The sequence below is a fragment of the Geodermatophilus amargosae genome (assembly GCF_900116515.1).
GTDB classification, from domain to species: Bacteria; Actinomycetota; Actinomycetes; order Mycobacteriales; family Geodermatophilaceae; genus Geodermatophilus; species Geodermatophilus amargosae.
Map to the genome: position 1 here is coordinate 1 of NZ_FPBA01000008.1, position 113,652 is coordinate 113,652.

At 75.7% G+C, this 113,652-nt stretch carries 112 protein-coding genes, 1 rRNA gene and 1 pseudogene (1 of these 114 only partly in view); 37 read left to right on the top strand and 77 right to left on the bottom strand.

Annotated elements, in window-relative coordinates:
- The 10 genes from BM414_RS12435 to argC form a co-directional block, all read right to left on the bottom strand.
- Positions 1-262, bottom strand: a 16S ribosomal RNA gene (locus tag BM414_RS12435); the annotation flags it as partial.
- Between the two features lie 369 nt (positions 263-631).
- Complete coding sequence (tyrS, locus tag BM414_RS12440) at positions 632-1,921, bottom strand: tyrosine--tRNA ligase (RefSeq protein WP_093579771.1); 1,290 nt, start codon at positions 1,919-1,921, stop codon at positions 632-634.
- Between the two features lie 61 nt (positions 1,922-1,982).
- A complete protein-coding gene (locus BM414_RS12445; protein WP_175551580.1) occupies positions 1,983-2,663 on the bottom strand; it encodes a DNA-3-methyladenine glycosylase in 681 nt (226 codons plus the stop codon).
- Positions 2,627-4,072: an argininosuccinate lyase gene (gene argH, locus BM414_RS12450; RefSeq protein ID WP_217644697.1), complete on the bottom strand. Its 1,446-nt coding sequence runs from the start codon at positions 4,070-4,072 to the stop codon at positions 2,627-2,629. Before argH ends, BM414_RS12445 begins: the two co-directional genes overlap by 37 nt.
- Positions 4,069-4,647, bottom strand: coding sequence for an arginine repressor (locus tag BM414_RS12455; protein WP_093579772.1), 579 nt, complete (start codon positions 4,645-4,647; stop codon positions 4,069-4,071). The genes argH and BM414_RS12455 overlap by 4 nt, the downstream gene beginning before the upstream one ends.
- Before the next feature lie 58 nt (positions 4,648-4,705).
- Entirely contained in the window at positions 4,706-5,653 is a 948-nt protein-coding gene (argF, locus tag BM414_RS12460; protein ID WP_093579773.1) for an ornithine carbamoyltransferase, read from the bottom strand.
- A complete protein-coding gene (locus BM414_RS12465; RefSeq protein WP_093579774.1) occupies positions 5,650-6,837 on the bottom strand; it encodes an acetylornithine transaminase in 1,188 nt (395 codons plus the stop codon). The genes argF and BM414_RS12465 overlap by 4 nt, the downstream gene beginning before the upstream one ends.
- A complete protein-coding gene (gene argB, locus BM414_RS12470) occupies positions 6,834-7,865 on the bottom strand; it encodes an acetylglutamate kinase (protein WP_217644698.1) in 1,032 nt (343 codons plus the stop codon). Before argB ends, BM414_RS12465 begins: the two co-directional genes overlap by 4 nt.
- Positions 7,862-9,013: a bifunctional glutamate N-acetyltransferase/amino-acid acetyltransferase ArgJ gene (gene argJ / locus BM414_RS12475; protein ID WP_093579775.1), complete on the bottom strand. Its 1,152-nt coding sequence runs from the start codon at positions 9,011-9,013 to the stop codon at positions 7,862-7,864. Before argJ ends, argB begins: the two co-directional genes overlap by 4 nt.
- Before the next feature lie 25 nt (positions 9,014-9,038).
- Entirely contained in the window at positions 9,039-10,079 is a 1,041-nt protein-coding gene (argC, locus tag BM414_RS12480) for an N-acetyl-gamma-glutamyl-phosphate reductase (protein ID WP_217644699.1), read from the bottom strand.
- Between the two features lie 191 nt (positions 10,080-10,270).
- Here argC and BM414_RS12485 point away from each other — a divergent pair, with 191 nt between their 5' ends.
- The gene (locus BM414_RS12485; RefSeq protein ID WP_093579777.1) at positions 10,271-10,981 is read left to right on the top strand and encodes a 3-keto-5-aminohexanoate cleavage protein; all 711 of its coding nucleotides are present in this window, start codon (positions 10,271-10,273) and stop codon (positions 10,979-10,981) included.
- A gap of 5 nt (positions 10,982-10,986) precedes the next feature.
- On the opposite strand, the gene BM414_RS12490 is transcribed toward BM414_RS12485, so the two are convergent.
- The 3 genes from BM414_RS12490 to pheS are packed head-to-tail and all read right to left on the bottom strand — an operon-like array spanning position 10,987 to position 15,352.
- Positions 10,987-11,799, bottom strand: coding sequence for an SDR family NAD(P)-dependent oxidoreductase (locus BM414_RS12490; protein ID WP_093579778.1), 813 nt, complete (start codon positions 11,797-11,799; stop codon positions 10,987-10,989).
- On the bottom strand, positions 11,799-14,285 hold the full coding sequence (pheT, locus tag BM414_RS12495; protein WP_093579779.1) for a phenylalanine--tRNA ligase subunit beta: 2,487 nt from the start codon (positions 14,283-14,285) through the stop codon (positions 11,799-11,801). The genes BM414_RS12490 and pheT overlap by 1 nt, the downstream gene beginning before the upstream one ends.
- Positions 14,285-15,352 carry a phenylalanine--tRNA ligase subunit alpha gene (gene pheS, locus BM414_RS12500; protein ID WP_093579780.1) on the bottom strand — a complete coding sequence of 356 codons (1,068 nt, stop codon included), beginning with the start codon at positions 15,350-15,352 and terminating at the stop codon, positions 14,285-14,287. Before pheS ends, pheT begins: the two co-directional genes overlap by 1 nt.
- Positions 15,353-15,501: 149 nt before the next feature.
- On the opposite strand from pheS, the gene BM414_RS12505 reads away from it, so the two are divergent.
- Together BM414_RS12505 and BM414_RS12510 are read left to right on the top strand one after the other, a co-directional pair.
- Positions 15,502-16,344, top strand: coding sequence for an EamA family transporter (locus BM414_RS12505; protein WP_093579781.1), 843 nt, complete (start codon positions 15,502-15,504; stop codon positions 16,342-16,344).
- Between the two features lie 100 nt (positions 16,345-16,444).
- The gene (locus BM414_RS12510) at positions 16,445-18,769 is read left to right on the top strand and encodes a diguanylate cyclase domain-containing protein (protein WP_093579782.1); all 2,325 of its coding nucleotides are present in this window, start codon (positions 16,445-16,447) and stop codon (positions 18,767-18,769) included.
- A 49-nt stretch (positions 18,770-18,818) separates the two neighbouring features.
- Here the strand turns inward: BM414_RS12510 and BM414_RS12515 are convergent, their stop codons facing one another.
- From BM414_RS12515 to BM414_RS12540, 6 genes are all read right to left on the bottom strand, one after another.
- The gene (locus BM414_RS12515; protein WP_093579920.1) at positions 18,819-19,403 is read right to left on the bottom strand and encodes a DinB family protein; all 585 of its coding nucleotides are present in this window, start codon (positions 19,401-19,403) and stop codon (positions 18,819-18,821) included.
- Positions 19,404-19,475: 72 nt separating this feature from the next.
- Positions 19,476-20,267: a TrmH family RNA methyltransferase gene (locus tag BM414_RS12520; RefSeq protein WP_093579783.1), complete on the bottom strand. Its 792-nt coding sequence runs from the start codon at positions 20,265-20,267 to the stop codon at positions 19,476-19,478.
- A gap of 97 nt (positions 20,268-20,364) precedes the next feature.
- On the bottom strand, positions 20,365-20,751 hold the full coding sequence (gene rplT, locus BM414_RS12525; RefSeq protein ID WP_093579784.1) for a 50S ribosomal protein L20: 387 nt from the start codon (positions 20,749-20,751) through the stop codon (positions 20,365-20,367).
- 34 nt (positions 20,752-20,785) lie between these two features.
- Complete coding sequence (rpmI, locus tag BM414_RS12530) at positions 20,786-20,980, bottom strand: 50S ribosomal protein L35 (protein ID WP_093579785.1); 195 nt, start codon at positions 20,978-20,980, stop codon at positions 20,786-20,788.
- Positions 20,981-21,092: 112 nt separating this feature from the next.
- The gene (infC, locus tag BM414_RS12535; protein ID WP_245784671.1) at positions 21,093-21,623 is read right to left on the bottom strand and encodes a translation initiation factor IF-3; all 531 of its coding nucleotides are present in this window, start codon (positions 21,621-21,623) and stop codon (positions 21,093-21,095) included.
- A gap of 401 nt (positions 21,624-22,024) precedes the next feature.
- A complete protein-coding gene (locus BM414_RS12540) occupies positions 22,025-22,516 on the bottom strand; it encodes a PH domain-containing protein (RefSeq protein WP_245784672.1) in 492 nt (163 codons plus the stop codon).
- A gap of 70 nt (positions 22,517-22,586) precedes the next feature.
- Between BM414_RS12540 and BM414_RS12545 the strand changes: the two genes are divergently transcribed.
- From BM414_RS12545 to BM414_RS12560, 4 genes are all read left to right on the top strand, one after another.
- Positions 22,587-23,666 carry an MBL fold metallo-hydrolase gene (locus tag BM414_RS12545; protein ID WP_217644700.1) on the top strand — a complete coding sequence of 360 codons (1,080 nt, stop codon included), beginning with the start codon at positions 22,587-22,589 and terminating at the stop codon, positions 23,664-23,666.
- Between the two features lie 18 nt (positions 23,667-23,684).
- Entirely contained in the window at positions 23,685-24,482 is a 798-nt protein-coding gene (locus BM414_RS12550) for a GAF and ANTAR domain-containing protein (protein WP_139245832.1), read from the top strand.
- Positions 24,482-25,930 (top strand): PP2C family protein-serine/threonine phosphatase, encoded by a 1,449-nt coding sequence (locus BM414_RS12555; protein ID WP_093579790.1) that lies wholly within the window; start codon positions 24,482-24,484, stop codon positions 25,928-25,930. Before BM414_RS12550 ends, BM414_RS12555 begins: the two co-directional genes overlap by 1 nt.
- Before the next feature lie 77 nt (positions 25,931-26,007).
- On the top strand, positions 26,008-27,138 hold the full coding sequence (locus BM414_RS12560) for a uroporphyrinogen-III synthase (protein WP_093579791.1): 1,131 nt from the start codon (positions 26,008-26,010) through the stop codon (positions 27,136-27,138).
- Between the two features lie 27 nt (positions 27,139-27,165).
- Here BM414_RS12560 and BM414_RS12565 read toward each other — a convergent pair whose 3' ends face one another.
- A complete protein-coding gene (locus tag BM414_RS12565) occupies positions 27,166-28,554 on the bottom strand; it encodes an MFS transporter (protein WP_093579792.1) in 1,389 nt (462 codons plus the stop codon).
- A 136-nt stretch (positions 28,555-28,690) separates the two neighbouring features.
- On the opposite strand from BM414_RS12565, the gene BM414_RS12570 reads away from it, so the two are divergent.
- The gene (locus BM414_RS12570; protein WP_093579793.1) at positions 28,691-29,494 is read left to right on the top strand and encodes a hypothetical protein; all 804 of its coding nucleotides are present in this window, start codon (positions 28,691-28,693) and stop codon (positions 29,492-29,494) included.
- A gap of 19 nt (positions 29,495-29,513) precedes the next feature.
- Here the strand turns inward: BM414_RS12570 and BM414_RS12575 are convergent, their stop codons facing one another.
- Together BM414_RS12575 and BM414_RS12580 are read right to left on the bottom strand one after the other, a co-directional pair.
- Positions 29,514-31,028: an HAL/PAL/TAL family ammonia-lyase gene (locus BM414_RS12575; protein ID WP_093579794.1), complete on the bottom strand. Its 1,515-nt coding sequence runs from the start codon at positions 31,026-31,028 to the stop codon at positions 29,514-29,516.
- 98 nt (positions 31,029-31,126) lie between these two features.
- The gene (locus BM414_RS12580) at positions 31,127-31,915 is read right to left on the bottom strand and encodes an AraC family transcriptional regulator (RefSeq protein WP_093579795.1); all 789 of its coding nucleotides are present in this window, start codon (positions 31,913-31,915) and stop codon (positions 31,127-31,129) included.
- A gap of 50 nt (positions 31,916-31,965) precedes the next feature.
- On the opposite strand from BM414_RS12580, the gene BM414_RS12585 reads away from it, so the two are divergent.
- Entirely contained in the window at positions 31,966-32,415 is a 450-nt protein-coding gene (locus BM414_RS12585) for a DUF2000 domain-containing protein (RefSeq protein ID WP_093579796.1), read from the top strand.
- Between the two features lie 67 nt (positions 32,416-32,482).
- Here BM414_RS12585 and BM414_RS12590 read toward each other — a convergent pair whose 3' ends face one another.
- The 3 genes from BM414_RS12590 to BM414_RS12600 are packed head-to-tail and all read right to left on the bottom strand — an operon-like array spanning position 32,483 to position 38,042.
- Positions 32,483-32,893, bottom strand: a complete 411-nt coding sequence (locus tag BM414_RS12590; protein WP_093579797.1) for a Rieske (2Fe-2S) protein — start codon at positions 32,891-32,893, stop codon at positions 32,483-32,485.
- Positions 32,890-35,412 (bottom strand): nitrite reductase large subunit NirB, encoded by a 2,523-nt coding sequence (gene nirB, locus BM414_RS12595; protein WP_245784673.1) that lies wholly within the window; start codon positions 35,410-35,412, stop codon positions 32,890-32,892. Before nirB ends, BM414_RS12590 begins: the two co-directional genes overlap by 4 nt.
- Before the next feature lie 29 nt (positions 35,413-35,441).
- Complete coding sequence (locus tag BM414_RS12600) at positions 35,442-38,042, bottom strand: molybdopterin oxidoreductase family protein (protein ID WP_245784674.1); 2,601 nt, start codon at positions 38,040-38,042, stop codon at positions 35,442-35,444.
- 134 nt (positions 38,043-38,176) lie between these two features.
- On the opposite strand from BM414_RS12600, the gene BM414_RS12605 reads away from it, so the two are divergent.
- From BM414_RS12605 to BM414_RS12620, 4 genes are all read left to right on the top strand, one after another.
- Positions 38,177-38,965, top strand: a complete 789-nt coding sequence (locus tag BM414_RS12605; RefSeq protein WP_245784675.1) for a TetR/AcrR family transcriptional regulator C-terminal domain-containing protein — start codon at positions 38,177-38,179, stop codon at positions 38,963-38,965.
- A 116-nt stretch (positions 38,966-39,081) separates the two neighbouring features.
- Entirely contained in the window at positions 39,082-39,912 is an 831-nt protein-coding gene (locus tag BM414_RS12610; protein ID WP_093579798.1) for a DUF2382 domain-containing protein, read from the top strand.
- A 72-nt stretch (positions 39,913-39,984) separates the two neighbouring features.
- Complete coding sequence (locus BM414_RS12615) at positions 39,985-40,611, top strand: hypothetical protein (protein WP_093579799.1); 627 nt, start codon at positions 39,985-39,987, stop codon at positions 40,609-40,611.
- A gap of 93 nt (positions 40,612-40,704) precedes the next feature.
- Positions 40,705-41,352, top strand: a complete 648-nt coding sequence (locus BM414_RS12620; protein WP_245784676.1) for an N-acetyltransferase — start codon at positions 40,705-40,707, stop codon at positions 41,350-41,352.
- Between the two features lie 9 nt (positions 41,353-41,361).
- Here BM414_RS12620 and arfB read toward each other — a convergent pair whose 3' ends face one another.
- Positions 41,362-41,802 carry an alternative ribosome rescue aminoacyl-tRNA hydrolase ArfB gene (gene arfB, locus BM414_RS12625; RefSeq protein WP_093579801.1) on the bottom strand — a complete coding sequence of 147 codons (441 nt, stop codon included), beginning with the start codon at positions 41,800-41,802 and terminating at the stop codon, positions 41,362-41,364.
- A gap of 327 nt (positions 41,803-42,129) precedes the next feature.
- On the opposite strand from arfB, the gene BM414_RS12630 reads away from it, so the two are divergent.
- On the top strand, positions 42,130-44,364 hold the full coding sequence (locus BM414_RS12630; RefSeq protein WP_245784677.1) for an immune inhibitor A domain-containing protein: 2,235 nt from the start codon (positions 42,130-42,132) through the stop codon (positions 44,362-44,364).
- Positions 44,365-44,440: 76 nt separating this feature from the next.
- Here BM414_RS12630 and BM414_RS12635 read toward each other — a convergent pair whose 3' ends face one another.
- Positions 44,441-45,106: a winged helix-turn-helix transcriptional regulator gene (locus BM414_RS12635; RefSeq protein ID WP_217644701.1), complete on the bottom strand. Its 666-nt coding sequence runs from the start codon at positions 45,104-45,106 to the stop codon at positions 44,441-44,443.
- A 78-nt stretch (positions 45,107-45,184) separates the two neighbouring features.
- Between BM414_RS12635 and BM414_RS12640 the strand changes: the two genes are divergently transcribed.
- The gene (locus tag BM414_RS12640) at positions 45,185-45,766 is read left to right on the top strand and encodes a dihydrofolate reductase family protein (protein ID WP_093579802.1); all 582 of its coding nucleotides are present in this window, start codon (positions 45,185-45,187) and stop codon (positions 45,764-45,766) included.
- A 40-nt stretch (positions 45,767-45,806) separates the two neighbouring features.
- Positions 45,807-46,268: a group II truncated hemoglobin gene (locus BM414_RS12645; protein ID WP_093579803.1), complete on the top strand. Its 462-nt coding sequence runs from the start codon at positions 45,807-45,809 to the stop codon at positions 46,266-46,268.
- Between the two features lie 10 nt (positions 46,269-46,278).
- Here BM414_RS12645 and yidD read toward each other — a convergent pair whose 3' ends face one another.
- A complete protein-coding gene (gene yidD, locus BM414_RS30820) occupies positions 46,279-46,797 on the bottom strand; it encodes a membrane protein insertion efficiency factor YidD (protein ID WP_245784678.1) in 519 nt (172 codons plus the stop codon).
- A gap of 52 nt (positions 46,798-46,849) precedes the next feature.
- Between yidD and mmuM the strand changes: the two genes are divergently transcribed.
- Positions 46,850-47,752 carry a homocysteine S-methyltransferase gene (gene mmuM / locus BM414_RS12655; RefSeq protein ID WP_245784679.1) on the top strand — a complete coding sequence of 301 codons (903 nt, stop codon included), beginning with the start codon at positions 46,850-46,852 and terminating at the stop codon, positions 47,750-47,752.
- Positions 47,753-47,842: 90 nt separating this feature from the next.
- Here the strand turns inward: mmuM and BM414_RS12660 are convergent, their stop codons facing one another.
- A complete protein-coding gene (locus BM414_RS12660) occupies positions 47,843-48,700 on the bottom strand; it encodes an SDR family oxidoreductase (protein WP_245784680.1) in 858 nt (285 codons plus the stop codon).
- A 390-nt stretch (positions 48,701-49,090) separates the two neighbouring features.
- Here BM414_RS12660 and BM414_RS12665 point away from each other — a divergent pair, with 390 nt between their 5' ends.
- The 4 genes from BM414_RS12665 (at position 49,091) to BM414_RS12680 (ending at position 54,297) form a co-directional block, all read left to right on the top strand.
- Positions 49,091-51,655 carry a DEAD/DEAH box helicase gene (locus BM414_RS12665; RefSeq protein ID WP_093579805.1) on the top strand — a complete coding sequence of 855 codons (2,565 nt, stop codon included), beginning with the start codon at positions 49,091-49,093 and terminating at the stop codon, positions 51,653-51,655.
- A 250-nt stretch (positions 51,656-51,905) separates the two neighbouring features.
- The gene (locus BM414_RS12670; protein WP_093579806.1) at positions 51,906-52,679 is read left to right on the top strand and encodes a sulfite exporter TauE/SafE family protein; all 774 of its coding nucleotides are present in this window, start codon (positions 51,906-51,908) and stop codon (positions 52,677-52,679) included.
- Positions 52,676-53,440, top strand: coding sequence for a sulfite exporter TauE/SafE family protein (locus tag BM414_RS12675; RefSeq protein ID WP_093579807.1), 765 nt, complete (start codon positions 52,676-52,678; stop codon positions 53,438-53,440). Before BM414_RS12670 ends, BM414_RS12675 begins: the two co-directional genes overlap by 4 nt.
- 116 nt (positions 53,441-53,556) lie before the next feature.
- Positions 53,557-54,297 carry a hypothetical protein gene (locus BM414_RS12680; RefSeq protein ID WP_093579808.1) on the top strand — a complete coding sequence of 247 codons (741 nt, stop codon included), beginning with the start codon at positions 53,557-53,559 and terminating at the stop codon, positions 54,295-54,297.
- A 10-nt stretch (positions 54,298-54,307) separates the two neighbouring features.
- Here BM414_RS12680 and BM414_RS12685 read toward each other — a convergent pair whose 3' ends face one another.
- From BM414_RS12685 to BM414_RS12705, 5 genes are all read right to left on the bottom strand, one after another.
- Positions 54,308-54,943 (bottom strand): hypothetical protein, encoded by a 636-nt coding sequence (locus BM414_RS12685; RefSeq protein WP_245784681.1) that lies wholly within the window; start codon positions 54,941-54,943, stop codon positions 54,308-54,310.
- A gap of 158 nt (positions 54,944-55,101) precedes the next feature.
- On the bottom strand, positions 55,102-56,775 hold the full coding sequence (locus BM414_RS12690) for an alpha-amylase family protein (protein WP_093579929.1): 1,674 nt from the start codon (positions 56,773-56,775) through the stop codon (positions 55,102-55,104).
- Positions 56,776-56,853: 78 nt separating this feature from the next.
- Entirely contained in the window at positions 56,854-57,927 is a 1,074-nt protein-coding gene (locus BM414_RS12695; RefSeq protein ID WP_093579809.1) for a TIGR03885 family FMN-dependent LLM class oxidoreductase, read from the bottom strand.
- 61 nt (positions 57,928-57,988) lie between these two features.
- Positions 57,989-58,651, bottom strand: a complete 663-nt coding sequence (locus BM414_RS12700; RefSeq protein ID WP_139245834.1) for a hypothetical protein — start codon at positions 58,649-58,651, stop codon at positions 57,989-57,991.
- Positions 58,652-58,656: 5 nt separating this feature from the next.
- Positions 58,657-59,577: a helix-turn-helix domain-containing protein gene (locus BM414_RS12705; protein ID WP_093579811.1), complete on the bottom strand. Its 921-nt coding sequence runs from the start codon at positions 59,575-59,577 to the stop codon at positions 58,657-58,659.
- A 104-nt stretch (positions 59,578-59,681) separates the two neighbouring features.
- Between BM414_RS12705 and malQ the strand changes: the two genes are divergently transcribed.
- Positions 59,682-61,571, top strand: a complete 1,890-nt coding sequence (gene malQ / locus BM414_RS12710; RefSeq protein ID WP_093579812.1) for a 4-alpha-glucanotransferase — start codon at positions 59,682-59,684, stop codon at positions 61,569-61,571.
- A 69-nt stretch (positions 61,572-61,640) separates the two neighbouring features.
- Here malQ and BM414_RS12715 read toward each other — a convergent pair whose 3' ends face one another.
- On the bottom strand, positions 61,641-64,271 hold the full coding sequence (locus BM414_RS12715) for an ExeM/NucH family extracellular endonuclease (RefSeq protein ID WP_245784682.1): 2,631 nt from the start codon (positions 64,269-64,271) through the stop codon (positions 61,641-61,643).
- Between the two features lie 221 nt (positions 64,272-64,492).
- Here BM414_RS12715 and BM414_RS12720 point away from each other — a divergent pair, with 221 nt between their 5' ends.
- Together BM414_RS12720 and BM414_RS12725 are read left to right on the top strand one after the other, a co-directional pair.
- Positions 64,493-64,795 (top strand): hypothetical protein, encoded by a 303-nt coding sequence (locus BM414_RS12720; protein ID WP_245784683.1) that lies wholly within the window; start codon positions 64,493-64,495, stop codon positions 64,793-64,795.
- Positions 64,796-64,870: 75 nt separating this feature from the next.
- The gene (locus tag BM414_RS12725; RefSeq protein ID WP_093579814.1) at positions 64,871-65,074 is read left to right on the top strand and encodes a hypothetical protein; all 204 of its coding nucleotides are present in this window, start codon (positions 64,871-64,873) and stop codon (positions 65,072-65,074) included.
- Between the two features lie 49 nt (positions 65,075-65,123).
- Here the strand turns inward: BM414_RS12725 and BM414_RS12730 are convergent, their stop codons facing one another.
- Positions 65,124-66,359: an MFS transporter gene (locus tag BM414_RS12730; RefSeq protein WP_245784684.1), complete on the bottom strand. Its 1,236-nt coding sequence runs from the start codon at positions 66,357-66,359 to the stop codon at positions 65,124-65,126.
- 33 nt (positions 66,360-66,392) lie between these two features.
- Here BM414_RS12730 and BM414_RS12735 point away from each other — a divergent pair, with 33 nt between their 5' ends.
- The 4 genes and pseudogenes from BM414_RS12735 to BM414_RS31815 form a co-directional block, all read left to right on the top strand.
- Positions 66,393-66,806 carry a hypothetical protein gene (locus BM414_RS12735; RefSeq protein ID WP_093579932.1) on the top strand — a complete coding sequence of 138 codons (414 nt, stop codon included), beginning with the start codon at positions 66,393-66,395 and terminating at the stop codon, positions 66,804-66,806.
- Between the two features lie 12 nt (positions 66,807-66,818).
- Complete coding sequence (locus tag BM414_RS12740) at positions 66,819-67,733, top strand: DUF998 domain-containing protein (RefSeq protein ID WP_093579815.1); 915 nt, start codon at positions 66,819-66,821, stop codon at positions 67,731-67,733.
- A 40-nt stretch (positions 67,734-67,773) separates the two neighbouring features.
- Positions 67,774-67,902 carry a hypothetical protein gene (locus BM414_RS31370; protein WP_281246726.1) on the top strand — a complete coding sequence of 43 codons (129 nt, stop codon included), beginning with the start codon at positions 67,774-67,776 and terminating at the stop codon, positions 67,900-67,902.
- 8 nt (positions 67,903-67,910) lie between these two features.
- Positions 67,911-68,120 (top strand): annotated as a pseudogene (locus BM414_RS31815) (pyridoxamine 5'-phosphate oxidase family protein); the annotation flags it as partial.
- A 101-nt stretch (positions 68,121-68,221) separates the two neighbouring features.
- Here the strand turns inward: BM414_RS31815 and BM414_RS12750 are convergent.
- Positions 68,222-69,127, bottom strand: coding sequence for a DMT family transporter (locus tag BM414_RS12750; protein ID WP_245784686.1), 906 nt, complete (start codon positions 69,125-69,127; stop codon positions 68,222-68,224).
- Between the two features lie 89 nt (positions 69,128-69,216).
- Positions 69,217-69,972 carry an SDR family oxidoreductase gene (locus tag BM414_RS12755; protein ID WP_093579817.1) on the bottom strand — a complete coding sequence of 252 codons (756 nt, stop codon included), beginning with the start codon at positions 69,970-69,972 and terminating at the stop codon, positions 69,217-69,219.
- Positions 69,973-70,058: 86 nt separating this feature from the next.
- On the opposite strand from BM414_RS12755, the gene BM414_RS12760 reads away from it, so the two are divergent.
- A complete protein-coding gene (locus BM414_RS12760) occupies positions 70,059-71,624 on the top strand; it encodes a helix-turn-helix domain-containing protein (RefSeq protein WP_093579818.1) in 1,566 nt (521 codons plus the stop codon).
- 3 nt (positions 71,625-71,627) lie between these two features.
- On the opposite strand, the gene BM414_RS12765 is transcribed toward BM414_RS12760, so the two are convergent.
- A complete protein-coding gene (locus BM414_RS12765; protein ID WP_093579819.1) occupies positions 71,628-72,386 on the bottom strand; it encodes an SDR family NAD(P)-dependent oxidoreductase in 759 nt (252 codons plus the stop codon).
- Positions 72,387-72,475: 89 nt separating this feature from the next.
- On the opposite strand from BM414_RS12765, the gene BM414_RS12770 reads away from it, so the two are divergent.
- Positions 72,476-72,661 carry a hypothetical protein gene (locus tag BM414_RS12770; RefSeq protein WP_093579820.1) on the top strand — a complete coding sequence of 62 codons (186 nt, stop codon included), beginning with the start codon at positions 72,476-72,478 and terminating at the stop codon, positions 72,659-72,661.
- Here the strand turns inward: BM414_RS12770 and BM414_RS12775 are convergent.
- Positions 72,642-73,385 carry a DUF5995 family protein gene (locus BM414_RS12775; RefSeq protein ID WP_093579821.1) on the bottom strand — a complete coding sequence of 248 codons (744 nt, stop codon included), beginning with the start codon at positions 73,383-73,385 and terminating at the stop codon, positions 72,642-72,644. The two genes, BM414_RS12770 and BM414_RS12775, sit on opposite strands and share 20 nt — an antisense overlap.
- A 40-nt stretch (positions 73,386-73,425) precedes the next feature.
- Positions 73,426-74,004 (bottom strand): TetR/AcrR family transcriptional regulator, encoded by a 579-nt coding sequence (locus BM414_RS12780; protein ID WP_175551575.1) that lies wholly within the window; start codon positions 74,002-74,004, stop codon positions 73,426-73,428.
- A 93-nt stretch (positions 74,005-74,097) separates the two neighbouring features.
- On the opposite strand from BM414_RS12780, the gene BM414_RS12785 reads away from it, so the two are divergent.
- On the top strand, positions 74,098-74,973 hold the full coding sequence (locus tag BM414_RS12785; RefSeq protein ID WP_093579823.1) for an SDR family NAD(P)-dependent oxidoreductase: 876 nt from the start codon (positions 74,098-74,100) through the stop codon (positions 74,971-74,973).
- On the opposite strand, the gene BM414_RS12790 is transcribed toward BM414_RS12785, so the two are convergent.
- Complete coding sequence (locus BM414_RS12790; RefSeq protein ID WP_245784687.1) at positions 74,970-76,769, bottom strand: PucR family transcriptional regulator; 1,800 nt, start codon at positions 76,767-76,769, stop codon at positions 74,970-74,972. The genes BM414_RS12785 and BM414_RS12790 overlap by 4 nt on opposite strands.
- A 403-nt stretch (positions 76,770-77,172) precedes the next feature.
- Between BM414_RS12790 and BM414_RS12795 the strand changes: the two genes are divergently transcribed.
- On the top strand, positions 77,173-78,162 hold the full coding sequence (locus BM414_RS12795) for an oxamate carbamoyltransferase subunit AllH family protein (RefSeq protein WP_093579825.1): 990 nt from the start codon (positions 77,173-77,175) through the stop codon (positions 78,160-78,162).
- Between the two features lie 191 nt (positions 78,163-78,353).
- Here BM414_RS12795 and hisG read toward each other — a convergent pair whose 3' ends face one another.
- The 7 genes from hisG to rpe are packed head-to-tail and all read right to left on the bottom strand — an operon-like array spanning position 78,354 to position 83,682.
- A complete protein-coding gene (hisG, locus tag BM414_RS12800) occupies positions 78,354-79,220 on the bottom strand; it encodes an ATP phosphoribosyltransferase (protein WP_093579826.1) in 867 nt (288 codons plus the stop codon).
- Between the two features lie 25 nt (positions 79,221-79,245).
- Complete coding sequence (locus BM414_RS12805) at positions 79,246-79,509, bottom strand: phosphoribosyl-ATP diphosphatase (RefSeq protein ID WP_093579827.1); 264 nt, start codon at positions 79,507-79,509, stop codon at positions 79,246-79,248.
- The gene (gene ribH, locus BM414_RS12810) at positions 79,506-80,036 is read right to left on the bottom strand and encodes a 6,7-dimethyl-8-ribityllumazine synthase (protein WP_093579828.1); all 531 of its coding nucleotides are present in this window, start codon (positions 80,034-80,036) and stop codon (positions 79,506-79,508) included. Before ribH ends, BM414_RS12805 begins: the two co-directional genes overlap by 4 nt.
- Positions 80,033-81,349 (bottom strand): bifunctional 3,4-dihydroxy-2-butanone-4-phosphate synthase/GTP cyclohydrolase II, encoded by a 1,317-nt coding sequence (locus tag BM414_RS12815; RefSeq protein WP_093579829.1) that lies wholly within the window; start codon positions 81,347-81,349, stop codon positions 80,033-80,035. Before BM414_RS12815 ends, ribH begins: the two co-directional genes overlap by 4 nt.
- The gene (locus BM414_RS12820; RefSeq protein WP_093579830.1) at positions 81,346-81,969 is read right to left on the bottom strand and encodes a riboflavin synthase; all 624 of its coding nucleotides are present in this window, start codon (positions 81,967-81,969) and stop codon (positions 81,346-81,348) included. Before BM414_RS12820 ends, BM414_RS12815 begins: the two co-directional genes overlap by 4 nt.
- Before the next feature lies 1 nt (position 81,970).
- A complete protein-coding gene (ribD, locus tag BM414_RS12825) occupies positions 81,971-83,032 on the bottom strand; it encodes a bifunctional diaminohydroxyphosphoribosylaminopyrimidine deaminase/5-amino-6-(5-phosphoribosylamino)uracil reductase RibD (protein ID WP_245784688.1) in 1,062 nt (353 codons plus the stop codon).
- Positions 83,029-83,682, bottom strand: coding sequence for a ribulose-phosphate 3-epimerase (gene rpe / locus BM414_RS12830; RefSeq protein WP_093579934.1), 654 nt, complete (start codon positions 83,680-83,682; stop codon positions 83,029-83,031). Before rpe ends, ribD begins: the two co-directional genes overlap by 4 nt.
- Positions 83,683-83,734: 52 nt before the next feature.
- Here rpe and BM414_RS30225 point away from each other — a divergent pair, with 52 nt between their 5' ends.
- On the top strand, positions 83,735-84,052 hold the full coding sequence (locus tag BM414_RS30225) for an SRPBCC family protein (protein WP_217644702.1): 318 nt from the start codon (positions 83,735-83,737) through the stop codon (positions 84,050-84,052).
- A 36-nt stretch (positions 84,053-84,088) separates the two neighbouring features.
- Positions 84,089-84,271 (top strand): hypothetical protein, encoded by a 183-nt coding sequence (locus BM414_RS30230; protein WP_217644703.1) that lies wholly within the window; start codon positions 84,089-84,091, stop codon positions 84,269-84,271.
- Positions 84,272-84,275: 4 nt separating this feature from the next.
- Here BM414_RS30230 and BM414_RS12840 read toward each other — a convergent pair whose 3' ends face one another.
- Positions 84,276-84,773 carry a GNAT family N-acetyltransferase gene (locus BM414_RS12840; RefSeq protein WP_093579831.1) on the bottom strand — a complete coding sequence of 166 codons (498 nt, stop codon included), beginning with the start codon at positions 84,771-84,773 and terminating at the stop codon, positions 84,276-84,278.
- 196 nt (positions 84,774-84,969) lie between these two features.
- Between BM414_RS12840 and BM414_RS12845 the strand changes: the two genes are divergently transcribed.
- Positions 84,970-85,608, top strand: a complete 639-nt coding sequence (locus BM414_RS12845) for a hypothetical protein (RefSeq protein WP_139245836.1) — start codon at positions 84,970-84,972, stop codon at positions 85,606-85,608.
- Between the two features lie 99 nt (positions 85,609-85,707).
- On the opposite strand, the gene BM414_RS12850 is transcribed toward BM414_RS12845, so the two are convergent.
- The 17 genes from BM414_RS12850 to pyrR all read right to left on the bottom strand — a co-directional run bounded on the left by BM414_RS12850 (position 85,708) and on the right by pyrR (position 104,792).
- Entirely contained in the window at positions 85,708-87,087 is a 1,380-nt protein-coding gene (locus tag BM414_RS12850; RefSeq protein ID WP_093579833.1) for an RsmB/NOP family class I SAM-dependent RNA methyltransferase, read from the bottom strand.
- Complete coding sequence (gene fmt / locus BM414_RS12855; protein WP_342716171.1) at positions 87,084-88,061, bottom strand: methionyl-tRNA formyltransferase; 978 nt, start codon at positions 88,059-88,061, stop codon at positions 87,084-87,086. Before fmt ends, BM414_RS12850 begins: the two co-directional genes overlap by 4 nt.
- On the bottom strand, positions 88,010-88,543 hold the full coding sequence (gene def / locus BM414_RS12860) for a peptide deformylase (RefSeq protein ID WP_093579834.1): 534 nt from the start codon (positions 88,541-88,543) through the stop codon (positions 88,010-88,012). The genes fmt and def overlap by 52 nt, the downstream gene beginning before the upstream one ends.
- Before the next feature lie 42 nt (positions 88,544-88,585).
- Positions 88,586-90,592, bottom strand: a complete 2,007-nt coding sequence (locus BM414_RS12865) for a primosomal protein N' (RefSeq protein ID WP_093579835.1) — start codon at positions 90,590-90,592, stop codon at positions 88,586-88,588.
- A gap of 117 nt (positions 90,593-90,709) precedes the next feature.
- Positions 90,710-91,906: a methionine adenosyltransferase gene (metK, locus tag BM414_RS12870; RefSeq protein ID WP_093579836.1), complete on the bottom strand. Its 1,197-nt coding sequence runs from the start codon at positions 91,904-91,906 to the stop codon at positions 90,710-90,712.
- 61 nt (positions 91,907-91,967) lie between these two features.
- Positions 91,968-93,212 (bottom strand): bifunctional phosphopantothenoylcysteine decarboxylase/phosphopantothenate--cysteine ligase CoaBC, encoded by a 1,245-nt coding sequence (gene coaBC / locus BM414_RS12875; protein ID WP_093579837.1) that lies wholly within the window; start codon positions 93,210-93,212, stop codon positions 91,968-91,970.
- A 134-nt stretch (positions 93,213-93,346) separates the two neighbouring features.
- Positions 93,347-93,610, bottom strand: a complete 264-nt coding sequence (gene rpoZ, locus BM414_RS12880) for a DNA-directed RNA polymerase subunit omega (RefSeq protein ID WP_093579838.1) — start codon at positions 93,608-93,610, stop codon at positions 93,347-93,349.
- A gap of 53 nt (positions 93,611-93,663) precedes the next feature.
- On the bottom strand, positions 93,664-94,269 hold the full coding sequence (gene gmk, locus BM414_RS12885) for a guanylate kinase (RefSeq protein WP_093579839.1): 606 nt from the start codon (positions 94,267-94,269) through the stop codon (positions 93,664-93,666).
- 50 nt (positions 94,270-94,319) lie between these two features.
- The gene (gene mihF, locus BM414_RS12890) at positions 94,320-94,676 is read right to left on the bottom strand and encodes an integration host factor, actinobacterial type (RefSeq protein ID WP_093579937.1); all 357 of its coding nucleotides are present in this window, start codon (positions 94,674-94,676) and stop codon (positions 94,320-94,322) included.
- Positions 94,677-94,974: 298 nt separating this feature from the next.
- Positions 94,975-95,280: a hypothetical protein gene (locus BM414_RS12895; RefSeq protein ID WP_093579840.1), complete on the bottom strand. Its 306-nt coding sequence runs from the start codon at positions 95,278-95,280 to the stop codon at positions 94,975-94,977.
- Positions 95,277-96,155 carry an orotidine-5'-phosphate decarboxylase gene (gene pyrF / locus BM414_RS12900; RefSeq protein ID WP_093579841.1) on the bottom strand — a complete coding sequence of 293 codons (879 nt, stop codon included), beginning with the start codon at positions 96,153-96,155 and terminating at the stop codon, positions 95,277-95,279. The genes BM414_RS12895 and pyrF overlap by 4 nt, the downstream gene beginning before the upstream one ends.
- Positions 96,152-97,483, bottom strand: coding sequence for a beta/alpha barrel domain-containing protein (locus BM414_RS12905; RefSeq protein WP_245784691.1), 1,332 nt, complete (start codon positions 97,481-97,483; stop codon positions 96,152-96,154). Before BM414_RS12905 ends, pyrF begins: the two co-directional genes overlap by 4 nt.
- Entirely contained in the window at positions 97,480-100,815 is a 3,336-nt protein-coding gene (carB, locus tag BM414_RS12910) for a carbamoyl-phosphate synthase large subunit (protein WP_093579842.1), read from the bottom strand. The genes BM414_RS12905 and carB overlap by 4 nt, the downstream gene beginning before the upstream one ends.
- Positions 100,815-101,981 carry a glutamine-hydrolyzing carbamoyl-phosphate synthase small subunit gene (gene carA, locus BM414_RS12915; RefSeq protein WP_093579843.1) on the bottom strand — a complete coding sequence of 389 codons (1,167 nt, stop codon included), beginning with the start codon at positions 101,979-101,981 and terminating at the stop codon, positions 100,815-100,817. Before carA ends, carB begins: the two co-directional genes overlap by 1 nt.
- The gene (locus BM414_RS12920; protein WP_093579844.1) at positions 101,978-103,279 is read right to left on the bottom strand and encodes a dihydroorotase; all 1,302 of its coding nucleotides are present in this window, start codon (positions 103,277-103,279) and stop codon (positions 101,978-101,980) included. The genes carA and BM414_RS12920 overlap by 4 nt, the downstream gene beginning before the upstream one ends.
- A complete protein-coding gene (locus tag BM414_RS12925) occupies positions 103,276-104,196 on the bottom strand; it encodes an aspartate carbamoyltransferase catalytic subunit (protein WP_093579845.1) in 921 nt (306 codons plus the stop codon). The genes BM414_RS12920 and BM414_RS12925 overlap by 4 nt, the downstream gene beginning before the upstream one ends.
- Positions 104,193-104,792, bottom strand: coding sequence for a bifunctional pyr operon transcriptional regulator/uracil phosphoribosyltransferase PyrR (gene pyrR / locus BM414_RS12930; RefSeq protein ID WP_093579846.1), 600 nt, complete (start codon positions 104,790-104,792; stop codon positions 104,193-104,195). The genes BM414_RS12925 and pyrR overlap by 4 nt, the downstream gene beginning before the upstream one ends.
- A gap of 230 nt (positions 104,793-105,022) precedes the next feature.
- Here pyrR and bldD point away from each other — a divergent pair, with 230 nt between their 5' ends.
- The gene (gene bldD, locus BM414_RS12935; RefSeq protein ID WP_093579847.1) at positions 105,023-105,559 is read left to right on the top strand and encodes a transcriptional regulator BldD; all 537 of its coding nucleotides are present in this window, start codon (positions 105,023-105,025) and stop codon (positions 105,557-105,559) included.
- A 270-nt stretch (positions 105,560-105,829) separates the two neighbouring features.
- Positions 105,830-105,979 carry a hypothetical protein gene (locus BM414_RS29410; protein WP_175551576.1) on the top strand — a complete coding sequence of 50 codons (150 nt, stop codon included), beginning with the start codon at positions 105,830-105,832 and terminating at the stop codon, positions 105,977-105,979.
- 139 nt (positions 105,980-106,118) lie between these two features.
- Here the strand turns inward: BM414_RS29410 and nusB are convergent, their stop codons facing one another.
- The 10 genes in view from nusB to mltG are tightly spaced (at most 23 nt apart) and all read right to left on the bottom strand, a layout consistent with a single transcriptional unit that may run on beyond the window.
- Positions 106,119-106,529: a transcription antitermination factor NusB gene (gene nusB, locus BM414_RS12940; protein WP_093579848.1), complete on the bottom strand. Its 411-nt coding sequence runs from the start codon at positions 106,527-106,529 to the stop codon at positions 106,119-106,121.
- Positions 106,530-106,545: 16 nt separating this feature from the next.
- Positions 106,546-107,106, bottom strand: coding sequence for an elongation factor P (efp, locus tag BM414_RS12945; protein WP_093579849.1), 561 nt, complete (start codon positions 107,104-107,106; stop codon positions 106,546-106,548).
- Positions 107,107-108,210 (bottom strand): M24 family metallopeptidase, encoded by a 1,104-nt coding sequence (locus BM414_RS12950; protein ID WP_093579850.1) that lies wholly within the window; start codon positions 108,208-108,210, stop codon positions 107,107-107,109. It abuts the gene before it with no gap.
- Entirely contained in the window at positions 108,207-108,641 is a 435-nt protein-coding gene (gene aroQ / locus BM414_RS12955) for a type II 3-dehydroquinate dehydratase (protein ID WP_093579851.1), read from the bottom strand. Before aroQ ends, BM414_RS12950 begins: the two co-directional genes overlap by 4 nt.
- Positions 108,638-109,693, bottom strand: a complete 1,056-nt coding sequence (gene aroB / locus BM414_RS12960) for a 3-dehydroquinate synthase (protein WP_093579852.1) — start codon at positions 109,691-109,693, stop codon at positions 108,638-108,640. The genes aroQ and aroB overlap by 4 nt, the downstream gene beginning before the upstream one ends.
- Positions 109,690-110,232, bottom strand: coding sequence for a shikimate kinase (locus tag BM414_RS12965; RefSeq protein ID WP_093579853.1), 543 nt, complete (start codon positions 110,230-110,232; stop codon positions 109,690-109,692). Before BM414_RS12965 ends, aroB begins: the two co-directional genes overlap by 4 nt.
- Complete coding sequence (gene aroC / locus BM414_RS12970; protein ID WP_093579854.1) at positions 110,229-111,407, bottom strand: chorismate synthase; 1,179 nt, start codon at positions 111,405-111,407, stop codon at positions 110,229-110,231. The genes BM414_RS12965 and aroC overlap by 4 nt, the downstream gene beginning before the upstream one ends.
- A gap of 23 nt (positions 111,408-111,430) precedes the next feature.
- On the bottom strand, positions 111,431-112,093 hold the full coding sequence (locus BM414_RS12975) for a prepilin peptidase (protein ID WP_093579855.1): 663 nt from the start codon (positions 112,091-112,093) through the stop codon (positions 111,431-111,433).
- 5 nt (positions 112,094-112,098) lie between these two features.
- Entirely contained in the window at positions 112,099-112,926 is an 828-nt protein-coding gene (locus tag BM414_RS12980; protein WP_093579856.1) for a shikimate dehydrogenase, read from the bottom strand.
- Positions 112,919-113,652: the final stretch of an endolytic transglycosylase MltG gene (gene mltG, locus BM414_RS12985; RefSeq protein ID WP_093579857.1), read on the bottom strand. 1,009 nt of this gene lie beyond the right edge of the window; 734 of the gene's 1,743 nt are visible here — the last part of the coding sequence; its start codon lies off the right edge, out of view — the gene reads right to left on this strand; it ends in the stop codon at positions 112,919-112,921. The genes BM414_RS12980 and mltG overlap by 8 nt, the downstream gene beginning before the upstream one ends.

Sequence of the window (113,652 nt, forward strand, 5' to 3'; positions counted from 1 at the left end):
AGGCCACTACCCCACCAACAAGCTGATAGGCCGCGGGCCCATCCCCAGCCGGAAACCCTTTCCACCACCCACCATGCGGTGCGCGGTGACCATCCGGTATTAGCCCCAATTTCTTGGAGTTATCCCAGAGCCGGGGGCAGGTTGCCCACGTGTTACTCACCCGTTCGCCACTGATCCCCACCGAAGCGGTTCACCGTTCGACTTGCATGTGTTAAGCACGCCGCCAGCGTTCGTCCTGAGCCAGGATCAAACTCTCCGTAGATGTTCAATCACCGGCTGAGAACCGAGACCTGACAGATCTCGATCAATCAACCAAAGGAATCCCCCCGCGCCCGAAGACACGGACGGGGTTACTACTTGGCACTGACTTTCGGCACGCTGTTGAGTTCTCAAGGAGCGGACGCACACCCATTCGACCCTCTCGGGCTTCCTCGGTGGCTTTGTTGTCCATCTCTGCGCCCGCAACGGGCGGCTCCTGCTGGGGCCTCCCCGCTCGCCCTCCCGGGCTGTGCGGCGCGCAGAGAGAAAGTTACGTGTCTGTCGTAGCCGTGTCAAACCGGCTCCGTCGTGACGCCGGACACCGTTCCGGAACCGGCGTGTCACGTGGTGTTCACACAGCCAGGCGTCCCCGTCAGCCGCCGGCGGACACCCGCTGCACCCCGGCGATCGAGCGCTTGCCGCGCCGCAACACCAGCCAGCCACCGGGCAACCAGGCGTCGTCGCCAGGCACCGCGTCGGCGTCGGTCACCCGCTCGTTGTTGAGGTAGGCGCCGCCCTCCTTCACCGTCCGCCGGGCCTCGGACAGGCTCGAGACCAGGCCGGTCCGCTGCAGCAGGGCGGCGACCGTCGGCGTCTCGCCGTCGACGGTGACGCTGCCGGCCTCCCGGAGCGCAGCACCCAGGGTGTCGGCACCGAGCGCCGTCAGGTCCTCCCGGCCGAACAGCGCACGCCCGGCCGCCTCGGCCTGCCGCAGCTCCTCGGGCCCGTGCACCAGCGACGTCAGCTCCTCGGCCAGCGCCCGCTGCGCCGCCCGGGACGCGGGGCGCTCCGTGCTCTCGGCGACGAGCGCGGCCACCTCCTCGGCCGGCCGCTCGGAGAACTGCGGCAGCCAGGTGAGCGCGTCGGCGTCGTCGGCGTTGAGCCAGAACTGGAAGAAGGCGTAGGGCGAGGTGAGCGCCGGGTCGAGCCAGACGGTGCCGCCCTCGCTCTTGCCGAACTTCTGCCCGTCGGACTTGGTGACCAGCTGGGTGGAGAGGGCGTGCACCGCGGCGCCCTCCACCCGGCGGACCAGGTCGATGCCCGCGGTGAGGTTGCCCCACTGGTCGGAGCCGCCGGTCTGCAGCGTGACGCCGTTGCGGCGGAACAGCTGCAGGAAGTCGTGCGCCTGCAGGATCTGGTAGCTGAACTCGGTGTAGCTGATGCCTGCCTCGGAGTTGAGCCGCGCGCTCACCGCCTCCTTGGCCAGCATCCGGCCCACCCGGAAGTGCTTGCCGAGGTCGCGCAGGAAGTCGATGGCCGACAGCGGTTCGGTCCAGGTCAGGTTGTCGACGTAGACCGGCGCCGACACCCCCTCCTGCTCGGCGGGCCGGTCGAGGAAGGGCGCCAGCTGCCGGCGGATGCTGTCCACCCATCCGGCCACGGTCGAGCGGTCGTTGAGCTGGCGCTCCGCGGTGGGCCGCGGGTCGCCGATCAGGCCGGTGGCCCCGCCCACGAGCACGACCGGCCGGTGCCCGGCGCGCTGCAGCGCCCGCAGCACCATGACCTGCACCAGGTGCCCGACGTGCAGGCTCGGGGCCGTCGGGTCGAAGCCGCAGTAGTAGGTGACCGGTCCGGCCGCGAGGTGCGCGCGCAGCGCCTCCTCGTCGGTGGTCTGGGCGATGAGCCCGCGGCGCTGCAGTTCGTCGAGGACGGAGGAGGTCACGAGCCGATTCTCTCCGTGCTCGGGCGGACGTCTCCCCGCGGGTGGCGGACGGGGACGGCGGTCACGACGCCCCGGTCTGCCCGGGGGTGCGACGGCGCGGGTTGCCACCCGGGCGGAAGGTGCTCACCGACGCCGCCCCCGTCTCCCAGAAGCGCCACGGCAGCTCGGTGGCTCGGCTGATGCCCACCCGCGGTCCGGCCGAGACGCCCGCCGGCGCCTCCCCCGCGTGCAGCCGTACGGACGACGCCGGGTCGAGGACGTCGGCGCCGCCGTCGCCCGGGCCGATGCCCAGCGCCGCGGTCAGCCGGGCCGGGCCGCGGGCGAGGTCGCGCGCGACACGAGCCGAGGGACGGCGGGCGGCGGCCAGGTCTTCCCCCACCACCACCTCGCCGGCCCGCAGCAGCACCGCCGAGGCACGGCCGGTGGGACCGACGACGACGTTGGCGCACCAGTGCACGCCGTAGCTGAAGTACACGTAGAGCCGCCCGGGCGGACCGAACATGATCGCCGCCCGCGGGGTCGGGCCGCGGTGGGCGTGCGAGGCGGGGTCCTCCCCCTCCCCGGAGTACGCCTCCACCTCCGTCAGCCGGACGGCGACGCTGCCCTCGGGCCGGTCGGTCACCAGCCAGCAGCCCAGCAGCGCCGGCGCGACGACGTCGACCGGCCCCAGCAGCTCCCCGGCGGTGACCAGCCGGCCCGGCGGGGTCAGAGCGCGGCCGCCACGGGCGAGTCCGCCGACCAGCGGCCGTGCGCGGCGGCGACGTCCTTCAGCGCGGCCAGCTGGCCGGCGACCCGCTCCGGCGCCGTCCCGCCCCGGGTGCTGCGGGCGGCCAGCGCGCCCTGCACCGACAGCACCGAGCGCACCTCGGGGGTGAGCCGCTCGTCGATGCCGGCGAGCTGGTCGTCGTCGAGCTCGTCGAGCTCGAGCCCGGCCTCCTCGCAGAAGGACACCATCGCGCCGGAGATCTCGTGCGCCGAGCGGAACGGGACGCCGTTGGAGACCAGCCACTCGGCGACGTCGGTGGCCAGCGCGAAGCCCTGCGGCGCGGCGGCCTCGAGGACCTCCGGGCGCAGCGTGAGCGTGGCGACCATGCCGGTGACCGCGGGCAACAGGAGCAGCAGCTGCTCGAGGGAGTCGAAGACCGGCTCCTTGTCCTCCTGCAGGTCGCGGTCGTAGGCCAGCGGCAGGCCCTTGAGCATCGTCAGCAGCCCGGTGAGGTTGCCGACGAACCGACCGGACTTGCCGCGCGCCAGCTCGGCGATGTCGGGGTTCTTCTTCTGCGGCATGATCGACGACCCGGTGGCCCAGGCGTCGTCGAGGCGGGCCCAGCCGAACTCCGTCGACGTCCAGAGGACGACCTCCTCCCCCAGCCGGGACAGGTGGACGCCGACCAGGGCGGCGGCGAAGCAGAACTCCGCGGCGAAGTCGCGGTCGCTGACCGCGTCGATGGAGTTCTCCGCGGCGCGGTCGAAGCCGAGCTCGGCGGCCACCGCGTCGGGGTCCAGCGGCAGCGAGGACCCGGCCAGCGCACCGGAGCCCAGCGGGCTGACGGCGGCCCGGCGGTCCCAGTCCTGCAGCCGGTCGACGTCGCGGGCGAACGCGTGCGCGTGGGCGAGCAGCTGGTGGGCGATGAGCACCGGCTGGGCGTGCTGCAGGTGCGTCATGCCCGGCGCCGGGACGTCGAGGTGGCGCTCGGCCAGCCCCATCAGCGCGTACTCCAGCGAGGACAGCTCGCCGACCAGCGCGCGCACGTTGTGCCGCAGGTACAGGCGCAGGTCGGTGGCGACCTGGTCGTTGCGCGAGCGGCCGGCGCGCAGCTTGCCGCCGAGGGCGCCGAGCTTGCCGAGCAAGCCGCGCTCGAGGGCCTCGTGCACGTCCTCGTCGGCCTCGACCGGCGCGAAGGTGCCCGCGGTGACCTCGGCCGACAGCTCGGTGAGCGCGCCCACCATCTGCGACAGCTCGTCGTCGGTGAGCAGGCCGGCGCGGTGCAGCACCCGGGCGTGCGCGCGGGAGCCGGCCAGGTCGTAGGGGGCCAGCCGCCAGTCGACGTCGGTGGACTTCGACAGCGCCGCCATCGCCGGTGACGGCCCACCGCCGAAGCGGCCGCCCCAGAGCCGGGTGTGCGAGGCGGGGGCGGTCGGGTCGGTCACGGGGTGGATCCTCCGGGCGGGTCGAGGACGGGCGGTTCGGGAGGGGGCTCGTCGGACAGGTCGCTGTGCAGCTCCGGGTAGACCGCCGGCGTGCGGGCGGCCAGGGCGCGCAGCCGCTCGGCCAGCGCCGGTCCGCCGTCGGGGTCGCGGGAGACGACCAGCAGAGTGTCGTCGCCGGCGATGGTGCCCAGCACGTCGGGCAGGCCGACCTTGTCCAGCGCCGAGGCGAGGAACTGCGCCGCGCCGGGCGGGGTGCGGAGCACCGCCAGGTTGGCACTGCCGTCGGCGCTGGTGAGCAGGTCGGCCAGGAGCCGGGTGAGGCGGGCCGGCGCGGCCTGCGCCGGGCGGAGCGGGGCGTTCTCCGGCGGCAGCACGTAGGACGCCGGGGCGCCGTCGCTGCCGCGCAGCTTGACCGCGCCGAGCTCCTCGAGGTCGCGCGAGAGCGTGGCCTGGGTGACCTCGATGCCGCCGGCGGCCAGCAGCGCCGCCAGCTGGGTCTGCGAGGTGACGGGCTGGGCGGTGATCAGCTCGGCGATGCGGGCCTGCCGCGCCGAGCGGGTCAGCGCAGAGGTCACGCCGATCGCTCCAGGGGTCGTCGGCAGGCGTCGGGAGCACTCCGCCGACACGACGCGGTCACGCGGACCGCTCCAGGAGCCAGGTCAGGAGCGCCTTCTGGGCGTGCAGCCGGTTCTCCGCCTCGTCCCAGACCACGCTGGCGGGTGAGTCGATGACCTCGGCGGCGATCTCCTTGCCGCGGTAGGCCGGCAGGCAGTGCAGGACGACGGCGTCGTCGGCGGCCCGGTCCAGCGCCGCCTCGTCGACGGCGTAGGGCAGGAACGGCGCGACGCGGGTGTCGTACTCGTCCTCCTGGCCCATCGAGACCCAGGTGTCGGTGGCGAGCACGTCGGCCCCGTCCGCGGCGGCCGCGGCGTCGGGGGTCCAGAGCACCGAGCCGCCGGTCTCGGCGGCGATCTCGGCCGCCCGCTTCAGGATCTCGGGCGCCGGCTGGAACTCCCCGGGCGAGCCGATCCGCACGTGCATCCCGGCGGTGGCCCCGCCCAGCAGGTAGGAGTGCGCCATGTTGTTGGCGCCGTCGCCGAGGTAGGTCAGCGACCGGCCGGCCAGCGACCCCTTGTGCTCGATCACGGTCTGCAGGTCGGCGAGGACCTGGCAGGGGTGGAAGTCGTCGGTCAGCGCGTTGACCACCGGCACCCGGCTGGTGGCGGCCATGGTCTCCAGGCGGTCCTGGCCGAAGGTGCGCCACACGATCGCCGCGACCTGCCGGTCCAGCACCCGGGTGGTGTCCTCCACCGGCTCGCCGCGGCCGAGCTGGCTGGCCCCGGCGTCGATGACCAGCGGGTACCCGCCGAGCTCGGCGACGCCGACCGAGAAGGACACCCGGGTGCGGGTCGAGGGCTTGTCGAACAGCACGGCCACCGCCCGCGGCACGCCGTTCGCCGCCCGCAGCGGGGTGGGCGCGGCGTCGGTGTGCCGGGTGCGCTTGAGCTCGGCGGCCAGCGCGAGGACCTCGGCCTGCTCGTCGGGGGTCAGGTCGTCGTCGCGGGTGAGGTGCCGGGTCACGGGGCCGTCTCCAGTGCGGTGTCGAGGGCCGCGGGGAGGGCGGCGACGAAGGCGTCGACCTGGGCGTCGGTGAGGACCAGGGAGGGCGCGAGGCGCAGCACGTCGGGGGCGACGGCGTTGGCGAGGAAGCCGGCCTCGCGCAGCGCGGCCTCCAGGGCGGCGGCGACCGGCGCGGTGAGGACGACGCCGAGCAGCGCGCCCCTCCCCCGGACCCCGGCGATCCCGGCGGAGCCGAGGCCCTCGATGCCGGCGGTGAACCGGTGCTCGAGCTCCTTGGCGCGCTCGAGCAGGCCCTCGTCGCGCATCGTGTCGAGGACGGCGAGTGCGGCCGCGCAGGCGATCGGGTTGCCGCCGAAGGTCGACCCGTGCGAGCCGGCGGTCATGAGCTCCGCGGCATCGCCGAAGGCCAGCGTGGCGCCGATCGGCAGGCCGCCGCCGAGGGCCTTGGCCAGCGTGACCACGTCGGGCTGCAGGCCGTCGGCCTGGTGGGCGAACCAGTGACCGGTGCGGCCGGTGCCGGTCTGCACCTCGTCGACGGCGAACAGCGCGCCGGCGTCCCCGGCGGTGCGGGCGGCCGCCGCGAGGTAGCCCGGCGGCGGGGGCTGCACGCCGCCCTCGCCGAGCATCGGCTCGAGCAGCACCATCGCGGTCTGGTCCGAGACCACGCCGGCCAGCGCGCCGGCGTCCCCGTAGGGCACGTACCGGACGCCGCCGGGCAGCGGCGCGAACGCGGCGGCCTTCGACGGCTGGCCGGTGAGCGCCAGGGCGCCCATCGTCCGGCCGTGGAAGGCGCCCTCGGCGGTGACCACCTCGGGCCGCCCGGTCAGCCGGCTGATCTTGAAGGCGGCCTCGTTGGCCTCGGCACCGGAGTTGCAGAAGAAGACCCGCCCCGGCCGGCCGGCCAGCTCCAGGAGCCGCTCGGCCAGCGTGACGCCGGGCTCGTGCATCGCCAGGTTGGAGACGTGGCCGAGGGTCTGCGCCTGCCGGGTGATCGCCTCGACCACCTTCGGGTGGGCGTGGCCGAGGATCGTCGTCGCGATGCCACCGAGCAGGTCGGTGTACTCGCGGCCGTCGACGTCCCAGACCGTCGCGCCCTCGCCGCGCGCGAGCGCGACCGGCGGCGTGCGGTAGTTGCCCATCATCACGGCCGACCAGCGGGTGGCCAGCTCCTCCGTGCGGGTCATGCCGGCTCCTCTCCGGTCAGCGTGTCGTCGGATGCCATCGCGGCGGGGACGACCATCGTCCCGGTGCCCTCGGTGGTGAACATCTCCAGCAGCAGGGCGTGCGGGGTCCGGCCGTCCACGACGGTCGCCCGCTTCACCCCGCCCTCGACCGCCCGCAGGCAGGCGGCCATCTTCGGGACCATCCCGGCGTCGAGGCCCGGCAGGATCTCGGCCAGCTCGGCGGCGTCGATCTGCTGCACGAGCGAGTCGCGGTCGGGCCAGTCGGCGTAGAGGCCCTCGACGTCGGTGAGGACGACGAGCTTGACCGCGCCGAGCGCCACGGCGAGCGCGGCGGCGGCGGTGTCGGCGTTGACGTTGTGCACCACGCCGTCCCGGTCGGGGGCGACGGTGGCGACCACGGGGATCTTGCCGGCGGCCAGCAGCGCGGTGACCGGCCCGGGGTCGACGGCGACGACGTCCCCGACCCGGCCCACGTCGACCGGCTGACCGTCCACGACCGCCGTCGTCCGCTCGGCGGTGAACAGGCCGCCGTCCTCCCCGGACAGGCCGACGGCGAGCGGGCCGTGCTGGTTGACCAGCCCGACCACCTCGGGCGTGACCTGGCCCGTGAGGACCATGCGGACCACCTCGACGGTCTCGTCGGTGGTCACCCGCAGGCCGCCGCGGAACTCGCTCTCGATGCCGAGGCGGCCGAGCATCTCGGTGATCTGCGGGCCGCCGCCGTGCACGACGACGGGCAGGATGCCGCAGGTCCGGAGGAACACCATGTCCTCGGCGAACGCCCGGCGGCACTCCTCGTCGACCATGGCGTGCCCGCCGTACTTGATCACCACCACGTTGCCGTGGAACTCGCGCAGCCACGGCAGTGCCCCGGTGAGGACGGCGACCTTGCGGGCGTCGCCCTCGGGGTCGTCGGTCCGCATGACGCGGGTGGTGCCGATCCGGCGGCGCGGCGGGGCCGGCTCGTCGACCCGGACGTCGGGCGGGGTCGGGTCCTGCGCCTCGGGGGTGCTCCCGTCGCCGGTCACGTCGAGTACGCCGAGTTCTCGTGCACGTAGGCGATGGACAGGTCGTTGGTCCAGATCGTCGCCTGCTCGCTGCCGGCGCGGAGGTCGACGTCGATGGTGATGGCCCGGCCGGTGAGGTCGACGCCCTCGCGCGGGTCGCCGATCGCGCCGCCGCGGCAGACGGTGACGCCGTTGATGGTGACGTCGACGCGGTCGGGCTCGAAGGCGGCGTCGGTGGTGCCGATCGCGGCCAGCACCCGGCCCCAGTTCGGGTCGTTGCCGAACAGCGCCGTCTTGAGCAGGTTGTTGCGGGCGCACGCCCGGCCGGCGGTGAGGGCGTCGCCGACGGTCGCCGCGTTGCGGACGGTGATCGCGATGTCCTTGGTGGAGCCCTCGGCGTCGGCGAGCAGCTGCATGGCCAGGTCGGTGGCCGCGGCGGTGAGCGCCTCGGCGACCTCCGCCGCGCCCGGCGTGACCCCGCTGGCGCCGTTGGCCATCGCGACCACGGTGTCGTTGGTGGACAGGCAGCCGTCGGAGTCGACCCGCTCGAGGCTCACGCCGGTGGCGCCCTTCAGCGCCGTCTGCAGGGTGGCGCTGTCGACCGCCGCGTCGGTGGTGAGGACGACGAGCATCGTGGCCAGGCTCGGCGCGAGCATGCCGGCGCCCTTGGCCATCCCGCCGACGCTCCACCCGTCGCGCTGCACGACCGTCGTCTTGGGGACGCTGTCGGTGGTCATGATCGCCCGGGCGGCGTCGGGACCTCCGTCGGCGGCGAGCGCCTTGGCCGCGTCGGTGACGCCGGGCAGCAGCTTGTCCATGGGCAGCCGGACGCCGATCAGCCCGGTGGAGGCGACCGCGACGTCGACGGCGCCCAGCCCCAGCTCGGCGGCGGTGTGCTCGGCGGTGGCGTGGGTGTCGCTGAACCCCTCGGGGCCGGTGCAGGCGTTGGCGCCGCCGGAGTTGAGGACGACCGCCCGCAGCCGGCCGGTGGCCAGCACCTGGCGGCTCCACTGCACCGGCGCGGCCGGGAAGCGGTTGGTGGTGAAGACGGCGGCGGCGTTGTCCTGTGGGCCGTCGTTGACGACCAGCGCGACGTCGGGGGCGCCGCTGCTCTTGAGCCCGGCGGCGACGCCGGCGGCCCGGAAGCCCTGGGGCGCGGTGACGGTCACTGGGCATCCTCCGGTGCGATGGTGGTCATGGCGCGACCCCCACCAGCGGCAGGCCGGCGGTCTCGGGCACGCCGAGGGCGATGTTCGCGCTCTGGATCGCCCCGCCGGCGGTCCCCTTGGTGAGGTTGTCGACCGCGGCGACGACGACCAGCCGGCCGGCGTCGGGGTCGACGGTGACCTGCACCGCGACGGTGTTGGCGCCGAGCACCTGCGCGGTCGTGGGCCACTGGCCCTCGGGCAGCAGGTGCACGAACGGCTCGTCGGCGTAGGCCTGCGCGTAGGCGGCCCGGGCGGCGGCGGCGTCGATCCCCGCCTGCAGCGGTGCCGAGCAGGTGGCGAGGATGCCCCGGCTCATCGGGACGAGGGTGGGCGTGAAGCTCACCTTCACCGGTGCGCCCGCGGCCGCGCCCAGGGTCTGCGCCATCTCCGGGGTGTGCCGGTGCCCGCCCCCGACGCCGTACGCGCTCACCGAGCCCATGACCTCGCTGCCGAGCAGGTGCGGCTTGGCCGCCTTGCCCGCGCCGGAGGTGCCGGACGCGGCGACCACGACGACGTCGGGCTCGACCACGCCGGCGGCCAGCGCCGGGGCCATCGCGAGGGTGACCGAGGTCGGGTAGCAGCCGGGGACGGCGATCCGCCGCGCACCGGCCAGCTTCTCCCGCTGGCCCGGCAGCTCCGGCAGGCCGTACGGCCAGGCGCCCGCGTGCTCGCCGCCGTACCAGCGCGCCCAGGCCGCCGGGTCCTCCAGCCGGTGGTCGGCGCCGCAGTCGATCACCAGCGTGTCCTGGGACAGCTGCGCGGCGATCGCGGCGGACTCCCCGTGCGGCAGCGCCAGGACGACGACGTCGTAACCGGCGAGGTCCTCCGGCGCGCTGGGCCGGACCTCGAGGTCGGCGTAGGGCAGCAGGTGCGGCTGCAGCTCACCCAGGCGTCGGCCGGCGCTGCTGTTCGCGTGCACCCCGGCCAGGCGGAGGTGCGGGTGACCGGCGAGCAGCCGGCACACCTCTCCCCCCGCGTACCCGGTGGCGCCGGTGACCCCGACCGTCCACGTCTGCCCTGTGTTCACGATGCATGACCATACAGGCTCGTGCATGACCTTCCATCGCGGGGGTCCCGGAGTGCTCCTCCGGGCAGTCGTGCTCTGCCCACAGGTGTGAGCAGAGCACGACCGGCGGCGAGACCACTCGGTGGGCGTCCTTCGAGCTCTGCCCACAGGTGGGGGCAGAGCACGACCGGCGGCGGGGACAGGATGTCCCGGTGCTGACCGCGTGCCTCAACGGCGCCCGCCGTCCCGCCGCGCACCCGGCGCTGCCGGTCACCCCGGCGCAGCTCGCCGCGGACGGGGCGCGGGTGGCCGCACGGGGAGCCGGGGCCGTGCACCTGCACGTCAAGGACGCCGCCGGGGCCGACTCCCTCGCCGCCGGGCCACTGGCCGAGGTGCTCCCCGCCGTGCGGGCGCGCGTGCCGGGGCTGCCCGTCGGCGTCACCACCGGCGCGTGGGCCGCACCGGACCCGGCCGACCGGCTCGCCGCGGTGCGGTCCTGGACCGTGCTGCCCGAGTCCGCCTCGGTCAACTGGCACGAGCCCGGCGCCGAGGAGGTCGCCGGACTGCTGCTGGACCGCGGCGTCGGCGTCGAGGCGGGACTGTGGACCCCCGATGCCGTCCGGGCCTGGCGCTCGTCCCGCCTGCGCGACCGCTGCACCCGGGTCCTCCTCGAGCTGCCCGACGGTCCCGGCGAGGCGACCACCGCGGAGCTGGCCGGGGACATGCTGACCGCCCTCGGCGCGGCCGGCGTCCCGGCGCAGCTGCACGGCGAGGGCACGAGCACCTGGCCGGCGCTGCGGGAGGCCGTCCGGCTCGGGCTGGACACCCGGATCGGGCTCGAGGACACCCTGCTGCTCCCCGACGGCCGCCCGGCCGACGACAACGCCGCACTGGTCTCCGCGGCCCGGGCGCTGGGCGCCTGAGCGGCTCAGCCCAGCGGGTCGCCGTCGCCGTACGGGACGAGCCGCAGCTTCCGGGCGTCACCGTCCGGCGCCGTCGCGCGCAGGGTGTCCAGGTCGTCGACGCCGGCGCGGAAGAACCGGCCCGACCACTGGTCGAGCTCCCCGGCGGCGACGGCCACCACCAGGTCGACGACGTCCTCGGGACGCGTCCAGTCGGTGCGTCCCTCGTGCATCGGCATCGCGCGGGTCATCGCGGTGTCGACGACGCCCGGCGCGAGGTCGAAGGCCCGCACGCCGTGGGCCGCACCCGCCAGGTCGATGGACTCGGTGATCCGCATCTGCGCGGTCTTGCCGGCCGAGTAGGCGCTGTAGTGCGGGTTGGCGCGGGTGCTGATCCCGCTGGCCAGCCCGACCACCCGCCCGCTGCCGACGGCGACCATCCCGGGCAGCACGGCGCGGGCGACCAGGAACGGCCCGCGGACCTGGCTCTCCACCACCTGCCACCACTGGTCGGGGTCGGCCTCCCACAGCGGCACCTCGGCGGCGTCGATGAGGCCGGCGTTGTTGACCAGCAGGCCGACCGGCCCGAGTTCGTGGGTGACCTCGGCGACGGCGGCGTCGACCGCGGCACGGTCGGTGACGTCGGCGGGCACCGCGAGCGTGCGGGCGCCGGTGGCCGCGGCGATCGCGTCCATCGCCGTCCGCAGCCGGTCACCGCCGCGCGCGATCCCCGCGACGGCGGCCCCGCGGGCGGCCAGCCCCTCGGCGAGGTGCCGGCCGATGCCCGCCGACGCACCGGTGACCAGCGCGACGGTGCCGGACAGGTCAGGCCCGGACATCACGCGTCGGCGCTGCGCAGGGTGATGCCCTGCAGCTCGACGACGGCGAGTATGCCCTCGCGCACGTGCGCGACGTCCGCGGCGGTCAGGGTCCGGTCCGGGGCGCGCAGCACCAGCGAGTACGCCAGCGACCGCGACCCGGCCGGGACCGGCGGGCCGGACCAGACGTCGAACAGGCGCACCGCCTCGAACAGCTCCCCCGCTCCCCCGCGCACCAGCGACTCGACGTGCGACGCGGTGATCTCGTTGGGCACGACGAAGGCGAGGTCGAGGAAGACCGGCGGGAAGGTGGAGAGCCGCGGCCCCACGGGCACCGGGGCCGGCGGCAGCGCGTCGACGTCGAGCTCCATGACCGAGGTGCGGGCCGGCAGGCCGAGCGCGGCGCACACCCGCGGGTGCAGCTCACCGGCGTACCCGACGACCCGGTCGTCGCCCCCCTCGCTGACGACCAGCTCGGCGCACCGGCCCGGGTGCCAGGGCGCGGCCTCGCCGGGGCGGACGAACAGCTGCACGCCCGCGGCGGCGGCCACCACCCGGGCGGCCTGGACGGCGTCGGCCCAGCCCGCCGCGCGGCCCGGCCCCCACCAGCCGCGCGGTTCGCGCTGACCGGTCAGGGCCACCGCGACGTGCCACGGCTGACCGGGCACCGCGCCGAGCAGGGCGGCGAGGACGTCGTCGTCGGGACGGCCGTCGACCCCGGGCAGCGGCGCGGGGGCGCGCACGCCGCCGAGGAAGACCGCGCCGTGCTCGAAGAGGGCGACGTCGCGCCGGCCGCGGGCCAGGTTGCGGGCCAGCGTGGCCAGCAGGCCGGGCACCAGCGTGGTGCGCAGCGCCGGCTCCTCCTCCGACAGCGGGTTGCGCACGAGGACCACCCGGCGGCGCTCGTCGTCGTCGGCCAGACCGAGGGCGTCCAGCGCCGGGGTGCCGACGAAGGGGTAGGACGGCGCCTCGACGTAGCCGGCCTCGGCCAGCACCCGGCCGATCGCGCGGCGGCGGCGCTGGGTCTCGGTGAGCCCGCGCCCGGGCGGTGCCGTGGGCAGCACCGAGGGGACGTCGTCGTAGCCGGCGAGCCGGACGACCTCCTCGACGAGGTCGGCGGGGTCAGTGAGGTCGGGGCGCCACGTCGGCGGGGTGACGGTGAGCGTGCTGTCCCCGACCTCCACCGCGCAGCCGACCGCCTCGAGCAGCTCGACCACCTGGGCGGGCGGGTAGGGCACGCCCGAGACCCGGCCGGGGCGCCCGGCGTCCAGCCCGATCGCCGGCCGCGGGCGGCGGGTGTCGACGTCGACCGGCGCGCCGACGACGCGGGCGCCGCCGTACTCGGCCAGCAGCTCCGCGGCGCGGGCCATCGCGGCGACGGTCATCTCCGGGTCGACGCCGCGCTCGAAGCGCTTGGCGGCCTCGCTGGGCAGCCGGTGCCGGCGGGCGGTGCGGGCCACGCCCGTGGGCTCCCAGTGCGCCGCCTCGAGCAGCACCGCGGTCGTGCCGTCCCCGATCTCGGTGGAGGCCCCGCCCATGACCGCGGCCAGCCCGATCGGGCCGGTGTCGTCGGTGATGAGCAGGTCGTCGCCGGAGAGCTGACGGTCGGTGCCGTCGAGGGTGGTGAGCCGCTCCCCCTCGCGGGCGCGGCGGACGACGATCGGCCCGGTCACCGCGTCGCGGTCGAAGGCGTGCATCGGCTGCCCGAGCTCGAGCATCACGTAGTTGGTGACGTCGACGGCCAGCGAGATCGACCGGATGCCGGACTGGGCCAGCCGGCGGCGCATCCACCACGGGCTCGGCGCGGTCGGGTCCAGGCCCTCCAGGGCGACCATCGAGAACCGGTCGCAGCGGTCGGCGTCGGCGACCGTGACCTCCCACGCCGGCTCGCCGGACCAGCCGGGCAGCGCAGCCGCACCCGGGTCACGCCAGCCGACGGCCAGGCCGGTGCTCATCTCGCGGGCGATCCCGCGCATCGAGAGGCAGTAGCCGCGGTCGGGAGTGACGGCGAGCTCGATGACGACGTCGTCGAGACCGACGACGGGCACCGCGTCGGCACCCGGCTCGGGGCCGTCGCCCCCGCTGGTCAGCACCAGGATCCCGGCGTGGTCCTCGCCGATGCCGAGCTCCCGGACCGAGCAGATCATCCCGTCGGAGACGTGGTCGTAGGTCTTCCGGGCGGCGATCTCGAAGCCGCCGGGCAGCACCGCGCCGGGCAGCGCGACGACGACGGTGTCGCCGACGGCGAAGTTGCCGGCACCGCAGACGATGCCCCGCGGCTCGTCCTCGCCGACGTCGACCCGGCAGTACCGGATCGGCTTCTTGAAGCCGGTCAGCTCCTCGATCTCCAGGACCCGGCCGACCACCAGCGGGCCGGTGACCTCGGCCGGGCGGTGGACCTCCTCGACCTCCAGGCCCAGCCGGACGAAGGCGGTGTCGAGGTCCTCGACGCCGACCCCGGCGGGGACGTCGACGTACTCGGCCAGCCAGCCGACGGGGACCCGCATCAGAGCTCCACTCCGAACGCCTCGGTGAACCGGACGTCGCCCTCGACGATGTCGCGCATGTCGCCGACGCCGGAGCGGAACTGCAGCGCCCGCTCGATGCCCAGGCCGAAGGCGAAGCCGCTGAACTCCTCGGGGTCGACCCCGCAGGCGACGAGCACCCGCGGGTTGACCATGCCGCAGCCGCCCCACTCCACCCAGCGGGGACCGTCGCGGTGCTCGGGGAACCACACGTCGAACTCCGCCGAGGGCTCGGTGAACGGGAAGTAGGACGGCCGCCAGCGGGTGACCGCCTCGGGGCCGAACAGTGCCCGGGCCAGGTGGTCGAGCGTGCCGCGCAGGTGGGCCATCGTCAGCCCGCGGTCGACGGCCAGGCCCTCGACCTGGTGGAACACCGGAGTGTGCGTCGCGTCGAGCTCGTCGGTGCGGTAGACCCGCCCGGGAGCGACGACGTAGACCGGCGGCGTCCGGGACAGCAGCGTGCGGGCCTGCACCGGGCTGGTGTGGGTGCGCAGCACCAGGCCGGAGTCCTCCGGCGCCACGAAGAAGGTGTCCATCATCGTGCGCGCCGGGTGGTCGCGGCCGATGTTGAGGGCGTCGAAGTTCAGCCACTCGGCCTCGACCTCGGGGCCGTCGGCGACCTCGTAGCCCATGCCGACGAACACGTCGGCGATCCGCTCGGTCAGCGTGGTCAGCGGGTGCCGGGCGCCGCGCGGGGTGCGGTCCCACGGCAGGGTGACGTCGACCCGCTCCTCGGCCAGCACGCGGGCGTCGCGCTCGGCCTCGAGCTCGGCCTTGCGCGCCTCGTAGGCCTCGGTGACGGCGACCCGGGCGGCGTTGACCCGCTTGCCGGCGTCGGCGCGGGCGGCCGGGGGCAGCGCGCCGAGCTCGCGGCGGGCCAGCGGCACGGGCGCGCGGTCACCGAGGTGAGCCGGGCGGGCGGCGGCCAGGGCCTCGAGGCCGGCGGCGCGCGCGAAGGCCTCGCGGGCCGCGGCGACGGCGGCGTCGAGGGCCTCGGCGGAGAGGGCCGCGACCTGCTTGGGGTCGTAGGGGTCGTTGGCGCCGGACACGGGAGGCCATTCTGCCCGCCGCCCCGTTCCCCCCGCCCCCGGGTTCTCGGACCCGGCGTCCCCGCGCGGTCCCGGCCTCGGGCGAGCCGTGTAGGCACCGGCTGCCAGGATCGCCCGGGACTGTGGGACGGACTCGGGAGGGACACCGGATGGCGACGCTGCTGGCGCTGGCCTCGGCCGTCGTCTACGGGATGGCCGACTTCGCCGGGGGCATGGCCAGCCGGCGGGCCGCCGCGGCCGCCGTCGTCGCGCTCTCCCAGGGGGCCGGGCTGGTCGCCGTCGTGCTGCTCCTGCCGTGGCTGGGCGGGGACCCCGAGCCGGCCGACCTCGGGTGGGGCGCGGCCGCCGGCGTCGCCGGCGCGGCCGGGCTGCTGCTCTTCTACCGCTCACTCGCGGCCGGCGTGATGAGCGTGGTGGCACCGGTGACGGCGGTGTCGGCCGCGGCGCTGCCGGTGCTCGGCGGCCTCCTGCTCGGCGAGCGGATCGGGCCGCTGGCCGCCGCCGGCATCGCGCTCGCCCTGGCCGCGGTCGTGCTCGTGGCGGCCGAGGACGGGCTGGCCTCGCTGCGGAACGCCCGGCTGGGCACCGTCGCCCCGGCCCTGGCCGCGGGCGCGGGGTTTGGGCTGTTCTTCGTGGTCCTCGACCGCACGGGCGACGACTCCGGCCTCACCCCGCTCGCGGCCGCCCGCGTCGTGTCGGTGCTCCTGGTCGGCGGGCTGGCGCTGACCACGGGCCGCTCGCTGCGGGTGTCCCGCCGGGTGCTGCCGGTCGTGCTCCTGGCCGGGGTGGGCGACATGACGGCCAACGCGCTGTTCCTCGTGGCCACGCAGGTCGGCGGCCAGCTGGCGATCACCGGCGTGCTGGCCTCCCTCTACCCCGCGAGCACGGTGCTCCTGGCGCAGGTGGTGCTCCGCGAGCGGCTGGCCGGCGCCCAGCGGGCGGGCCTGGCCGTCGCGGCCGCCGCCGTCGTCCTCATCGCCCTGCCGTCCTGACCTGCTGCCCCGTCCGGGTGACCTCCCGGCGCGCCGGGCTGCGGCCCGGGTCGTTGCTGCCGACAACCAGGGGGTGACCACCCGTCCCCAGGAGGCACCGGTGCAGCCCGGATCCGATCCCGTCCTCGACCGGGCCCTGCGCGGCGTACGCAGCGCCTTCCAGCCCATCGTCGAGATCGACACCGGCCGCGTGGTGGCCTACGAGGCGCTCGCCCGCGGTCCGGTCGGCCCGCTGGAGCGGCCCGACGCGCTGTTCGCCGCCGCCCGCGCCGCCGGCCGCCTCGCCGAGCTCGACGAGGCCTGCCGCGCCGCCGCCTTCCGCGGTGCCGCCGACGCCGGACTCGTCTCGCCGCTGACCGTCTTCGTCAACGTCGAGCCCGAGGTGCTCGACACCGCTCCGCTGGCCGACCTCGTCGCCATCGCCGAGGGCGCCCCCGGCGACCTGCGGGTGGTCATGGAGATCACCGAGCGGGCGATCGCCGCGCGGCCGGCCGAGCTGCTGCGCACCGTCGAGCGGGTCCGCGAGCTGGGCTGGGCCATCGCCGTCGACGACGTCGGCGCCGAGTCCATGTCGCTGGCCTTCCTGCCGCTGCTGTGCCCCGACGTCGTCAAGCTCGACCTGCGCCTGGTGCAGGACCGCCCCGGCCCGGCCATCGCCGAGATCATGAACGCGGTCAACGCCTACGCCGAGCGCAGCGGCGCCGTCGTGCTGGCCGAGGGCATCGAGACCGAGGAGCACCTCGTCTGCGCCCGCGGGCTGGGCGCCACGCTCGGCCAGGGCTGGCTGTTCGGCCGCCCCGGCCCGGGCGCCGACGAGCGCCTGCCCGTCGGCGAGCTGCTGCTGCCCGGCGCCGGCCGCCCCTCCGGCGCGCTCGGCGCGGTCTCCCCCTTCGCCTGCCTGCCCGACGGCGTCCCGCTGCGCCGCGCCCCCAAGGCGCTGCTCATCGAGCTGTCCAAGCAGCTGGAGCGGGAGGCGATGCGCCTCGGCGAGACCTGCGTGGTGGCCGCGACCTTCCAGGAGGCCCGCCACTTCACCGTCTCCACCACCCAGCGCTACCGCGACCTGGTCGAGCGCACCGGCTTCGTCTGCGCGCTCGGCGAGGACCTGCCGGTGGAGCCGCTGCCCGGCCTGCGCGGCGCGCACCTCGACCCCGACGACCCGGTGCGCGGCGAGTGGGACGTCGCGGTCCTCTCGCCGCACTTCAGCGCCGCGCTGCTGGCCCGCGACCTGGGCGACGAGGGTCCCGACCTCGAGCGCACCTTCGAGTACGCGCTGACCTACGACCGCGCCACGGTCTCCCGCGCCGCGCAGTCGCTGCTGTCCCGGGTGGCCCCGCGGACCGCGGACGCGACGCCGGCCGACTCCCCCGCGCCGCGCCCGCCGGTGCCGGCCGGCCGTCCGGCCGCCGGCCTGGCCGTGGGCACGACGACGGCGGAGGTGCTGCTGCGCCGCGCGCTGGAGGCCACGCCCAGCGGGGTGACCGTCGTCGACATGCGGCTGCCCGACCAGCCGATCGTCTACGCCAACGAGGCGTTCCGGCAGCTCGCCGGCCTGCCCTCGGAGGAGATCCTCGGCCGCAACTGCCGGCTGCTGCAGAGCCCGGACACCGACCCCGGCGCGGTCGCGCGGATCCGCGCGGCGGTCGAGGCCGGGCAGGCCTGCCGGGAGACCGTGCTCAACCTGCGCGGCCCCGACCGGACGCCGTGGTTCAACGAACTGCACCTCGCGCCGGTGCACGACTCCGACGGCACCGTCGTGCAGTACATCGGCGTGCAGGTGGACGTGACCGCGCGGGTGGAGGCCGAGCGCGCGCTGGTCCGCGAGCGCGACCGGACGTCGGCGGCGCTGGCCCGCATCCAGGAGCTGGCCTACACCGACCCGCTCACCGGTCTGCTCAACCGGCGCCGGCTGGAGGAGCAGGTGGAGGCCGCCATCTGGGAGGCCCGCGCCCGCGGCGACGCCCTGGGCCTGCTGTTCGTCGACCTCGACGGCTTCAAGGCGGTCAACGACCGGTTCGGCCACGCCGCCGGCGACGAGCTGCTGCAGGTGGTCGCCGGCCGGCTGCAGCAGCGGGTCCGCCGCCGCGACCTGCTGGCCCGCCTGGGCGGCGACGAGTTCCTCGTCGCGCTGCCCGACCTGCGGCCGGAGACGGCGCTGGCCGAGGCGACGCGCGTCGCCGACGAGCTCACCGCCTCGATCCGCCGTGCGGTGCCGCTGTTCGGCACCGAGGTGCACGTCGGCGCCAGCATCGGCGTCAGCGTCTGCCCGGAGGACGGCGTCGTGTTCGCCGACCTGCTGCACCGCGCCGACCTGCGCATGTACGACCGCAAGGCGGCCACCCGCGGGGTCGCCGTCCGGGCGGCCACCGCCCGCGCGGCCGCGGGGTCGGCACCGGTCCCGGGGCGGGAGCCGGTCCTGCCCTGAGCGCGACGCGGACGGGGGACGGCGCCGCGGCGCCGTCCCCCGTCGTGCTTCAGCGGAACGCAGCCGCGGCCCGCTCCACCTGCTCCCGGTAGGCCGCGCGGTCCTCCTCGCCGTCGCGCGTGAGGTTCCCGTCGTCCCGCCTCACGCCGGCGACGCCGTCGACTCCCTCGCGCAGCACGTCGGCGTGCCCGGCGTGCCGGGCCACCTCGGCCAGGACGTGCACCAGCAGCGTGTGCAGCGTCGGGTGCCGCCGCTCCTCCGACCACCACGCCACCTCGCCGACGGCGTCCAGCGGCAGCGCCGCGACCGTCGCGTCGGCGTGCGCGGTGGCCCGGGCGTACAGCCCCAGGACGTCGTCGCGGGACTCGTCGGCGCGCACCCACAGGTCGTCGTCGTCCCCGGCGCCGGGGTCGTCCCACACCATCGGCTCGGGGAACGGCCGGCCCATGCAGTTGCCGAGGTAGCCGGCCTCGACGCAGGCCAGGTGCTTGACCAGGCCGAGCAGGTTGGTGCCCGTGGCCGTCAGCGGGCGGCGGGCGTCGTACTCCGGCAGGCCCTCGAGCTTCCAGAGCAGCGCCTCGCGCGCGTTCGTCAGGTAGCGCAGCAGCACGGTCTTCGCGGCGTCGTCGTCCACGCCGGCCACCCTGCCAGGGGCGTCCCGGTCCCAGCCTCGGACGCTCAGCCCCGGACGCTCAGTCCCGGACGCTCAGCCCTGGGCGAGCTGGGTGGCGTAGAGGCAGATCGCCGCGGCCGCGGCCAGGTTGAGGCTCTCCGCGCGCCCGCGCATCGGGATCCGCACGCGGGCGTCGGCGGCCCCGGCCAGCTCCGGCGGGACGCCGCGCGCCTCGTTGCCGAACAGCCACAGCACCGGCCCGGCCAGCGCGGACCCCAGCGCGTCGAGCGCGGTCTCCCCGCCGCCGTCGGCGGCCAGGACCGTGACCCCGCCCGCCTGCAGGCCGGCCACCAGCGGGCCCAGCGGCGCCCCGCGGACGACGTCGACGTGGAACAGGCTGCCGGCGCTGGCCCGCACCGCCTTGCCGCCGTACGGGTCGGCCGACCCGGCGCCGAAGACGACCGCCCCGGCGCCGCACGCGTCGGCGGTGCGCAGCACGGTGCCGGCGTTGCCGGGGTCGGCGAGGCCGGCCAGGCCGACGGCGAGCCGGGGCGGCTCGGCGGTCAGCTGCCCGGCGGGCAGGTCGCGCAGCGCGCAGACGGCGACCAGGCCCTGCGGGGTGACCGTCTCCGACAGCCCGGCGGCGGCCCTCTCGGTGACCAGGCGGACGGGGACGGGGGTGCTCGCGAGCAGGTCGCGGTGCGCGGCGGCGGCGGCCTCGGTGGCGAAGACCTCGTGGACGCCGTCCGGCGCGGTCGCCAGGGCCTCCGACACCGCCTGGCGGCCCTCGGCGAGGAAGGCGCCCGCGGCGTCGCGGCCGGCGCGCCGGGTCAGCTTGCGGGCGGCGGCCACCCGCCCCGACCGCTCGGTCAGCAGCTCGCTCACGTCGTCGTCCTCCCCTGCGGCGCGGACCCCGGACACACCGACGCCGCCGGTGCCGGCCCTGGTGGACCGGTCACCGACGGCGTCGGGAGGGGGTGCTCTACGCGGCCTGCTCGCCACCGGCCGGAGCGGCGGCGACGGCCGCCCGGGCGGTCTCCACCAGGGCGGCGAAGGCGGCGGGCTCGTTGACCGCCAGCTCGGCCAGCACGCGGCGGTCGAGCTCGATGCCGGCCAGCTTGAGGCCCTGCATGAACCGGTTGTAGGTCATGTCGTTCTGGCGCGCCGCGGCGTTGATGCGGGTGATCCACAGCTTGCGGAAGTCACCCTTGCGCACCTTGCGGTCGCGGTAGTTGTAGGTGGCCGAGTGGAGGATCTGCTCCTTGGCCTTGCGGTACAGGCGCGAACGCTGACCGCGGTACCCGCTGGCGGCCTCGAGGGTCGTCCGGCGCTTCTTCTGGGCGTTGACCGCCCGCTTCACGCGTGCCACGTGAGTACTCCTAACTCGTTGCGGAGGCGGGGGCTCAGATGCCCAGCAGCTTCTTGAGGGTCTTGGTGTCGGCCGGGGACATGACCTGGTCCTTCTCCAGCCGGCGCTTCTGCCGCGAGCTCTTGTGCTCGAACTTGTGCTGGTTGCCGGCCTGCTCGCGCATGAGCTTGCCGGTGCCCGTCACGCGCACCCGCTTGGCGGTGCCCTTGTGGGTCTTCTGCTTCGGCATGTCCTCGTCGTCCTGTTCGTCCGTCGCTCGTCCGGCGCGGTGCCGTGCGGCAGCACGGAGCTGCCGCACAGCACCGTCGGTCTGTGGTGGTGCGGTCCTACGGGCCGGCCGGTCAGGCCGTGGGGGCGTGGCCCTCCGCGGCCCGGTCGGCCTTCGCCTGGCGGCGGGCGCCGTCGGTCGCGGCCTGGTTCCGGTGCGGTGCGATCACCATGACCATGTTCCGGCCGTCCTGCTTGGGGTTGGACTCGATGACGCCCAGTTCGGAGACGTCGGCGGCGAGCCGCTGCAGCAGGCGGTAGCCCATCTCGGGCCGCGACTGCTCGCGACCGCGGAACATGACCGTGATCTTGACCTTGTCGCCGCCCTTGAGGAAGCGCTCGACGTGGCCCTTCTTGGTCTCGTAGTCGTGCGGGTCGATCTTCAGGCGCAGCCGCATCTCCTTGATGACGGTGAGCGCCTGGTTCCGCCGGGCCTCGCGGGCCTTCTGGGCGGACTCGTACTTGAACTTCCCGTAGTCCATCAGCTTGGCGACCGGCGGCCGGGCCATGGGCGCGACCTCGACGAGGTCGAGCTCGGAGTCCTGCGCCAGGCGCAGCGCCTCGCCGATCGACACGATGCCGACCTGCTCGCCCTCCGGCCCCACGAGTCGGACCTCGGGGACGCGGATACGGTCGTTGATACGGGGCTCGGTGATGGCCTCTCCTCTGCTCTGTCACACGGGAGGAGGCCGCGCCCACCCGGGCACCGGAGACGACGAGGGCCCCGTGAGCAGGTGCTCACAGGGCCCGTCTCGCCGGTGCGGCACCGGCCCGTCGCCGGGCCGGGCACGTCGCGAGGCCCGGCCGGGGCGGGCCGGACTCCGCGAACCGGGACCTGGGCACCTCGACGGTGCCAGGTGGGAGCGGGCTCCTCTTGGGTCAGCGGCCCGGGGCGGGGCCGCTGGAGTGGTTCACGCGCCTCGTGTAGCGGGGAGGCACGCCTATGCTACAGCGTCACGGGACGACAGGACATTCCCCCTGCCGCGGGCCCCTGCACGGGCGGCCGTCAATCCCAGAGCAGCGGGCCGCGTGCCGGCGCGGGACGGGCGGCGCGGTCGGCCTCCAGCAGCGCCCGCAGTCCCTCGACGGCGCCGGCCGCCCGCTCGCCGTCGACCGCCTGCAGTGCGGTCATCGAGATCGCGTCGCCGTTGCTCAGCTCGAGCGTGGCCCACCAGGCCTTGCGGTCGAAGCGCACCCCGCGCACGGCCTCCCAGGGCAGCGTGCGGCCGCCGACGACGTTGCGCACCCGGATGCCCGAGGCGTCGGCGTCGACCCGGGAGCGGCCCAGCGCCAGGATGGCGGCCCCGACGAAGACGCCCACGCCGCCGATGGCCACGCGGTCGGCCGTGTCGAAGGGGTTCAGCGCCGACGAGGGCTGGGTGTACAGCGCGACCACGACCATGACGGTGACGACCGCGACGGCGAGCAGCGCGCACACCACGCGCAGCACGCGGGGGACGGCGGACACGCGGGCGGGGACGGCGGACGGCGCGGGCACACCCCCATGGTCCCAGCCCGTCATGGTCCCGGGCCGTCCCGGCCGGCCGCGGCTGGCAGAGTGCCGGGACGTGGAGGGGACCGACGGCGGCACGACCGGCACCGAGGTGACCGGGCACGCGCAGCGCAGCGCGTGGCGCGAGCGGTCGGTGCCCGGCGTCGAGCGGGTGCGGCCGGGCCTGTGGTCGGTGCCGGTGCCGATGGACGGCCCGCTGCGCTGGGTGAACGCCTACGTGCTCGAGCTGGCCGGCGGCGGGCTGGGCCTGGTCGACACCGGCTGGGACGCCGACGACAGCTGGGCGGCGCTCTGCGCGGGCCTGACCGCCCTGGGCGGCGACGTCTCCCACGTCCGTGGCGTGCTGGTCACCCACCTGCACCTGGACCACGTCGGGCTGGCCGCCCGGGTGCGCGCGGCCTCCGGCGCCTGGGTGGCGATGCACCCGGCCGACGCCGCCGGCATCACCTCCTTCACCGGCCGCCGGCCGGAGGAGATGGTGGAGACCGAGGTCGCCTTCCTCGTCTCCCTCGGCGCCCCGCCGGAGGACGCGCGCGACGACGCCGGCACCGCCGAGGAGCGGGTCGGCCTGCTGCGCGTGGCCCGGCCCGACCGGTTGCTGGAGCACGGCGACCACGCCGACCTGCCCGGCTGGTCGCTGCGCGCCGTGCACACCCCGGGCCACACCGAGGGCCACCTGTGCTTCGCCGACGAGGCGGGCGGCCTGTTCTTCTCCGGCGACCACGTGCTGCCGCGGATCAGCCCCAACATCTCCACCCACTCCGGCGGCGCGGCCGACCCGCTGCGCGACTACCTGGGAGCGCTGGCGGAGGTCGCCGGACAGGGGGCCGAGGAGGTGCTGCCCGGCCACGAGTGGCGCTTCCGCGGCCTGGCCGCCCGCGCCGGCGAGCTGCGCGCCCACCACGAGCACCGGCTGGCCGAGCTGCTGGCCGCCGTCCGGGAGCACCCGGGCAGCACGCCGTGGGAGCTGGCCGCGTTCCTGACCTGGTCGCGGCCGTGGTCGCAGTACGAGCGGCGGATGCGGATCTTCGCCGTCACCGAGACCGACGCGCACCTGCGGCTGCTCGCCAGCCGCGGCCTGGTCACCGGCGACGGCGCGGCGGTGCCGACCTGGACGGCGGCCGACCTCCGCTGAGCGCCGACCGGGGCTACCGTGGACAGCCCCGGGTCGTGGCACCTCGAGACGACGGGAGCGCCACGGCCGGTCCGCGAGGTGCCCGTGCGTCCCGACGTCAGCCGTTCCCTCCCCCTGGCCGACGAGCTGTCGGTGGTCTTCGCGCGCATGTCCGGCCTGCTGCTGTCCGAGGAGACGGTCGCCACCGCCCTCGGCCTGGTCGGCTCGCTGATCCATGAGACCGTGCCGCGGGCGGTGGGTGCCGGGGCCTCCATCGTCGACGCGGCCGGACGGCGCTCGTCGGGGTCGACCGACCCGCGCGTGGAACGCGCCGACGAGCTGCAGTACGAGCTGGACGAGGGTCCCTGCCTGGCCGCGGTGGCCGGCCGCACGCTCGTGCGCGTCGACGACCTGACCACCGATCCGCGGTGGCCGCGCTGGGCGGCAGCGGCCACGGACCTGGGACTGCGGTCGGTCATGAGCGCGCCCCTGGTGGCCGGGGACCGCGTGCTCGGCGCGCTGAAGGTCTACGGCGCGGCCGCCGACGCCTTCACCCCCCACGACGCCCAGGTGCTCACCCTGTCCGCGGCGCAGGCGGCACTCCTGGTCGCCCACGTCACCGCCCGGGAGAAGGCGCGCCGGGCCAGCGACGACCTGCGGCAGGCGGTGGCGGCCCGTGACGTGGTCAGCACCGCCAAGGGGGTGCTCATGGGCCGGCACGGCATCGGGGAGGAGACCGCCTTCGCCATGCTGCTGTCCCGGTCCGGCGGGGACGCCGGCACGCTGCGGCAGGCGGCCCGGGCGGTGGTCGACTCCGCCGTCCGCCGGCTCCGCTGATGGCCGCCGACCGCGTGTCCGGCGACGAGCAGCGCGCGGGGCTCCGGGCCGCGCTCCGGCACGCCGACCTCACCCTCGAGCAGCTGTGGTTGCGGTACTTCCAGCTCGGCGGGAACGCCGACCTGCTCGACCTCGAGGCGCACCTCGACGGGCTGGTGGGGTTGCCGGACGGCGACGGCGACCTGCTGGCCGTCGTCGTCAACGAACGCCTCGACGAGCTCGTCGCCGCCCGCCGGGTGCCGTACTCGCGGCCGCTGCGCGCGCCGCGTCCCACCACCGGTCCGCTGGCCGCGCTGCTGCAGCTGCTCGACGCCGCCCGCAACGCCCCACCGGACCGGCTCGTCCCGCTCGCCGCGCGCGCCGGACGGGTCCTCGGCATCGAGGTCGCGGTGCACGTCGTCGACCACGAGCAGCGCCGGCTGATCCGGCTGCCGGGCGACGGGCTGCCGCCCACCGACCCGGTCGCCGTCGACGGCACGCTGCCCGGCCGCGTCTTCCGGTCCATGCACCTGCTGCCGTCGGAGGCCGGCGGCCTGCGGCGACTGTGGGTGCCCCTGCTCGACGGCGCCGACCGGGTCGGCGTCCTCGAGGCGCGGGTGCCCACGGTCTCCGACCTGGAGGACCCCGCCCTGCGCGAGCAGTGCTGGTGGCTGGCCTCGCTGGTCGCGCACCTGCTGGTCTCGATGGGGCTCTACGGCGACGCGCTGGAGCGCACGCGGCGCGGCAGGCCGCGGTCGCCGTCGGCCGAGCTGGTCTGGGCGCAGCTGCCCCCGCTCACCGCCGCCACCGACAGCTTCGTCCTGGCCGGCCTGCTCGAACCCAGTGCCGACGTCGGCGGCGACGCGTTCGACTACGCCCTGTCCGAGGACACCGTCTCGATGACCGTGTTCGACGCCATGGGACACGGCCTGGGCGCCGGGCTGATGGTCGCCGCCTCCCTCGCCGCCGCCCGCAGCGCCCGGCGGGACGGGCGCGGCATCCACGACCAGGCCCGCGCGGTCGACGAGGTGGTCGCCGCCACCTTCCCCGACAGCGCCTTCGTCACCGGCGTGCTCGCCGAGCTCGACGTCGGCTCGGGGCGGCTGCGCTACGTCCGCGCCGGGCACCCCCCGCCGCTGCTGCTGCGGGACGGCCGGGTTGTGAAGGAGCTGACCGGGGCCGGGCGGGTGCCCTTCGGCATCGGGACGACGGGGTTCGCCGTGTCCGAGGAGGTGCTGGAGCCCGGGGACTGGCTGGTGCTCTACACCGACGGCGTCACCGAGGCACGGGACGCCACGGGGCGCTGGTTCGGCGAGCACCGCCTGGCCGAGTTCCTCGCCCGGGCCGCCGCGGCGGGACAGCCCCCGCCGGAGACGGTGCGGCGGCTGATGCGCGCCGTCCTCGACCACCAGGGCGGGAAGCTGCAGGACGACGCCAGCATCCTGCTGGCCTGCTGGGCGGCGCGCTGACCGCGGCGCACGGCCGCGACGCACCGCGGTCCCGGGCCCGTCACACGACCGCAACGCCCACCGGCCACCATGGTGCGGTGACCACTCCGCCCGAGACCGCACCGGAGCCGCTGACCGCCCCGGCGCCGCTGGCCGGGTACACGGTGGCCGTCACCGCGGCCCGGCGGCGGGAGGAGCTCGGCGCGCTGCTCGACCGCCGCGGCGCCCGCGTCCTCTACGCCCCGGCCATCCGGATCGTGCCGCTCTCCGACGACGCCGAGCTGGTCGCCGCCACCGAGCAGGTGCTGGCCGCGCCGGTGGACCTCGTCGTCGCCACCACCGGCGTCGGGTTCCGCGGGTGGCTCGAGGCCGCCGACGCCTGGGACCTGCCCCTGGTGGAGCACCTGCGCACCGCCCAGGTCCTCGCCCGCGGCCCGAAGGCGCGCGGCGCGATCCGCGGCGGCGGGCTGGTCGACGCGTGGTCGCCGGCCTCGGAGTCCTCGGCGGAGGTGCTCGAGCACCTGCTGTCGGGGGCGGAGGGGCCGCTGGCGGGCCGCCGGGTCGCCGTCCAGCTGCACGGGGACCCGCTGCCGGAGTTCGTCGACGCGCTGCGCGCCACCGGCGCCGAGGTGCTGACCGTGCCGGTGTACCGCTGGGTGCTGCCCGAGGACGTCGCGCCGCTGCGCCGGCTGGTCGGCACGGTCGTGGCCCGCTCCGTCGACGCGGTCACCTTCACCAGCGCGCCGGCCGCGGCCAGCCTGCTGTCGGTGGCCGCCGAGCTCGGCCTGCGCGAGGACGTGGTCGCCGCGCTGGGCGGCGACGTGCTGGCGGTCGCCGTCGGCCCGGTGACCGCCGGCCCGCTGACCGCCGCCGGGATCCGGACCGTGCAGCCGGAGCGCTCGCGGCTGGGCGCCCTGGCCCGCGAGGTCGTCGCCCGTCTGCCCGAGCGCGACCCGGTGCTGCGGATCGGGACGGCGGAGCTCCAGGTGCGCGGGTTCGCCGCCGTCCTCGACGGCCGCCTCGTGGAACTGCCGCCGGGGTCGATGGCGGTGCTGCGTGCGCTCGCGGCGCGGCCCGGGGCCGTCGTCGCCAAGGCCGACCTGGGGCGCGGGCTGCCGGGCGGCGGGGACGGGCACGCCGTCGAGATGGCGGTGACCCGGCTGCGCGCCGCGCTCGGGCCGGGTCTGGTCGAGACCGTCGTGAAGCGCGGCTACCGCCTGGCGGTGTAGACGACGAGATCGCCGATCTCGTCGGCGCTACACCCCGGCCATGCGGGCGCCCGGGCGCAGGTAGACCGCCCAGGTGACCGCGACGCAGACGGCGTAGAAGGCGATGAACACCAGGTAGGCGGCGTCGCCGCTGCCGGTGGTGAGGAACGACTGGCGGAAGGCCAGGTTGACCAGCACGCCGCCGAAGGCACCCACCGCGCCGGCGATGCCGATCAGCGCCCCGGACATCCGCAGCGCGTGCCGGTCGGCGTCGGCCGGGTCTCCCCCGGCGGCCACCTGCTCCTGCGCCTGGGTGCGGAAGATCGCCGGGATCATCTTGTAGGTCGAGCCGTTGCCGATGCCGCTGAACACGAACAGCAGCACGAACCCGACGACGAACAGCGGCAGCGACCCCACCTGGCTGGCGGTGAACACCACCGCGGCGCCCAGCGCCATCGCGACGAAGTTCCAGAAGGTGATCCGCGCGCCGCCGAAGCGGTCGGCCAGCGAGCCGCCGAGCGGGCGGATCAGGCTGCCGAGCAGCGGGCCGAGCCAGGTCAGCGACGCCGCCGCGAGCGGGGTGGCGAAGTCCGCCGCGAACTGGTTCTGCAGCACCTGGCCGAAGGCGAACCCGAAGCCGATGAACGAGCCGAAGCTGCCGATGTAGAGGAACGACATGATCCAGGTGTGCGGCTCGCGGGTCGCCTCGCGCATGGCCCGCGGCTGGTTGCGCGCCGTCGACAGGTTGTCCATGAGCAGCGCCGCGCCGACGGCCGCGACGACGACGAGCGGGATGTAGACGAACAGCACGATCCGCGGGTGCTCGACGCCTGCGGTGGCCAGCACGAGCAGGCCGAGGAGCTGGATGACCGGCACGCCCAGGTTGCCGCCGCCGGCGTTGAGGCCGAGCGCCCAGCCCTTGAGCCGGTCGGGGTAGAAGGCGTTGATGTTGGCCATCGAGCTGGCGAAGTTGCCGCCGCCGACGCCGGCGAGACAGGAGACGACGAGCAGGGTCGTGTACGAGACGCCCGGCTCGAGGACGACCGCCGTGGCGATCGTCGGGACCAGGAGCAGCGCGGCGCTGACGATCGTCCAGTTGCGGCCGCCGAACTTGGCGACGGCGAAGGTGTAGGGCAGCCGGACGAAGGCGCCGAGCGCGGTCGGCAGCGTGGTGAGCAGGAACTTGCCGGCCGGGTCGATGCCGAAGACCGGCTCGGGCAGGAAGAGCACGACGACCGACCACAGGCTCCACACCGAGAAGCCGACGTGCTCGGAGAACACCGAGAAGAACAGGTTGCGGCGGGCGACGCGCTTGCCGGTGGACTCCCAGAACCCCGGGTCCTCGGGGCGCCAGTCGTCGATCCACCGGCCTCCGCGGGGTGGGCCCGGCGGTGCGGCGGGGACGGTGGACGGCGCGGTGCGGGTGGGGGCGGCCATGGTCGGCAAGGGTCGCGGCCCGCCGTTTCCCCGCCGTCGCCGTCGGGCTGTACTCGTGTTCCGATCTGCTCACCGGCCCTGCCCCGCTGTGGTGAGGGTGCCGGTCCCCGGCCGACGCCGGGCGGCGGACCGGGCCATGATCGACGTCGTGGCGGAGTACACGGAGGCGGCACCGGGGCGCACGCTCGTCGAGTCCGGGGAGCTGGTGGCCGGGTCGATGGCGCGCACGGCCGCCGGTCTGCTGTTCAACGACGGGTCGGCGAAGGTGCGCCTGGACGACGCGCTGGCCGGGTGGCTGCGGCGCACGGCGACCACCGCGGACGTCGACCCGCCCGCCCTCGTCTCCTCCCGCGCCCGCTGCCGCGCCGGCGCCGCCCTGGCCTTCGCCGCCGAGCTGTCGGTGACCCGCGCCCACCAGGGCCGCGCGGTGCGCACCGACGGCTTCCTCACGCCCGGACCCGGCGACCGTGCGCCCGCCGACGAGGTCGCCGAGGCCGCCGTCCTCGCCGCCCGGGACACGACCGAGGAGTGGCGGGTGCGCCACCTGGGCTACCTGCTCGCCGAGGCCGCCGTCTCCTCCGACCTCGACGCCGCCGTCGTCCTCCGCGGTCTGCGGCTGGCCACCGACCTCACCGGCCGCCAGTGGGTGCTGCTGGCCGGGGTGGGCCGGCGGGAGCGGACGCCGCTGCCGATGACGCCGGTGCCGCAGGACCCGCGCGGCTGGACGGCGTGGGGCGCGCTCGAGGACCTCGCCGACCTGCAGCGGCGCGGCCTGCTCGACCCGCCGCCGGCCACGCCCCGTCCCGGTGGCGCGGCACTGCCCCGGCTGCGCCCGGTCGACCTGCGCCTGACCCGCCGCGGCGTGCTCGTGCACCGGCTGCTGGCGCTGGACTTCGTGCGCGATCCCGCCGTCGCCGCCGCGCTGGCCGACCTGTCCTGACCGCCCGCCGGGCGCCGCGTCACGGCGACGGTGCGTCGTCCCAGCCGGTCGGGTGCGCGTCGCCCGGGAGCGGAGGCCGGGGGAAGCGGGCGCGCAGGGCTCGGTGGACGGCGTCGGGGTACGGCTCCGCCGCCGCCACCGCCTCGTGGACCAGGTCGAGCGCCGCGGCGGTCCCGGTGCCCAGGGCGGCCGGCTCCGGAGCGGTGGCCAGGACGTCGGAGGCCAGCACGAGCTCGACGGCCAGGAGGTCCTCGAGCAGCCCCACCGACGCGTCGGCCTTGCGGACGCTCAGCGGGGCGCCGGTGGAGTGGTCCTCGACCCCGAGGTCGAGCGGCGGGACGTCCAGCGTCGCCGGCGCCGCCAGCTGCTCCAGCTCGGCGACGACCGCGGCGGCCGGGTAGCGCAGCGCCAGGCCGTACGCGGCCGCGGGAGGCGGACCGGCGAGCTGCCGGAAGAACGCCTCCCAGAGGTGGGCCATCCGGCGCTCGCTGAGCTGCCCGACCTGGGCGAGGGCGATCCGCAGCGCGTCGGCCGCGATGGCGAGCACCATCGGGTGGAAGTTCCCGTTGCTCACCAGCGTCCGGTCCTCGACCGACACCAGGGGGTTGTCCGCCGCGGCGGCCAGCTCGGTCTCCACCGCCGCGCGCGCCGCGGCGACGTACTCCCGGAGCGCCCCGTGGACCTGCGGGACCACCCGGAACGACAGGGCGTCCTGCACCGACACCGCGCCGCCGCGCGTCAGCAGCGCGCTCCCGGCGAGCAGCTCACGGAGGTGGCCGGCGGCCGCGACCTGCCCGGGGACGCCCTTCGCCCGGCCCACGGCGGGGTGCAGGACCGACGGGTTGGCCCGCGTCGCCTCCATCGACACCGCGGCGGCGACGTCGGCCGCCTCCGCGGCCCGTGCCGCCCGGGCGACGACCAGCGCCGCCTGGCCCACCGACACCCCGTTGGCCGAGATCAGAGCCAGCCCGTCCTTGCCGGCGAGGACGAGGGGCGCGATCCCGGCCCGCCGCAGCGCCTCCCCGCCGGCGAGGACCTGCCCCCGGTACTCGGCCCGCCCCAGCCCGATCGCGACCTGCGCCATGCCGGCCATCTGCCCGATGTCGGCCGCGCCCACCGAGCCCGTCCCCGGCACCAGCGGGTGGACGCCGGCGTTGAGCATCGCCGCCAGCGTGTCCGCGACCGCCGGCGAGGCGCCCGACCCGCCCCGGGCGATCCCGGCCAGCCGCACGGCGAGGGCGGCGCGCACGACCGGCACCGGGAGCGGCGGCCCGATCCCGCCGGCGTGCGACAGGACGAGGAACTCCTGCTCGCGGTGGACCTCCTCCGCGGTCAGGCGGGTGTTCCTCAGGTGGCCGACCTGGGTCGTCAGGCCGTAGACGGCGGAGCCGGCGGCGAGGGCCTCGTCGACGACCGCCCGCGCGGCGGCGATGCAGTCGCGCGCCGATCCGTCCAGTTCCACACGGGCACCGTCGATGACGGCGAGCAGGTCGTCGACCGACATCGGCGCGGCGCTGATCCGGACGGTCGTCATGGCGTGCCTCCAGGGCCGCGGGGAGCCTACGGCGAGCTCCCCGCGTGCGGTCGGTCCGCGCGCGCCCGCCCGCGCGGCCCGCGCCCCATGGCCGGCGGTCAGGCCGATCGGGCGTAGGCCGCCGGCGTCGTGGCCAGCATCCGGCGGAAGTGCCGGGTCAGGTGCGCCTGGTCGAAGAAGCCGACCGCGGTCGCCACCTCCGCCGGGGGCAGCCCGTCGAGCAGCAGCCGCCGCGCCCGGTCCACGCGCCGCCCGGTGAGGTAGCGGTGCGGCGGCAGCCCGTGCCGGCGGGTGAACGCGCGGACCAGGTGGGTGGGGTGCACGGCCCACGCGGCCGCCGTCGCCTCCAGCGACACGCCCTCGGCCAGCCGCGCGTCGAGCAGGTCGCGCAGCCGGTCGGCCAGCGGGTCGTCCCGCACGGCCGGGGCCGCGGCGACGGCCCGGTCGAGGTGCTGCCGCAGCCGCTCGAGCACGAACGCCAGCCGGCTCTCGGCCTCCAGCCCCTCGGGGTGCGGCGCCAGCGCGGTGTGCAGCCGGGACACCCGGTCGCGCAGCACGCGGTCGGCGAAGGCGGGCCGGTCGACGGCGGTGCCGACCCGCTGCTCCCCCAGCGTCGCCGGCTCCAGGTAGAGCACCCGCTTGCGGAAGCCGCCGGGGAACTGCGAGCGCCCGTCGTGGGGCACCCCGGGCGGCAGCAGGGTGACCGCGGCCGGGGAGGCGCCGTGGGCGTGCCGGTCGAGGTCGTAGCGGACGGCGCCGTCGTCGACGAGGAGCAGCGTCCAGGCGTCGTGGGTGTGCGGCGGGTAGACGTGGTCGGTGAACCGGGCGTGGAACACCTCGGTCAGCCCCGGCACCGCCGGGCGCCAGGCGACCACGTCGGCTGCCACGTCAGGAACGTACAAGACCTCGCCGTCCGCCTCGGCCGACGCTGGACGGCATGGAGACGCTGCTCGCCGACGAGACCACCGACGTGGGGCCGCCGTGGCCCACGAAGATCGCCGTCCTGCTCCGTGAGGACCTGCTGCCCTGGCAGGAGCTCAACGTGACCGCCTTCCTGGCGAGCGCCGTCGCCGCCGCGGTGCCCGAGCTGATCGGCCGGCCCTACGAGGACGGCGACGGCACGCGGTACCTGGCGATGATCCGCCAGCCGGTGCTGGTGCTCACCGGCCCGGCCGAGGTGCTCGCCCGGGCCCGCACGCGGTCGCTCGAGCGCGGCCTGCCGACGTCGGTGTTCACCGCTGACCTGTTCACCACCGGCGGCGACACCGAGAACCGGGCCGCCGTCCGGGCCGTGCGGGGCGCCGACCTCGACCTGGTGGGGATCGCCGTGCACGGCCCGAAGAACGTCGTCGACAAGGTCACCAAGGGCGCCCGCATGCACCCGTGAGCAGCGACGTGTGCACGCAGCGCGGTCCGGGGCGGCTCCCGGTCGCGCGGCGTGCACACGGCGCGCCTCACACGTCGACGACGAGCATCCCGTCGACCTCGCGGACCGGGTAGACGCGCACCCTGCCGACACCGCCGGTCGACGAGCCGTCGCTCCACCGGAACCCGTAGAGGTGCAGCGGGCACACGAGGACGTCGGGGTCGGTCTGCCCGTCCGCCAGCGGACCGCCGGCGTGCGGGCAGGCGGCCTGGGTGGCGTGCACAGAGCCGTCGCGCAGCCGGAAGACGGCGACCTGCACTCCTCCGGCGACGAAGGCCCGCCCCTCCCCCAGCGGCACGTCCTCGAGCCGCGCGACGGCGTACGCGCGGCCGGCCGGCGGCCCGGCGGTACCGGGGACCGCGACCCCGGTGGCCGGTGAGCCGAGCTCGGTCCCCGGGGTGGTCGGGGCCTCGGCGACCTCGAGATGGGGGGCGCTCATCGGACCGGCACCTTCGGCAGCGGGATCAGCGGCAGGGACGAGGCGAACTGACCCGGCGACGCCGGCTCCTTGCCGTCCTGGCCCCAGGGGTCGGTGTAGGCGTCGATCGAGCGCTGGATGCCCGCGTCGAGGTCGGCGACGATGCCCTCGCTGTCCTCGAGCAGGACCGCCTGGATGTGCGCGAGGCCGACCCGCGGCACGAAGTCGTAGGTGCGCTCGAGCCAGTTGGCGTTCTCCCGGTAGTACTGCAGGAACCGGCCGGTCAGCGTGAGCACCTCCTCCGGCGAGTCCACCGTGGCCAGCAGGTCGCCCTTGCGCACCGAGGCCCCCGCGGCGCCGCCGACGTAGACCTCCCACTTGCCGTTGCCGATCGCGACGACGCCGACGTCCTTCACGTAGGCCTCGGCGCAGTTGCGCGGGCACCCGACGACGGCGAGCTTCATCTTCGCGGGGCTCTCGATCCCCTGGAACCGCGTCTCCAGGTCGATGCCGAGCTGCGTGGAGTCACCGAGGCCGAAGCGGCAGAAGTCGCTGCCCACGCAGGTCTTCACGGTGCGGAAGCTCTTGCCGTAGGCGTACCCGGAGGGCATGCCCAGGTCGTCCCACATGGCCGGGAGGTCCTCCTTGCGGACGCCGAGCAGGTCGATCCGCTGCCCGCCGGTCACCTTGACCATCGGGACCTCGTACTTCTCCGCCACCTCCGCGATGCGGCGCAGCTGCGCCGGCGTGGTGACGCCGCCCTTCATCTGCGGGACGACCGAGAACGTGCCGTCGCGCTGGATGTTGCCGTGCACCCGGTCGTTGACGAACTCGGCGTCCTTCTCCCGGACGTACTCGGTGCCCCAGATCATCTTGAGCAGCGAGGTCAGCCCCATCTTCGACTTCGCATCCTCCTTGCCGTCCGGTGCGAGGGCGGCGAAGACGGCGGAGACGCTGCGCAGGCCCTGCTCGCGGATGGCGGCCATGAGAGCGGGCTTGGCCAGCGGGATGCCCGGCACGTAGTAGGAGACGGCCGGGTCCTCGGCGAGGTCGCCGTCGGCGGCCCACTCGACGACCTGCTTCACCAGCGACTTGCACGAGCCGCAGCCCTTGCCGGCGCGGGTGCGGTCCATGACCGCACCGACGCTGCCGCAGCCGTCGGCGACCGCACCGCAGATCGCGCCCTTGGTGACGCCGTTGCAGTTGCAGACCTGGGAGTCGGCCGGCATGTCCGCGACGCCGACCTCCTCCTTACCGTCGGTCAGGTCGACCAGCAGCCGGATGCGCTCCTCGGGCAGCGGGGTGCCCCGGTCGAAGGCCTGGGTCAGGTAGGCGACCTTGCGGGTGTCGCCGAGCAGCGTGGCGCCGATCAGCACGTCGCCGCGGATGACCACCGACATGTGCACGCCGCGCTTGGGCTCGGAGATGACGAGGAACTCGTCGTCGTCGCGCTGCGGGGTGTTCACGCCCATGGTGGCGACGTCGACGCCGGCCACCTTGAGCTTGGTCGCCGTCCGGCTGCCGTGGTACTCCGCCGTCGGGTCGGTGCCGGTGAGGACGTCGGCGAGGACCTTGGCGTGCTCCCACGCGGGGGCGACCAGGCCGTAGACCGAGCCGCGGTGCTGCGCGCACTCGCCGATGGCGTAGACGTCGGGGTCCTCGGTGCGCAGTTGGTCGTCGACGACGATGCCGCGCTCGACCTCCAGCCCGGAGCGGACCGCGACGTCGGTGTGCGGGCGGACACCGGCCGCGACGACGAGCAGGTCGCAGTCCAGCCGTCGGCCGTCCTTGAGCAGCACCCCCTCGACGTGCTCGCTGCCGAGCACCTCGCTGGCCAGCGAGTCGAGGTGCACGGTGATGCCGAGCGACTCGACGCTCTTCTTGAGGATGGCGCCGGCCTCGGCGTCGAGCTGGGCGTTCATCAGGTGCGGCATCGCGTGCACGAGCTCGACCTGCATCCCGTGGCCCTGCAGCGCGCGGGCGGCCTCCAGGCCGAGCAGCCCGCCGCCCATGACCACGGCCCGGGTGCAGCGGGTGGTGGCGGCGAGCATGTCGCGGGTCTCGTCGATGGTGCGGAAGCCGTACACACCGGGCAGCAGCGAGCCGTCGTCGCGCCGGACGCCGGTCATCGGCGGGATGAAGGAGTAGCTGCCGGTGGCCAGGACCAGGTGGTCGTAGGCGGTGGAGGTCCCGTCGGAGGCGTACACGACCTTGGCCGCGGTGTCGATCCGCTCCACCCGGACGCCGGCGCGCAGCACGATCCCGTTGTCGGTGTACCAGTCGTGGTCGTTGAGGACGATGTCGTCCTCGTGGGTCTCCCCGGCCAGCACCGGCGAGAGCATGATCCGGTTGTAGTTGCCGTGCGGCTCGTCACCGAAGACGGTGATCCGGAACTGCTCGCCGCCGCCGCGCTCGAGCACCTCCTCGACGAAGCGGGCGCCGGCCATGCCGTTGCCCACGACCACGAGGCGCGCCCGGGGGTCGAGGTCGTCGTCGTCCATCGCGATCGTGGTCAGCCCCTCCGGCCGTCCACCCAGCACTCTGCTCCCCACCACACCCGGCCCGCCCACTAGACCTCCACCAGACCCAGGTCGACCACGAGCTCGCCACTGACGCCCTCGGGCGCGGCGGCGTGCAGCTCGACGACGCAGCCGCCGGGCAGGTCCTCGACCACCCGCAGCGGCACGTGCACGTCGCCCTTGGCGCCGATCGGGAACCAGCGCATCGGCTCGCCGTCGCGCAGCAGCAGGACGTAGACCAGCTCGCCGGTGGAGTTGCCCCCGCGGAAGTACAGCGCCTGCGCGGAGGCGCCGGCGGGCACCTGGTAGCGCAGCGCCGGGTCGATCGGGCCCGGCTTGGCCAGGCCCTCCCCTGTGATCGGGAAGACGCCTTGCAGGAACTTCGGGGTGCTCTTCACGCGGGAGGTCCTCCTCCGGGTCGGGGGGCGTGGTGCGGGGGGTACGACGAGGGCGTGCGGCCGCGGCACCGGCTGGGTGCCGGCCGCGGGCTCCGGGATGCGCTCCTCGGGACCGCCGACGCGGGAGACCGCGACGGCGCAGACCTTGAAGGCGGGCATCTTGCTGACGGGGTCGAGCGCGGGGTCGGTGAGCGCGTTGGCGCTGGACCCGCCGCCCCAGTGGAAGGGCACGAACACCGTGTCGGGCCGGATGGTGTCGGTGACCATGGCGGCGAAGCGGGCCCGGCCGCGGCGGGTGGCCAGCTCGACGACGTCGTCGTGGGCGATGCCGAGCCGTGAGGCGAGGTCGGGGTGCAGCTCCGCGCGCGGCACCGGCGCGACCAGCTGCAGGCTCCTCGTCCGGCGGGTCTGCGTGCCCGACTGGTACTGCGCCAGCACCCGGCCGGTGGTGAGCACGTACGGGTACTCGGCGTCGGGCTGCTCGTGCGCGCCGACGTGGTGCACCGGCACGAACCGCGCGCGGCCGTCGGGGGTGGCGAACCGGTCGGCGAACAGCCGCGGCGTGCCCGGGTGCTGCTGGGCTCCGTCCTCCCCGGACGGGCAGGGCCAGAAGACACCCTGCTCGGCGTCGATGCGCTCGTAGGTGATGCCGGAGTAGTCGGCCGCTCCCCCGGCGCTGGCGCGGCCGAGCTCGGCGAAGACGGTCGCGGGGTCGGCGGAGAACAGGTGCCCGGTCCCGAGCCGGCCGGCCAGCTCGGCGAGCAGCGCGAGGTCGTCGCGGACGCCGTCGGGCGGGTCGAGCGCGCGGCGCCGGCGGATGACCCGGCCCTCGAGGTTGGTCATCGTCCCGGACTCCTCGGCCCACATGGCGCTGGGCAGCACCACGTCGGCCAGGGCGGCGGTCTCGGAGAGGAAGAAGTCGCTGACGGCGAGGAAGTCGAGGTCGCCGAGCCGGCTGATCACCCGCCGGGCGTCGGGTGCGGAGACGGCGACGTTGGAGGCGAGCACCAGCAACGTGCGCACGCCGCCGTCGGTGCCGAGGGCGTCGAGCAGCTCGAAGGCGCTGCGGCCGGGCATCGGCAGGTCGTCGGGGTCGACGCCCCAGACGGCGGCGACGTGCGCACGGTCGGCGGGGTCGGCGAGCCTGCGGTAGCCGGGCAGCTGGTCGGCCTTCTGGCCGTGCTCGCGGCCGCCCTGCCCGTTGCCCTGGCCGGTGAGCGTCCCCCAGCCGCTGCCCGGGCGGCCGGGCAGTCCGAGGGCGAGCGCCAGGTTGATCCACGCCGTGGCGGTGTCGGTCCCCGAGCTGTGCTGCTCGGCGCCGCGGGCGGTCAGGATGATCGCGTTGCGGGCGTGGGCGAGGGCGAACACGGTGCGCCGCTGCTGCTCCACCGGCACCCCGGTGATCCGCTCGACCCGGTCGGTCCAGTAGCTGCGCACCGCGTCGCGGACGGCCTCGAAGCCGGTGGTGCGCGCGGCGACGTAGGCCTCGTCGACCAGCCCCTCGGCGATGGCGACGTGCAGCAGGCCGTTGGCCAGCGCGAGGTCGGTGCCCGGCAGCGGCTGCAGGTGCAGGCCGGCGTGGCGCGCCGTCGCCGTCTTCCTGGGGTCGATGGCGACGTGCAGCGCGCCGCGCTCGCGGCCGGCGTCGAGGTACTGCACCGCCGGCGGCATCGTGTCGGCCGGGTTGCTGCCCACCAGCACGACGACGTCGGCCTCGGCGACGTCGGCCAGCGGGAAGGGCATGCCCCGGTCGATGCCGAAGGCGCGGTTCGCCGCCCCGACGGCCGAGGACATGCAGAAGCGGCCGTTGTAGTCGATGGCGCTGGTGCGCAGCGCGACGCGGGCGAACTTGCCGAACTGGTAGGCCTGCTCGTTGGTCAGGGACCCGCCGCCGAAGCAGCCGACGGCGTCGCGGCCGTGCTCGGCCTGGGTGCGCTCGATCGCCGCCACCACCCGGCCGAGCGCCTCGTCCCACGTCGACTCGACCAGCGGGCTGGTCCGGTCGCCGGGCACCGCGCGCACCAGCGGGCGGGTCAGCCGCTCGGGGTGGTCGAGCAGTTCCGGCGCCGACCAGCCCTTCGAGCACAGCCCGCCCCGGTTGGTCGGGAAGTCGAGGGGTACCACGGTCGCAGGACGGTCCCCCGCGGTGACCGCCATGCCGCACTGCAGCGAGCAGTACGGGCAGTGGGTCTCGGTGGTCCGCGTGCGGGGACCGGCCGGCGCGGCGGCACCGGACGGGAGGGCTGCGGGCACGCAGACGAGCGTCCGGGGTCGCGGTTTCCCTCCGGCCACGACGACGTCAAGGCTGCGTTCCGGGGACCTCACGACCTGCGGGAGGATCCCGTGCGGCCCGGGCAGGCACGATCGGCGAGGACGAGGGAGGGCGCGTGGAGCGGAACGAGGACACCGTCCCGATGCGCCGTCCCGACCCCGACTCCCCCGAGGCGCGGGGCGGAGCGGCCGCCGTGCTGCCCGCCGGACCGCCCGTCACCGGGCGGGCGCCGCTGGACCGCCGCCGCATCCTCGGGGCGGCCATCGAGTTCATCGACCGCAACGGCCTGTCCGCCCTGACGATGCGCCGCCTCGGCGCCTCCCTGGGGGTCGAGGCGATGGCGCTCTACCGGTACGTGCCCGGACGCGAGCAGCTCCTCGACGGCGTCGTCGAGACCGTGATCGACGAGCTGTACGGCGATCCCGACGTGCACATGCGTGCCGCCGGCGGCTGGCAGGACTTCCTCCAGCGGCTGGCCCACGGCGTCCGGCGGATCGCCCTCGCCCACCCCGAGGTCTTCCCGCTGGTGGCCACCCGGCCGCCCGCGGCCCCCTGGGTCCGCCCGCCGCTGCGCAGCCTGCGCTGGGTGGAGTCCCTGCTCACCGCCCTCGTCGACAGCGGCTTCAGCGCTGATGCGGCGGTCGCCGCGTACCGCGCCTACTCGAGCTTCCTGCTCGGGCACCTGCTGCTCGAGGTGTCGCAGAAGGGCGTGCAGATCAGCCCCGAGGACGCGCCGGAGGGCGTCCCGGACACCGGCACCGACCTCTCGCAGTACCCGCTCGTCGTCGAGCTCGAGGACCTGCTGTCGCAGGACGAGTCGGCCGCGGAGTTCGAGGAGGCCCTCGAGAACCTGCTGGGACGGCTGGAGACCGTCCGGCGGGAGGGCCGCGCGCCGGGCGAATGAGAGGGCTCGCGTTTACGGCGTAAACGAGGGGGCATCCCTGGAGTGGCCCGCTGACCCCCGGCACTCCGCCGCTTGCGGGAGCCGGCCGGACCCCACCCCCCTCGCGAGGAGCACACGTGATCAACGACCAGCAGATCAGCGACGTCATCGGCAGCACCGCCGTCGGCCCCGACGGCAAGCACGGCAGCGTCGGCGAGGTCTTCCTCGACGACGAGACCGGCCGTCCCGAGTGGGCGACCGTCCGTACCGGCCTGTTCGGCACCAAGGAGGCCTTCGTGCCCCTGGCCGACGCCACCGTCTCCGGCGGCGAGCTGCGTCTCCCCTACGACAAGGCCAAGGTCAAGGGCGCCCCGCACGTCGACGTCTCCGCAGGCCACCTGTCGCCGCAGGAGGAGCAGGAGCTGTACCGCTACTACGGCCTCGGCACGGGTACCACGACCGGCCAGGCCACGACCGGCCAGGCCGTGACCACCGGGACGGGCAACCGTGACCGCGACGACGACGGCGTCTTCGACGACGTCCAGGGCCGCACGGTCGGCCACGACACCTCGGGCCCGACGACCGACAACGCCATGACCCGCTCCGAGGAGCACCTCAACGTGGGTGTCCAGCGGGTCGAGGCCGGCCGCGCCCGGCTGCGCAAGTACGTCGTCACCGAGAACGTGACCCAGACGGTGCCGGTCTCCCGCGAGGAGGTCCGGGTCGAGCGCGAGCCGATCACCGAGGCCAACATGGGCAACGCCATGGACGGGCCGGCCATCTCCGAGGAGGAGCACGAGGTCGTCCTGCACGCCGAGCGCCCCGTGGTCTCCAAGGAGGCCACGCCGGTCGAGCGCGTCCGCCTCGACGTCGACACGGTGACCGAGCAGCAGCAGGTCTCCGAGCAGGTGCGCAAGGAGCAGATCGAGGTCGACAGCGACATCGACCCGACGACCCGTCGTCGCTGACCCCGGGGCGGACCGGCTGGCCTCCGCCGGCCGGTCCGCCCCGGCACTCCCCCATCCCCTCAGGAAGGCACCATGAGCTCCTCATTCGGTGGCGGCGACGCCACCTCCGACTCGGTCGGCGCGTCGGCCACCCGCGGTCAGGCCCACGCCGCCGTCGACGCGCAGCACGAGCGCTTCGGCGGGATCAAGTGGGGAGCGGCCTTCTTCGGCTGGCTGTCCGCCAACGGCCTCGCGGTCATCCTGCTGGCCCTGCTGTCCGCCGCGGGCGTCGCCTTCGGCGTGACGCAGGTGTCCAGCGCGACCCAGGCCGCCGACCAGGCCACCGCACAGGCCGACACCATCGGCGTCATCGGCGGCGTCACGCTGCTGGTCGTGCTGTTCCTGGCCTACCTCGCCGGTGGCTACGTCGCCGGGCGCATGGCCCGATTCGACGGGGTCAAGCAGGGCATCGCCGTGTGGGTGATCGGCCTGCTGATCATCATCGTCCTGGCCATCCTGGGCGCGGTGCTCGGCGCCGAGTACAACGTGCTCTCGCAGCTGAACCTGCCCACCCTCCCGATCAGCGGGGACACCCTGACCACCGCCGGGATCATCGCCGGCATCGCCGCGCTGCTGGTCACGCTGCTCGGCGCGATCCTGGGCGGCACGCTCGGCACCCGGTACCACCGCAAGGTGGACCGCGCCGGCTTCGACGTCTGAGTCGCAGGCATCCCGGCGGGGCCGGTCCCATCCGGGACCGGCCCCGCTGCCGTGTCCGGGCCTGCTCCGCCCGCGCGTGGTGTCATGGCGGACATGAGCGAACCCGGGCGGACCGTCCACGTCGGCGTCCCGCTCATCCGGGCGGCCGAGCCGCGTGACGTGCCGCGGATCGCCGCCACCCTCACCGTGGCGCTGGCGGAGTCGCGCTGGGTCCGCTGGGCGCTGCCGGTCGACGGGCGCACGCAGCGGCTGACCCGCCTCGCCGAGCTCGACGCCGGGCACCGCGGCGTGACCACCGGGACCACGTGGGTCAGCGAGGACGTCGACGCGGTGGCCTCCTGGGACGCTCCCGCCGGTGCGGCGACGCCGGTCCCCGCCGACGTCCGGGCCGCGCTCGAGCGCGAGGTCCCGCGGCTGCACGCCGACCGCGCCGACGCCGTCGCCCGGACCGAGGCCGCGCTCGCCGCCGCGCTCCCCGACGGACCGCACTGGCGGCTCCGCGCGCTGGGCACCCGGCCGCGCTCCCGCCGTCGCGGGCTGGGCGGGGCGGTGCTCGGTCCGGCGCTCGCGCGCTGCGACGCCGAGGGCGTGCCCGCTGCGCTGGTGGCGCCGGCCTGGGCGATCGTCCGCTTCGCCCGCGGCCTGGGCTTCGAGGTGACGCAGGCGACGCGCTCGGCTGACGGGCAGCTGCCGCTGTGGGTCGCCGTCCGGCCGCCCGGCGTGCCGATGCCCGAGCTCTAGTCCGGGGCGTCAGTCCCAGCTGCCGCGGCGGCGCTTGATCTCGCCGCGCCGCTTCTTCTCCGCGATCCGCCGCTCCTGCGAGCCGCGGGTCGGCTTGGTGCGCCGGCGGGGCGCGGGCGGTGCGGCGAGCGCCGCGCGCAGGACCGCGGCCATCCGCTCGCGGGCCGCCGCCCGGTTGCGCAGCTGCTGGCGGTGCTCGCTGGCCGTGACGGTCAGGACGCCGTCGACCAGCCGCGGGCCCAGCCGCTCGGCCAGCCGCTGCCGCTGCACGTCGCTGAGCCCCCGCAGCTCCAGCGGGGCCAGCGACAGCTCGACGCGGGAGTCGGCGGTGTTGACACCCTGCCCGCCGGGGCCCGAGGACCGGGAGAACCGCCACGACAGCGCCGGCGCCGGGACGACGAGCGAGCCGGTGACCGGGAGGTCGCCGGAGGCGTCGTCGCTGGGAGGCACCGCCCCAGTCTCGCCGACCCGCGCAGGCACCGCGATCACGGACCCGCAACCGCGACCCGCCGCCCCGGCCCCGGCGTGTCGACACGCCGACCCCGTGATCGTCGGAACGTGCCGAACACTCCCCCGGACGAGTGTGACCTGCGACAACGCGGACCGGTCCCTATCGTTCGTCACCGATCGATCACGAAGGGTGGACCTCGTTACTTTGGCTACCTAACGTCAGGCCGGGCTGTCCCGGAGTGATCCCGGTGGATCCTCACCGGTGGTCGGCGGTCCTCGTCCGTCAATCGGAGACGATCCTTGAACAAGAGAGCTCTTCCCCTGGTCGTGGGTGCCGCGCTGGTCGTGGCCATGCCCGCGACCACCGCGCACGCGGCACCGCCACCGGAGGACGCCGCCGCGGGTCCGGCCCGGGCGCACGACCTGCCCAACCCGCTCGGCGACAAGCAGCGCGAGCTGCGGGAGCAGGCGCTCGAGCAGGTCCTCCAGGGCGAGTCCACGCCGCAGGGGGCCAACAAGGTCGTCGAGGTCGCGCGGGGCCAGTACGTCGAGCTGGCCCAGGAGGACAGCGACGCGATCTGGACCGTCCTCGGCGAGTTCAGCGGCCTGCCGCACAACACGATCGAGCAGCCGGACCGGACCGTGGACAACTCCACCATCTGGACCGAGGACTTCTCGCAGCCCTACTTCGACCAGCTGCTCTACGGCACCGAGGCCGGGGTCAACTCGGTCGCGAACTTCTACGAGGAGCTGTCCTCGGGCCGCTACACCGTCACCGGTGAGGTCGAGGACTGGGTGCAGGTGCCGGGCACCGGCCCGTCCTACGGCGAGGGCGACGACGGCCAGCGCCCGTGGGCCTTCGTCAACGACAGCGTCGACACCTGGTACGCCGATCAGCTGGCGGCCGGGAGGACGGCCGCCCAGATCGACGAGTACCTCTCGCAGTTCGACGTCTGGGACCGCTACGACCACGACGGAGACGGCGACTTCGACGAGGCCGACGGCTACATCGACCACTTCCAGGCCGTGCACTCCGGCATGGGCGAGGAGGTCGGCGGCGGGGTCCTGGGCGAGGACGCCATCTGGAGCCACCGCTGGTACGACCAGCAGACCCGCGTCGGCGCCGGCGGCCCGACCGTCGACGGCGCGGTGAACCCGCTCGGCGGCACGCAGGTCGGCGGCTCGCGGTACTGGATCGGCGACTACACCGTCGAGCCGGAGAACGGCGGCGTCGGCGTCTTCGCCCACGAGTTCGGCCACGACCTCGGTCTGCCCGACCTGTACGACACCTCCGGCAACAGCGGCGGCGCCGAGAACAGCACCGCCTTCTGGTCGCTGATGTCCTCGGGGTCCTACGGCAACAGCGGCGAACCGGCCGACGGCATCGGCACCGAGCCCATCCACATGGGCGTCTGGGAGAAGCTGCAGCTCGGCTGGCTGGACTACGAGGTCGTCCAGCCCGGCGCCCGCGCCAACACCCGGCTCGGCCCGTCGACGGCCGACACCAGGCAGGCACAGGCGCTCATCGTCCTGCTGCCCGACCGCGAGGTCACCACGGACATCGGCGCCCCGTTCGAGGGTGCGGACTTCTGGCACTCCGGCTCGGGCGACGACCTCGACCACACGATGCTGACCGCCAAGCCGGCCGGCGCGACGACGCTGACGGCCAAGGTCCGGTACCAGATCGAGCAGGACTGGGACTACGCGTACGTCGGGTACGTGCAGGACGGCGCCTTCACGCCGCTGCCGACCGACCGCTCGACGACCACCGACCCGAACGGCCAGAACGCGGGCAACGGGATCACCGGCACCACCGGTGGCGAGTGGGTCGACCTGAGCGCCGACATCAGCTCCGTCCCGGACGGCGCCCAGGTGGGCTTCCGGTACTGGACCGACGGCGCCGCCACCGAGCCCGGCCTGCAGGTCGACGCCGTCGCGATCGGGAGCACCCCGGTGACGGACTGGACGCTCGACGGGTTCACCGTCACCACGGGCACGGCGACGGAGTCGTACTTCAACGCCTACATCGCCGAGAACCGGACCTACACCGGCTACGACGCCGGCCTGCGCACCGGGCCGTACAACTTCGGCGACCCGACGCGTCCGGACTGGGCCGAGCGGCTGCCGTACCAGGACGGCCTGCTCATCAGCTACTGGAACGAGCAGTACACCGACAACAACGTCGGCGCGCACCCCGGTGCCGGCATGATCCTGCCGATCGACGCCCACCCCGGGCTGCTCTACGAGCCCACGGACGACGAGGGCACCGACCGGACCGACGGCGAGAGCTGGCGACCGCGGATCCAGTCCTACGACTCGACCTTCGGGCGGCAGGCGACGGACCGGATCACCCTGCACGACCCGGACACCGGCGTGGCCGGCACGTACGGCGGGCTGCCCGCCGTGCCGACCTTCGACGACACGCGGGACTGGTACGTGGCACCCGGTGAGCTGCCGGACGCCAACGGCTGGTCCGGCGTCGACGTGCCGCGCACGGGCACCCGGATCACGGTGGTCAGCACCAGCGCGCAGGACACCTTCATGCAGGTGCGGGTGAACTGACCCGCACCTCCCAGGACGGCCCCCCGGCGCTCGCCGGGGGGCCGTTCCGCGTCCGGGCCCGAGGTGTGGCCCGGCCTCAGGCCGGCACCGGCGGGACGAGCGCGCCCAGCAGCCGGCGCACGACGTCGACGTCGCCGCCGGCGCGGAGGTCCCCGGCGGTCAGGGCGTCGTCGAGGGACCGGCGGCCGAACGCCACCGGCCGCAGCGCCGAGGACGGGCCGGACAGCACGGCGTCGGGCCGGTCGGACGTGCCCCGGACGGCGGACAGCCGCCCGTCGGCGACGGTGAGGGTGACCCGGTCCGGCGCGCCCGGGTCCTCGACCCCCAGCTCCACCCGCGCCGACCAGCCGGCCAGCCGGGCCGGGTCGGCGACGGTGCGCAGGGCGAGGACGAACGCGTCGGAGGTCAGCTCGCCGGCCGCGGTCTGCACCGTGCGCGAGCCCCAGCGACCGAGCGCCACCAGCACGTCCTCGAGCTCCCGGCCGCGCGGGGTGAGCGCGTACACCCGGCCGCCCACCGGCGGGCCGGCCACCGTGCGCGCGACGATCCCGGTCGCCTCGAGGTCGCGCAGCCGCTGGCTGAGCACGGTCGGGCTGCTGCCGGGCAGGCCGCGGGCCAGGTCGGTGTAGCGCTTGGGCCCGAGCAGGAGCTCGCGGACGACGAGCAGCGCCCACCGCTCCCCCACGACGTCGAGGGCGCGCGCCACCCCGCACGGGTCGTCGTAGCTGCGCCGGTCGGACACGCCGACGACGGTACCCCTTGCGCTACGTCGTCGCTAGCGACTACTACTGATTCAGTAGCAGTCCGCCGAGGAGGAGCCATGGGCACCATCAGCATCGTCGAGAACGTCAGCCTGGACGGCGTCGTGCAGGCGCCCGGCAGTCCGGACGAGGACACCCGCGGCGGGTTCTCCCGCGGCGGCTGGTTCGCGCCCTATCCCGACGCCGTGCTCGGTGAGGTGATGGGCCGTGGGATGGCCGGCGAGGGCGCCATGCTCTTCGGCCGGCGCACCTTCGAGTCCATGCAGGCGGCGTGGGCGGGCACCACGGACAACCCGTTCGGCCCGGTGCTCGACGCCAAGCAGAAGTACGTCGTCACGCGCGACCCGGGCTGGTCCCCCACCTGGGCCAACACCACGGTGCTCGCCGGCGACGCCGCCGCCACGGTCGCCGAGCTAAAGGCCGCCGTCGACGTCGACCTCACGGTGCTCGGCAGCCCGGACCTGCTGGCCACCCTGCTCCCGGCGGGACTGGTCGACGACGCGTGGCTCGCCGTCGCGCCGGTGGTCCTGGGCAGCGGCCGGACCCTCTTCCCCGCCGGCGCGCACCTGCGCTGGGAATTGGTCGAGGCGGTGCCCACGACCACCGGCGTGGTCCTGACCCACTACCGGGCCACGCACTGAGCCCTTCCCCGCCGGCCGGGACCGTGGTGCGCTGACCGGCATGCCTCCCACGCTCTACGAGTGGGCCGGGGGTGCTGCGGCCTTCCGGCGCCTGATCGACGCCTTCTACGACCGGGTCGAGCGCGACGACCTGCTCGGCCCCCTGTTCCCCGGCGGCGTCACCGAGTCGCACCGCGCGCACGTCACCGCGTGGTGGTGCGAGGTGTTCGGCGGGCCGGCGCGCTACACCGAGGAGCTCGGCGGCTACGAGCGGATGATCGCTCACCACCGCCGGCTGGGCCTGGTGCCCGAGCAGCGCTTCCGCTTCGCCACGCTCATGAGCCGTGCCGCCGACGACGCCGGCCTGCCCGACGACCCCGAGTTCCGCGCGGCCTTCGTCGGCTACGTCGAGTGGGGCACCCGCCTGGCCCTGGCCAACTCCCAGCCGGGGGCCGCCGTCGCCGAGCACGCCCCCGTGCCGCGGTGGGGCTGGGGGGTGGCCCCGCCGTACCAGCCGGGCTGAGCCGGCCCGCTCAGGCGGCCGCGGGTACCGGGTCGGCGCCGCCGGCCGCGCCCGGACGGCACCGCACGAGCCGGCGCAGGGTCAGCCACGTGCCGCGCCGGGCGCCGTGGCGCTCGAGCGCCTCGACGGCGTAGGCCGAGCAGGTGGGGGTGAACGAGCAGCACGGCGGCCGCCGCGGGCTGACCTCGCGCTGGTAGATCCGCACGGCGGCGACCAGGCGCTCGGCGGCGCGGGACCCCTGCGGCCCCGTGCCGGCGCGGTGCACGTGCCGCACCGTCGTGGGCACCAGGAACAACCCGTCGACGCTGCAGCCGATGGCGTTGGCCAGGCAGCAGCCGGTGTTGAGGAACAGCAGGTCGCGCAGGCACGAGCCGTCCCGGCGGTAGCCGTGTCGGCGCGGCGGTCCGTAGGCGCGGCCGTACCCGGGGCCGTAGCGGGGGCCGTAGCGGGGCCCGTACCCGTAGCCGCGCGGCGGGCCGTACCGCCGGCGCCGGCGCGGGCGCCAGTTGCTGCTCCAGATGAAGACCATCCGCCGATCCTGCGGGCCGACCGCGTCCCGCGCAGACCGGGACGATGGGCCGGTGACGTCCTCGCTGCCCGCCGCGCTCGCCGCCGGCCCCGTCGTGCTCGACGGCGGCCTGTCCACCGAGCTGGAGGCGCGCGGGCACGACGTCGCCTCGGCGCTGTGGTCGGCGCGGCTGCTGCGCGACGACCCGGGCGCCGTCGTCGCGGCCCACGCCGCCTTCGCCGCCGCGGGCGCCCGGGTGGCGACGACGGTCAGCTACCAGGCGACCGTCGAGGGCTTCGCCTCCGTGGGCGTGGGCCGGGACGAGGCGCTGGAGCTGGTCGCCCGTTCGGTGCGCCTGGCCCGGGAAGGCGCGCCGGGGTCCTGGGTGGCGGGGTCGGTCGGCCCGTACGGCGCCGCGCTGGCCGACGGCTCGGAGTACACCGGCGCGTACGTGGCCGAGGTCGGCGTCGACGCGCTGCGGGCCTTCCACCGGCCGCGGATGGCGGCACTGGCCGAGGCCGGGGCCGACGTGCTCGCCTGCGAGACGCTGCCGGCCGCCGCCGAGGTCGAGGCGGTGCTGGCCGAGGCGACGACGCCGGGCGTGCCGGTGTGGCTCTCGCTCACCACGGTGGTCGACGGCGACGGCGTGGCGCGCACCCGGCGCGGCGAGCCGGCGGCCGAGGTGTTCGCGATGGCCCGGGGCGTGGCGGAGGTGGTCGCCGTCGGTGTGAACTGCACCGACCCGGCCGGGGTGCTGCCGGCGCTGGAGGCCGCGTCGGCCGCCGGGGTGCCGCTGGTGGCCTATCCGAACAGCGGCGAGGCCTGGGACGCCGGGGCGCGGCGCTGGACCGGCACCGGGGAGGTCCCCGCCGAGGACGCCGCGGCGTGGGTCGCCGCCGGCGCCCGGCTGGTCGGCGGCTGCTGCCGGGTCGGCCCGGCCGGCATCGCCGCGCTGGCGGGGGCCATCGGCAGCTGAGGGTCGCTGCCGGCGCTCCCCGGCCGCGTCCCGTGGTGCCCGACCTCGCGCTGCAGGGTGAGGTCGGGCACCACGGGACGCGGTCCGTCGTCAGAGGATGGGGTTGCCGCCGGTCACCGCGACCCGGGCGCCCGAGACGTAGGACGCCTCGTCGCTGGCGAGCAGCACGTACACCGGCGCCAACTCGGCCGGCTGCGCCGCACGCCCCATGGGCACCTGCTCGCCGAAGCTGGCCACCTTCTCCTCGGGCATGGTCGCGGGGATCAGCGGCGTCCACACCGGCCCGGGCGCCACGCTGTTGGCCCGGATGCCCTTGTCCGCGTACATCTGCGCGAGGCTGGCGGTGAAGTTGGCGATGCCGGCCTTGGTCATCGCGTACGGCGCCAGGCTGGGGCTCGGCATGTCGGAGTTCACCGACGACGAGTTGATGATCGACCCGCCCGAGGGCATGTGCGGGACGGCGTCCTTGCAGAGGACGAACATCGCCGTGAGGTTGGTGGCGACCGTGTGGTCCCACTCCTCGTCCGGGACCTCCTCCAGCGTGTCGTGCGACATCTGGAACGCGGCGTTGTTCACCAGGACGTCGACCCGGCCGAACTCCTCGACGGCCTTCGGGATGATCGTCTTGGCGTGCGCGCGGTCGGAGAGGTCACCGGCCACCAGCACGCACTTGCGGCCGGCCTCGCGCACGTACTTCGCGGTGTCCTCGGCGTCCTCGTGCTCGTTGAGGTACGAGATCAGGACGTCGGCACCCTCACGGGCGAAGGCAATGGCGACCGCACGGCCGATGCCGCTGTCGCCGCCGGTGATGACGGCGGCCTTGCCGGTGAGCTTGCCCGACCCCTGGTAGCTCTCCTCACCGTGGTCGGGCTTCGGGTCCATCTCGCCCAGCGTCCCGGGCGGGGTCTGCTGCTGCTCGGGCTGGGACTCGGGACGGGGTGACGACACGGGGCTCTCCTCGGTGCGCTGGGCGGACGGCGCACGACGGCGGGGGTCGTCTCCCCCCACGTCGCGTCGCCGTCCCGCCTACCCGCGCACCCCGATCCGAACCCGTGGCGCCGGGCAGCGTCAGGCCGCGCGGGCCACCTGCACCGGCGCGGCCGAGGGCAGCTCCCAGCGCATCTCCAGGTGCCGGCGACCGTCCCGGCCGACGACGGGGATCCAGCGGACCAACGGTCGTTCCTCTACGCGCATGCTTCCATCCACCTCTCGTTCACTCGTTGTTCACCTTCTTACCTGATCGGCAGCAGGTATGCGGGGACGCAGCAGTCGTTGCCGTCTCGTGACCGAGGGCGGTCCGCGGGAAGACCGGCGCCGTCGGGCACGCTGGTGCCCACGATGACGACCTCCACGACGACAGGGACCGCGCCACTCCCCCTGCTCGACGACCCCGGCGACCTCACCGCCCTCCGGGCGCGCGGCAGCGACCCCGACGACCTGTTCGCCTCCTTCGCCGCCTGGGCGGCCGACGGCGGCACGCCGCTGTACCCGCACCAGGAGGAGGGGCTGATCGAACTGGTCAGCGGGGCCAACGTGGTCCTCGCGACGCCGACCGGTTCGGGCAAGTCGCTGGTGGCCACCGGCGCGCAGTACGCCGCGCTGGCCGCCGGGCGGCGCAGCTACTACACGGCGCCGATCAAGGCCCTCGTCAGCGAGAAGTTCTTCGCCCTGTGCGGGGTCTTCGGCGCGGCCAACGTGGGCATGCTGACCGGGGACGCGAGCGTCAACGCCGGCGCGCCGGTCATCGCCTGCACCGCCGAGATCCTCGCCAACGTGGCGCTGCGCGAGGGCGCCGACGCCGACATCGGTCTGGTCGTCATGGACGAGTTCCACTTCTACGGCGACCCCGACCGCGGCTGGGCCTGGCAGGTGCCGCTGCTGGAGCTCCCCCGGGCCCAGTTCCTGCTGATGAGCGCCACCCTGGGCAACACCGACCGGTTGCGCGAGGACCTCACCCGCCGCACCGGCCGGCCGACGGCACTGGTGGCCGGTGCCGAGCGCCCCGTCCCGCTGCACCACTACTACGCGACGACGCCGGCGCACGAGACCATCCAGGAACTGCTCGACACACGGCAGGCGCCGGTCTACGTCGTGCACTTCACCCAGGCCCAGGCGCTCGAGCGGGCGCAGGCGCTGATGAGCGTCAACGTGTGCAGCAAGGAGGAGAAGGCCGCGATCGCCGAGGCCATCGGCGGGTTCCGGTTCACCTCGGCGTTCGGGGCGACGCTGTCGCGGCTGGTGCGCCACGGCATCGGCGTCCACCACGCCGGGATGCTCCCCAAGTACCGGCGGCTGGTGGAGCAGCTCGCCCAGGCCGGCCTGCTGAAGGTCATCTGCGGCACCGACACCCTCGGCGTCGGCATCAACGTCCCGATCCGCACCGTCGTGTTCTCCGCGCTGTCGAAGTACGACGGCACCCGCACCCGGCTGCTCAACGCCCGCGAGTTCCACCAGATCGCCGGGCGCGCGGGGCGCGCGGGCTACGACACCGCGGGCACCGTCGTCGTCCAGGCGCCGGAGCACGAGGTCGAGAACCTGCGGCAGTTCGCCAAGGTCGCCGACGACCCGAAGAAGCGCCGCAAGCTCGTGCGCAGGAAGGTGCCCGAGGGGATGGTGCCGTGGTCGCAGGCGACCATGGACCGCCTGGTCGCCGCCGAGCCCGAGCAGCTCTCCAGCCACATGCGGGTGACGACGGCGATGCTGCTCGACGTCGTCGACCGGCCCGGCGACCCGGTGGCGGCGCTGCGGCACCTGCTCACGGACAACCACGAGCCGCGCCAGCGGCAGCTGAGGCTCATCCGCGAGGCGGTCGGCATCGCCCGCTCGCTGCTGCAGGCCGGGGTGCTCGAGCGGCTGCCGGAGCCCGAGCCCGACGGCCGCCGGCACCGGCTGACGGTCGACCTGCCGCCGGACTTCGCCCTCAACCAGCCGCTGTCGACCTTCGCGCTGGCCGCGATCGAGCTGCTCGACCCGGCGTCGGACACCTTCGCCCTCGACGTCGTCAGCGTCGTGGAGGCCACCCTCGACGACCCCCGGCAGATCCTGGCCGCGCAGCTGAACAAGGCCCGCGGCGAGGCCGTGGCGCAGATGAAGGCCGAGGGCATCGAGTACGACGAGCGGATCGAGCTGCTCGAGGACGTCACCTACCCCAAGCCGCTCGAGGAGCTGCTGGAGCACGCCTTCGAGGTCTACGTGCGCAGCAACCCGTGGGCCGCCGACGCGCACCCCTCGCCGAAGTCCGTCGTCCGCGAGACGTGGGAGCGGGCGATGACGTTCAAGGAGCTGGTCGGCACCTACGGCCTGACGCGTGCCGAGGGCGCGGTGCTGCGCTACCTGTCCGACGCGGTCAAGGCGCTGCGGTCGGGGGTACCGGCGGCGGCGCGCACCGAGGAGGTCACCGACGTCGTCGAGTGGCTCGGCGAGCTCGTGCGGCAGGTGGACTCCAGCCTGCTCGACGAGTGGGAGCAGCTGACCAGCCCGGACTCACCGCTGGACGTGCCGGTCGCCGTCCCGGCCCGGGCGCGGCCGCTCACCGGCAACGAGCGGGCGTTCACCGCGATGGTCCGCAACGCCCTCTTCGCCCGCGTGCAGCTGTGGTCGCGGCGCCGCTGGTACGACCTCGGCGAGCTCGACGCCGGCTCCGGCTGGGACGCCGAGCGGTGGGGCGAGGTGGTCCGCGGCTACTTCGCCGACCACGACGAGGTGCGCACCGGCGCCGACGCCCGCGGCCCGGCCCTGCTCGTGTGGGACAGGGAGACGCCCGGCGTGTGGCGGGTGCGGCAGATCGTCGACGACCCCGCCGGCGACCACGACTGGGGCATCGACGCCGAGGTCGACCTCGCCGCCTCCGACGAGGCCGGGGAGCTGGTCCTGCGCGTCGTCGACGCCGGCCGCCGGGACTGACGGTGGGAGCACCGCACGACGGGGGGACCGCAGGCGGCCGGGGTGGACCCGTCGCGGGGGGCCGGAGGCCCTCCCGGCGGGGACACGGGGAGCGGCTCGGCGCGGCCAGAGGGACGGCAGGCGGCCGGAGTGGACCCGTCGCGGGGGGCCGGAGGCTCTCCCGGCGGGGACACGGGAAGCGGCTCAGCGCGGCCTGGGGACGGCACCTGGCCGCGGTGTCGGCCGGTAGGCCGACAGTGTGGTTGCACGTATGACCGTCGCCGAGGTGCTCGCGGTGCTCGCGGCGGGGTTCGCCGCGGGGGCGATCAACGCCGTCGTCGGGTCGGGGACGCTGGTGACCTTCCCGGTGCTGCTGGCCACCGGGCTGCCGCCGGTGACCGCGAGCGTGTCCAACACGCTGGGCCTGGTCCCGGGCAACGTCAGCGGCGCGGTGGGCTACCGCCGCGAGCTGGCCGGGCAGCGCGGCCTGGTGCTGCGGCTGCTGCCGGCCTCGGCGCTGGGCGCGCTGACCGGCGCGGTCCTGCTGCTGACCCTCCCCGCCGCGGCGTTCGAGGCCGTGGTCCCCGTGCTGGTGGGACTGGCGGTCGTGCTCGTCGCCGTACAGCCACTGCTGACCCGGCGGCTGGCCGCCCGGCACGCCGAGCCGGGCACGACCCCGCGCGGCTGGCGGCTGGCGGGCCTGGTGGCGGGCGCCTACGCGACCGGCAGCTACGGCGGCTACTTCGCCGCCAGCCAGGGGGTGCTGCAGGTGGGGGTGTTCGGGCTGCTGCTGGCCGAGCCGCTGCAGCGCCTCAACGCGCTGAAGAACGTGCTCAGCGCCGCGGTGAACGCCGTCGCGGCGGTGGCCTACGTCGTCGTCGCCACCGACCGGGTCGACTGGGCCGCCGCCGGGCTGGTCGCCGGCGGTTCGGTGGTGGGCGGCGTGGTGGGCGCCCGCTACGGGCGCCGGCTGCCCGCGACGGCCCTGCGGACGGCGATCGTCGTGCTGGGCTGCGTGGCCATCGGCGTGCTGGTGACGCGGTGAGCGTCGTCGAGTGGCTGCTGCTGGTGCTCGCCGGGGTCGGCGCCGGCCTGACGGGCAGCATCGCCGGGCTGGCCTCACTGGTGAGCTACCCGGCGCTGCTGGCGACCGGGCTGCCGCCGGTGACCGCGAACGTCACCAACACCGTCGCACTGGTGCTCACCAGCGTCGGGTCGGTGAGCGCGTCGCGGCCCGAACTGGCCGGGCAGGGCCGGCGGCTGGTGCCGCTGGCCCTCGCCGGGGTCCTCGGCGGGGCGGGGGGCGCGGCGCTCCTCCTGGTCACCCCGGCCGAGGCGTTCGAGCGGCTAGTGCCGGTGCTCATCGGCGCCGCGGCGGTGGCCATCCTGCTGCAGCGGCCGCCGCGGGAGCTCGCCGCCGAGGGCCGCCGGGCGCACGGGCCCCGGGACCCGTGGTGGCTGGTCGCCGCCACCGGCGCGGTCGCCGTCTACGGCGGGTACTTCGGCGCCGCGGCCGGCGTCCTGCTGCTCGCGCTGGTGCTGCTGGGCACCGGCGAGGGGCTGCCGCGCAGCAACGCGGTGAAGAACGTCGTCCTCGGGTCGGCCAACGCGGTGGCCGCGCTCGGGTTCGTGCTGCTGTCGCCGGTGGCCTGGAGTGCGGCCCTCCCGCTGGCGCTGGGCTGCCTCGTCGGCGGCCGGCTGGGCCCGCGGGTGGTGCGCCGGGTGCCGCAGACCGCGCTGCGCCGGCTGATCGCGCTGGCCGGGCTCGCGCTGGCCGCCGTCCTGGCCGTCGACGCCTACCGCTGAGGCAGCCGGAGGACCCGGTGAGGACCAGGTGAGGACCAGGTGAGGACCCCGTGTGGTGCCCGGGGCCCGGTTCCGGGCAGGCTGTGCGGGCGATCGGGGACGACAGGAGGCAGACGGTGACGGAGACGGATGCGGCAGGGCGGTTCCTCCAGGCGCTGAGCGAGCCGGCGGTGCCCGAGGAGCGCGGCCTGGAGATGGTGCCCACGCGGCTGGCCCGCGCGGCCGCGGAGGCGGTCGGCGTGGACGGCGTGGCGTTGAGCATCCACGAGGGTGCGGGACTGCGGACGCCGATCGGCGCGAGCGACCGCGTCACCTCGCACGCCGAGCAGCTGCAGTTCACCACCGGCGACGGCCCGTGCCTGCGCGCCCACGACACCGGCAGCGCGATCGTCTTCGACCTCGACGACATCAACCGCAACTGGCCCGACCTGCACACCGCGCTGCTCGGCGAGACGCCGTTCCGGGCGGTGTTCTCGGTGCCGCTCGCCCCGCCGCTCGGCCCCACCGTCATCGTCGACCTCTACGCGCGGGAACTGGCCACGCTCACCCAGGTCCCGCGCGACGACGTCGAGGCGGTCGTGCTCTGCCTGACCGAGGAGCTGGTGCGCACCTCGGGCGGGGTGTCCGCGGACGAGGGCGGGGCCCGGTGGTGGGAGTCCCCCGCCGCCCGCCGCCGCAGCCGGGTGTGGCAGGCGACGGGTCAGGCCACGGTGGCGCTCGGCCTCGACGTCGTCGACACGCTCACCGTGCTGCGCGCGCACGCCTTCGCCACCGGCCGGGTGGTCGACGACGTCGCCGAGGACATCGTCGAGGGCCGGCTGGACCCCGCCGAACTGCGCGACGAGAGCAACCGCTGAGGCGCGGCGGTCAGCGCGCGACGTAGGCGGCGAGGAAGAGCACGAAGGCGCTCGAGCCGAGCAGCAGCCGCGCCGGGGTGAGTCCGTTGATCAGCCCCGCGGTGGCCTCGACCCAGGCCGGGCGGACGGCGGCCTCCCGCGCGCCGCGGCGGACCAGCCGCACCTCGTCGGCCAGCAGCGCTCCCGCCGCGCCGAGCATGGTGAGACCGACGACGAGGAACACCAGCGCCAGGCCCTCGCTGAACGCGTCGGCCCGGTTCCGGAGCAGCAGCACGACCAGCAGCCCGGCGAGCAGGCCGACGACGGCACCGGCGACCGGCGCCCACGGGCCCATGCGGGTCAGCGGGTCGGTCCGGCGCGGCCGCACCGCCGGCGGCGCCGGCGGCCGCCCGGTGACCGGCCCGGTGGGGTGCGGGCCGTCGTCCACGACCGCCGCGGACGGTCCGCCGGGAGTGCCGCCGGGGGCAGGGGCGGCAGGGCCGGCGGGCGCCGTGCTCGCGCTGACGGCGGTCGCGCCGGTCGGTCCCGGGACCGTCACGGGGGCGGTCGGCGGCGCGGACCCGGTGGGGACGCCCGCGGTTGGTGCCGGGGCGGTGGGCGGCGCGGTCGGCGGGGCGGCGGGCGCGGGGACGACGGGCTCGGACATCACCGCCGACGCTAGGGCGCATCCCTGACAGGTCCGGGCAGGTCAGCCGGGCGCGGCGGGACCTCGGGGGACGACGCCCGGGCCGTCGCGGCGCGCGGCCACGGCCCGTCGTGCGGGCGTGACCGCGCGTCGCCGGACCCGTGCTGCCGGCCCGGCGGTCAGAGCAGCCGGCGGCTGTCGTCCGACACGACCCGCAGCCAGCGGTACCCGTATCCGTCGAGGGTGAGCTCGACCGCGCCGTCCTCGCCGATCGCCGTCGACTGGGTGACCAGCAGGTCCTCCAGCCGGTGGGAGGCGTCGCAGCCGTCGAGGGTGAGCGGCACCGTGCGGGGCTCGGGCCCGAGGTTGTGGACGGCGAGCAGCGTGCCGTCGTCCCACTCGCACACGTGCGCCAGGACCCCGGCGTGCGGCTGCTCCAGCACCCGGAACGACCCCCACCCCAGCTCCGGCGACTCCCGGTAGCGGCGGATGAGCAGCTTCACGAACGACAGCATCGAGTCCTCGTCGCGGCGCTGGTCGGCGACGTTGACGAACTCCGGCGCGAAGCCGCCGCTGACCACCGGGCCGGGCAGCCGGTCGGGATCCGCGGTGGAGAACCCGCCGTTGACGCCCGAGGTCCACTGCATCGGGGTGCGCACGGCGAGCCGGCCCTCGGCGGAGAGGTCCTCGCCCATCCCGATCTCCTCGCCGTAGAAGAGCACCGGCGTGCCGGGCAGCGAGAACAGCAGGCTGTAGACCATGCGCACCCGCCGCGGGTCGCCGTCGAGCATCGGCGGCAGCCTCCGGCGCAGACCGCGGCCGTAGACCTGCATCCGCTCCTCGGGCCCGAAGGCGGCGAAGACCTCCTTGCGCTCGTCGTCGGAGAGCTTGTCGAGGGTGAGCTCGTCGTGGTTGCGGACGAAGGTCGCCCACTGGCTGTCCGGGTCGACGAACGGCCGCTCGGTGAGCGCCTCGACCAGCGGGGCGGCGTCGGCGCGGGCCAGCGAGAGGTACATGGCCTGCATGCCGACGAAGTCGAACAGCATGGTCAGCTCGTCGCCGTCGTCGCCGCCGAAGAAGTCGCGCTGCTGGTCGTGCGGCAGGTTGACCTCGCCGAGCAGGACGCCGCTGCCGGTGCGCCGGCCGAGGAAGGACCGCAGCGCGCGCAGGTACTCGTGCGGGTCGGCGAAGCCGTCGCTGCCGGCGCCGCCCTCGGTCTCGAGGAAGAACGGGACGGCGTCGACGCGGAAGCCCGACAGCCCGAGCTGCAGCCAGAAGCCCATGATCTTGGCGACCTCGTCACGGACCCGCGGGTTGGTCACGTCGAGGTCGGGCTGCTCCTTGTAGAAGCGGTGCAGGTACCACTCCCCCGTCGGCTCGTTGAACGTCCAGGTCGAGTCCTCCTGGTCGGGGAAGACGACCTGGTCGCTGGTGTCCGGGGGCTCGTCGTCGCGCCAGACGTAGAAGTCGTGGAAGGGGTCGTCCTTGCTCCGCCGCCCCTGCTGGAACCAGGGGTGCTGGACCGAGGTGTGGTTGACGACGAGGTCGGCGATGACCCGCATGCCGCGGTCGTTGGCGGTGCGGATGAACTCCACCAGGTCGCCGTGGGTGCCCAGCCGCGGGTCGACGCCGTAGAAGTCGGTGATGTCGTAGCCGTCGTCGCGCTCGGCGGTCGGGTAGAAGGGCATCAGCCACAGGCACGTGACACCGAGGTCGGCCAGGTGCTCGATGCGCTGGGACAGCCCCTCGAAGTCACCGCACCCGTCGCCGTTCCAGTCCAGGTAGGTCTCGACGTCCAGGCAGTAGACGACCGCCGTCTTCCACCAGACGTCGGCCGTGTCGGTGATCTTCACGCAGGCGAGCCTGTCGATCGCGGCGGGCGGGGGCAACAGGACGGCGCAGGTCCGTATGGCCCCGGCGTCCGGTCGGGGTCACCGCGCGGGCGGGCGGCCCTCCGGCAGCACGCTCGGCTGCACCGGCTCGGTCTCCTGCCGGGGGCGGCGCGGCCCGCCGGGACCGTCGAGCGCGACGGCGGGCTCGGGCCGGGTCACCCCGAGCTGGGGCAGCACGTGCTCGCCGAACGCGTCGAGGAACGGCTTCTGCTCCTTGCCGACGTGGTGCAGGTAGACCTCGTCGAAGCCGAGCTCGACGTACTCCGCGAGCCAGGCGGCGTGCTGCCCGAGGTCCGAGCTGACCCGCACGGCCCCCTCGACCGCCTCCTGCGGCGTGTACCTGCTCGCCAGCTCGAAGGCCTCCGGCCCGTCGAGGTCCCAGCACAGCGGCGGCGGGAAGGTGTTGGTGAACCACTGGTCGTAGGCGATCGCCTTCGCCCGCTCCGGGTCGGGGTCCCAGCACAGGTGCACCTGGAGTACGAGCCGCCCCTGCCCGCCGGCGTCCCGGTAGGCGCCGACCAGTTCGCGCAGCGTCTCGTGCGGCTGGTTGATGGTGATGAAGCCGTCGGCCCAGTCGGCGTGCCGCCGCGCCGTCGGCACGCTCATCACCGGCCCGATGAGCGCCGGCTGCTGCTCGGGCAGCGACCAGATCCTCGCCCGCTCGACGTCGACGAGCCCGCGGTGGGTGACCTCCTCACCGGCCAGCAGGGCGCGGATGACGTCGACGCACTCCCTCAGCCGGGCGTCCCGGACGCGCTTGGGCGGCCACGGGGTGCCGGTGATGCGCTCGTTCATCACCTGCCCGCTGCCCAGCGCCATCCAGAACCGCCCGGGGAACATCGCCGCGAGCGTCGCGGCACCCTGGGCGATGACCGCCGGGTGGTAGCGCTGACCGGGGGCGTTGACCACGCCGCACGGCAGGCCGGTGGTGGCCAGCGCGGCCCCCAGCCACGACCAGGCGAACCCGGAGTGCCCCTGCGCGTGGTTCCAGGGCGCGAAGTGGTCCGAGCACATGGCCGCGGTGAAGCCGACCTCCTCCGCGTGCTGGACGGCGGCCAGCAGCTCGGCGGGGTGGACCTGCTCGTGGGAGTTGTGGAAGCCGATCACGGTCACCGGTCGTGCCTACCGCAGCGCCGCGGCCCGCGCCCGGCGGACCGGGAGGTGCCGCAACCGCTCAGGCCAGCAGGTCGGCCACCCGGGCGGGCCCGGTGGCCACGTCCAGGTGGCCGCCCCGCCCATGACCGGCGACCGGCCACCCCCGGGCCCGGGCCGCCGCCGCGTCGCCGTCGTAGGCCGGCGAGAGGTGCACGTACCGGGGCTCGGCGGTCAGCGGCGGCACGGCCACGCCGACCGACCACAGGTCCGCGGGCAGCCGGTGCCCCTCGGCGAGGACGGCGGCGCGCACCTGCTCGTCGGGCAGCAGCTCGCCCATGGCGTCGGGGCCCCACCACGTCGTCCAGTCGGCCACCCGGCCGTCGTCGGCGACGAGCGACGCCACGAGGGCGCGGACCTGCGCCGGCCACTCCGCGGGCCCGGACGCCGGCGGCAGGACCGCGTCGAGCCACACGACCCGCCGTGCGCCGCACGCCGCCGCCAGTGCGGGCAGCACGATGCCGGCCCCGGAGAACCCGAGGACGACGTCGGCCGGGTCGACGGCGGCAGCCCACCGCCGGTCCCATCCGGCCGCGGACGGGCCGGCGGACGCCGGGTCCTGGACCAGACTGCGGAGGTCGGGGACGGCGACCTCCGCGCCGCGCCGGCGCAGCTCGCCGGCCAGCGGCCCGAGGACGGCGGGCCCGAGCAGGGGCGGGTGCACCAGCGCCCAGCGGTCGGCCACGGGGGTCAGTCTGCCGCCCGCAGCGCGGCGGTCCACCACTCGACGGCCGGCACCGACGGCTCGAACGGCGGCCAGCCGTTGAGGACGCCGAGCAGCTGCCAGTACCGCTCGACGCGGGCGTCGGTGAAGGTGGCGAGCCGCTCGGCCAGCGCGGCGCGGCGGCCCGGCGCGGTCCCCCGGCCGTCGTCGAGCAGCTCAGCCACCAGCGCCTCCGCGGCGGGGCTGCCCGGCTCGACGCCGTCGGCCAGCGCCTGCCGGCCGAGCGTCTGCATCCGCCCGGCGTCCAGCCCGGGGTCGGGGTCCTCCGGCGTGGCGCCGGCACCGGCCACCGCCATCTGCCGGACGCGGGCGGCGAAGGAGTCGTCGGCGACGAGCCGGGCGAGCTCCAGCCAGGCGGCGACCTGCTCCGCGGTGGGCTCGTCGGCCAGCTCGGCCGGCAGCGACCGCATGGGGGCGGCCAGGCCGGCGCCGGGCGCGTCGGCGGGCAGGCCGGCGAACGCGCGGTCGACGAACTCGTCGATGACCTGCTGCCGCTCGCGGGCGGACAGCGCGGCGAGGTCGGACACGATCCTCATCCCCTCGGTCGTGGTCCCGGCGCGGGCGACGGCCCGCAGCAGGGTGCGGCGCAGCCGCAGCAGCCGGATCTCCGCGTCGAGCGCGTGCACGTGCTCGGCGGCGACCTCGGCCACGCTCCGGCGGGCGGTGAGCAGTTCCCGGACGGCGGGCAGTCCGAGCCCCAGTCCGCGCAGCGTGCGGACCAGGTCCAGGCGGGCGACGGCGCGGGCGTCGTAGAGCCGGTAGCCGCCCGGCGAGCGGACCGGTGGGTCGACCAGTCCCTCGTCGGTCCAGAACCGGACGGTGCGCACCGGCACGCCCAGCCGGGCGGCCACGGCGCCGATGGCCAGCCGCGCGTCCCCGCCGTCCATGCCGCGACCCTGCACCCTCCAGCGGGTGGAGGGTCAACCGACAGAGACCGGCACCACGTCCGTCCTGCGCTGCGATCACCCCGGTCGCACCCGAGGATCGAGGGGTGACACGCACCAGCAGCACCGACCGCTGGGGCATCGACGCCACCTGGCTCGACGCCCTCGACGAGGAACACGAGGTCGCGCAGGCCACCATCGAGCGCCTGCGGGAGGTGATCGGCGAGCCGCCCGAGGACCTCGAGCACCGGGCGCCCATCGTCGCCCGTCCCGGCGACGTCCTGGAGGTCGACGAGGCCGAGGTGACCCTCGAGGACGGGTCCACCCGGCACGTCGACGGGGAGCTGCCGGCCGACTTCCCCCTCGGCTACCACTGGCTGCAGGAGCCCGGCGGGCCGCGGCGCCGGCTGGTCGTCTCCCCCGGCCGGTGCTGGCTGCCCGAGGACCGGGCCTGGGGCTGGGCGGTGCAGCTCTACGCGACCCGCAGCCGCGGCAGCTGGGGCATCGGCGACCTCGCCGACCTGCGCGCCGTCCGCGAGATGGCCGCCGGCCAGGGCGCCGGCTTCGTCCTCATCAACCCGCTGCACGCCGTCGCGCCGACGCCGCAGCAGGAGGCCAGCCCCTACCTCCCGGCCACCCGCCGCTTCCGCAACCCGGTGTACCTGCGGGTCGAGGAGGTGCCCGGCGCCGACCGGGTGGACCTCGACGGCGAGGCCGGCCGCGCGCTGTCCGACGGCGAGCTCATCGACCGCGACGCGACCTGGGCCCGCAAGCGCGAGGTGCTGCGCCGGGTCTTCGACGCCACCGGCCGCGACGACGCCGCCTTCCCCGACTGGTGGTGGCACCAGGGGCAGAAGCTGCAGGACTGGGCCACGTGGTGCGCGCTGGCCGACGTCCACGGCCCGGACTGGCACACCTGGCCCGAGGAGCTGCGCGACCCGCGCAGCGACGCGGTGGGCTCGTTCGTCGCCGAGCACGAGCGCGACGTCGCCTTCCACGCCTGGCTGCAGTGGTGCCTGTCGCTGCAGCTGGAGCGCGCCACCGAGGGCATGACCGTCATCCAGGACCTGCCGATCGGCGTGGCCGGCGGCGGCGCCGACGCGTGGACCTGGCAGGGCGTGCTGGCGCAGGGCGCGACCGTGGGTGCGCCGCCGGACGAGTTCAACGCCCAGGGCCAGGACTGGGGCTCCCCGCCGCTGGTGCCCTGGCGGCTGCAGGAGGGGGACTACGAGCCGTTCGTCGAGTCGATCCGCGCCACCATGGCCGGCGCCGGCGGCCTGCGCATCGACCACGTGATGGGCCTGTTCCGGCTGTGGTGGGTGCCCTCCGGCGGCAGTGCCGCCGACGGCGCCTACGTCCGCTATCCGGCCGAGGACCTGCTGGACATCGTCGCGCTGGAGAGCCACCGCGCGCAGGCCGTCGTCGTCGGGGAGGACCTCGGCACGGTGGAGGACGGCGTCCGGGAGGCCCTGGCCGAGCACGGCATCCTGTCCTACCGCCTGCTGTGGTTCGAGGACGACGACCCCGCCGAGTGGCCCGAGGAGGCGATGGCCGCCATCACCACCCACGACCTGCCGACGGTGGCCGGGCTGTGGAGCGGCGCCGACCTCGAGGAGCAGCGCGAGTACGGGACCGGCACCGACGAGGAGCTCGAGCGCGGCCGGTCGTCGCTGCTCGAGCGCCTGCCCGGGCTGAAGAAGAAGGCGAAGACGGAGAAGGCGGTGGAGCGGGCGCACGAGCTGCTGGCGCGGGCTCCGTCGCTGCTGCTGTCGGCCACCCTGGACGACGCGCTCGCCGAGCGGCGCCGGCCCAACGTGCCCGGCACCACCGACCGGCCCAACTGGTCGCTGCCCCTGCCGGTGCTCGTCGAGGACCTGCCGTCGCACCCGCTGCTGCAGGCGGTCGCGCGCACCCTCGCGGAGGGCGTCGCGGCGACGACGGACCCCGAGGAGGACGCGATCGGCGAGCAGGCCGGCGGGGAGGCCCGCGCCGACTAGCCGGCCCCCGACACGCGTCCGGCGCGGCACCCCGAGGGGTGCCGCGCCGGACGCGTCCTCAGGTGCGGGTCATGACTCGGCGCCGTCCTGCTCGCGGCTGCCGGCGCCGCGGCCCTGGTCCAGGGCGTCGGTGCCCGGACCGCCGACGAGCCGGTCGTCGCCGTTGCCACCGGTGAGCGTGTCGGTGCCGAAGCCGCCGAGCAGCACGTCGTTGCCGTTCTCCCCGGCGAGAGTGTCGTCCCCGGCACCGCCGCAGACGACGTCGTCGCCGTTGCCCCCGGTGATGGTGTCGTCGCCACCGAGACCCATGATCACGTCGACGCCGTTGGTGCCGCGGAGGACGTCGTCGCCCGCGGTGCCGCGGATCGTCGGCACGAGACCGCTGCACCGCTCGTCGAGGTCGATCCCGACGACCAGCAGGTCGTGGTCGCTGGACCGGTAGGGGTCCGGCGCGTACAGGTCGTCCGCACCGCTGTACTGGTAAGCGAAGGACTCCACCGAGTTGATGTTCCAGTGCGCGACGTCGGTGATCTTGCCCGTCAGCTCCTCCGTGGCCAGCGCGTGGTCCAGCGAGCCGGACAGGGCGTCGAACACGTAGCTGTAGCGGCCCTCGTCGAACTCCGCGCCCAGGTCGGTGAAGCCGGCGTGGCGCAGCGTCTCGATCGGGTCCTCCTGGGTGTAGGCGTTCAGGTCACCCATGAGCAGGACGTCGGGGTCGCCGGTGCGCTGCTCGATGGCTGCCGCGAAGGCCGCGAGGGAGGCCGCCTGGCGGACGCGGTCACCGTTCCACTCGCCCTGGCCGTCGCCGTCGTCGACGTTGTCGCCGGTCGGCGAGCCGGGGCTCTTGGACTTGAAGTGGTTGGCGATGACGGTGAACGCGTCGCCGTCCTCGACGAAGGTCTGCGCCTGCGGCTCGCGGGCGTTGTACCAGACCGCCTCGTCGACGAGGCCGACCGGAGCACCGACCGGCTGGACGACGTCGTTGCGGTAGATGATCCCGTTGCGGATCACGTCCCGGTCGACGCCGTAGAGCTCCTGCGGCAGGGGCACGTAGCTCCACACGGCGCCGCCCTCGGCCGCGTTCAGCCGGCCCACCAGGTCGGCGAGCGCGGCGTCGGCGTTGCCCGGGGTGTAGCCGGTGGAGTCGGTGTCCTCGATCTCCAGGAGGGCGACCACGTCGGCGTCCAGCGCCGTGATGGCCGCGACCTCCTTGGCCGCCTGCTGCCCGAACTCCGCGTCGGTGGTGGCGCCGCGGGCGTCCGGACCGGTGCGGGTCAGGAAGTAGTTGAGCACGTTGAACGTGGCGAGCTGGACGTCGCCGCCCACCGGGTCCGGCGCCGCGGTGCGCGTGTCCTGGGGCGCGAAGACGCCGTCCGCGGTGCCGTCGGCCGGCTGCAGCCGGTAGGCGCCGAACCCGAAGCCGAGGACCACCGGCTCGGTGAACTGCAGCACGTCGCCGACCCGCACCGGGGTGGCCGGGCTCAGGTACGGGCGGGTGTCGACCGTGACCCGGGCGGAGACCCCGTCGTCGAGGGTGATGCTGCGCAGCGCGTTGTCGGCGGCCACGGCGGTGGCCTCCGGGGTGCCCGGCCGGGCGACCTCGGTGGGCTGCACGAGCACGCCGCCCTCCGAGAGGGTCAGCTCGCCGAAGCTGGTGAGGTCGAAGACCTCGCTGACGGTGAGCGCGTCGGCCGGCTCGACGAGCATGCCCTCGAGCCGCTCGCGGGCGGCGTCGTCGGCGGGCAGGTCGAGGGTCGCGGCGTCGGGCAGGTCGGCCGCGGTGCCGTCGGCGCAGACGGCGACGTCGGTGCGCGAGCTGATCTGCGTCTGGCCGCTGAACTCCTGTGCCTGGCCGGTGACGGCGACGGTGTCACCGAGGTCGACCGCGACCGGGCTGAACACGAACACGCCGTCGGAGGTGGCGGCGTCGCCGTCACCGTCGGCGTCCTGCAGGTAGAACCCGGACAGGCCCGGCACGTCGCCGACGACGACGCCGCGCACGGTGACCGTCGAGCCGGCCAGCGGGGTGGCAGCGCCGGAGCCCTGCACCGCGCCGATCTCGTGCGTCGGGGTGGTGTCGCAGGCGGTGGTGGCCGGCGGCGGGGGCGGCGGCGCGACCGTGGCGTTGACCGCGCCCTGGGTGGCGGCCGCCGGGCCCGACCAGACGAGGGCATCCGCGGCGGGGTCGTAGGAGCGCGACAGCGACTGGCCGGCCGGCTCGGTGCCGGCCTCGCTGACGCCGATGTCGGTGGCGGTCAGGCCACTGGCCGGACCGCCGGTGGCGGTCAGGACGCCCTCGTAGGAGAGGAACTCCAGGACCTCGGCCCCGCGGACCAGGGCGACGCCGTCGGGCGAGCCGTTCTGGATCCCGGCAGCCGGGCCGCTCACCGTCACCACCGCCGGCGCGTCCGCCGGTGCGGTCACGGCCGGGAGCGGGAGCGTGGCGTAGGCAGCGCCGCCGCTGCCGTTGTAGAGGACGACGCTCAGGCCGGCCGAGGTGGTCCCGGCCGGCAGGTGGACCTCGACGAACTCGTCGGCGTCGGCACCGGCGTTGTCGTAGTGGATCTCGGAGATGAAGGGCGTGGTGGGCGGAGCCGCGGAGGCGGTCGCCGGGAGACCCACGACGGCGGCCGACACGGCGGCTGCGCCGAGTACGGCACGGCGCGCGAGCAGGCGCCGGGAGCCGGTTGACGAGAGCACGGAGGACCCTTCAGGCAGGGGCTGGGACGTGAGCGAGGCTAAGCACGTTCTGTGCACAGTCCACCAACGCGACGTGACGAAGATGTGGCCTCACGCCCCGGGGTGTCACCCAGATCACAGTCGGGACGGCGTGTCGCTGTGTCGACACGCCGCCATGCCGCGCCGACGTCTCGGCCGCTGCTGATCGAACACGTGTTCGGCCGCCGTGCCAGACTGCGCGGGTGGCTGGCGGGATGCACGGGGGCAGGTCGCGGCCGTCGCTCGGCGAGCGCGCCGCCGACTCCGGCGTCGGGCCGCCCCCCGCACCGGATCCGCCGCGCCCCCCTCCGCGCACGGCCGCCGCGGGCCGCCACTGCTGGGTGCACGCCCCGCCGGGCGGGGACGGCACCGTCCCCGGACTGCTGGTGGAGTGGCGCCAGCACTCCGGCGGCTGGCAGGGCCGGGTGGCCTACGCCGTCCCCGGCCCGCACGGCGCGGTCCTCGTCGAGGCCTGGTTCCCGGCGGGGTCCCTCGAACAGCGCTGAGGTGTTTCCCCGACCGCCCGTCGGCTATGGCCTCCCGTCGACACCGATCGACGACGACGCAGCGGAGGTACCGCGATGACCACCCCACCCGACCGCCCGACCCTCGACGACGTCATGGACACCGAGGAGGCGGCGCCGCGCGACCGTCAGGCGCACGGCAAGGCCGACCCGCGACCCAACGACGAGGCGCTGCAGCACCGCACCGAGCAGGAGCGGCAGGCCGTCGGCTCCGACGACGCCGACCCGGCCGGCGCGGAGTCCCACGCCGCCACCGACTGAGCACCGCACCGCTGACGGCGGGCGCCGGGGACCTCCCCGGCACCCGCCGTCAGCCGCGTCCGAGGCTGGCGCTGCGGCCGAGCAGCAGGGCCAGGACCAGCGCGCCGCCGATGCCGGTGCCCGCCACCGCCACCGCGCCCGGCCACCCGGCGGCCGCCCAGGCCCGCCCGGCCAGCGTGCCGCCCACCGAGGACCCGACGTAGTACCAGAACGAGTACAGCGAGGCGGCCTGCCCGACCGGCCGCTCCCCCAGCGCGGCGCGCGCGGCGACCCAGCCGCTGGCCACACCGTGCGCGGCGAAGAACCCCACGGTCAGCACCGCGAGGCCCGCGACGAAGAGCGCGAGCGGCGCGGCCAGCGTCAGGGCCAGGCCGGCCGCGGTGAGCACCAGTCCCACGGGGACGACCACCCGCCGTCCGGCCCGCTCGGCGAGGTCCCCGGCCACCGGTGAGGCCACCGACCCGAGCAGGTAGGTCAGGAAGACCAGCCCGGCCAGCGTGGGCGACAGGCCGTAGGGCTCGGCCTCCAGCCGGAAGGTGCCCGCGTTGTAGACCGCGACGAAGCCGCCCATGAGCAGCGCCGCCAGCGCGTAGAGCCCGAGCAGCACCGGGTCGCCGAGGCCGCGGGCGAGCTGCCGCAGCACCGGGGTCTGCCGCGGCACCGGCACGAAGCGGCGCGACGCCGGCAGGAGCACCCACACCGCCACCGTGCAGGCGACCGCCAGCCCGGCGATCCCGCCCAGGGCGGCCCGCCAGCCGCCGAGGTCGGCCAGGGCGCCGGCGACCACGCGGCCGCTGAGCCCGCCGATCGCCGTCCCGCCGACGAACAGCCCGATCGCCCGCGAGCTCACCGACGCGTCGAGCTCCTCCCGCAGGTAGGCCACGCCGACGGCGGGCAGCCCGGCCAGCGCGAACCCCTGCAGGCCGCGCAGTGCGAGGAGCACCTCCCACGCCGGTGCCGCCGCCGTGAGCACCGCCAGGCCGCTCGAGCCGGCCAGCGCGGCCCGCAGCACGGACGTGCGGCCGATCCGGTCCGACAGCGGGCCGAGCACCAGCAGCCCGAGGGCCAGCCCGGCCGTCGCCACCGAGACCGACAGCGTCGCGGCCGCCGGGGAGACGGCGAAGGCGCGGGTCAGCTCGGGCAGGAGCGCCTGGGGCGCGTAGAGGATGGCGAACACCGCGAGGCCGGCGAGGAACACCGCCCACGACGCGCGGCGCAGCGCCGGGTCCCCCGCCCGGTGGCCGCGGGGCAGCGGCCCCTCCCCGGGGTCGGACAGGGCCGGCACGCGCCCATCGTGCCGGGCTGCTGGGATGGACCCGTGGCCCGCCTCCAGCCCGCCGACGTCGCCTGCTGGGTCGTCAAGACCGCGCGGCCGCCCGAGGTCGTCGTCCCCGGGTGGCGGGCCGGGCAGGCCGCGACGTTCTCCCGGTGCCTGCGCCGCTCCTACCGGCTGGGGCTCATGAGCCCCGGCGCGCCGTGCCTGCTGTGGCTCAGCGGCGCCGATCGGCCCGGTGTGCACGCCGTCGGGGAACTCGCCGGGGAGGTCGGCGAGGACGCCGGCGGCCCGGTCGTCCCCGTCCGGCTGACGCTGCTCGCCGCGCCCGTGCCGCGCAGCGAGCTGCTGGCCGACCCGGTCGCCCGCCACGCCGAGGTGCTGCGGATGCCGGCCGGCAGCAACCCCTCCTACCTCACCCCCGCCCAGTACGCCGCCGTCCTCGGCTCCCTCGCCTGAGCGGCTGGGACCATGGGCGGTGTGCCGAGCAAGCGGATCCCCTGGGGCGCGGTCGCCTGGCTGCTGACCCTGCAGTTCTTCGTCGTCGAGACCGTCGCCCAGCTGCGGTCGGTCCTGCCGTACTCGCGGTCGGCCGACGTCATCAGCGCGCTCGGCGACGCCGTCCAGCCGGCCTCCTCGCTGATGAACGCGTCCTTCGTGGTGCAGGCCGGCCTGATCGGCGCGGGGGCGGTGGCGCTGCTGCCGGTCCTGCGCGGGCGCGCGGCGCGGCCCGCGGTGGCGCTGCTCGGCGTCGCCGCGCTCGGGGTGCTGCTGGTCGGCGTCTTCCCGCGGCTGACCTCGCCGGCCCTGCACACCGCCGGCGCCGTCCTCTACCTGGTCGGCAGCGGGCTCGGGGTGATGGCGCTGGCCTACGCCGTGCGGCCCTGGTCGGAGGCGCTGGGCACGACGCTGGCGGTGATGGGCCTGTTCGCCACCGCGATGACGGTCTTCTACGGCGCCGGGGTGGTGGGCTTCTTCGGCGAGGGCGGCACCGAGCGCGCGGCGGCCTACGTGCTGCCGATCGCGCTGGCGCTGACCGGCCCGTCGCTGTGGTGGCTCAGCCGCACCCGGCCCGAGCCGGACGCCGACCGCCCGAGCCGGCGCCGGCTGAAGGTCCAGGAGCGCGAGCGGGAACGGCTCGAGCGGGCCCGCCGCGCCGCCGAGCGGGACGACGCGCTGGAGGCCGCCGCCCGCCGCGCGGCCCAGTCCCCGGGGACCGCAGCCGGCCACGACGGCGTGCACGACGGCGTGCACGACGACCTGCACCACGACGACCTGCACCACGACGACCTGCACCACGACGACCTGCACCACGACGACCTGCACGACGACGACCTGGACCCCGACGACCCCTGGGCCGGGCCGCGCCGCCGCCGCGAGCGCTGAACCGGTCGCGGCCGTTCCCGGTCACGCCCACCATGGGGACGTGGCCGCCGAGGAGGCCGCGCCCACGAAGCAGGAGATCCCCGTCGACGAGTGCCACCGGCTGCTGGCCGGCCAGGAGATCGGCCGGCTCGCGGTCAACGCCGAGCACCACCGCTGGTCTTCCCCGTGAACTACGCGATGGACAGGACGACGGTGGTCATCCGCACCGCTCCCCGCACCAAGCTGACCGCCGCCGACCACGCCGACGTCACCTTCGAGGTGGACGAGATCGACCGGCGCACCCGCAGCGGGTGGAGCGTGCTGGTGCGCGCCGTCGCCGAGGAGGTCGGGCCCGAGCACCGGGCCGACATCGTCGCGCGGACCGAGGCCACCGGGGTGACGCCCTGGGCGCCCGGCGAGCACGGGCGGTGGCTGCGACTCATCCCGACGTCGGTCACCGGCCGGCGGATCGTGCCGGGCGAGCTGCCGCCGGCCGTGGACCCCCGCGCCTACCTCCGAGCGGCTGCGACGGGTGCGGGCCGGTCCGGGCTCCGCCGCCGCGACACCGCCACCCCCGCCAGGCAGACCACCCCGCCCGCCACGGCCAGCGCCGGCGGCACCTCGTCGAGCAGCAGCCACGACAGCAGGACCACCAGCGGCGGCACCAGGTAGGTGGTGACGCCGAGCCGGCCGGCCGCGGTGCGCGCCAGCGCGTAGGCCCAGGTGCTGAACGCCAGCGCCGTCGGCACGACGCCGAGGTAGACCATCCCGAGCACCGACGACGCGGGCGCCGCGGCCAGGTCCGACGCGAGCGCCCCCGCCCACGGCAGGCAGCACACCGTGCCGATCGCGCAGGCGGTCGCGGTCACCTGCAGCGGCGGCAGCCGGCGCAGGACCGGCTTCTGCGCCACCACCCCGACGGCATAGGTCACCGCCGCGACGAGACACAGCAGCACGCCGACCAGGTCGCCGCCGCTCCCCCGCCCGGCCAGCCCGATGAGCAGCACCCCCGCGAAGGCGACGGCGAGGCCGGCCACCAGCCAGCGCGGGAAGCCCTCCCGCAGCCACACCCCGGCCAGGACGGCGATGAGGATCGGGCCGATGTTCACCAGCATCGCCGTCGTCCCGGCGTCGAGGCGCCGCTCGGCGGCGTTGAGCGCCACGTTGTAGACGGCGAACCAGCCGATCCCGCAGACCGCCAGCAGGCCCCACTCCCCGCGGGTCGGGGCCACCCAGCCGCGGCCCAGCGACAGCACCGCGAGCACCGCCGTCCCGACCAGCAGCCGGCCGAGCGCCAGCGCGCCGGGCGAGAGGTCGGCGCCGACCGCCCGGATGGCGATGAAGGCCGAGGCCCAGGCGAGGACGGTGACGACGACGGCGGCGAGGACCGGCGGGGACATCGGGCGGGCGGGCACGGACCGGACCCTAGGTCGCCCCCGGGGCGCGACACCGGCGCTTTCCGGACCTGGCGCTCACGCTGCGGAGAACGGCAGGCGCGCTGCGGTCAGTGCCGGACGCCGAGGTGCTCGGCATAGGTGCGCCGGCCGCGGGCGGCCCGCGGGCCGGGCAGCACGCCGCCCTCGCGGAACGCCGCGGACAGCTTGCCCGGCAGCGGGGTGGCCACCACGCGCGTGTTCGGCTCGCGGGCCGCTGCCCAGGCGCGGGCGATGTCCGCCGCGGCGAGGTCCTCGGGCCCGCCGAACTCGACGACGTCGGAGGCGGCCGGCCACGCGGCGACCTCGGTGAGGAACCCCGCCGCCTCCGCGACGTCCACCGGTGCGGCGCTCCAGCCCATCGGCACGATCAGCACCGGCCCGCGGCGGGCGGTCGCCATCATCCCGTCGATGAAGTGGTGGAACTGGGTGACCCGCACCAGGCTCACCGGCAGCCCGGAGGCCAGCAGCACCTGCTCGGCGGCGTACTTGGCCCGGTAGTAGTTCCAGGGCACCCGGTCGACGCCGACGATCGAGACGTAGACCAGGTGCTGCAGCCGGTCGCGGTCCAGCGCCTGCACCAGCCGCCGGGTGCCGGCGACGTCGACCTCCCACGGGTTCCCGCGCGGGTCGCTGGCCGCGTGCACGACCACCTCGGCGCCACGGACCGCCGCCGCCAGGTCGCGGCCGGTGGCCAGGTCGGCGCGCACGCCGCCCGGCCCCGCCCCCCGCCGCGACATCTGCCGCACCTGGTGCCCGGCCGCCTGCAGCGACGGGACCAGGACCCGGCCGAGCGGACTGCTGCCCCCGGTGACCACGACGTCCATGGGTGCAGTCTGGCCGGACCGGTCCTTCCCGATCCACCGGCGTGCCGCGCCGTCGGTATCTCATCTGCGAGATACCGTCCTCTCTCGTGACGGCGACCGACCTCCCGGCCGAGACCACCTCCCTCCCCACGACCAGCGCCACCCAACGCATCGGTCTGCTCGTCCGCGACGCCCGGCGGCACCGCGGGCTCACGCAGCAGCAGCTCGCCGAACGGCTCGGCACCAGCCAGAGCGCGATCGCCCGCATCGAGCAGGGCGGGCAGAACCTCACCCTCGAGCTGCTCGGGCGGCTGTCCGAGGCGCTGGAGAGCGAGCTGATCAGCGTCGGCCCGGCCGGCCCCACCCACCTGCGGGTCACCGGCGGCACGCCGCTGCGCGGCAGCGTGACGGTGAAGTCGTCGAAGAACGCCGCCGTCGCCCTGCTGTGCGCCTCGCTGCTCAACCGCGGCCGGACGACGCTGCGCAACGTGGCCCGCATCATCGAGGTGGACCGGATCCTCGACGTGCTGCGCTCGATCGGCGTCTCGGCCACCTGGGACGCCGCCGGCCGCGACCTGACCCTGCAGGTCCCTGACGAGCTCGACCTGGCCGGGATCGACGCCGACGCCGCCCGCCGGACCCGCAGCATCATCATGTTCCTCGGCCCGCTGCTGCACCGGACCCGCTCGTTCCGGCTGCCCTACGCCGGCGGCTGCGACCTCGGCACCCGCACGGTGGAGCCGCACATGATCGCGCTGCGCCCGTTCGGCCTGGACATCGAGGCGCACGCCGGCGAGTACCACGCCACGGTCGACCCCCGGGCCGGCGAGCGGCGCACCATCGTGCTGACCGAGCGCGGCGACACCGTGACCGAGAACGCGCTGCTGGCCGCCGCCCGCGCCGAGGGCACCACGGTGATCCGCAACGCCAGCTCCAACTACATGGTCCAGGACCTGTGCCTGTACCTGCAGCTGCTCGGGGTCGGCGTCGAGGGCCTCGGGACGACGACGCTCACCGTGACCGGCCGCGCGGTGCTCGACGCCGACGTCGACTACACGATCAGCGAGGACCCGGTCGAGGCGATGAGCCTGCTGACCGCGGGCATCGTCACCGACTCCGAGCTGACCGTGTGCCGTGCGCCGGTGGAGTTCCTGGAGATCGAGCTGGCGGTGCTGGCCGAGATGGGGCTGCGCTACGAGCTCTCACCGGAGTACCTCGCCGACAACGGCCACACCCGGCTGGCCGACGTCACCATCTCCCCGTCGCAGCTCAAGGCCCCGATCGACAAGATCCACCCGATGCCGTTCCCGGGGCTCAACATCGACAACCTGCCGTTCTTCGCGGTCATCGCCGCGTCGGCCACCGGCTCGACGCTCATCCACGACTGGGTCTACGACAACCGCGCGATCCACCTGTCGGACCTGACCCGCCTGGGCGCCGACGTCCGGCTCATGGACCCGCACCGGGTGCTCGTCACCGGCCCGACGCGCTGGCGCAGCGCCGAGGTGGTCTGCCCGCCGGCGCTGCGCCCGGCCGTCTGCATCCTGCTGGCGATGCTCGCCTCGCGCGGCACGTCGGTGCTGCGCAACGTCGACATCATCGCCCGCGGCTACGAGCACCTCTACGAGCGCCTGGTCGAGATGGGGGCGTCCATCGAGGTCTTCTCCGACTGAAGCTCAGCGCTCCTGGGCGGTGGGGCGGACCAGCACCTCGTTGACGGCGACGTGCGCGGGTTGGCTGACGACGTAGAGGACCGCCCGGGCGACGTCGTCGGCCTGCAGCGGCGTCATCTCGGTGTACATCCGCTGGGAGGCGGCCTTCGCGTCGGGCTGGGTGATGTGGTCGGTGAGCTCGGTGGCCACCGCGCCCGGCTCGACCAGCGAGATCCGCACGCCCGCGGTCGTCACCTCCTGGCGCAGCGACTCGCTGAAGGCGTTCACCGCCCACTTGCTCGCGTTGTAGACGCCGGCGCCCTTGCGCGCGGTGCGTCCCGCGACGCTGGAGATGTTGACGACGTCGCCCGAGCCCTGCTCGACCATGCCGTCGATCGCGGCGTGGGTCATGTACATCAGGCCCAGCACGTTGGTCGACACCATCCGGCGCCAGTCCTCGACGTCGGCGCCGACGATCGTGCCGAGCAGCATCACCCCGGCGTTGTTGACCAGGACGTCGAGGCCGCCGAGCCCGGCGCGCGTGCGGGCGACGGCGTCGCGGCAGGACGCCTCGTCGGTCACGTCCAGGTCGAGGGTCAGCACGCGGGCACCCTCGCCGCCCAGCTTCTCCGCCAGCGCGGACAGCCGGTCGGCGCGCCGGGCGCCGATCGCGACGGCGGCCCCGGCCTGCGCGAGCGCGACGGCGGTGGCCTCGCCGATCCCCGACGACGCCCCGGTGACCAGGGCGACCTTCCCGGACAGTGGTCGGCCGGCGTCGGTCATGCGGTCCTCCTCCCGGGCCGCCCGGTGCGGCACCCCGGACAGCCTGCGCCCGCCCGCGGGATCCGGCAGCGCGGGCCTGCGGTCGGCCCGTGCGGGACCTGACCACACTGCCGACCGCGCACCTGCACGTGCACCTGGAGAGCACCGTGCGCCCGGCCACGCTGGCCGACCTCGCGCGCGCCTCGGTGGACGCCTCGTTCGCGCCACCGGCGACCCGCCGCGCGCTGCACGCGGGCATCGGCGCCTGGCTGGCGGTCAGTCGGGCGGCAGGCTGACGCCGAAGCCGCGGACGGCCAGCCGCAGCAGTACCGGCCCGCCACGCTGCAGGTCGGCCACCCGCGCGGCGGCCGCCGCCTCGAGCTGCGCCGTCCGGCGGGCGAGCTCCTCCGGCCCGCGCAGCCGGGCCACGTGCAGGACCGTCGTGTTGGCCCACACCCGGCGCCGCGACTCGCGCAGCAGCACGCGGGTCGCCGTCCGGTTGAGTCCTCCCGTGAGCCGGTCCAGCGGCGTGCGCGGGCTCCCGGCCGCCTGCAGCTCCCGGTCCTCGGCGGGCACACGCGCGGCGAGCACCTCGTCGATCGCCTCGTGGTCGCGGCGGCGGGAGTCCAGCAGCGGCGGGTCGGCGAAGTCGGCCGGGCCGATCACCCGCACCAGCGACTGCGGCAGGTCGTAGTTGATGTGCGCGTTCATGCCGAGCAGCACGTGCGCCTCCGGCCGGGCGGCCGGGTCGGTGCGGAAGGCGGCGCGCCACGGCGCCGGCGGGGTGGCCGGGTCGCGGCGGTGCGCGTCGAGGGCGTCGAGGTAGAGGCCGGCGAAGTCGACGTCCCACCTGGTCACCCAGTCCGGGTCCTCGAACCGGCCGGCGTCGATGGCGGCGTTCACGGCCCGGGTGGTGCGCAGGTAGGTGCCGAGGAAGTGGCGCGCCGGGTCGCCGGCGGCGGTCACGTCGTCGAGCAGCTCCTGCATGCGGGCGACGAGCTCGTCCACCGGTGCGGTCACGCCGCGATCGTCCCCGGCACACCCGCCGTCTGCAGCGGGATCACCGCCCGAGCAGTCCGGGCAGCCGGTCGAGCGCCGCCGTCAGCAGGTCGGGCAGGTCGCCTGCCCCGCCGGCCAGCCAGTCGGCCTGGGCCACCTCGAAGCAGGCGACGACGAGCTTGGCGAGCAGCAGCGCGTCCTGCTCCGGGACACCGCGCCCGGTGACCAGCCCGTCGGCGAGGGCCGCCTCCCAGCGGCGCAGCTTGGCCGCCGCCCGCGACTGCAGCGCGGGCACGCCCGACACCACGCGCTCGCGGGTCAGCAGCACGTCGCGCAGCGGGGCGACCTGCCCGGCGATGCTCACGGCGGCCGACCGCAGCGCCGCCCACGGCGGCAGGCCGGCCGGCGCCCCGGCCACCGCCGCCCTGGCCGAGGTGAGCAGGTCGTCCTCGAGGCCGAAGAGCAGGTCCTCCTTGTCGGCGAACAGCCGGAACAGCGTGCTGCGCGAGACGTCCGCGGCCGCGGCGACCTGCTCGGTGCTCGTGCCCGCGTACCCCTGCTCGGCGAACAGCGCGACGGCCCGTCGGGTCACCTCGGCGCGCAGCCGGCGGCGACGCCGCTGCGCGGCGGTCTCCTCCACCCGTCCTCCTGTTGACACGGCGTCCGCTTCTGACACAGAGTCCCACATCGGGACGACGTCCCGGGAGAGCCCCGCGAGGACGCAGGAGACGCGATGGACGGCAGGCGCACGGCACTGGTCACCGGGGCGACGTCGGGACTCGGGCGGGGCGCCGCCGGGCTGCTCGCGGCCACTGGCGAGTGGCGGGTGCTGCTGGGCGCCCGTGACCCCGGCCGGGGGGCGCAGGTGGCCGCCGAGCTCGGGCCGGCCGCCGACGTCGTGGAGGTGGACCTGGCCTCCCTGGACGCCGTCCGGTCCGCCGCCGCCCGCGTCGCCGCCGACGTCGCCACCCGGGGCCGCCTGGACGCGCTGGTGCTCAACGCCGGCGTCCAGCTGCCCGTCGCCGACCGGGCGAGTGCCGACGGGTACGAGCTGACCTTCGCGGTCAACCACCTCGCGCACTTCCTGCTGACCGTCGAGCTCCTGCCGCACCTGGCCCCGGGCGCCCGCGTGGTCGTGGTCAGCAGCGGCACCCACTGGGGCACCTGGCGGAAGTCCGGCCCGTTCCCCGCGCCGCGCTGGGCCGACCCGCCCGAGTTGGCCCGCCCCCGCCGGGAGTCCGGGCAGCGCGTGTACGCCACCTCGAAGCTGGCCAACGTCCTCTTCGGCGCCGAGCTCGCCCGCCGGCACCCCGAGGTCGACGTCGCCGTCTTCGACCCCGGCCTGGTGCCCGGCACCGGGCTGCACCGGGGCTACCCCGCCCCGGCTCGGGCGGTCTACACCGGGCTGGCACCGCTGCTGGCCCGGCTGCCGTTCGCGTCGACGCCGGACCGGGCGGCGGCCGCGCTCGCCGCCGCCGTGACCGGACCGCCCGGCACCAGCGGGCGCTACCTCGAGCGCGGCGCCGAGGCGCCGTCGTCACCGGACAGCCGGGACCCCGCCCGCGCCCGCGAGCTGTGGAAGGCGAGCGAGGAGCTCACCCGGTTCTAGACCAGCGCGTCGTAGCCGTCGTCGGGCGGCAGCAGCCCCGAGTCGACCGGCGGGCGGTGCGGCTGGTCCAGCCCCCGCATGCGGGCCGCGTGCAGCGCCAGCAGCAGGTTCAGCCGCAACGTCGGATCGGTGGTGAAGGGCCCGAGGAGCCGCTCGAGCTTGCCGATGCGGTACCGCATCGTGTTGTAGTGGAAGTGCAGCCGGCGGGCGGACTCCGCGACGTTGAGGTTGGTCTCCAGCAGCACCCGCAGGGTCTCGCGCAGGTCGGCGGAGTCGGGGTCGGCGGCGTCGGCCAGCGTGCCGAGCACCTCGTCGACGTAGGAGCGCAGCTCCGTGCTGTCGGGGATGAGCGACAGCAGCCGGAACACCCCGAGCTGGTCGAAGTGGGTGACTGCGGCGGTCCCGTGGATCTCCTGGCCGACGCCGAGCGCCCGCTGCGCCTGCTGGTGTGCCTCCCCCAGCGCCGAGATCGACCCGGCAGGGCGGCCGATGCCGGTGCCGAGCACCCGGCCGACCCGGCGCACCCGCGCGTTGACCCGCGAGGTGACCGCGGTGACCAGCGAGGTGACCTCCTCCGGCGTCCGCCCGTCCAGCGGCAGCACGGTGACGATCTCGGTGGACAGCCCCGCGACGGCCGCGCCGCTCACCTCGGTCTCCAGGGCCGCGCGCCAGCCGTCGGCCAGCCGGTCGAGGACGTCGAGGGCGCGGGTCGGGTCGGCCTGCGGGTCGGCGGCGGTCTCGGTGGCGGTGACCAGGACGACGACGGGGCCGTCGAGCCGCCAGCCGAAGGAACGGGTCTGGGCCAGCGCCCGCTCGGTGTGCCGCAGCGAGCCCCCGACCAGCCGGCGCACGAGGTCGCCCTGGAAGCGCAGCTCGACGGAGTGCACCGCCTGCTGACGGATCACCGAGAGCGCCGAGACGACGGCGGCCCGCTCGAGGACACCACCGGCGCCGACCACCATCTGCCCGGCCCGGTGCACCGCGACCAGCCAGCCGTGCCGCTGCTCGCCGGCCATGATCGGCGCGACCGCGTACTCCCCCACCCCGCCGGGCAGCTCGTGGTGCCCCGGGACGAGCAGGATGCCGTCGGCCGGCGAGAGGTCGGCGTCGGCGAGGACGTCGGCCGGGGTGACGACGGTCTGGTCGGCGCGCACGCCGGAGAGCCGGTTCGACGGCGCCATCATCGCCAGCTCGTCCTCGGCCTCGGCGTCGAGCAGCCACAGCCAGTCGCTGATCTCGGCGACGTCGTCGCCGGGGCCGGCGCTGGTGATGATCTCGCGGTCGGAGCCGAGGCCGAGGACGGCGGCGCCCTCGAGGAAGGTGGCCAGCTGCTCGGTGACCTCGGCCAGGCCGCCACCGCTGAGCGCGACGTCGATGAACTGGTCGTGCATGCGGGCCGAGAGGGCGAGCGCGTCGCTCTGCTTGCGCACGACGGCCCCGAGGACCTCGGAGACCGCCTCGTCCATGCGGACGCCGGCCGGCAGCGCCACCACCGGGAAGGCGTGCCGCTCGGCCTCGGCCAGCAGCTCCGCGGGCACCGGCGGCGGGCCCTCGCTGCGGCGGAAGGCCAGCGCGGCGGTACCGACCTGCACCAGCTTCTCCACCAGCGCCCGGCACGCCGCGGGGTCGGCCGGGGGCAGGCGGGCCCCGAGGACGACGAGGACGTCGGGTCCCGCGGCGGCGAGGGGGGCCGACGGGTCGTCGACCACCATGTGCCGTACGGTGCGGTCCGCGCCCGCGCGGCCGGCGACCACCTCGGCCCCGGCCAGGCGGGACAGCCGCAGGGCCTCGTCCACGCGCAGGCCCACCCGGTCCCGCCACTCGGCGCGGTCGTCCCGGGGCGGCGCGGTCCGGGGAGGGACGTCCTGCCACCCCTGGGGCAGTGGGAGCGGTGCGGTCGGGTACGACCCCGAGGTCAACGATGCCTCACTGTGGGTCACGACACACCCTCCTCGTCGCCCAGCGTCTGTCTCGAGTTGCAGCAACATGGCAGGTGTGCCTGGACGGGCACCCCCATTCTTGGCCACATTCGCCATACGAGGACGTGCGACGCGCCGCCTAGCTTCGAGCCAGTCGGCCCGTCCGCTGGATGGTAGGCGCTCACCGAACCCGGTGCGCCGACCCCTCCAGGGGGCGGTACGGCTCGGCAGGAGCCGAGTGGAGGTCGCTCCCGCTGTCCGACGGGGAAGGGCTGCACAGATGCGCACCATCGACCACACGACCACCGGTCCCACGACCGCCGTCCCGGGACGGGCCGCCCGTGCCGGCGTCCCCACGATCCCCCTTCCCCGCGCCTCGGCGCAGGAGACGGTGCGGACCGCGTCGCCGGCGCGCACCGCGTCCGCCGTGCCGTCCTCGGCCAGCACCGGCATCGCCGACCTGCTGCGCGGTCCGGTGCGCCCGGCCCGGGTGCTCATGAGCGGCCCGGCCGCCGTGTACCTGCAGGTCTCCACCGAGCGCGGCAGCGACGTCGTCGGTGTGCTCACCAGCGACGCCGCCCGGCTGCCGCTGGGTTGCATCCTCTTCCGGCCGAGCAACGGCCGCCCCCTGGTCGCGCTGCCCAGCGGCGCGCCCGCGGAGGTGGGCGGCGGCCGGATCGTCGTCGGCGACCTGATCGTGCGGGCCGCGGCCTGGTGGGACCCGCAGCCGCGGCTGCCCAGCCCCCGCCCGGCGCTGCTGCCCGAGGGCGTGCGCCAGCTGCGCACCACCCTCTACGGCGAGGGCGTCCCGCACAGCGCGTTCACCCTCCCCGGCCTGCCGGCCGGCCCGGGTGGCCCGCTGGCCGCGCTCCGCGGCGCCGTCCGCCGGGCCGACCTCGACGCCGCGCTGCGCACCGCCGCCCGGCTGATCGGTCTCGGCCCCGGCCTCACCCCCGCCGGCGACGACGTCATGGCCGGCACGATGGCCGGGCTGGTGCTGCTGCGGCACCCGGCCGCCGAGCGGTTCGCCGCGGGCGTCTACTCGCTGGCCGCGGGGCGCACCACCGAGCTGTCCCGGGCACTGCTGCGGCACGCCGCGGCCGGCCGGGTGAGCGGCGAGTACGCCGCGGTGCTGCAGGGCCTCGTCGGTGAGCGGCCGCTCGGCCCGGCCATCGAGTGCCTGCTGGCCACCGGTTCGACCAGCGGCCGGGCCATGGCGCTGGGGCTGTGCACCGCGATCGACCTGGTGGACCGCACCACCCGGCGCTGACCGCACGAGGACACGCCGGCGGCCCCCTCCCCACCTGGGGAGGGGGCCGCTGCCGTGTGGTCGATGACTCCCCGCGCCGGCCGACGTCTCCCGGCAGGGCCACCAGGCCGGCGTGAGGACGCCCCCGTCGGGATGACCCGCTGCAGGGTCCCGCCGCGAGCCTACGAGTGGCGGGGCAGCGGGGTCCTCAATCAGATGCGGCAGGCGTGGATGCTCGTGACGAGGATCGCGCGGGCACCGAGCTCCCAGAGCTCGTCCATGACCCGGTTGGTGTCGCTCTGCCGGACCATCGCCCGCACCGCCGACCAGTTCTCCGTCTGGAGCGGGCTGACCGTGGGGCCCTCGAGCCCGGGCGTCAGCGCGGTGGCCTTCTCCAGCAACTCGTTGGGGCAGTCGTAGTCGAGCATCACGTACTGCCGGGCGACCAGCACCCCGCGCAGCCGCCGGCGCAGCTGGGCGACGGCGGGGATCTCCTCGGCGCCCGCCCGGCGGACCAGCACCGCCTCGCTGCTCAGCACCGGCTCGCCGATGATCCGCAGGCCCGCCGCGCGCAGCGTCGTCCCGGTCTCGACGACGTCGCAGACCGCGTCGGCCACCCCCAGCCGGCAGGCGGTCTCCACCGCGCCGTCGAGCTTGACGACCCCGGCCTTGATGCCCGACTCGTCGAGGAAGCGCTGCAGCAGCACCGGGTAGGCGGTGGCGATCCGCTTGCCGGCCAGCTGCTCGACGGAGTCGATGACGGACTCCACGGGGCTGGCGAAGCGGAACGAGGAGCGGCCGAAGCCCAGCGGCATGACCTCCACCGCCGAGTGGCCCTCGCCGTCGGCCGGCGCGGTCTCCAGCAGCATGTCCCGGCCGGTGATGCCGACGTCGAGCGTGCCGGCGGCCACGTACACGGCGATGTCACGCGGGCGCAGGTAGAAGAACTCGGTGTCGTTGTCGGGGTCGTAGACCGCGAGGTCCTTGGTGCTGCGCCGCTGGCGGTAGCCGCTCTCGTCGAGCATCTCGGCCGCGGGCTCGCTCAGGGCGCCCTTGTTGGGGACGGCGACGCGCAGCACGGGGGAACTCCTTCGGTGGGGTGGATCAGAGGTGGGTGTAGACGTCGTCGAGGGTCAGCCCGCGGGCGAGCATGAGGACCTGCACCCGGTAGAGGAGCTGGCTGATCTCCTCGGCGGTCCGCTCGGGCCCCTCGTGCTCGGCGGCCATCCAGGACTCGGCGGCCTCCTCGACCACCTTCTTGCCCGCCGCGTGCACACCGTCGCGGACGGCGGTCACGGTGCCCGAGGCCGGGTCGCCCGCGGTGACCTTGGCCGAGAGCTCGGCGAACAGCGCGTCGAAGGTCTTCACGCCAGCCCCTGCCCGACGGCGGGGGTGGCCTGGAAGCCGGTGGCCCGGGGCGGCGGGGGGCGCAGCCCGCGGAGTGTGAGCGCGGTGGCCAGCGCGGCGATCGCGGCCTCCCAGCCCTTGTCCTCCACCGAGCCGGGCAGGCCGGCCCGGTCGCGCGCCTGCTCCTCGGTGTCGCAGGTCAGCACGCCGTTGCCCACGGGCTTGCCGGCGTCGAGCGCCACCCGGGTGAGGCCCGCGGTGACGGCGTCGCAGACGTACTCGAAGTGCGGGGTCCCGCCGCGGATGACGACGCCGAGTGCCACGACGGCGTCGTGCCGCTCGGCCAGCGCCTGCGCGACCACCGGCAGCTCCACCGCGCCGGGCGCGCGGACGACGGTGGGCTCGGGGACGCCGCTGGCGCGGGCGGCCTCGACCGCGCGGGCGAGCAGCGCGTCGGTGATCTCGGCGTGCCAGGTGGTGGCCACGATGCCCAGCGACAGTCCGGCGGCGTCGACCGCGCCCGCCTCGGGGCGCCCCTGCCCGCTCACAGCTGCTGCTCCTGCTGGCGCAGGGGGACGTCGGTCCCGGGGACGGTGGCGGGCTCGCCGGCCGGGACGTCGACCGGGCCGGACTCGGTCTCGGGCTCGATGATGTCGAGCAGGTGGCCCATCCGGTCGCGCTTGGTGCGCAGGTAGGCCAGGTTCTCGACGGTGACGTGGCTGGGCAGCGGCACCCGGCCGGTGACCTGGAGGCCGTAGCCCTCCAGGCCCGCGCGCTTGGCCGGGTTGTTGGTCAGCAGCCGCATGGTGTGCACGCCGAGGTCGACGAGGATCTGCGCGCCGGTGCCGTAGTCGCGGGCGTCGGCGGGCAGGCCGAGGTCGAGGTTGGCGTCGACGGTGTCCACGCCGGAGTCCTGGAGCTGGTAGGCCTGCAGCTTGTGCAGCAGGCCGATCCCCCGGCCCTCGTGCCCGCGGATGTAGAGCACGATGCCGCGGCCCTCGTGGGCGACGGCGGCCAGCGCGGCCTGCAGCTGCGGGCCGCAGTCGCAGCGCAGCGAGCCGAAGACGTCGCCGGTGAGGCACTCGGAGTGCACGCGCACCAGCACGTCCTCGCCGTCGCCGATGTCGCCGTAGACGAAGGCGACGTGCTCGCGCTCGTCGTAGGAGCTGCGGTAGCCGACCGCGGTGAAGGTGCCCGGCGCCAGCGGGACGGTGGCCTCGGCGACCCGCTCGACCAGCTTGTCGAAGCGCTTGCGATAGGCGATGAGGTCGGCGATGGAGATCAGGCAGAGGTCGTGCTCGTCGGCGAAGACGCGCAGTTCCTCGGCGCGGGCCATGCCGGTCGGGTCCTTCTCGCTGACCAGCTCGCACAGCGTCCCCGAGGGGCGCAGGCCCGCGAGGACGGCGAGGTCGACGGCGGCCTCGGTGTGCCCGGGCCGGCGCAGCACGCCGCCGTCCTTGGCCCGCAGCGGCACGATGTGGCCCGGGCGGGCGAGGTCGGCCGAGGAGGTGTCGGCACCGGCCAGCAGCCGGATCGTGTGCGCCCGGTCGTGGGCGGAGATGCCGGTGGTCACGCCCTCGCGGGCGTCGACGGTGACGGTGTAGGCGGTGCCGCGGCGGTCCTGGTTGACCCGGAACATCGGGGGCAGGTCCAGCCGGTCGGCGTCGGCCTCGGTGACCGAGACGCAGATGTAGCCCGAGGTGTAGCGGACCATGAACGCCACGAGCTCCGGCGTCGCCAGCTCGGAGGCGAAGATCAGGTCGCCCTCGTTCTCGCGGTCCTCGTCGTCGACGACGACGACCGGGCGGCCGTCCTTGACCGCGGCGATCGCGTCCTCGACGGTGTCCAGGCGGACGCTCATGCGCGTGCTCCCAGCAGGCGTTCCACGTACTTGGCGATCACGTCGACCTCCAGGTTGACCGGGTCCCCCGGGGCACGGCCGCCCAGCGTGGTCTCGCGGAGGGTGGCGGGGATGAGACTGACCTCGAACCAGGGCTCGTCGTCGTCGACGGCGCTCAGCGCGCTGACCGTGAGCGAGACGCCGTCGACGGTGATGGACCCCTTCTCGACGACGTAGCGCGCCAACTGCGGCGGCAGGGCCACCCGGACGACGTCCCAGTGCTCGCTCGGCGTGCGGCTCACGACCGTGCCGACGCCGTCGACGTGGCCCTGCACGACGTGCCCTCCGAGACGACCACCGGCGGCGACCGCGCGCTCGAGGTTGACCGGGTCGCCGTCGGCGAGGGCGCCGAGACTGCTGCGGCGCAGGGTCTCGGCCATCACGTCGGTGGACCACACGGAGGCGCCGTCGCCGCCGGGCTCGACGCCGGTCACGGTGAGGCACACGCCGTTGACGGAGATCGAATCGCCGAGGGAGACGTCCTCGAGCACGCGCCGGGCGCGGATGCGCAGCACGGCGGCGTCGGCCGAGTCCTCGCGAGCGGCCAGGGAGCCGACCTCCTCGACGATGCCGGTGAACACGTCAGCCCCTCTCGTCGGCGTGCGGTCGGTTCCCAGTGTGACGGGTGGGCCGCAGGCGGACCTGCACGTCCCCGCCCAGCGGCGTGACCTCCCGCAGCTCCAGGGACAGCGCCGCGCCGATCGTGCTGATTCCCAGGTCCCCCACCAGGGAGGGACCGGCGCCGAGCAGCTTCGGCGCGAGGTGGACGACGGCCTCGTCGACCAGCCCGGCACGCAGGAAGGCCGCGGCCAGCGTCGGGCCGCCCTCGAGCAGCACCCGGCGCACGTCGCGGTCGAACAGCTCGGCGAGCAGCTCGGCGGGGCCCTCGGCGCGGCTGACGTGGGTGGGCGCGGCACCGTCCAGGACGCGGGCAGTGGCCGGCAGCCGGCCGCGCCGGTCGTGCACCACCCGCAGCGGCTGGCGGGCGGCGTCGCGGCCGTCGGCGTCGCGGACGGTGAGTTGGGGGTCGTCGGCCAGCGCGGTGCCCGAGCCGACGACGACGGCGTCGCAGGTGGCGCGCAGCGCGTGCACGGCCGCGCGGGCGACCGGGCCGGTGATCCAGCGGCTGGTGCCGTCGGCGGCGGCGACCCGACCGTCGAGGGTGGCGCCCACCTTCCAGACGACGAACGGCCGGGACTCTCGGACGCCGGTGAGCCACGCGGCCAGCGCACCCTCCTCCGCGGCCGCCTGCCCGACCCCCACCTCGACGTCGACCCCGGCGGCACGCAGCCGCTCCGCCCCGCCGACCGCGAGCCGCGTGGGCTCGGGCACCGCGACGACGACCCGCGCCACCCCGGCGGCCAGCAGCGCGTCGGCACAGGGGCCGGTGCGGCCGGTGTGCGCGCACGGCTCGAGGGTGACCACGGCCGTGCCGCCGCGGGCGCGCTCACCGGCCTGCGCCAGCGCGTGCACCTCGGCGTGCGGCCCGCCGGGCGGGGAGGTGGCCCCCTCCCCCACGACCGTGCCGCCGGCGTCGAGGACGACCGCGCCGACGGCGGGGTTCGGGCTGGTGGTGCCCAGGACGGAGAACCCGAGCTCGCGCGCCCGGGCCATGGCGTCGAGCTCCACGGAGGTGACGCTCACGCGGCTCCGGTCGCCTGCGCGCGGAGGGCGGCGATGGCGCGGGCGGGGTCGTCTGCGCCGTAGACCGCCGAGCCCGCCACGAAGACGTCGGCGCCGGCCTCGGCGGCCTGCTCGATCGTGTCGGCGTTGATGCCGCCGTCGACCTCGACCAGCAGCCGCAGGTGGCCGGTGTCGACCAGCTCGCGGGCCCGGCGGACCTTGGGCAGGACCTCCGCCATGAACGCCTGGCCACCGAAGCCCGGCTCGACGGTCATGACCAGCAGGGTGTCGAAGTCGCGGAGGACGTCCTCGTAGCGCTCCAGCGGGGTGCCGGGCTTGAGCGCCAGCCCGGCCAGGGCGCCGGCGGCACGGATGTCGCTGGCGACGTCGCGCGGGTCGCCGGTGCAGGCCTCGGCGTGCACGGTGACGTTGCCGGCACCGACCTCGGCGTAGCCGGGCGCCCAGCGCTCGGGCGCCTCGATCATCAGGTGGCAGTCCAGCGGGATCGGGCTGACGGCCTGGATCGCCTCGACCACCGGCCGGCCCAGGGTCAGGTTGGGCACGAAGTGGGCGTCCATGACGTCGACGTGCAGCCAGTCGGCGTCGGCGACGCGCGCCACCTCGTCGGCCAGCCGGGCGAAGTCCGCCGAGAGCAGGCTGGGGGCGATCATCGGGGTCCGGGCCCTGCCGTCCGAGTGCACGGCGTCCGAGTCTAGGTGCGGGGTGATCTCCACCGGTCCGGCCGGGTACGGCGACGGCATGGCACAGGTCGAGGCGACGGTCGACGTCCCGGTGGAACCCGCGCTGGCCTTCGCCGTCTCGCAGACCACCGGGACGACCCGCTACCGGTGGGACGCGTTCGTGCGCGAGCAGTCCCTGCTCGACGGCCGGGACCGGCCGGGGAAGGGCGTCCGGACGGCGACCCGCTCCCGCCACGGGCTGGCGATGGTCAGCGAGTACGTGTCCTACGTGCCGCCGTCGCACGTGGGCATGCGGATGGTCCGCGGCCCGTGGTCCTTCGCCGTGTTCGCCGGAAGCTGACGGTTCACCCCGCTGCCCGACGGTGGAACGCGGGCGGTGTGGCGCTACGTGTTCCGCTGCCGGCCGGCGTGGCTGGCACCGGTCGCCGAGCGGATCGGCACGCGGCTGCTCGGCCGCGACATCCGGCGGCGGATCGCCGGCTTCGCCCGGGGGTGCGCCGACCCGGCCGTGCTGGCGGTGGCCCGCCGGGAGCTCGAGGAGGACGCCGCCGGCCGGTGAGCGGTCAGTCGCGGTCGGGCAGCGCGATCCACTCGGCCCAGGAGAGGTCGCGGCCGACGTGGCGGGGCGCGCGCAGCGGCCAGTCCTCGGCCAGCCAGCGCGGCACGAAGACGTCCAGCGCGGCCTCGACCTCGGTGCCGGCCAGCCGGTCGACCACCCACCAGGACACCTCGGCGTCGGCGTCCCCGGCCTTCTCCGGCGGGTCGACGTAGACGCAGCCGAGCAGCTCGGTCTCCTCCTCGTCGAGCAGCGCGTAGTTGAAGCTCTCGTGGGCCTCGATCTCCCGCTCGTGGCGGGCGAGGTCCACGCGGTCCTGCTCCTCGGTCATGGTGGCCGGCGGCCAGCCCCACGCCTCGCCGTAGATCTCCCAGAGCCGCTCGCGCGACCCCATGACAGCGGGGTGGTCGATGGCGGTGTCGGACGCGCGGATGGGGCGCAGGTGCTGCCCGGTGGGCAGGTCGGCGCGGGTCGGGTGGACGAAGTCGTCGGGGAGCCACGGCACGGGCGGGGAGGCTAGGCGGGAACGCCGGTCCGGGGAACGGCGTCCGTCACGGAGCCGGGTGACCGGCAGCCGGACGGGCGTCCCCTGGCCGGGTGCCGGCGGGGGTCCACCGGCCCGTTTCCGTCTACCGCCCGTGACCGTGCGCACCGCGACGTCCCGGGACGACCGGCGACCGACGTGGCCGTCGGGCGATCCGGTGACGGTCCGTCACCCCTCCGCCGTCCGGCCGGCCGTCGACACCGAACGGCGGGCCCGCCGGTCGGCGTTCCTGCTGCCGGCCGTGGTGCTCGGGCTGGTCGTGCCGCGCATGCTGCTCACCGGCGAGTACGCCGGCCTGCACGGCGACCTGGCGTGGACCGTCCTCGCCGCTCTCGCCGTGTCCACCGCCGCCGTCCCGCTGCTCGCGCCGCTGGTGCCGGCCCTGGAGAGCCGCGCGGCCGACACCGCGCGCCTGCGCGTCGCGCTGCCCACGCACACCGACCCGGGCCCGCGGCTGCGCGGCCGGCTCGACGTCGTGGCCCGGCGCGTCGTCCGGCTGCACTGGGTGGGCCGCCTGATGCCGGTGCTCCCGCTCGTCCTGCTGCTGCAGGCCGACTGGGACCGGCCGGGGGCGGTGCCGGCCGCCGTCGTGGTGGTCGCCGGGTACGCGGCGCTGCAGTCGTGGCGCCTCCGGCAGACGCTCGCCGCCGCGCGCTGGGTGGCCGAGCCGCCCGGCCCGCTGCGGGACGTCCCGGCGCCGTCGTGGTGGGAGACGTGGCTGGGCGGCCGCCGGCTGCTCGCCCTGACCGGGCTCTCCACGGTCGCCGTCGTCGTGGTCGTGCTGGTCACCGGCTGACGTCCCCGGACCGGCTTCCCGACGTGGGGGCTCCGTCGCGTGTCGACTTGCGGTCGTCTCGACGCGGTCGGGACAGCCGCAGGTCGACGGGCGCGCGGCTCAGCGGGTGCAGCGGAACAGGGCCATGAACATCGCGTCGGTGCCGTGCCGGTGCGGCCACAGCTGCGCGTACGGCCCGCGCTCGATCCCGGGCACCTCGGCGAACAGCGGCGCCACCGGCAGCACCTCGACGTCGTCGCGCGCGGCCGCGGCGTCGGCGACGGCGACGGTCTCGGCCGCGTGCGGCGAGCAGGTCACGTAGGCCACGACGCCGCCGGGGCGCGCCGAGTCGAGCGCCCGGTCGAGCAGCGCCGTCTGCAGCTCCACCAGCGGGGCCACGTCGTCAGGCGTGCGGCGCCAGCGCACCTCCGGCCGGCGGCGCAGCGCGCCCAGCCCGGTGCACGGCGCGTCGAGCAGCACGCGGTCGAACGAGCCGGGCGCCCACGGCGGCTCGCGGCCGTCGGCGACGAGCACCTCGACGTCGTCCTCGCCGGCCAGCGTCCCGCGCACGAGCTCGGCACGGTGCGGCGCGCGGTCGGCGGCGGTCAGGTGCACCCCGGCCGGGCGGACGGCGGCCAGCAGCCCCGCCTTGCCGCCGGGCCCGGCGCAGACGTCGAGCCAGCGGGCGTCCGGGCCCTCGAGCGGCGCGCGGGCGAGCAGCAGCGCGGCGAGCTGGCTGCCCTCGTCCTGCACCGCGGCCGCGCCGGCGCGCACCGACGGCAGCCGGCCGGGGTCTCCCCCGCCGAGCCGCACCGCGTACGGCGACCACGGCCCCGGCGTCCCGCCGGACTCCTCGGCCAGCGCCGCGCGGTCCACGCGCCGGGCGACCAGGTGCACCTCCGGCGCGGCGTCGTCGGCCAGCAGCGCGGGCTCCAGCTCCTCCTCGCCGCCGAGCGCCTCCCGCCACGCCGAGACGATCCACTCGGGGTGGTCGGTGGCCAGGGCCAGCCGCCGGTCGCCGTCGGCCGCGAGCTGCTCGAGCCAGGCGGCCCGGTCGCCGCCCGTGGCCGCCTTGCGCAGGACGGCGTTGACCAGGCCGGAGGCGCCGGTGCCGACGATCGCGCGGGTCAGGTCGACCGTGGTGGCGACGGCGGCGTGCGCGGGCACCCGCAGGTCCAGCACCTGGTAGGCGCCCAGCCGCAGCAGGTCGAGGACGCGCCGGTCGAGGTCGGCCAGCGGGCGGTCGACCAGCCGGGCCAGCACCGCGTCGAGCGTGCCCCGCGCGCGCAGCGCCCCGTAGGCCAGCTGGGTGGCGAACGCGGCGTCGCGCGGGTCGAGGTCGCGCTCGCGCAGGAGCTGGGGCAGCAGCAGGTTAGCGTAGGCCTCCCGCGCCGAGACGCCGTCGAGGACGTCGTAGGCGGTCAGCCGGGCGCCGTCGAGGGGCGCCCGTCGCGGTCGCCGCTCCTGGCGACCACCCGGGCGCCGCGGTGGCCGCGTCATGTCCCCAGCCGCTCGCCGGGCGCCGGGTGGGCGCCGCGGGCCCAGTCGGCGGCCGGCAGCACCCGCTTGCCGGCCGGCTGCACCTGACCCAGCCGGACCGCGCCCCGGCCGGTGCCGACGACGACCCCGTCCGGACCCACCGAGACCTCGCCGGGCTCCGCCGCGGGCGCGCTCTGCAGCGGTTCGACCGGGCCCAGCCGCAGCCGGTCCCCGCGCCAGGTGGTCCACGCGCCCGGCGCCGGGGTCACGCCGCGCACCCGCCGGTCGACGACGTGCGCCGGCAGCGTCCAGTCGACCCGCGCGTCCGCGGTCTCGATCCGCGGCGCGAGGCTGACGCCCTCGGCCGGCTGCGGCCGCGGGTGGAGCGTGCCGGCCGCGATGCCGTCGAGGGTGGCCACCAGCAGCCGGGCGCCGCTGACCGCAAGGCGGCCCAGCAGGTCGCCGGCGGTGTCGCGCGGGCCGATCGGCTCGGTGACGACGCCGTAGACCGGCCCGGTGTCCAGGCCCTGCTCGAGCCGGAAGGTGCAGGCGCCGGTGACCTCGTCGCCGGCCATGAGCGCGTGCTGCACCGGGGCGGCACCGCGCCAGGCAGGCAGCAGCGAGAAGTGCAGGTTGACCCAGCCGTGCGCGGGCCGGTCGAGCGCGGCCGGGGGGACCAGCGCGCCGTAGGCGACCACGGGCGCGCAGTCGACGGCGAGGTCGGCGAGCCGGGCGAGGAACTCCGGCTCGCGCGGCGAGCGGGGCTGCAGCACGGGCAGGCCGGCGGCGTCGGCGCGCTCGGCCACCGGGGAGCGGCTGACCTTGCGGCCGCGGCCGGAGCGGGCGTCGGGCCGGGTGAGGACGGCGACCACCTCGTGGTCGGAGCCCAGCAGCGCCTCGAGCGAGGGCACGGCGGGCTCGGGCGTCCCGGCGAACAGGAGCCTCAGTGGGGGCTCACCTCCACGCGCGGCACCCACGCCTGCATGCCCTGCCACTCGGCCTCGGCGAGCTCGGCGAGCGCGGCGGCGCGTGCCTCGGGGTCCAGGCGGTCGACGAACACCACGCCGTCGAGGTGGTCGACCTCGTGCTGCACCGCGCGGGCCAGCAGGTGCGAGCCCTCCACCCGGACCGGGTCCCCGTGCACGTTCCAGCCGGTGGCCACGACGTGCAGGTGGCGGCGGCAGTCGAAGCGGTACCCCGGGATGGACAGGCAGCCCTCGGGCGCCTCCTCGGTCTCCTCGCCGACCAGGTCCACCGACGGGTTGACCAGGTGGCCCAGCTCGCCGTCGACGTACCAGGTGAACACCCGCAGGCCGACGCCGATCTGCGGCGCGGCCAGCCCGGCACCGCCGGCGGCGTGCATCGTCTCGGTCAGGTCGGCGACCAGGCCGCGCAGCTCGGCGTCGAAGTCGACGACGGGGGCCGCGGGCCGGTGCAGGACGGGGTCGCCCAGCAGCCGGATGGGGGTCACGCTCACCGGTCGATCGTAGGTGAGCCCCAGGAGCGGCCCTCCGCGCCGCTAGACCAGCTCCAGGGGGTCGAGCTGCACGCGCACGTGCTCGGGCACCTTCTTGGCGCTGCGCACGCCCTGCACCTCCGCCAGCGCGGTGGCCAGCGCCAGGCCCTCGCCGCGCGGCACCCGCACGAGGAAGCGCTCGCGCTCCCCCTCCTGCCCCGGGCGCGGCGGCTCGGGCACCGGGCCGAGCAGGTCGGCGTCGGCGGGGAACCGGGCGGCCTCGAGGAACTCCGCCAGCGCCGACGGCGACCCCGACAGGGAGGCCATCCGGGTGGCCGGCGGGAAGCCGAGCTCGCGGCGGTCGGCGAGCTCGCGCTCGGCCAGCCAGCCCGGGTCCCAGCGGACCAGCGCCTGCACCACGGGGTGTGCGGCGTCGGCGGCGACGACGACCGAGCCGTGCGGCCGCACCAGCGTGGCGGCGTTCATCCAGCGGCGCAGCGTCTCCTCCCCCGCCCGCAGGTCGGCGCGCCCGAGCAGCGCCCACGAGTCGAGCAGCAGCGCCGCGCCGTACCCGCCCTCGGCCACCGGCTCGGCGCCCGGCGTGGCCACCACCAGCGACGGCCCGCCCGGCACCGACGGCAGCACGCCGGACCCGCGCCCCGACACCCGCACCGCCGCGCCGGGGAACGCCCGGCCCAGCTCCTCCGCGGTCCGCGAGGCGCCGACCACGGAGGCGCGCAGCTTGGTGCCGTGGCAGTGCGGGCAGTCGAAGGTGGCCGCCGGCCGGGCGCACCAGCGGCAGGCCGGCACCCGCGAGCCGCCCGGCCCCGGGGTCGGCGCGATGCCGAGCGGCCCCGAGCAGACGGCGCAGCGGGCCGGCGCCCGGCAGCGGTCGCACGACAACCCGGGCGCGTAGCCGGCGCGCGGCACCTGCACCAGCACCGGCGCGCCCTCCGCGAGCGCGGCGCGGGCCACGCGGTGGGCGAGGCTGGGCAGCCGGGCGGTGCGGGCGGCGGGGTCGCGGGCGAGCTCGTGGTCCTCGCCGAGGGCCTGCACCCGCGGGGCGGCCGCGCGGAGGGTGGCACGCTCGGCGACCAGCTCGTGCGCCCAGCCGCTCTGCACCAGCAGCTCCGCCTCGGCGGTCCGCGCGGTGGCCGCGACGACGGCGGCACACGAGGTCAGGTGCGCGCGGTGCAGGAGCACGTCGCGGGCGTGCGCGTAGGGGGCACGGGGCTCGGCGTGCAGGTCGTCGCCGTCGTCCCACACGGCCACCAGAGCGAGGTCGGTGACCGGTGCGAAGACCGCGGCCCGCGTGCCGAGGACCACCTTCGCGCTGCCGCGGGCGGCGTCGAGGAAGCGGCGGTAGCGGGCGTCGGGGGCGGCGTCGGCGCGCAGGACGACGAAGGAGCCCTTCGGCAGCCGGGCGGTGGCCGCGGCCTCCAGCCGGTCGAGGTCGCGGCCGTCGGGGACGACGACGAGCGCGCCGCGACCGCCCGACAGCGCCGCCTGGCACAGCTCGGCCAGCCGCGCGGGCCAGTCCTCTCCCGGCAGCGCCGTCCACACCGCGCGGGCGGGACGGCCCTCGGCGACGGCGGCCAGCAGCGCCGGGCCGGTCGGGTAGCGGGCGAAGCCGGCCGGGTCGGGCGGCTCCGGCGGCGGGGGTGGCTCCGCGGCCGGGCGCTTCTCCGCGGCGGCGCGGCGCGGCGGGACGGCCAGCCGCAGCACGTCGGTCAGCGTGCCGCCCCAGCGCTGGGCGACCGAGCGGGCGAGCGCGGCGACCTCCGGGGTGAGCACCGGTTCGCCGGAGACCAGCTTGGCCAGCGGCGCGAGCGTGCGGTCGGTCTCGCTGGTGTCGGCGAGCTCGAGGACGAACCCGTCGACGAGCTGCCCGGCGAAGCGCACCCGCACCCGGCAGCCGGCCCGCACCTCCCCGGCCATGTCGTCGGGGACCGCGTAGTCGAAGGTGCGGTCCAGGTGCGCCAGGGGCACGTCGACGACGACCCGGGCGACCCGCGGGGTGCGGGTGCCCGGGTCGGCCGGTGCGTCAGGTGCGGCGGGAGCCGAGGTCAGCGCGGTCTCCGATCGGGCGTGGTCTCGCCCGCCAGTGTCGCCCGGGGGTCCGACGGCCCACGGCCCCGCTGCAGGGACCCGCCGCGAGCGTGCGAGTGGCGGCGCGCAGCGGGGGCCTCACACCACGGCCGAGCGCAGCGCCTCGACGCGGTCGGTGCGCTCCCACGGCAGCTCGACGTCGGTGCGGCCGAAGTGGCCGTAGGCGGCGGTCGGGCCGTAGATGGGCCGCAGCAGGTCCAGGTCGCGCACGATGGCGCCCGGGCGCAGGTCGAACACCGTGGTGACCGCCTTCTCCAGGACGTCGTCGGCGACGGTGCCGGTGCCGTGGGTGTCGACGAACAGGCCGACCGGGTGCGCGGCGCCGATGGCGTAGGCCACCTGCACCTCGCAGCGGCGGGCCAGGCCCGCGGCGACGACGTTCTTGGCCACCCAGCGCATCGCGTAGGCGCCCGACCGGTCGACCTTCGACGGGTCCTTGCCGGAGAACGCGCCGCCCCCGTGGCGGGCCATGCCGCCGTAGGTGTCGACGATGATCTTGCGGCCGGTCAGCCCGGCGTCGCCCATCGGGCCGCCGATGACGAACTTGCCGGTCGGGTTGACCAGCAGCCGGTAGCCGTCGGTGGGCAGGCCGAGCGCCTGCAGCTCCGGCTCGACGACGAGCTCCTGCACGTCGGGGGTGAGCAGCTGCTCGATGGAGATGTCCTCGGCGTGCTGCGAGGAGACGACGACGGTGTCGACGCCGACCGGCCGGTCGTCCTCGTAGACGACGGTGACCTGGGTCTTGCCGTCGGGCCGCAGGTAGGGCACCGAGCCGTCCTTGCGCACCGCCGACAGCCGGCGCGAGAGCCGGTGGGCCAGCGCGATCGGCAGCGGCATGAGCTCGGGGGTCTCGTCGGTGGCGTAGCCGAACATCAGGCCCTGGTCGCCGGCGCCCTGGCGCTCGATCTCGTCGTCGTCGGCGGCGCCGGTGGTGCGCGCCTCGTAGGCGGTGTCGACGCCTTGGGCGATGTCGGGCGACTGCGCGCCGATGGAGACGCTGACGCCGCAGGAGGCGCCGTCGAAGCCCTTGCGGGAGGAGTCGTAGCCGATCCGCAGCACCGTCCTGCGGACGATCTCGGCGATGTCGACGTAGCCGGCGGTGGTGACCTCACCGGCGATGTGCACCTGGCCGGTGGTGATGAGCGTCTCGACCGCGACCCGGCTGCGCGGGTCCTGGCGGAGCATCTCGTCGAGGATCGCGTCGCTGATCTGGTCGGCGATCTTGTCGGGATGGCCCTCGGTCACCGACTCGGACGTGAAGAGGCGGCGTGGCACTCGGTTCTCCCTGCTTCGGTGACGAGGTCGGGGCACGGTCTGCCCGCGCCGCCTGCGCACGCTACCGGCGTCCCTCCGGGCGGGCAGCCGTCGGTTCCCCCAGACGCGGCAGCACGACCTGCCAGACGGCCGCGGCGACGGCGTCCTTGGTGCCGTGCGGCACCTCGGTGGCGGTGCCGTCGGCGGCGAGGACGACGGCGGCGTTGTCGGGCCGCCCGAACACCCCGCCGCCGGAGACGTCGTTGACGACGAGCAGGTCGCAGCCCTTGCGGGCCAGCTTGGCGCGGGCGTGGGCGAGCACGTCGGCGTCGGCATCACCGGTCTCGGCGGCGAAGCCAACCACGAGCTGGCCGGGCGGGCGCTTGGTGACCAGCTCGGCGAGCACGTCGGGGTTGCGCACCAGCGCGACGGCGTCGGGCTCGCTCGCGCTGTCCTTCTTGAGCTTGGTGGCCGCGACCGTGGCCGGCCGGAAGTCGGCGACGGCGGCGGCCATGACGACGACGTCGGCGTCCGGAGCCTCCGCGAGCATCGCCGTGCGCAGCTCCTCCGCCGTCCCCACCGGGACCACGCGGACACCGAAGGGCGCGGGCAGGTCGACGTTGGCCGCGACGAGGGTGACCTCGGCGCCGCGGGCGGCGGCGACGCGGGCCAGCGCCCACCCCTGCTTGCCCGAGGAGCGGTTGCCCAGGTAGCGGACCGGGTCCAGCGGCTCGCGGGTGCCGCCGGCGCTGACCACCACCCGGCGGCCGGCGAGGTCGGCGCGCAGCAGGTCGGCGCCGGCGGCGAGGACGACCCGGGCCAGCGCGGCGACGTCGGCCGGCTCGGGCAGCCGGCCGGGGCCGGAGTCGGGACCGGTCAGCCGCCCGACGGCCGGCGGCAGCACGATCGAGCCGCGGCGGCGGAGCGTGGCCACGTTGTCCTGGGTGGCCGGGTGCAGCCACATCTCGGTGTGCATGGCCGGCACGAACACGACCGGGCAGTGCGCGGTCAGCAGCGTGGCGGTGAGCAGGTCGTCGGCCCGGCCGGCGGCCGCGCGGGCGAGCAGGTCGGCGGTGGCCGGGGCGACGACGACGAGGTCGGCGGTCTGCCCGATGCGCACGTGGGCGACCTCGGGGACGTGCGACCACACGTCGGTGGTCACGGGGTTGCCGCTCAGCGCCTCGAAGGTGGCCGCGCCGACGAAGTGCAGCGCCGACTCGGTCGGCACCACGCGGACCTCGTGCCCCGCCTCGGTCAGCGCGCGCAGCAGCAGGGCCGACTTGTACGCGGCCACGCCGCCGCCCACACCCAGCACGATCCGGCTCATGCGCACGATCCTCCCCCAGGCACGACGACGCCCCCGGTACCGAGTACCGGGGGCGTCACCCACACAGGCCTGCAACGGCCCCCTCGCAGGGGCCCGCGCCGAGCGTGCGAGGCGTGGGAGGCGAGGGGGTCCTTCTAGTTCTCGCCGGCGGTGTGGGTCAGCAGACCCTCGTTGATCTCGCGCAGCGCGATGGAGAGGGGCTTCTCCTGCGGAGCGGTGTCGACCAGCGGGCCGACGTACTCCAGCAGGCCCTCGGAGAGCTGGCTGTAGTAGGCGTTGATCTGCCGCGCGCGCTTGGCGGCGAAGATCACCAGGCCGTACTTGCTGCTGGTGCGCTCGAGCAGCTCGTCGATCGGCGGGTTGGTGATGCCCTCGGGAGAGGGTGCGACTCCGGACACGGACGCGTGGACTCCTCGGCTGGTCAGATGGGAGTGAGGGGCCTCGCGGCCGGTCACTCGGAGGCGCCGACGGACCTCTCGGACGACGGCGCAGCTAGCAAAGATACCAACTCGTCGGCGGCCCTCGCGACGTCGTCGTTGACGACCACGACGTCGAACTCCCCGGCGGCGTCCAGCTCGGCCTGCGCGATCCTCAGCCGGCGCTCCTGCACGGCCGGCGGCTCGGAGCCGCGGCCGGCCAGCCGGGTGACCAGTTCAGCCCAGGACGGCGGGGCGAGGAAGACCAGCTGCGCCTCCGGGGCCCGCGCGCGCACCTGGCGGGCGCCCTGCAGCTCGATCTCCAACAGCGCCGGCGCCCCGGCCGCGAGGCGCTCGCGGACCGGGGCGGCCGGCGTGCCGTAGCGGTTGCCCGCGTACTCGGCCCACTCGAGCAGGCCGTCGTCGGCGACCAGCCGGTCGAACTCGTCGTCGGTGAGGAAGTGGTAGTGCACCCCGTCGACCTCGCCCGGGCGCCGGCGACGGGTGGTCACCGACACCGACACCCACACGCCGGGGTGCCGGCGGCGGACCTCGGCGACGACGGTGCCCTTGCCGACCCCAGAGGGACCGGAGAGCACCGTCAGGCGCGCCTGGGAGGGCGCCGGCTGAGCTGTGGGCAACGCGTGGGTCCTCGTGGTGCTCGTGTCGGACGGGGAGCGCGCCGACGACCTCAGGCCGTCGAGTCGGCGGGCACCTGGTCGGCGACCACCTGCTCGCCGCCGAACTCGGCCTCCAGCGCCCGGCGCTGGTTGGCGCCCAGGCCACGCACCCGGCGGGTCGGGGAGATCTCGAGCCGCTCCATGATCTTCGCAGCCCGCGCCTTGCCCACGCCGGGCAGGGACTCCAGGACCGCGGAGACGCGCATCTTGCCGATGACCTCGTCGGTCTCGCCCTGCTTGAGGACGTCGCCGACCGTGGCGCCCTTGCTCTTGAGCCGCTCGCGGAGCTCGGCGCGCGCCTTGCGGGCGGCGGCGGCCTTCTCGAGGGCGGCGGCGCGTTGTTCCGGGGAGAGGTCGGGGAGGGGCATGGTGCGTCCCATCGTGTCGTTGCCGGGGATCTGGCACCCGGCGGGTGCGTGCGGTGTCGTCGGCCGGAGCCCGCGGTCTGAGCCCCCGCGGTCAACCTAGTAACCACGAACGCGCAGGTCACGCGCGGTGCGCGCGACCATTTCGATCTCCCGGCGTCCGCCGGTGACGCACTGTGGAGCCCTCGTGTGACCGTCCGTGAACACCGCAGGTCAGGAAGTATACGAAACGCATTCGTTCCGCGGTGACCAGCGGGTCCGGCGTCGCCGCGACACGCCGGTCCGACCTGCCCGCGGGCGCTCAGGCGGTGCCGCGGCGGGCCGACCGGCGGCCCAGCGCCCACCCGCCGACCGCGGCCAGCACCAGCGCACCGGCCACGAGCAGGCCCGCGCCGACCAGGTGACCCGGATCCCAGAGCACCGACCCGCCATCGGAGGTCACGGTCAGCGTGCTCTCGTGGGCGGACCCCGCCAGCAGCAGCGGTGCGTGGCTGCCGTCGTGGGTGACGGTGGGCGCCTGGGTGTTCGTCCACCAGAGGACGGTGATCCCGGCGACGGCGAGGGCCGCGCCCGTCACCGCGACGGCACACGGCAGCGCGCGCCTCACCGCGCCAGTTCCTGCGCCCAGCGGGCGGCGGCGGTCCGCAGCGCGGCCGGGTCCGGGCCGGCGGCGAGCACGTCGCGGGAGACGGTCGGGACGACGGCGCGGCCGGGGCCGAACAGCCGGCGCAGGTCCGCCGGCGTCCCGCCCTGCGCACCGAGTCCCGGCGCCAGCACCGGACCGCCGAGCCCGCCGAGGTCGACGTCGAGGTCGCGCAGGGTGGCCCCCACGACCACGCCGAAGCTGCCCGTGGTGGCCCCCCAGCGGCCGGCCAGGTCCTGCACCGCGCCGAGGTCGGGCAGCGGGTCGCCGACCACCCAGCCGGGCGTGTTCCACCCGCGCACGGTGTCGACGACGACCTGCGCCACCGACCGGTCCCCCACGGCGGCGGACTGCAGCGTGCCGGCGTCGGGGTTGGAGGTGCGGGCGAGCACGAACAGCCCGCCGCCGGCCAGGCGCGCGGTGTCCACGGCCGGCTGCAGCGAGCCCGGGCCCAGGTAGGGGCTCACCGTGAGCGCGTCGACGGCCATCGGGTGCTCCGGGCGCAGCACGTCGGCGTAGGCGTCCATCGTCGAGCCGATGTCGCCGCGCTTGGCGTCGAGCAGCACCAGCGCGCCGGCCGCGCGGGCGCGGGCGACGGCGTCCTCGAGCACGGCCAGGCCGCGCGAGCCGTGCCGCTCGAAGAACGCCGACTGCGGCTTGAGGACGGCGACCTCGCCGGCCAGGGCGTCGACGACCGTGTCGGTGAACCGGCGCAGCCCGTCGACGTCGTCGCCCAGCCCCCAGCGCTCCAGCAGCGGCGCGTGCGGGTCGATGCCCACGCACAGCGGCCCGCGGGCGGCGACGGCGTCGGCCAGCCGATGGCCGAAGGGGGCGCTCACCGCGGCACCGACCGCGGCAGGGTGTCGCCCAGGGCGGCGATGCAGTCACGGGCGAGGAACGGGTCGGCGAAGGCGCCCGAGGCGGACTGGACGGCGTCGGCACCGGCCTCGAACAGCGCCGCGAACGAGGCGACGTCGGTGACCCCGCCCATGGCCAGCACGTCGAAGCGGTGCCCGCCGGTCTCCCGCAGCCCGACCAGCCGGCGCGTGAGGTCGAGCGCGGCGTCGCGGGCCGCCGCACCGGACAGGCCGGCCAGCGCGCGCCCGGGGAAGGTCGGCTCGCCGTCGCTGCGCACCACCCGGCTCTGCAGCGTGTTGATGCCCGCGACGCCGTCGACCAGCGGCGCCAGCCGGGGCACCAGCGCGGCCAGCCCCGGCTCGTCGAGCCAGGACAGCTTGGCCACCAGGCCGGTGCGGTCGTCGAGCGCGCGGCGCACCCCCTCGACGACCGCGAGCGTGGCGTCGGCGTCGAGGCACAGCGGCGGCTTGACGCCGTCCGGGGAGCTGCTGAGCGTGTTCGGGCAGGACAGGTTCAGCTCGACGACGGGGGCGCCGGCCTCCTGCGCCATGCCCGCGACCTGCGCGAAGTCGTCGACCAGGCCGGTGCCCTCCCCCTCCCCCATCACGCTGACCAGCAGCAGCTGGTCGGCGTCGACGGCGGCCAGCGACCGCTCGAGGTCGGGCATCCACTCCTCGGGCGCCGGCGAGGGGACGCCGAAGGAGTTCACCGTGCTGACGTCCGGGGAACCGGGCGCCATCCAGTCCCACGGGTCGGACACGACGACGTCGGCGGGGGGCCGCGGCGCGAAGGTCCAGTTCGGCTGCACGTTCGGCTGGTGGGCGCGGCTGCGGACGGTCTTGTAGGTCAGCACGCTGAACCCGTTGCGGGCGTGGAAGCGCACCCACTCCTCGCCGCCGTTGAGCACGCACGCGGGTACGCCCAGCGGGAAGCCGACGTCGCGGCCGAGCACCCGCCAGCGCCGGTCGCCGGCCCGCGGGCGCTCCTCCAGCTGCGGCCCGACCGGGGTGGTCAGGTTGTCGCGGTAGGAGCCGAGCACGTCGTAGGACGGCGTCCGCACGCCGTGCGCGGCCAGCAGGCCGCCGTGCCCGGCGACGTAGGCGACCCGGGTGATCAGCGGCAGGTCGTCGTCGCCCGCCTCCCCCGCCGCCAGCCGGGCGGCCAGGTCCCCGGCTGCCGTCCGGAGCGTGTCGAGCTCGGCGGCCGGCGGCGTGGCGAACCGGGTGACCCCGGCGAGGAACGCCGCCGGCAGCCCGTCGAGCAGCCCCCGGGCGGCCAGGTCGTCCCGCACCCGCCCGACGACGCTCACGGGCGCGGGGCGAGCAGCGACGCCGTCAGACCCGCGTGGACCGCCTGCAGGCTGCGCACCCCGAGCCCGCCGCGGCGCAGCGCCTCGATGCCCTGCACCGCCGCGGCCATGCCCTGCACCGTGGTGATGCACGGGATGCCGGCGCTGACCGCCGCGGTGCGGATCTCGTAGCCGTCCAGCCGCGGGCTGCTGTTGCCCGGCGACCCGAACGGGGTGTTGACGACGATGTCGACGTCGCCGGCCAGGATCCGCTCCACGCAGTTGCCCGGGCCCTCGCTGTACTTGCCGACCACCTCGCAGTCGACGCCGTTGCGGCGCAGGACCTGCGCGGTGCCGGCGGTGGCCAGGACGCGGAAGCCGAGGTCGGCCAGCCGCTTGACCGGGAAGACCGCGGCCCGCTTGTCCCGGTTGGCCAGCGAGACGAACACCGTGCCCTCGGTGGGGAGCGAGCCGTAGGCGGCGGCCTGCGACTTGGCGAACGCCGTGCCGAAGCCGTCGTCGAGGCCCATGACCTCGCCGGTGGACTTCATCTCCGGCGAGAGCACCGTGTCCACGCCGTGCCCGTCGACGGTGCGGAAGCGGTGGAAGGGCAGCACCGCCTCCTTGACCGCGATCGGCGCGTCCTCGGGCAGGTCGGTGCCGTCGCCGGTGGCCGGCAGCACCCCGGCGGCACGCAGGTCGGCGACGGTCTCCCCCACCGCGATCCGGGCCGCGGCCTTGGCCAGCTGGACCGCCGTCGCCTTGGACACGAACGGCACCGTGCGGCTGGCCCGCGGGTTGGCCTCCAGCACGTACAGGACGTCGTCCTTGAGCGCGTACTGGACGTTGATCAGCCCACGCACGCCGATCCGCGCGGCGAGCTTCTCGGTGGCGGCCCGGATCTTCAGCAGGTCCGCCGAACCGAGCGTGATCGGCGGCAGGGCGCACGCGGAGTCGCCGGAGTGGATGCCGGCCTCCTCGATGTGCTCCATGACGCCGCCGAGGTAGAGCTCGGTGCCGTCGTAGAGGGCGTCGACGTCGATCTCGACGGCGTCCTCGAGGAACCGGTCGACCAGCACCGGGTGCGCGGGGCTCACGTCGGTGGCCTTGGTGATGTAGGCCTCGAGCGTGGCGTCGTCGTAGACGATCTCCATCCCGCGGCCGCCCAGCACGTAGGACGGCCGCACCAGGACCGGGTAGCCGATCTCCGCGGCGATGGCGCGCGCCTCGGCGAACGTCGTCGCGGTGCCGTGCTTCGGGGCGAGCAGGCCGGCGTCGGCGAGCACCCGGGAGAACGCCCCGCGGTCCTCGGCGTCGTCGATGGCCTCCGGTGAGGTGCCCAGGACCGGCACGCCGGCGTCCTTGAGCCGCTGCGCCAGGCCCAGCGGGGTCTGCCCGCCGAGGGTGCAGATGACCCCGGCCACCGGGCCGGCGGCGCGCTCGGCCTCGACCACCTCCAGGACGTCCTCGAAGGTCAGCGGCTCGAAGTACAGCCGGTCGGCGGTGTCGTAGTCGGTGGAGACGGTCTCGGGGTTGCAGTTGACCATCACGGCCTCGTAGCCGGCGTCCTGCAGCGCCATCACCGCGTGCACGCACGAGTAGTCGAACTCGATGCCCTGCCCGATCCGGTTGGGCCCCGAGCCGAGGATCAGCACCGCCGGCTTCTCCCGGGGCTCGACCTCGGTCTCCTCGTCGTAGGACGAGTAGTGGTACGGCGTGCGGGCGGCGAACTCCGCGGCGCAGGTGTCCACGGTCTTGAACACCGGCCGCACGCCGAGCCGGTGCCGCAGCAGCCGGACGCCGTCCTCCCCGGACAGCTCCGGGCGCAGCGCCGCGACCTGCCGGTCGGACAGGCCGTGCCGCTTGGCCCGCCGCAGCACCGCGGCGGTGAGCGCCGGGGCGTCGCGGACCTCGGCGCCGACCTCGCCGACGAGCGCGATCTGGTCGACGAACCACGGGTCGAAGCCGCTGGCCTCGGCGACCTGCTCGACGGTCGCGCCGGCCCGCAGCGCCGCCTCGGCCACGTACAGCCGGCCGTCGACCGGCGTGCGCAGCGCCTCCAGCAGTTCCTCGGCGCCCGACCCGGCAGCACCTCCACCCGCTCCACCAGCCCCGACGGCCTCGGTCCAGAAGCCGGCCACCTTGGTCTCGGTGGACCGCATCGCCTTGCCCAGCGCCTCGGGGAAGTTGCGGCCCATCGCCATGACCTCGCCGACGCTCTTCATCGTCGTGGTCAGCCGCGGGTCGGCTCCGGGGAACTTCTCGAACGCGAACCGCGGGATCTTGACGACGACGTAGTCCAGCGCGGGCTCGAAGCTGGCCGGGGTGACCCCGGTGATGTCGTTGGTGATCTCGTCGAGGGTGTAGCCGATGGCCAGCTTCGCGGCGATCTTCGCGATCGGGAAGCCGGTGGCCTTCGACGCGAGCGCGCTGGAGCGGGAGACCCGCGGGTTCATCTCGATGACGACGAGGCGCCCGTCGGCCGGGTTGACCGCGAACTGGATGTTGCAGCCGCCGGTGTCGACGCCGACCTCGCGCAGCACCGCGATGCCGACGTCGCGCATGCGCTGGTACTCGCGGTCGGTGAGCGTCATCGCCGGGGCGACGGTGACCGAGTCACCGGTGTGCACGCCCATCGCGTCGACGTTCTCGATCGAGCAGACGACGACCACGTTGTCGCTGCGGTCGCGCATCAGCTCGAGCTCGTACTCCTTCCAGCCGAGCACCGACTCCTCGATCAGCACGGTGTGCACCGGGGAGTCGGCCAGGCCGGCCGAGGCCATCCGGCGCAGCATCGCCTCGTCGGTGGCGAAGCCCGAGCCGAGGCCGCCCATGGTGAAGCTCGGCCGGATGACGACGGGGTAGCCGACCTCCTCCGCCGTCTGCAGAGCCTCCTCGACGCTCCCGCAGACCCGCGAGCGCGGGGCGTCGGCGCCGATGGACCGGACGATGTCCTTGAACATCTGCCGGTCCTCGCCGCGGTTGATCGCGTCGACGTCGGCCCCGATGAGCCGCACCCCGTACCGCTCCAGCGTGCCGTTCTCGTACAGGCCGATGGCGATGTTGAGCGCGGTCTGCCCGCCGAGGGTGGCCAGCAGCGCGTCGGGGCGCTCCTCGGCGATGACCCGCTCGACGAACTCCGGCGTCAGCGGCTCGATGTAGGTGGCGTCGGCGACGTCGGGGTCGGTCATGATCGTCGCCGGGTTGCTGTTGACCAGGCTGACCCGCAGCCCCTCGGCGCGCAGCACGCGGCAGGCCTGGGTGCCGGAGTAGTCGAACTCGGCGGCCTGGCCGATGAGGATCGGCCCGGAGCCGATGACCAGGACGTGCTCGATGTCGGTGCGCTTGGGCATCAGGCCTGCTCCCCCGTGCTGTGCTCGACCGTGGTGGGCGGGCTGACGGCGCCGCCGCCCGTGCGCACGGACTCCATGAGGTCGACGAAGCGGCCGAACAGCGGCGCGGCGTCGTGCGGTCCGGCGGCGGACTCCGGGTGGAACTGGACGCTGAACGCCGGGGCGTCGAGCAGGCGCAGCCCCTCGACGACGTCGTCGTTGAGGCCGACGTGGCTGACCTCGACCCGGCCGTACGGGGTGTCGGTGGGCCGGTCCAGCGGCGCGTCGACGGCGAACCCGTGGTTGTGGCTGGTGACCCGGACCGTGCCGCTGACCCGGTCGAGCACCGGCTGGTTGAGCCCGCGGTGGCCGAAGCGCAGCTTGTAGGTGCCCAGGCCCAGGGCGCGGCCGAGGATCTGGTTGCCGAAGCAGATGCCGAACAGCGGCCGGCCGGCGTCGAGCACGCCGGTCACCGCGGCGACGGCGTAGTCGGCCGCGGCCGGGTCGCCGGGGCCGTTGGAGAGGAAGACGCCGTCGGGGCCGGCGGCCAGCAGGTCGGCCGCGGTCGCCGTCGAGGGCAGCACGTGCGTCTCGACGCCGAGCTCGGCGAGGTGCCGCGGGGTCGCGGTCTTGATGCCGAGGTCGAGCGCGGCGATGGTGAACCGCGTCTCCCCCACCGCCGGGACGACGTAGGACTCGCGGGTGCTCACCTGCGGCGCGAGGTCGGCGCCGACCATGCCCTCGGCGGCGCGCACCCGGGCGAGCAGCGCGTCGGCGTCGGCGGACTCGCTGCTGATCCCGGCGCGCATGGCGCCGCGCTCGCGCAGGTGGCGGGTCAGCGCGCGGGTGTCGATGCCGCTGATCCCGACGACGCCCTGCGCGGTCAGCTCGTCGTCGAGGCTGCCGGTGGCCCGCCAGTTGGCCGGGCGGCGGGCGGGGTCGCGGACGACGAAGCCGGCCACCCACATGCGGCCGCTCTCGTCGTCCTCGCCGTTGACGCCGGTGTTGCCGACGTGCGGCGCGGTCATCGTGACGATCTGGCCGGCGTAACTGGGGTCGGTCAGCGTCTCCTGGTAGCCGGTCATCCCGGTGGCGAACACCGCCTCGCCGACCGTCGTCCCGACCTTGCCGTAGGCCTCGCCGCGGAAGGTGCGCCCGTCCTCCAGGACGAGGATCGCCTCGGTCACTTCTGTGCCTTTCCGTCGAGCACCGTCGCCTCGCCCCGCAGGAACGTGGCGACGACGCGGCCGGGCAGCTCCCGGCCGGCGTAGGGGCTGTTGCGGCTGCGGCTGGCCAGCGCGGCCGGGTCGACGACGGCCCGGGCGGCGGGGTCGAGCAGCAGCAGGTTGGCCGGCTCGCCCGGCGTCAGCGGGCGCCCGTGCGACCGGGGACCACGGCCGTCGAGGCGGCCGATCGCCGCGGGGCGCACCGACATGCGGTCGGCGACGCCGGCCCAGTCGAGCAGGCCGGGCTCCACCAGCGTCTCGAGGACGACCGACAGCGCCTGCTCCAGCCCGAGCATCCCGGGCCGGGCCTGCGCCCACTCGCTCTCCTTGTCCTCCACCGCGTGCGGCGCGTGGTCGGTGGCGACGGCGTCGATCGTGCCGTCGGCCAGCCCGGCACGGAGGGCCTGCACGTCGGCGTCGGTGCGCAGCGGCGGGTTGACCTTGAACACCGGGTCGTAGGACTCGGCGCACGTCTCGGTGAGCAGCAGGTGGTGCGGGGTGACCTCGGCGGTCACCTGCACGCCGCGCGACTTGGCCCACCGCAGGATCTCCACCGACCCGGCGGTGGAGACGTGGCAGACGTGCAGCCGCGCGCCCACGTGCTCGGCGAGCAGCACGTCGCGGGCGATGACCGCCTCCTCGGCGGCGGCCGGCCAGCCGGTCAGCCCCAGCCGCGCGGAGAGGTCACCCTCGTTCATCTGCGCGCCGGCGGTCAGCCGCGGCTCCTCGGCGTGCTGGGCGACGACGCCGTCGAAGGCCTTCACGTACTCCAGCGCGCGGCGCATGAGGGCGGGGTCGGCGACGCAGTGCCCGTCGTCGGAGAAGACCCGCACGCGGGCGGCTGAGTCGGCCATCGCGCCGAGCTCGGCCAGCCGCTCGCCGCGCAGCCCCACGGTCACCGCGCCCACCGGGACGACGTCGACCAGCCCGGCCTGCCGGCCCAGCCGCCACACCTGCTCGACCACGCCGGCGGTGTCGGCGACCGGGTCGGTGTTGGCCATGGCGTGCACCGCGGTGAACCCGCCGAGCGCCGCGGCACGGCTGCCGGTCTCGACGGTCTCGGCGTCCTCGCGGCCGGGTTCGCGCAGGTGGGTGTGCAGGTCGACCAGGCCGGGCAGCGCGACCAGCCCGTCGGCGTCGACGACGGTGGCGCCGGCCGCCGACAGGCGCTCCCCCACCGCGGCGATGCGGCCGTCCTCGAGCAGCAGGTCGGCGGGGTCGCCGCCGAGGACGCGCGCCCCCTTGATCAGGTGGGTCACTGGGGCGAGCCTCCGAGCAGCAGGTACAGGACGGCCATGCGGACGCTGACGCCGTTGCCGACCTGCTCGACGATCGTCGAGCGGACCGAGTCGGCGACGTCGGCGGCGATCTCCATGCCGCGGTTCATCGGGCCGGGGTGCATGACGATCGCCTCGTCCCCCAGCGCGGCCATCCGGACGGCGTCGAGGCCGTACCGCCGGCTGTACTCGCGGGCGCTCGGGAAGAACGAGGCGTTCATCCGCTCGAGCTGGACCCGCAGCACCATCACCACGTCGGCCTTGGGCAGGACGGCGTCGAGGTCGTAGCTGAACTGCACCGGCCAGGAGCCGACGCCGACGGGCAGCAGCGTCGGCGGGGCCACGAGGGTGACCTCGGCGCCGAGCGTCGTCAGCAGCCAGACGTTGGAGCGGGCCACCCGGCTGTGCAGGACGTCGCCGACGATCGCCACCCGGACGCCGTCGAGGCGGCCCAGCCGGCGCCGGATCGTGTAGGCGTCGAGCAGCGCCTGGGTGGGGTGCTCGTGGGTGCCGTCGCCGGCGTTGACGACGCTGCCGCGCACCCAGCCGGCCAGCCGGTGCGGTGCCCCGGAGGCCGAGTGGCGGACCACGATCGCGTCGCTGCCCATCGCCTCGAGCGTGAGCGCGGTGTCCTTGAGGCTCTCTCCCTTGGAGACGCTGCTGCCCTTGGCGCTGAAGTTGATGACGTCGGCGGAGAGCCGCTTGGCCGCCAGCTCGAAGGAGATCCGGGTCCGGGTGGAGTCCTCGTAGAACAGGTTGACCACCGTGCGCCCGCGCAGCGTCGGCAGCTTCTTGACCTCGCGGCCGGCCAGCGCCTGGTCGATCTGCGCGGCGGTGTCGAGGACCAGCGTGGCGTCGGCGCGGTCGAGGTCGGCCGCCTCCAGCAGATGCCGCTTCACCGGCGCTCCTCGGTCACGAGCACCTCGTCGGTGCCGTCGGTCTCGGCGAGGTGGACCCGGACCTTCTGCGCCCGCGACGTCGGCACGTTCTTGCCCACGTAGTCGGCGCGGATCGGCAGCTCGCGGTGGCCGCGGTCGACCAGCACCGCCAGCTGCACCGCGCGGGGGCGGCCGAGGTCGCGCAGCGCGTCGAGCGCCGCCCGCACCGAGCGGCCGGAGAACAGGACGTCGTCGACGAGGACGACCAGCCGGCCGTCGATGCCCTCGGGCGGGAGGACGGTGTCCTCCAGCGCGCGGACCCCGCGCATGCGCAGGTCGTCGCGGTAGAGGGTGATGTCGACGGTGCCGACGTCGACGGCGGTGCCGGCGAAGGCGGCGATGCGGCCGGCCAGCCGGCGGGCCAGGGGGGCGCCGCGGGTGGGGATGCCGACGAGGACAACGTCCGGGAGCCCGGCTCCCTCGTCGCCCGCCCCACCACCCCCGGCGCACTTCTCGATCACCTGGTGGGCGATCCGGTCGACGACGCGGGCGACGTCGGCGGCGCCGAGCAGGACGGTGGACTGGTTCTCGGGCACGGGCGCGGGCGAGCCGGCCATCGGGCCTCCTTCCCCGCCTCACGGGACGGGTCGTTAAAGGAGTGGGTGGACCGGCCCCGACCGTACTGCACCCGTCCGTGTGATCGTCGTCGCGCGTCGCAGTACCGCAGGTGGGCACCGGTGTCCCAGGATGATCCCGATGAGGGATGCGCTGTCGCCGGACGAGATCACTGAGTACGCTGCGTGACGACGGAGCCCCGGCCACCACGACGGACAGTGAGCAGAGACGCATGAGCACCGACTACTCGCGGGCCCTCGGTGCCCGGCTGCGGGCGATCCGCAACCAGCAGGGCCTCTCCCTCCAGGGCGTGGAGGACAAGTCGCACGGCCGCTGGAAGGCCGTCGTCGTCGGCTCCTACGAGCGTGGCGACCGCGCGGTGACCGTGCAGCGGCTCTCCGAGCTGGCCGTGTTCTACGGCGTGCCGGTCTCCGAGTTGCTGCCCGACCCGCGCCCGTCGTCGGCGGTCACCTCGACGACGAAGATCGTCCTCAACCTCGAGTCGCTGGGCTCCCTGCCCGCCGACGAGGCCGGCCCGCTGGCCCGCTACGCCTCGACCATCCAGGCGCAGCGCCACGACTACAACGGCAAGGTCCTCTCCATCCGCGCGGAGGACCTCAAGTCGCTGGCGATCATCTACGACATGAGCCCCGACGAGCTGACCACCCGGCTCATCGAGTGGGGCGTGCTCAACCCCGGCATGGACGGCGCCGCCCTCATGGCCGAGGACGACGACGAGAGCTGGGACCGCCGCCGCGCTCCCCGCTGACGCCCGCACCGCACCGAGGCCCGCTCCGGCACCGCCGGCGCGGGTCTCGCTGCGTCCACGGGCCGCGGGCCGTGCACGCAGCGCCGTCGGAGCGGTCCGTCGGCAGCGGTGTGCGCACGTCCCGGCGTCTGCGCGCCGCCGACGACCCCCGCGGTGAGTGCACATCCGCGCCCGAGGTCTCACAGGGAGGTCGCAGCCGGGGCACCGGGAACTGTCGGTGGGCGGACCTAGCGTCGGCTGCGCCGAGAACGTGCACCCCGAGGAGCAGCCGTGAGCACCGTCCCGCCCGTCCCGATGCCCGACCGCGACGCCCTGCTGGCCGCGAACCGCCGGGCCGCGCTGCGCCGCGCACGGCGGCTCAACGCCGGTGTCCGGGCCGCGGTGATGCTGGCTGCGGCCGAGGCCGGCCTGCGGGCCTGAGCCCAGGACCGGGGCCCAGGACCCGGGCCAAGGACCCGGGCCGAGGACCCAGCGCTCAGGACCCAGCGCTCAGGACCCAGCGCTCAGGACCCAGCGCTCAGGACCCAGCGCTCAGGACCCAGCGCTCAGGACCCAGCGCTCAGGACGAGGTGGGCACCTCGGCGTCGAGGATGGCGCCGAGCACGCCGTTGACGTAGGCCGGCGAGTCGTCGGTCGACAGCGCCCGCGCGAGCTCCACGGCCTCGTCGATCACGACGGCGTCGGGCACGTCCTCGGCCCAGAGCAGCTCGTACACCGCCATCCGCAGGATCGCGCGGTCGACGTCGGGCAGTCGCTCGAGCGACCAGCCGCGGGCGTGCCGGTCGATCAGCTCGTCGATGCGGGGGTTGTTCGCCGCCACGCCCTCGACCAGCCGGACGGCGTGGTCGGGGACGGGCGGGGAGACGTCGGAGATCCGCTCGCGCAGCAGCTCCACCGGGTCGGCGCCCCGCAGGTCGGCCTCGTAGAGGACGTCGACGGCGCGCTTGCGCGCCTTGGTGCGGGCAGCCATCTCGTCGGTGGGTGCGTCAGTTGGCGCGGCCGAGGTACCGGCCGTCGCGGGTGTCGACCTTGAGCCTGTCGCCGGTGTTGACGAACAGCGGCACGTTGATCTGCGCGCCAGTCTCCAGGGTCGCGGGCTTGGTCCCGCCGGTGGAGCGGTCGCCCTGCAGGCCCGGGTCGGTGTGCTGCACCACGAGCTCCATGGTCACCGGGAGCTCCACGTAGAGCGGGGTGCCCTCGTGCACCGCGACGACGGCCTCGGTGTTGTCCAGCAGGTAGTCCGCGCCGCTGCCGACGGTCTCGCCCGGCACGTAGATCTGGTCGTAGGTGTCGCCGTCCATGAAGACGAAGTCGTTGCCCTCGCGGTACAGGTAGGTCATGTTCCGCTTGTCGACGGTGGCCGTCTCGACCTTCGTGCCGGCGTTGAAGGTGCGGTCGACGACCTTGCCCGAGAGGACGTTCTTGAGCGTCGTCCGGACGAACGCGCCGCCCTTGCCGGGCTTGACGTGCTGGAACTCGGTGACGGCCCACAGCTGGCCGTCGATGTTGAGGACCATGCCGTTCTTGAGGTCGTTGGTGGTAGCCATCTAGAGGACCAGCAGTTCCTTGCTCGTGAGGGTCAACAACTCGGGCGCGTCCGCCGTGACGACGAGCGTGTCCTCGATCCGGACACCGCCGTGGCCGGGGAGGTAGACCCCGGGCTCCACGGTGACGGTCATGCCGGCGGTCAGCCTACCCGCGCCCAGCGGGCCGATGCCCGGCGCCTCGTGGATCTCCAGGCCCACCCCGTGCCCGAGGCCGTGGGGAAAGTGGTGGGCGTGCCCGGCGGCGGCGATGACGTCGCGGGAGGCCGCGTCGACGGCGACGACGTCGGCACCGACCGCCAGTGCCGCGCGCCCGGCCGCCTGCGCCTCGGCGACCAGCGCGTGGACGTCCCGCTGCCAGTCGGCGGCGTGGCCGAGCACCAGGGTGCGGGTCATGTCGGAGTGGTAGCCGTCGACGGTCGCGCCGAAGTCGAGCTTGAGGAGGTCGCCGCCGGCCAGCACGGTGCGGTCCGGGCGGTGGTGCGGGATCGCCGAGTTCGCGCCGGTGGCCACGATCGTCTCGAACGACGGCGCCTCGGCACCCAGGGCCAGCATGCGGGCGTCGAGCTCCCGCCCGACCTCGAGCTCGGTGCGCCCGGGCCGCAGTGCGCCCTCCGCGGCGAGCTCGGCCAGCGCCTGGTCGGCGACGGCGCAGGCCCGGCGCAGCGCGTCGACCTCGTCGTCGTCCTTGACCGCGCGCAGCTCCTCGACCGCGCGGCGCACCGACACCAGGTCGGGCACCGTGCCGCCGGCCGCGGCGTCGGCGAGGACCCGCTCGACCTGGGCCAGCCCGTCGACGGTCACCTCGTGGCTCTCGTAGCCGAGGCGGCCGGCACCGGCGCGCACCGCCTCACCGGCCAGCGCCGGCACGGTCGCGCGGTCGACCAGCAGCTCGAGGTCGGGGACCTGGGTGCCGGCCTGGGTGGTGTAGCGGCCGTCGGTGCCGAAGAGGTCCGGCCCGTCGGTGCGCAGCAGCAGCGCGCCGTTGGAGCCGGCGAACCCGGTCAGGTAGCGGACGTTGAGCAGGTTGGTCACCAGGACGGCGTCCAGGCCGCGTTCGGCCGCCGTCGCCCGCAGCCGCTCGCGCCGCTCGGCCGCCCCGCTCACGAGACCCCCTGGGCCGCGAGGTACCGCAGCGCGAGCTCGTAGCCCTGCACGCCCAGCCCCGCGATCACGCCGTCGGCCACCCGGGAGACGTAGGAGTGGTGCCGGAACTCCTCGCGCCGGTGGATGTTGGAGATGTGCACCTCGACGACCGGGGCGCCCACCGCGGCGAGCGCGTCGTGCAGCACCACCGACGTGTGCGACCAGCCGCCGGGGTTGATGACGACCGGGTCGCCGGCGTCGGTGGCGTCGTGGATCCAGCCGAGCAGCTCGGCCTCGGAGTCGGTCTGGCGCACCCGGACGTCCAGACCCAGCCCGGCGGCCACGTCCTCGACCATCGCCACCAGCTCGGCGTACGTCGTCGTGCCGTAGACCGCGGGCTCACGCGTGCCGAGCCGGCCGAGGTTGGCGCCGTTGAGCACCTGGACGGTCACTGTTCCTCCGATACTGCGGCCCACGCCGCGTCCAGCCACGCCGGTTCCGGGTCGGTGAGGATGCCCGGGTTGCCGAGCCCGTCGAGGACGACGAACCGCAGCGTCGCCCCGCGGGCCTTCTTGTCCACGCGCATCACCGACTGCAGCGCCGCCCAGTCGCCGTCGTAGCGGGTGGGCAGCCCCATCGCGGTGAGCAGCTCGCGGTGCCGGTCGGCCTCGGCCCGGCTCAGGCGGCCGGCCTGCACGCCGAGCTCGGCGGCGAAGACCAGCCCGACGGCGACCGCCTCGCCGTGCCGCCAGCCGAAGTCCTCCACCCGCTCGATCGCGTGACCCAGCGTGTGCCCGTAGTTGAGGTACTCGCGGACGCCGGTGTCGAACAGGTCCTGGCCCACGGCGTCGGCCTTGACCCGCACCGCGCGCTCGATGAGCTCCTCGGTGTCGCGGCGGCCGGTCGGGTCGGCGGCGAGCAGGTCGAGGATCTCCCCGTCGGCGATGAAGCCGCACTTGACCACCTCGGCCATCCCGGCGCGGAACTCGGCCTCGGGCAGCCCGGCGAGGACGTCGGTGTCGGCGAGCACCCCGGCCGGCGGGTGGAACGCGCCCACCAGGTTCTTGCCGGCGCCGGTGTTGATGCCGGTCTTGCCGCCCACCGCGGCGTCGACCATGCCCAGCACGCTGGTGGGCAGGTGCACCACCCGCACACCGCGGGTCCAGGTGGCGGCGAGGAACCCGGCGAGGTCGGTGACCGCTCCGCCACCGACCCCGACGACGGCGTCCGAGCGGGTCAGGCCGAGCCGGCCGAACTGCTCCCACGCCTGCGCGGCGACCTCGGCGGTCTTGGCGGCCTCGCCGTCGGGTACGACGACGGCCTCGGCGGCCACCCCGGCGGTCTGCAGCGTCTCGACGGCGGCCCCGGCGAGCGCGGCCAGCGGCGGGGCGTGCACGACGGCGGCCTTCGGCGTGCCGGCCAGCACCAGGCCGAGCTCGACCTGCGCCCCCGGGCCGATGACGACGTCGTAGGGCTTCTCCCCTCCGACGGTCACGCGCCTCATCCCCTCACCTCGGTCGCTCCCGCGGGGAGGGCGGCGAGCACGTCGGCGACGACGTCCTGCGGCGTGCGGTTCCCGGTGGGGACGACGGCGGTGGCGACCTCGGCGTACAGGGGCGCGCGCTGCTCGAGCAGGGTCCGGAGCATCGCCCGCGGGTTGACCGCCAGCAGCGGGCGGTCGCGGGAGAGCCCGGCACGCTTCGCGGCCGAGGGCAGGTCGACGTCGAGGTGGACGACCGTCCCGCCGGCCCGCCCGTAGGCGACGAGCAGGGCGCGGCTCGCCGCGCTGAGCACCGCGCCGCCGCCGAGGGCGAGGACGCCGTCGTGCTCACCGACGGCCCGGGCGACCGCCTGCTCCTCCAGGTCGCGGAAGTACGGCTCGCCGGAGCTAATGAACAGGTCGGCGACGGTGGTGCCGGCGACGTTCTCGACGTCGGCGTCGGTGTCCCGGAAGGGCACCCCGAGCCGCGCGGCGACGGCCGTGCCGACCGTGGTCTTGCCCGACGCCGGCGGACCGACGAGCACGAGGACGGGCCGGATCACCGGTACGGGAGGGCGTCGAGGTAGGCCTGGGCGTTGCGGCGGGTCTCGGTCACCGAGTCGCCGCCGAACTTCTCCAGGGCGGCGTCGGCGAGCGTCAGGGCGACCATCGCCTCCATCACCACGGCGCCGCGCGGGACGGCGCAGGCGTCGCTGCGCTGGTTGATCGCGACCGCGGCGTCGCCGGTGGCGACGTCGACGGTGGCCAGCGCCCGCGGCACGGTGGAGATCGGCTTCATCGCCGCCCGCACGCGCAGCACCTCGCCGTTGGTCATGCCGCCCTCGATGCCGCCGGCGCGGTCGGTGACCCGGCGCAGCCGGCCCTCGGAGCTGACGATCTCGTCGTGGGCGACCGAGCCGCGGCGGCGGGCGGTCTCCAGGCCGTCACCGACCTCCACGGCCTTGACCGACTGCACGCCCATGAGCGCGCCGGCCAGGCGGGAGTCCAGCCGGCGGTCCCAGTGCACGTGGCTGCCCAGGCCCGGCGGCAGCCCGTGGACGACGACCTCGACGACGCCGCCGAGGGTGTCGCCGTTCTTCCGGGCGTCGTCGACCTCGGCCACCATCGCCTCGCTGGTGGCGGGGTCGGCGCAGCGCACCGGGTCCTCGTCGATGCGGGGGTTGTCCTGCGGGCCGGGCAGCACGCCGTCGGGGACGGTGACCGGGCCGATCGCGACGACGTGGCTGACCACCTCGACGCCGAGCGCCTGGCGCAGGAACGCCTTGGCGACGGCACCGAGCGCCACCCGCGCGGCGGTCTCGCGGGCGCTGGCCCGCTCGAGCACCGGGCGGGCGTCGTCGAAGCCGTACTTCTGCATGCCGGCGAGGTCGGCGTGGCCGGGCCGCGGGCGGGTCAGCGGCGCGTTGCGGGCCTGGCCCGCGAGGACCTCGGGGTCGACCGGGTCGGCGGACATGACCGTCGTCCACTTCGGCCACTCGGTGTTGCCCACCTGCACGGCGATCGGGCCGCCCTGGGTCAGGCCGTGCCGGACGCCGCCGGTCAGCGTGACGGCGTCCTGCTCGAAGGACATGCGGGCGCCGCGGCCGTGGCCGAGGCGGCGCCGGGCGAGGTCGACGTCGAGGTCGGAGGTCTGCACCTGCACGCCGGCGGGCAGGCCCTCGAGGATGGCGGTGAGCTGCTGGCCGTGCGACTCACCGGCGGTCAGCCAGCGCAACATGCCCCGGAGTGTAGGTGGCCCCCTCAGAGGAGCGGGCCCTCCACCAGGAGGGCCAGGACCGCGCCCACCAGCAGCGGCGGCCCAAACGGCACCGGCGTGCGCCAGCCGGCCCGCCGGGTCGCCAGGAGCACCAGCGAGACGGCCGCGCCGGCGAGCAGGCCGAGGAACACCCCGGCCAGCAGCGCGCCCCAGCCGGCCCAGCCGAGCAGCAGGCCCAGCAGCGCGAGCAGCTTGACGTCACCGAGGCCCAGACCCGACGGCCCGGCCAGCGCGGCGAGCAACGCGACACCCCCGGCGACGGCCGCGGCGAGCAGCGCCCGCCCCAGCGCCGGCCAGGTGCCGAGGAGGGCGGCGTCGGCCAGCAGCGCGGCCGCGCCGACGGCGGCGGCCGGGTAGGTGACCCGGTCGGGCAGCCGGTGGACGGCGAGGTCGACCTGCGCGAGGACGACCGCCGCCCCGGCCGCCCAGGCGTAGGCGGCGGTCGCCGGCCGGGCGCCGGTGAGCAGGACCGCGCCGCAGAGCAGCCCGGCGAGGACGACGGCGCTGGCGACCGCGCGGGCGGCGGTGGGGCGGGCGGCGTCGGAGCGGGCCAGCCGGACGGCGGTGCGCGCCAGCAGCGGGCCGGCGGCGGCACCGGTCAGGACGGCGAGCGCGAGCAGCAACCCGCGCGGGAGGACGTCGTCCACGCAGGTCAGCGGGCGTCCAGGGCAGCGCGCATCGGGCCCAGGGGCGCGGGCAGCCCGGTCATCAGCTCCACCTGCACCGTCGCCTGCCAGAACAGCACCTCGATGCCGCTGATGACGGTGGCGCCCGCGGCGGCGGCGCGGCCGACCAGTGGGGTCGGCCACGGCGCGTAGAGGACGTCGAGCAGGGTCTGTCCCGCCCGCCACTGGAGGCCGTCGAGGTCGGGGTGAGCGCCGATCGGCACGGTGCTGACGACGACCGGCGCCTCGACCGGGCCGGGGGCCAGCGGGCGGACCGCGGCCTCGACGCCGAGCACGCCCAGGATGCGGGCGACGTCGGCGGCGCGGTCGGGCGCGCGGACGAGCACCTCGACGGACTCCGCACCCAGCTCGGCCAGCGCCACGGCGGCCGCGGCCGCCGTCCCCCCTGCGCCGACGATCGCCGCGTGCGCGACCCGCTCGACGCCGCCGGTCTGCAGCGCCATGCCGACGCCGTGGACGTCGGTGTTCTCCGCCCGCCAGCCGTCGTCGGTGTGCACGAGGGTGTTCGCGGCGCCCAGCAGGCGGGGCAGCGGGTCCACCTCGTCGGCGACGGCGACCGCGGCCTGCTTGCAGGGCATGGTCACGGAGAACCCGCGCCACTCCGGGCCGAGGCCGGCGATGAGGTCGGACAGGTCCTCGGGCCCGACGTCGAGGGCGTCGTAGGTCCAGCCGGTCAGGCCGAGCGCGGCGTAGGCCGCGCGGTGCAGCAGCGGCGAGAGCGAGTGCCCGACCGGGCGGCCGAGGACGGCCGCCCGGCCTGGCGGGGTCGGGTCGGGCACCGGCCGGTCAGCCACCGCACCCGAGGCCGGCGTCGGCGCAGCGCTGCCGGGCCGCCAGGAACTCGTCGTAGCTGGCGGTGAAGAAGTGCCGGCCTTCCCGGGACTCCAGCACGTAGTACAGGTAGTCACCGGTGCTCGGCGCGAGCGCCGCCTCGAGGCTCGCCTCGCCCGGCGCGCTGATCGGCGTCGGCGGCAGGCCGGCGCGGTTGCGCGTGTTGTACGGGTTGTCCGACTGCAGGTCGCTGACGGTCAGGTCGTTGCCGTTCTTGTCCAGCCCGTAGGCCAGCGCGGCGTCGATGCCGAGCGGGATGCCCTGCGCCAGCCGGTTGTAGATCACCTGCGCGACGTCCGGCCGCTCGTCGTCGAGCAGGGTCTCCGACTGGACCATCGAGGCCACGACGACGACGTCGTGGACCGAGCGTCCGGAGGCGGCCGCCCGCTGCTCGAGCTGCATGTCGGTGGCCATGTCGGTGAACCGGGAGACCATGGCGCCCAGCACGTCGGCAGCGGTGTCGCCGGGCTCGACGTCGTACGTGGCCGGGAACAGGAAGCCCTCGAGCTGGCCGTTGGCGTAGGCCGGCAGGCCCAGCGCGGCGGGGTCGGCGGCGGCGGCCTGCAGGTCCTCGATCGGCAGCCCGGTGGTCTCCGCGATCCGCTGCAGCGTGGCCTGGAGCGTGAAGCCCTCGGGGACGGTGACCCGCGAGACCTGGCGGGTGGAGGGGTCGAGCAGCAGGTCGAGGG

Coding starts and splice junctions, on each gene's coding strand:
- efp (WP_093579849.1), bottom strand. CDS start 107,106: ATGGCTACCACCAACGACCTCAAGAACGGCATGGTCCTCAACATCGAC.
- BM414_RS12755 (WP_093579817.1), bottom strand. CDS start 69,972: ATGGACGTCGTGGTCACCGGGGGCAGCAGTCCGCTCGGCCGGGTCCTG.
- BM414_RS12705 (WP_093579811.1), bottom strand. CDS start 59,577: ATGGACGGCGGGGACGCGCGGCTGGCCATCGGCGCCGTGGCCGCCCGG.
- aroB (WP_093579852.1), bottom strand. CDS start 109,693: ATGAGGCGCGTGACCGTCGGAGGGGAGAAGCCCTACGACGTCGTCATC.
- BM414_RS12490 (WP_093579778.1), bottom strand. CDS start 11,799: ATGTCCGGGCCTGACCTGTCCGGCACCGTCGCGCTGGTCACCGGTGCG.
- BM414_RS12785 (WP_093579823.1), top strand. CDS start 74,098: ATGGACGGCAGGCGCACGGCACTGGTCACCGGGGCGACGTCGGGACTC.
- BM414_RS12585 (WP_093579796.1), top strand. CDS start 31,966: ATGGAGACGCTGCTCGCCGACGAGACCACCGACGTGGGGCCGCCGTGG.
- rpmI (WP_093579785.1), bottom strand. CDS start 20,980: ATGCCGAAGCAGAAGACCCACAAGGGCACCGCCAAGCGGGTGCGCGTG.
- BM414_RS12645 (WP_093579803.1), top strand. CDS start 45,807: ATGCCTCCCACGCTCTACGAGTGGGCCGGGGGTGCTGCGGCCTTCCGG.
- rpe (WP_093579934.1), bottom strand. CDS start 83,682: ATGATCGCCCCCAGCCTGCTCTCGGCGGACTTCGCCCGGCTGGCCGAC.
- BM414_RS12850 (WP_093579833.1), bottom strand. CDS start 87,087: ATGACGCGGCCACCGCGGCGCCCGGGTGGTCGCCAGGAGCGGCGACCG.
- yidD (WP_245784678.1), bottom strand. CDS start 46,797: ATGGTCTTCATCTGGAGCAGCAACTGGCGCCCGCGCCGGCGCCGGCGG.
- BM414_RS12665 (WP_093579805.1), top strand. CDS start 49,091: ATGACGACCTCCACGACGACAGGGACCGCGCCACTCCCCCTGCTCGAC.
- pheT (WP_093579779.1), bottom strand. CDS start 14,285: ATGCGGGTCCCCGTCGGCTGGCTGGCCGAGTACGTCGACGTCCCCGCC.
- nusB (WP_093579848.1), bottom strand. CDS start 106,529: ATGGCTGCCCGCACCAAGGCGCGCAAGCGCGCCGTCGACGTCCTCTAC.
- BM414_RS12620 (WP_245784676.1), top strand. CDS start 40,705: ATGAGCGAACCCGGGCGGACCGTCCACGTCGGCGTCCCGCTCATCCGG.
- carB (WP_093579842.1), bottom strand. CDS start 100,815: ATGCCCAAGCGCACCGACATCGAGCACGTCCTGGTCATCGGCTCCGGG.
- BM414_RS12465 (WP_093579774.1), bottom strand. CDS start 6,837: ATGACCCGCACGGAGGAGCTGGCCACCCGCTGGTCGGCCGTGATGATG.
- pyrR (WP_093579846.1), bottom strand. CDS start 104,792: ATGGCCGGCTCGCCCGCGCCCGTGCCCGAGAACCAGTCCACCGTCCTG.
- BM414_RS12685 (WP_245784681.1), bottom strand. CDS start 54,943: ATGTCCGAGCCCGTCGTCCCCGCGCCCGCCGCCCCGCCGACCGCGCCG.
- BM414_RS12740 (WP_093579815.1), top strand. CDS start 66,819: ATGGGCGGTGTGCCGAGCAAGCGGATCCCCTGGGGCGCGGTCGCCTGG.
- bldD (WP_093579847.1), top strand. CDS start 105,023: ATGAGCACCGACTACTCGCGGGCCCTCGGTGCCCGGCTGCGGGCGATC.
- coaBC (WP_093579837.1), bottom strand. CDS start 93,212: ATGAGCCGGATCGTGCTGGGTGTGGGCGGCGGCGTGGCCGCGTACAAG.
- BM414_RS12725 (WP_093579814.1), top strand. CDS start 64,871: ATGACCACCCCACCCGACCGCCCGACCCTCGACGACGTCATGGACACC.
- BM414_RS12670 (WP_093579806.1), top strand. CDS start 51,906: ATGACCGTCGCCGAGGTGCTCGCGGTGCTCGCGGCGGGGTTCGCCGCG.
- BM414_RS12590 (WP_093579797.1), bottom strand. CDS start 32,893: ATGAGCGCCCCCCATCTCGAGGTCGCCGAGGCCCCGACCACCCCGGGG.
- BM414_RS12815 (WP_093579829.1), bottom strand. CDS start 81,349: ATGAGCGTCCGCCTGGACACCGTCGAGGACGCGATCGCCGCGGTCAAG.
- BM414_RS12640 (WP_093579802.1), top strand. CDS start 45,185: ATGGGCACCATCAGCATCGTCGAGAACGTCAGCCTGGACGGCGTCGTG.
- mihF (WP_093579937.1), bottom strand. CDS start 94,676: ATGCCCCTCCCCGACCTCTCCCCGGAACAACGCGCCGCCGCCCTCGAG.
- BM414_RS12505 (WP_093579781.1), top strand. CDS start 15,502: ATGGCGACGCTGCTGGCGCTGGCCTCGGCCGTCGTCTACGGGATGGCC.
- BM414_RS12765 (WP_093579819.1), bottom strand. CDS start 72,386: ATGACCGACGCCGGCCGACCACTGTCCGGGAAGGTCGCCCTGGTCACC.
- BM414_RS12570 (WP_093579793.1), top strand. CDS start 28,691: ATGATCGACGTCGTGGCGGAGTACACGGAGGCGGCACCGGGGCGCACG.
- BM414_RS12575 (WP_093579794.1), bottom strand. CDS start 31,028: ATGACGACCGTCCGGATCAGCGCCGCGCCGATGTCGGTCGACGACCTG.
- aroC (WP_093579854.1), bottom strand. CDS start 111,407: ATGTTGCGCTGGCTGACCGCCGGTGAGTCGCACGGCCAGCAGCTCACC.
- BM414_RS12615 (WP_093579799.1), top strand. CDS start 39,985: ATGAGCTCCTCATTCGGTGGCGGCGACGCCACCTCCGACTCGGTCGGC.
- BM414_RS12795 (WP_093579825.1), top strand. CDS start 77,173: ATGCGCACCATCGACCACACGACCACCGGTCCCACGACCGCCGTCCCG.
- BM414_RS12555 (WP_093579790.1), top strand. CDS start 24,482: ATGGCCGCCGACCGCGTGTCCGGCGACGAGCAGCGCGCGGGGCTCCGG.
- BM414_RS12565 (WP_093579792.1), bottom strand. CDS start 28,554: ATGGCCGCCCCCACCCGCACCGCGCCGTCCACCGTCCCCGCCGCACCG.